The organism is Allofrancisella heilbronnii (assembly GCF_000710735.2).
Lineage (GTDB): Bacteria > Pseudomonadota > Gammaproteobacteria > Francisellales > Francisellaceae > Francisella > Francisella frigidaquae.
In genome coordinates this window covers 1,211,099-1,326,441 of record NZ_CP144673.1, presented here as the reverse complement: position 1 = coordinate 1,326,441, position 115,343 = coordinate 1,211,099, and the positions used below count along the sequence as shown (strand labels likewise).

Sequence of the window (115,343 nt, the reverse complement as noted above, 5' to 3'; positions counted from 1 at the left end):
CATCAAATGTATTAATTGGTAATGGAAAAGATGTTAGCGATAAAACGCTTAATCGAATTCATACTTTAATTAAAGTCGATTTTCCAGTCTTTGACCTTGAAAATATACAAAAAATTAAGATTATCAAAGTCTCTGAGCTTGATAGTAATAAAATTTACAAGAATTCAATAAACAATATAAATTATATAGGTCATCTAGGTTTAATGAACAAGAGAAATTAGGGGTTCTATTCAGGAAGGTACGGAATTTCTGCGACCATAGCTGTAAGTTGTGAGATTCACAGACATGGTTTCAACTTTCTCATAATACAATTTTTTCTATGATCAGTATTCTAAATATCTTTTTAAAACTTACAATCTTTTGCGTAAGATGAGTAATATAAGTGAGAAACTAGTAATTTTATAGTGGGTAGTAAATTTTCAAAATTTACAGCCTTTCTATTATCAGTAACATCATTTATTATTTTGTTCACTGAATTTAGTTTTTATATTAAAACTTTTTACATGATTGATAGAACCCTCAACACCAATACTATTATGGCTTGGATTTATTAAATCTACGTATTTAATCAAATCGTCAATAGTTAGAGCAGTATTTCTAGTTATAATTTGCCGTACTAACAGCTCTTGTTCTAGAGTTAATTGGAAAGCAAGTGAATTTTCATTACGCCATGGTGATAGACGACGAACATCCATTTTTTTTAGAGAAGCATCTATACGCCAGGAAAGTTTATGAGCTAATTCAATATGTTGCACAGCTAATTCATTTTTGGTGTCACAAACTTTTATAATTAGATCCGCTCCAGATAAACATTTTCTTTGTTGACGTTCTTGTCGGTTTTTATATTTAAGAACTACAACACTTCCTTCTAAGTCACGAACTAATTTAGAAATGATATAGCCCCATCCTTTTAACCCTAAAAATGTCTCTTCAGGTTTGTTTTGTAAAGGATAATTTTTAAATGAGTAATATAGAGTTTCAGGGTCACTCCTTGAGTTAAAGCTATTAGGCTCATAGAATATCTTTTCATAATGATTTAAGCTTATTGGTTCAACAATGCCGTTAATTACGATACGTGATATACAAATTGAATCAACCTTTAGTAATTCAATTTGTCTAAAGAGAGCATACTTTGCTATACCATTAAATCTAAGACCAAGTTTAGCCATTAACGGTCCCACGAATGCATTGTGAATATTAAATACATAAGAGTCTCTACCAGGCCTTTTGGTTAGACTAAAACCAAAATAGGAGTTCTTTACCTTGTTACCGTTATAGTCTATAGGAATCTTTCGTTCGTTGGGAAAGTTGTATTTTTGGATCAGACTTTTAAATCTAGGGCTTAATAAATTTACATTTTCATCCTCAAAATAGATATAGAATCGCCCTGGCGTATTTGATCTAAGGGCCTGAAACTCCTCGCCTATTTTTTCATATAAGGTATCATATAGATAAAAATCTTTTGAATTTTCCAATTTCTTTTTTGATAACAATAAATACATTTTTAAACCTTATTTCTTGGTATGATAAACCTAGCTTAATGAAACTTAAGCCACATTAATGTTAAGCATTGGTAGCGTATTTTGGTTCTGTCGCAAATATTTATAATGGTTACAATTTTTCTAAGGTTAGTATTCTTTAGATACAACTATGCTGCTAAGAACCTATCCAATATCTCCCATTCTATCAAATAATATAGAAATAAAAGCTAAATTCACAAACTGTTTGCTAGTGTTTAAAGATTTTTCGCAATTCTTTCACAGCCGTCTACATTTATCAAGCCAAGCAAAAGATCTCTCAACAACCCATTTTTTAGGAATAACTACAAACTTATGAAGCTCATTACGTTTAGCTATTTCAACTTTAGCATCAATGGTATCTTTGACACTATTGGCAAAATTTTCACCAGTATACCCTCCATCTGCTAAAACATTTAAAACCTTTGATAAATTATATGCATTATTCTTATTCTTCATACGTTCTTTTAAAGAAATTTAGTGATTAGTTATAGATGTTGGATAGGTTCAAAAGTGTTTTACTTACCAATACAAAAGCTTGAGAAAATTTCTCCTAATAAATCATCAGAACTAAATTTACCAGTTATAGAGTTTAAATACTCTTGAACGATGAGTAATTCTTCAGCGATAAGCTCACCATTACCTAAAGATAATTGTTCTTTTGCTAAATTGATATGTTGAAAAGCTTTATCAATCGCTGTCATATGTCTTTCTCTAGCTGTATAAATGCTTTCGTTTTGATTTATAAACCCGACTTTCTTAAGGATACACTCTTTTAATTCATTAATCCCAATGTTTTTTTCAGCAGATATATATATATGATTTTCAGAATTTTTGGGAATTGTATCTAGTAAATCTATTTTATTATGCACGTAGGTTATATTTATGTTTTGTGGAATTTGATTATAGAATTCTGGGATAATTTCTTTTATATCATTAAAATTAACTCTATTGTTTATATAATCATCAGTGACAAAAAGTATTTGATCAGCTTCTTGAATTTTTTTTATAGCTCTTTTAATACCTTCACTTTCTATAATATCGTCACTACTTCTAAGCCCCGCAGTATCTATTATATGCATTGGCACACCATTTATTTGGATATGCTCTTTTACAATGTCTCTTGTAGTGCCAGCTATAGAGGTTACAATAGCAGTTTCCTTTCCAGCAAGAGCATTCAAAAGACTTGATTTACCAGCATTTGGTTTGCCAACTAAAATTATAGTTATACCTTCAGAGAGTATAACACCTTGTTTACAGCTATTCTTAACAGCTAAAATAGCGTTATAGATTTGTTCTAAACTATTATATATTTTTTGGTCTTCTAAAAAGTTTATTTCTTCTTCTGGGAAATCTATAGATGCTTCAACATACATTCTTAGGTAGATTAGTTTCTCTAGAAGGCTATTTATTTCTTTAGAAAATTCTCCTTGTAGAGATTTGGCAGCAGATTTGGCAGCTAATTCTGATGAGGCATTAATTATGTCAGCTACTGCTTCAGCTTGGGCTAAATCAAGTTTGTTATTTAAAAAAGCCCTTTCTGTAAATTCACCAGCTTTAGCCATTCTTGCTCCATGATGAATAGCTGCTTTGATAATTAAATTAAGAATAAATGGGTTTCCATGTGCTTGAATTTCAACAACATCTTCTCCTGTATATGAGAAAGGGGAGTTAAAAAATATTGCAATACCATTATCTATTCTTTCATTTTGGTGATAAAGATTGCAAAAAGTAGCATAACGAGGAGTAAGTTTTTTACGAGTAATCCTCTGGGAGATGTTTAGAGCATCTGCTCCAGAGATTCTTATAATTCCTATCCCGCCTGTACCTTGTGGAGTTGCTATTGCAACAATAGTATCTTTTGTTGACATGGTTATTTTAAATTTTTTAGGTTATTGAAGGGATCATTATTTTCTTCTTGATCTATAACTCTACCTTTTTTAGTTTTAAATTGCTTAAAAAACTCAGGGTTTTCTTTTATTATTCTTCTTTTTAAGAAGAATGATGAAACCGTTAAGAATATAACTAAAAAGATAAATAAAGGAGCAAATAGTATGAAAGATATAACAGCGGCAGCTATTAAGCCTAAGGAAATTAAAATTTGTGAGACATTATTGTTCATCGCTTTTATTTAAAGTATTTAGCTTGTATAATATGAATTCAAGTATATCACTTTGGTGATTATTAAAATAGAGCTACTATAGTAAAGTAAATAGTGGACTTAATATTTCAATTGTGGAGGTTTAAATGGATATTCAAATTACTGGTAGGCATGTAGAGGTTACTGATTCAATCAAAAAATACGTTGATGAAAAGATTGGTAAAGTCGGTCATTATTTTGATAATATTACATCAACAAAGGTGATTCTAGCTGTTGAAAAAGAATATCAAGTAGCTGAAGCTATAGTTATAGTGCCTGGCAGTGAGTTTGTGGCCAAAGCTGAAGATAAAGATTTATATGCAGCTATAGATATGCTAGAAGGTAAGCTAGCTCGTCAACTTAAAAAGCATAAGAATAAAATTAAATGTAACCATGGAGAATAACCTTCTCTAAGTAGTTTATTTTCCTTTCTTATGAATTTAAAGGCTTTAATAGATAGAAAAAATATTATCCTGAACCTTAACATTGAATCTAAAAAAAGATTGATTGAATTTTTTGCTAATAGGCTAGCAGACACCCAGCCGGAGGTTGACGAAGATAATGTAATTCGTAGTGTTTATCAAAGAGAAAGGATCGGCAACACATATATAGGCAAAAATATTTATATTCCACATTGTAGAGTTGAGGGATTAAGCACTACTAAAATAATTATTGCTACGCTAAAAAATAGCTACTACGATGATATAGTTAACGAAGAGATAAAAATAGCTGTTGGTGTGTTTTTTCCATATAAAATTTCAAAAATACATATAGAACTCCTAAAACAATTAGCACTTTATCTAAAAGATGTCCACATCCAGAAATATTTTGAAGATGCTGACAATGCCGATACATTATACAAATTAATTGTTAAAAATAATGATAACTAATAATTTACTCACTAATATTCGAATAGTTTTAGTTGAACCATCTCATAGTGGGAATATCGGATCTGCAGCAAGGGCTATGTTGAATATGGGTCTGACAAATTTATGGTTAGTTAACCCTAAGAAAGAAATTAATGAAGAAGCAAAAGCACTAGCATGTCATGCTTTAGAGGTTATTAATAATGTCAAAACAGTAAAAACTTTAGCAGAAGCCTTGGTTGGAGTAGATTATGTAGTTGGAACCAGCGCTAGAGTTAGGCGAGTCTCCTTGCCAATAGAACCTATATCAAAAGTAGCTAGTAATGTCTTAAATAAGATAAAAGCTTCTAATGATAAAATAGCTATACTTTTTGGTAGAGAAAGAACAGGTTTGTTGAATGAGGAGTTACTTATGAGCAATGTGCATGCATATATTCCTTCTAATGAAGGGTATACATCTCTAAATCTAGCTCAAGCTGTGCAGCTTGTGGCTTATGAAATATATAAACAAGCTCTTGATGTTTTGGATTTAAATGACGTACCAGATTATACTCATTTGCACAAAAAAGCATCTGCAAAAGAGCTACAAGGGTTTTATAAGCATATTGAAGAGATGATGGTGGCTACAGGATTTTTAGATAAAGATAGGCCCGGGTATGTTATGGATAAGGTTAAAAGGCTTTTTCAAAGAAGTGAATTAGAAAGTCAAGAAGTAAATATTTTGCGTGGTTTTTTAAGCTCCATAAAAATGGATAATAGCTAAGATGGTAATACTAGGTATTGATGAGGCAGGTCGTGGTCCATTGTCTGGACCGGTTGTGGTAGCTGGAGTTATCCTTGACCTGAATAAACCTATAGAAGGTTTGGCAGATTCTAAAAAGATAAGTAGTAAAAAAAGAGAAATACTTGCTCTAGAAATAATGACTAAAGCTAAGGCTTACTCAATCATGGAGGTGTCTGCTAAAGAAATAGATCAGCTTAATATCCTTCAAGCAACTTTGTATGGTATGGAAAAAGTAGCAGAAGATTTAAAAAATCAGTTTGACAAAGTTTTAGTTGATGGTAATAGGTTGCCAAATTGGCGATATAATTCTGAAGCTATTGTAAAAGGAGATTCTAAGATTCTGGAGATTTCAGCCGCTTCGATATTAGCAAAAGTACATAGAGATAATATATGCTTTGAGCATGAAAAAAAATATCCACAATATGGTTTTGCTAAACATAAAGGATATCCCACCAAAGAACACTTAAAAAATATTCTAAAGCATGGTGTATTAGAAATTCATCGAAAAAGTTATAAACCTATAGCAAATATTTTGGAAATAAAAGGTTAAAAAATTAAAATTGCTTATAAGTTAGATCATTAATCTAGAGTTATAACGTTATTGTCATAAGAAGTATTTTCGCCTACTTTGTTGGGGTTAACTGAATCGTCATCCTCACCTTCATTAACGTTAATACCATATCCAAACTCACGTGCATATATCCCTTGCTCAGTTTCTCGAGAGAATACTTCTAGTACAGATTCTATAGGTATTACTACTGACATAGATTGACCATCAAATGTAGCGTCAAAAGAAATTTTTTGGTCATCTATATGTAGGTTTTGGATAGCTTGTAGAGATAAATCTAATAGTATTTTGTTGTCTTCATCTACATAATTAGTTGGCACTATAACACCATCATATTCGGTATCTACTAGCACATATGGTGTAAATCCATGGTCTACTAACCAGTTATATGTCGCCTTAATTATATAGGCTCTAAGCATTGCCATGTTTAGCTCCGTCTTTAATAGTTTTAACAAAATTTGGTTCATTAAAAAGAGCTTTAATTTCTTTAATGATATTTTTGTCTTTAGTTGGAATAGCTATTTTTAGTTTAATGAAATAATAAAAAACAAAAGTCATAATAAGTGTTAAAACGTTTATGTTTTGAGAGTCAGGATTACTTTCAGCATTTATATCCCTTTCATTTATAACTGTTTTATAAGTTTTGATAAGCTCTTTTTGCATAGCGTTTTTTATTTCATTAATTTGTTCTTGGTCTAAGTCAAGCTCACACAGCTTATGAATATTTTGAAGGAAGCTTTTATTAACATGTTCCAAAAGAATTCTGGCATTAGCTCGCTGTTTCGGAAACACAGGAAACATGGGCGGAAAAGGGTATAGGTCCTCTATAGCCTCTATAATAACTCCTAATCGATAAACGGCAAAATCTTCAGTAGTTAATGTAGGGATATTGCCGTTAGGAGTTATAATATTTAGTTCTTCAAAATGTTTAGAGTTTTCCTCGTCTGAAACATCTATAAATTTAGCATTAGCTCCTTTTATAAGAAGGATCATGCGTACTATATCACTATAGATATCATTCTTTTTTGTGTATAAAACCAAAGTTTTAACCTCCTAATAGATAAAAAGAATAATAGATAAAAAAGTATAATATAAAGATATATTAACGCTTAGAGAACTGTCTCTTTCTACGAGCTTTTCTAAGGCCTGGTTTTTTACGTTCAACTTTACGTGAGTCACGAGTTACAAAACCTGCTTGACGTAAAGCTGGTTTTAGATCTTCATCAAACTCTATAAGAGCTCTAGTAACACCTAAACGAATAGCACCTGCTTGACCAGTTGATCCACCACCTTTTACAGTTACTTTTAGATCAAAATTATCAACATTATTTGTTAACTCTAAAGGTTGTTTAACAATCATGCAGTCTGTTTCACGGCATAAGTATTGTTCTAATGGAAGACCATTAACAATAAACTGACCTGTACCTTTTTTCATAAACACACGAGCTACAGAGCTTTTGCGACGACCTGTACCATAATTATATTCTGACATCTTTTCCATCCTTTTTTAAATATTTAGAGCTTGAGGTTGTTGAGCTGTATGTGGGTGATTCTCACCAGCATATACCTTTAGTTTTTTAAACATAGTGCGACCTAAAGGGCTTCTTGGTAACATGCCCTTAACAGCTTTTTCAATGGCTCTTTCTGGATGAGTTGCTATTAGCTTTTCAAAAGATATAGATTTGATTCCACCAATGTAGCCGGTGTGGTGGTGATAAATCTTTGTTTTTCTTTTGTTGCCAGTTACAGCTACTTTTTCAGCATTTATGATAATAACATAATCACCAGTATCCATATGTGGAGTATATTCTGGCTTGTTTTTACCTCTTAGGATCATAGCTACTTCTGTAGCTAAGCGACCTAAAGTTTTATCTGTAGCATCGATCAAAAGCCAATCTCTTTTGATATCTGATGGTTTTGCAGTAAACGTTTTCATCTTTATTCCTATTTATATTGTTGTAAATTACTCAGTTTTCGCAAAAAATTATTTCAGCAAGTTGCTTAAGACTTGCTAAATTTCTAGCGTGCTAGTTTAAATTTTAAGCAGTTTACATAATACATTTTTATTTGCAAATAATCAAATTATATGGGGGTTTTATTCTGAATAATTCTATTAGCTTCTTTATTAGATCTTCTGATACAATTTTCAATTGCTAATCTATCAAAGAAATTACCAGTAATATATAAGTTGTGGGTTTGTAAGAGTTCTTTTTCTAGATCTTCTAAAAAGATACTGTGGTTACGATGGTAGCAGGGTAAAGAGTTATTTTTTACATGGATATGTAAAATATCTTCTTTGCTTATTTTTAGTAGTTTAGCTATTTTCTCTATTAAATCTTCTTGAGAGATGTTTTTATAACAATGAAACACTATAGCTCTATAGCTTGGATGATCAACAACATCTCTAGAAACAGCTGAAAAGAAAAATTGCTCTTTACCTATCAAACCAGCTATATTCTTAATATGTTTTAAGTTCTCTTTTCTAATTACAATACCAATACTTGTTAGTTTAGACGTAGTAGGACGATAAGGGTGATTAGTTATAGTTGGTAAAATGTTTTTAAGTAGTCTTTCTGTAACATACCACGGTGTTGCAAAACATAAATTATCACATGAGTATTTGGAATGATTTGTTTTTATGATCCATTTATCTTTTACTTTTATTATTTCAGTAACTTTTTCTTTTATAACATTTTGAGAGTTTTTTTTAAATAGATCAGATAAGCCATTTTTTAAAGTAAAGCTTCTGGGTAATGACGTATTTCGGTCATATTTCTTAAAAAGATATTCCATAGGAAAGTTTTCACTATTTTGTGAAAGTACAGCATTAAAACAATACTTTAAGGTCTTGGTATAGTTTGACTCTCCAAAAACTTTTTTAGCATATTCACTAACAGTTTTATTATTTTTTGGTGTCTTTCTATTTTTGATAAAATTGAACACCAATGTAAAAGGATTTAGGTTTGCAAAAATACTTCGGATTTTATTGTTAGATTGCACAAATAAAAAAGGAGCTTTTTTTCTGGGTTGTATATTGTGTTCAAGGATATTATTTTGAATATATTCTATAGTATCTGAGTAGGAGTTGTATATTGTATGCGCACCCATTTCAAACCAAAAATCTTGATAAGTGGCAGAGTCAATACAACCACCGATTTTATCAGCTTCAAAAATGCAATTACCTATATTTGCTTGGCTTAGTTTTTGAGCTAAGCTAAATCCAGAAATTCCACTACCAATTATAATTGTATCTATATGTTTCATATTTTTTCTTTAGGTAAAAGTATCCATAGTTTACCCTGATTATTCATGTGACCGGCATTAAATTCAGCTTGGTCACCATGCCCCCAAAAAACATCACCACGTATCGCACCACGTATCGCTCCACCCGTGTCTTGGGCAATCATTAGTCTATCTAGAGAAACAGTTTCGCTACGGTTTTTTTCATAATATTGGGTTTCTAACCACATTGGTATACCGTAAAGGTAATATTCATCATCAATAGCTAGTGAATAACCAGGGGTTAATTCAACTTCTTGAGCACCTATGGCATTTTTAGCATCAATATATCTAAAAAAAACAAATGATGGATCGTAACTAAGAACTTCATCAATTTTGTCAGGGTTGTTATGGAGCCATTCTTTTATAGACTGCATAGATATTTTTTCTAGAGGTATATGGTTATGATCAAGTAAGTATTTTCCTATAGGCTTATATGGGTGACCATTTTCGCTATCATAACCAATTAAAATATCACCACTTTCAGTCTGAATCCTACCTGATCCTTGGATTTGTAAAAAAGAGCGATCAACTTTTGAATTTACCCATACTAAAACATCTTTATTATCAAAAAGGTTACCACTAGATATCTCGGCTCTAGTATAGTAAGGAACTAGTTTATTATTTTCCCACCTACCAAATTTGTATGAATCTCCTATGTTTGGTATTTTCACCAGGTCTGTTGGAGTTTTGTAAATTGGAACATTATATTGTAGAGTTTTAACTAAACTTCCTTGCAGAGTTGGCTCGTAGTAACCGGTAAAAATGCCTGTATTTTTATTATTAAATATTATTTGGTAAGGCGAAAAATTTTCTTTAAAAAATAATCTTGCTTCTTCAATAGTGTTAATTTTAGTATTTATAGTCTTTTTACATATATTAATCCAGTTATTATACTCAGCTTTGTTTTCTTGAACGATTTTTCCACAAGATAATTTAAATGCATTAAAGGATTTAAGTTGGTCGGCATTATTCCAATTTTTTAAACTTTTAAAAGTTGATTTCTTATATGTTACTTTATCTGAGTATTTTTCTGTAAGATAGCGTTTAGCATTTAGATTTGTACACCCAGCTATAAATATTATTACTAATAGAACACCTAATTTTTCTAAAGTTTTCATTGTTTTTGAGCGCTCATATTTAAAAAATACTAATAATTTCTTGAAAATGATAGAAATAACCATTATGTTTAAAACATCTAACAAATTGTAGTATTAACGGGATTAAAATAAAAGGTTGTTTTATGGGTAAAGAAGAAAAAAATCAAATAGAAGATAAAAACTTTGACACCGACAAAGAAATGGAGCAAAAACCTTCTAGTAGGGCTGTTCATGAATTGTCTATAGAAGAACAGTTAGAAAAGTCAAAAGATACTATTAAAGAACTTGAAGAAACTTGTGATGCTATGAAAGAGGAAGTCTTAAGAGCTAAGGCAGAAGCTGAGAATACACGTAAAAGAGCAGAAAGAGATGTTCAAAATGTTCGCAAGTTCGGTATTGAAAAGTTTGCAAAAGAGCTTTTGCCTGTTATGGATAGTATAGAGCAAGCTCTTAAGCATGAAGTTAAGTTGGAAGAAGCTATCGCTATGAAAGATGGTGTAGAGTTAACAGCAAAGATCTTTGTAGATACACTTAAGAAAAATGGTCTGGAGGAGGTAGACCCGGTAGGTGAAAAGTTTGATCCGAATATGCATGAGGCAATGGCTATGATTCCTAACCCAGAGTTTGAAAATGATACTGTTTTTGAAGTGTTTCAAAAGGGTTATTTATTAAATGGCCGAGTTATTAGAGCTGCTAAAGTGATAGTGGTAAAAAATTAAAAAATCTTCTTGAAAAACTGATTAGAACTACCATATTTATTAGATAAGTTTATGGTATGTTTTTTTAAAAAAAGAAAATGAAAAATAGGAGAATAAAATGGGCAAGATAATAGGAATAGATTTAGGTACAACTAACTCATGTCTGGCTATTATGGATGGTAAGAAGGCAAAAGTTATTGAAAACGCTGAAGGACATAGAACTACTCCATCAATAGTTGCTTATACAGACAGTGGAGAAATTTTAGTAGGGCAAGCAGCTAAGAGACAGGCTGTAACTAACCCGGATAACACTTTTTTTGCTATCAAAAGATTAATTGGTAGAAAGTATGATGATAAAGCTGTACAAGATGATATTAAGAAAAAAGTGCCTTATGCAGTAATCAAAGCCGAGAATGGAGATGCTTGGGTTGCTACTAAAGATGGTAAAAAACTAGCTTCACCTCAAGTATCAGCTGAAGTTTTAAGAAAAATGAAAAAAACAGCAGAGGAGTTCTTAGGAGAACCAGTTACAGAAGCTGTTATCACAGTACCAGCTTATTTTAATGATAGCCAAAGACAGGCTACAAAAGATGCTGGTAAGATTGCTGGGCTTGATGTTAAGAGAATTATTAACGAGCCTACAGCAGCAGCTTTGGCTTATGGTGTAGATTCTAAAAAAGGTGAGCAAACAGTAGCTGTATATGACTTAGGTGGTGGTACATTTGATATATCTATTATCGAAATTGCTGATGTTGATGGAGACAACCAAATAGAAGTACTATCTACAAATGGTGATACTTTCCTTGGTGGTGAAGATTTTGACTTAGCATTAATGAATTATTTAATTGATGAGTTTAAAAAAGAGCAAGGAATAGACCTACATAATGATAAGTTAGCTCTTCAAAGAGTTAGAGAAGCTGCTGAAAAAGCAAAAGTAGAGTTATCTTCAGCGCAACAAACAGATGTAAACTTACCTTATATTACAGCTGATGCTACAGGACCTAAGCATTTAAATATCAAGATAACTAGAGCTAAATTTGAATCTCTAGTTAATGATTTGGTTGAAAGATCATTAGAGCCATGTAAAAAAGCTTTAGAGGATGCTGGACTAAGTAAATCTGATATAACAGAAGTGTTACTAGTTGGGGGTCAAACTCGTATGCCTCTAGTACAGCAAAAAGTAAAAGAATTTTTTGGTAAAGAGCCACGTAAAGATGTAAACCCTGATGAAGCAGTAGCTGTGGGTGCTGCTATTCAAGGTGGGGTATTAGCTGGTGATGTAAAAGATGTACTTTTACTTGACGTAACACCTCTTTCTCTAGGTATAGAGACAATGGGTGGGGTTATGACTAAACTGATAGAGAGAAATACAACTATCCCTACTAAGAAGTCACAAGCCTTCTCAACAGCTGAGGATAATCAGCCAGCAGTAACTATACATGTACTTCAAGGTGAGCGTGAAATGGCTTCCGCTAACAAATCTTTAGGTAGATTTGATTTAGCTGATATTCCACCATCTCCACGTGGTATGCCGCAAATTGAGGTTACATTTGACATAGATGCTAACGGTATCTTGAATGTATCTGCCAAAGATAAAGCTACTGGTAAAGAACAAAATATTGTGATTAAGTCATCAAGTGGCTTATCTGAAGATGATATTGAAAAAATGGTTCAAGATGCAGAAGCTAATGCTGAAGCTGATAAAAAATTCCACGAGCTTGTAGCAACTAGAAATACTGCTGATAACTTGATTCATAGTGCTAGAAAAGCGATAAAAGAGCTAGGTGACAAAATAACAGCCGAAGAAAAAGAAAAAGTTGAGGCTGCTTGTAAAGATTTGGAATCTGTAATAAAAGGTGATGATAAAGATGCTATAGAAGCTAAGACTAAGGTTCTAGAAGAAGCATTTACACCAGTTGCTCAAAAAGCATATGCAGATACTCAGTCTGCTGCAGGTGGCGAGAAAGCTGCTCAAGGTGAAGAAGCCAAAAAAGGTGATGATGTTGTTGATGCTGATTTTGAGGACGTTGATGATAACAAAAAATAGTTAAACCTTTAACGATCAATAAAGTGTGGTTTATCCACACTTTTCTATTTGGTATAATTTTCCTAAATTTTTTATTGGTTATAATATTATGCAACAGAGATGTTACTACGAAATCCTTAATGTTTCAAAGACAGCAGATATCACTGAAATAAAGAGGTCTTATCGAAAATTAGCAATGAAATATCATCCTGATAGGAATCCTGGTGATAAACAAGCAGAAGTGAAATTTAAAGAAATTTCAGAAGCTTATGAAGTACTAAGTGATAAGCAAAAAAGATCTAGATATGATCAGTTTGGTCACGCTGGGGTTAACCAGCAAGCAGGAAATGGGTCTGCTGGGGGCTTTGGTAGTTTTGAGGATATATTTGATACTTTCTTTGGTGGAGGTTCTGCTCGTGGGTCAGGTAGAACACGCCAGTCTAGAGGTAGTGATTTAGAGTATACCTTAGAAATAACTCTAGAAGAGGCATTTTTAGGAGTAGAAAAAGAAATAACTATTCCAAGGATGTCAACTTGTGAGAGTTGTGATGGTACAGGATCTAAAACTAAATCTAAAGCGACATGTCATGCTTGTCATGGTCAAGGTACTATCCGTAGACAGCAAGGTTTCTTTGCTTTTGAACAAACTTGTCCTGTGTGTAACGGTAGTGGATCTAGTGTTGCTGATCCTTGTGATGATTGTTATGGTTCAGGGAAAGTTAAAAAACATAAAACACTAAAAGTTAAAATCCCAGAAGGTGTTGATAATGGAGATAGAATAAGATTACCGGGTGAGGGCGACGCTGGGTCAACTGGTGCTATGAATGGTGATCTATTTGTCCAAATTATCATAAAACAACATAGTATTTTTGAAAGAAGAGATATTAACCTATATTGTGAGATGCCGATTAGTTTCACTACAGCTTGCTTAGGTGGGGAAATTAAAGTTCCAACTTTAGATGGAGAAGTTAAACTTAAAGTGATACCAGAGACTCAAACTGATAAGGTTTTTCGTTTAAGAGAAAAGGGAATGAAGTCTCTTCGTGGGCATAGAAGAGGAGATTTGCTTTGTAAGGTGGTGGTTGAAACTCCTGTGAGTCTTAATTCTGAGCAAAAAGAGTTACTCAAAAAATTTGCTGAGAGTTTAGGTGAAGATTATGAAAGTAAACATTCACCAAAAAGCAAATCTTGGTTTGATAATGTTAAAGACTATGCTAAGAAATTTTTTGAGTAGAAATTAAAAGTTTAATTTTAGAGTTTGATTAGAAATTTGGTATTAAAGCCATTCTTCTTTTATGGTGAGAGCGATTATGCCAGTAGCTTATTTTTTCAAGTGCTGCTGGTGATATTTCTTTACCGTCGAGAAAGCTATCTATTTCCTGATAAGTAACTCCCATTTCATCTTCATCTGTTTGGCCTTGCCAAAGACCAGCAGAAGGCGCCTTAGTTAGGATATTTGCTGGAACATCTAAGTATTTACCTAATTCAAACACTTGAGATTTTTTAAGGTTTATCAATGGTAGTATATCAGCAGCTCCATCACCAAATTTAGTAAAATAACCCATATACCATTCACAAGCATTATCTGTTCCAACTACTATACGGTTATTTTGTTGGGCATAAGCATATAAATACATCATTCTAAAACGAGCTTGAGCATTACCTTTTATGACATTTTGTCTATCATTCTGTGAATTTGTAAATACTTGTGTAGATTGTAGAAAACTTTCATAAACTGGTTGGATTGGGATTATATGATATGGAATTTTTAATTTATTTATAAGTTCTAAAGCATCTATTATATCTTGTTCTGGATTGTTTTCTGATGGCATTATTAAAGCTGTTACCGGAAGATCAGTTTTGACTAAAAGTGATGCACATACTGCAGAATCTATACCTCCGCTTATACCAATTACAAAACCTTCAGCAGGATAGTTTATACAAGTATTTGTTAGCCAGCGTATAAGTTTTTCTGAATATTCTGTAGGATTGAAATCTTTTACTATATTCATGTTTAAGCCCTATTTTACTAAAGTTAATCTACTTGAATCTAATTTTTTGCGACCTAATTTTGCTTGGGCTCCACCATTTAGCTCTACACAGTCACCTGTAAAACCTATTTTTACCTTTAAAATTGAACTACCAACGCCATATATACCAACAGGAGTGGAATCATTTTGAAACTGTTTGATTTTTTCATAGTCAAAATTGCCAGAAGCTATTATTTTTACATGATGAAAGTCTTCTTTATCGAGTGATCTACGTAAAACTTTTATAAGCTCTGAGTTTACTCCACGTGGATCAAAGCTGCCCATATGCTCAGGGTTTCTCAGAAAATATTTATCTACCATTGTAGGCGAGGTATCAACTCTTACAGCAACAAGCTTTTGACCAAACTGGTGAGCTACTTTTAGTGAATCTACGATCACGTCATTATTGTAATCTACAAGAGCTATTAGAGGTTCGTCTGGGAATGTATTTATATATGCTTGGCAAGCTTTTATTAAATCACCATTAAAGTTTTGAATTAAGGCGTGTGGCATAGTTCCTATACCGTTGACACCGGTCCAGGCACCCATAGCATCGGTAGCTACTTTTTTTATTCCACCAATATTTACAGCATAACCATCACCTGATTGAGTTGTGTATATGTCTTCTCGGTCACCCATGAAAATTATTTCTTGGTCGCCGTTAAGTAAATTTGCAAGATCAGAAGCATTAGTAGCTAGACTAGTTCTGCGAGCTAATATCCCATCAATTATACCCTCAAGAAACCCAAAGTCTTTATATTCACCTTTTATTGTTAATACTGGCTCAAAAGCTGATATTTCATCGCCATCGTGTAGCGCTTTGACTTCTAATTTATCATAATTTCTAGCGAATCTTTGAATTAAAGCTAAAGATTCGTCCACGCCGCAAAGTATAGCTTTTTCTTTACGTTGAAAAAATTGCAATAATACAATAGCAGAAAAGGGTTGCTGCTCTAAGATTTGTTGAGTTTTTAAAAAATATTTAGCTGAGTAAAATCCTGTTTGGATCTGTTCATCAAAATTAAAAGTCTTATTGGTAAGCCTACTTATCTTACCATTTTGCTTGAGTATAAATTCACAATCTTTCATATGATTTAGAAGCATAAATAGAAAATTATTGTTTATTATAACTTACTAGTGATTGCAGTACATTGTTTAAGACAACTATTTTAAAATTAATCACTATTTGTCAAAGGCCGGATTGTTATAATTAGGGTCGCTATAGTTATCAACATTGTAACCACTACCTAAAGCTTGATAAAGATTAACTACACTAATTAGAGATTTTAGTTTAGCTTGATTTGTTTGCATTTGTTGATTAAGGATATTCAAGGCGATTCCTGTCAATTGAGCTTTACTAATAGCGCCATTCTGGTACTGTTTATAAAGTATATTTTGTTGTTTTCTAGTAGATTCCAAAGAAAGTTTTTGTTTGTTGAAATTTGTGTTATTTGCAGTTCTTTCAGACAGACTATCATCAACATCTTGGAACGCCTTTTGAAGTGTAGAGATATAATCATAATACCCTTGGTAAAATTGTGCTTTAGCTTTGTCACTATCAGCTAAAATGCTCATGTTAAATATAGGTACAGCAGAAACTGCTTGGGCCGCCCAAGCCCAAGCATTCATAGTTGCTAATTCACCTAAAGCTAAAGTTGCATTACCAAAAGTTCCTGTTAGATCTATGCTAGGGAAAAATTGTGATCTTGCTAAACCAATATTTGCATTAGCTGTTTTAAGCTTGTATTCAGCTATAGCTATGTCAGGACGGTTTTCTAAAACCTGAGAAGGCATATTGACAGGGACTTTAACGTTAGCGTTTATATCATTAAGATTTCGTGATGTAGTAATTTTTCCAGGGTTCTTACCTAGTAATATTTTAAGAGTATTTTGAAAGTGCACTATATCATTATTTATGATAGCAACTTTACCTTTTTCGGATTCTAATTGCTGTTTAATTAATTCAGACAGCATAGGGGAATTAGCGCCTAGTTTATGCTGAGCATTAGCATAACGATAAAGTAGCTCTAACTGGTTTACCATTTGTGATTGTAGTTTAAGTTGTTCTTGTGCTGTAAGTAATGAAAAATAAGCTGCACTGACTTGGCTAATTATAGAAAGACGAGTAGCATTTTTGATATTTTCTTGCATACTTTTGCTAAACCTGGAGATTTCGCCTAGTTTAAATTGTCTAGCTATGTTGATAGTGTAGCTTGGAATTATACCCACAAGACTACCACCAGCTAGAGTCGATCTAGGGATGTTTAAATTAGGAATATTAGTACTGGAATTGGTATCGAATGTTTGGGCAATAAACCCGCCTCCACCAACACTAGCTGTAGGTAGCCAACCATAGTTAGCTTTGTTTATTTCTGCGTTTGCTTGAAGAATATTGCCTATTGAGACTTGTAGACTATTGTTATCTTTTAATGCTGTGGTAATAAGACTGTTTAATACAGGGTCATTAAATTCACGCCACCATGCTAGACTTGTTAGATCCCAATCCTTTGTATTATCAATGCCTTTATTTTGACTGTTCCAAAGGGCAGGCACCTCTATCTCTGGTTTTTCATACTTAGGGCTAAAGAAGCTACAGCTAGATGTAACTAAAGTAGTTGTAATTAAAATTATAGGTAGTGTAATTTTTTTTAACATAATAGTTTTCACCTATAAAGTATTAATTTTTACAGTTGCACTTGCGCCAACTCTTAAAGGGTAATTAGGATCATCTTTTAATACTATCTTAACAGGAAAGCGTTGGGTAACTTTCACCCAATTCCCAGTAGCGTTTTCTGGAGGTAGTAGTGAAAAGACAGAGCCTGTGGCGTAACTTAAACTATCAACTTTTCCAGTATATATATGGCTATACATGTCTAGTTTAACTTTCACTTTTTGTCCAGCTTTGATTCTATCAAGGTCTGTTTCTTTAAAGTTAGCATTTATCCACCATTTTTTATTGTCAATAAAACCAAATAAGGGTTGGCCTGGGGATATAAGCTGTCCTTTGTATATTTTTAAGTTAGAAACATAACCATTAGAAGGAGCTGTAAGTGTTGTATATCCTAAGTTTAAGTTGGCGTTTTCGGAATTTACTTGAGCAGAGTGTACTTGAGCTTTAGCTATCTCGACTTGAAGTAAGGCTTGTTTTAAAGATGAAAAGGCTTGGTCAGATGCTTTTTCTGCTTGTACGCGTTGGTCAGTATACTTTTGAGCGTCTTGTAAAGATCCAGCATCTTCATTATAAAGCTCAACGTATCTATCAGCCATACTTGTTGCAGTTTCAAGAGAGGCCTTTGTCTTTATAAGGTTTGATTTTGCTATAGATACTTGCTCGTTTGCTACAGCTAATTGTCCTTTTGCTTGAATCAAACTGGCATTAGCTTGGGAAACCTTAAGTTGGTAATCAGTAGGGTCAATTTGAATTAACTTATCACCTTTATGCACATATTGGTTATTTTGAACATACACTTTTTCTATATATCCTCCAACTTTAGCAGATATATTTATGACATTAGCATCAACGTAGGCATTATCTGTGCTAGGATATATTTTATTATACATATAATACCCATATATACTAAAACCTGTAACTACCATAATGCTGATACCAATAGCAATTTTTTTTGGTGAGAACTTTGTTGTTTTATTATCTTGGTGGGCTTTATTATCTTTAGTTTCTGACATTTTATTAACCTTATTATACTAATTAATTTAATGTGCCACTATGGCGTGGGTGTCTTCTGGAGGTTCTTTTAATAAAAATGGTACAACAGCTAAAAAAAGACTAAGTATACCGACTACATAAAAAGAGTTCAGATAGCTTAGTAAGCTTCCTTGGTGTATTACTTGCTGTTTTGCCATAGCAATAACAGTAGAATCTGAAAGTGGAAGTTTGCTGCTCCAAGCTTGAAAATTTTGATTCAGCGAAGATATATTTTGAGATAGTTCCTGAAAGCTAGTTTGTTGGCTCCTAGAGATAAATGTAGCGACAAAAGCTGTTCCTACAGAACTACCAAAGTTTCTAAAAAAGTTAAATGAGCCAGACATATCTCCCATATCTTCTTCAGCGATACCAACAACTAATATGCTCATAAAAGGTATAAAAAACATCATCATACCAACTCCTTGTATTATAGTGGTTATTACTATATATAACTCATTAGGAGTAGCTGAAAAATGAGCTTGCATAATACATGATATGCCAAAGGTGATTATTCCTAAGCTTATCGTTTTTCTTACGCCTATTTTTTTAACTAAGTATGCTTGGGTAAACGCAGCACCAAATACAGCAGCAACACCTCTAGGAGCTGTGATATAACCAGCTAGATCGACAGGATAGCCATATACTTGTTGTAGCATAGTAGGTAGATACGCCATTGCTGCAGAAAATAGTAAAACGAAAGTAAAGCATAAAAAGCATGCTAGTACAAAATTGATATTTTTAAAAATTCTAAATTTAACTACTGAGGAATAAATTAAACCTCGCCATATGAAAAAGCCTAATGATATTATAGATATAGCAAATAAGATAATCATTTCTATAGAATCAAACCAGTCATTTGTATTACCATTATCAATAAAAAATTCTAAGCAGCCTACACCTATCGCCATAAAACTAAAACTTATATAATCTATTTTCATCTTTTTAATTTCTGTGGTTTCCATCATAAATAAGATGATAACAAAAGCTACTATACATAAAGGCACGTTGACATAAAAAATCCATTCCCAAGACATATTTTCACATATTGCACCACCAAGTATAGGTCCAAGTATAGGTCCCATGACAATAACCATACTATATATGGTCATCATTTTTTTATACTCATCATTTTTGAAGTTTGTTGAAATATACGTTTGAGCTACAGAAGGCAAAAATGCTCCACCTATCCCTTGAAATGCCCTAAAAATAATCATCTCTGTAAGCGATGTAGATAAGCCACACATAATAGATGAGATACCAAAAACTACAGACGAAACTAACGCTACACGTTTAATTCCATATTTCTCTATTACTAAACCAGATAGCAATATAAATATAGCCGCAGAAACTATATACACGGTAGTCACATCAGCTATAGTTTCAACGTTTGCGCCAATAGCCCCCATGATCTGTGGTATGGCTACAGCAACAATTGTTAAATCAATTATTTCTGCCAAAGCAAGCAAGCTTATCGCTAGTGCAACAATAGTACGTTTTTGGCCCCAAAAGCTTTTGGTAGGAGAGGGTGTATTTGCTTGCATGTCAAATTTTAAAATAAATTAAATACAAAAATATGGCAAAAGCTTATGCCAAAAGAGCTTAAATGTAAAGTTGGAATTTTTTGTAAGATTTTATAGAAAGTCATTTTTTAGCTTTTTAATGTCAATCTTACCAGTATTATTTTTTGGGAGAGATTCAACAAAGATGCAAGATTTTGGTATCTTGTAGCTAGCGAGTTTTTCTCTACAGTGATCAATAATGTCTTTTTCTGTCAATTGTGCTCCTTTTTCTAACGATACAAATGCTATAGCGCGTTCTCCCGAAGTTTTTGATGCTATTCCAGTAACTGCAACTTCTTTTATTTGGTTAAGTTTTAAAATACATATCTCTATTTCTCTAGGATATACATTAAATCCAGAAACAATAATCATATTTTTGAGTCTACCAGAGATTGTTAGACGGCCTTTTTTGTCAATATATCCAATATCTCCAGTTTTCAACCATCCATCTTCAGTAAAATAGAGTTTGTTACTTTCCTCGTCATCCCAAAATCCTTGGCATTTTTGGGGTCCGTTGAGCCAAATTTCTCCTTCTTTAAAGCATTCTACTATTTCTTGATGTGTGTCTATGTCTCGTATACTAAGTTCAGTACTTGGTATAGGGTATCCGCAAGTGCCAAAATAATCATTTTCAGAAACATTAAACTTATTTAGAGAAATTGCAGGAGACATCTCAGTCATTCCATAACCCTCTTTAAGCTCAACACCAGTCTTATCTAACCACCGTAAATAAATCTTACGTGAGATAGGCATGCCTCCACTTAAAGAGTACTTATATTTCGTTTTATTAATTTTATCAAAATCAGGATGCTCTAACATCGCCATGTAAAGAGTGTTAAGGCCATTAAAAATAGAAAATTCATTTTGTGACATTGTTTTGATAAGATTTTTAATATCTCTGGCATTTGGTATTAAGATGTTTTTTGCTCCAGCAAAGAAAAAACAAAACAAGTTAGCACTTAGGGAGAAGATATGATATAAAGGTAGGGCCGTTATTACTATTTGCTCTGATAAATCCATATCTGCTTTAATCCAAGCCCAGACTTGTTTAATGTTAGAAGCAACATTATTATGCGTGAGAATAGCTCCTTTTGGCTTGCCTGTAGTACCACTTGAATATTGTAAACAAAGAATGTTTTCTGTTGAAATAGTTGGTCTTTGATATAGCTTTTTATCCGCAGTTATAGCTTTGTTAAATGAAATAAAAGTGTTTTTGTTATAGTTTGGCTTATCTTTAATAAGGTATTTTGATATAAATCCAATAATCTGCTTTTTTGGAAATGAATATAAGTCAGAAATATTAGTTACTATAACATTTTCTAGAGAATGTATATTTATCCTAGCTTTTTGAATATGGTGGGCAAACATATCTAAAACAATAGCAATTTTTACATTACAACCATTTAGTATAGCTTCTAACTCATCAGACTTATACAGTGGGTTAATGTTTACAAAAATAGCTCCAATCTTTATACATGCAAATAAACTAACTGTAAATTGCACGCAATTTGGCAAGATTATAGCAACTCTATCGCCTTTTTGTACACCAAGATTATTCTGTAGGTAGCTAGCTAATTTTGTAGCTAGGTCATCTAGTTTTGAGTAAGTAAAGTCGACTTCATGGCAAGATAAAGCTATTTTATAAGGAAATTGTATTATAGCATTTTCATAAAAATCCAATATTGTCTGAGCATTATTATCAATAGTTGTAGGTACGTGTTTTGAGTAGTTATTTAACCACGTTTGTTTAGAAAATTTAGTCATAAATTGTTTAAAGGCCATTTTGGTTAATATATTTTAGCAAATAAAATCTAGAACTATCGAGAAAAATTATAAACTTTTGGTTAAACATTATCTATTTTATGGTCTTCAATAGCATGGATGCCTGTAATATATTTATTCAAAGTAGGTACTAAGATTATCATTAATACAGTGATTACTATAAGAGCTAGTGCTATAACTCCAAATACATGAGTATAAGTTTCTAGACTTTCTTGGACTGTTAGTGTGACACCTTCTGGAAGTGCTATAAATGAACCAATAAAAGAAGCAAGATATGAGGCAATCATACTAGAAATAAACCAAAAGCCCATAACAAATCCTGAAAATGTAGCAGGACAAAGTTCTGCAACCATAGCTAATCCAAGTCCGGAAATTAAAAGTTCACCTAATGATGAGGCAGCATAAGAAATAACTAACCAATTTCCAGAAACTATGCCATTTGTAGCAAAGAACTTTGTAAAATAAAGGATAGCGTAAGATGTAAACATCATAAACATACCAAAACAAAATTTGCTAGCGTGGCTTGAGTTGTTTTTCTTATATATTATGGCTAATAAAGGAGATAGTACTACTATCCAAAAAGGATTTAGTACTTGGTATTGTGCAGAAGGTACGTTCCATCCAAATATGTCTAATTGTACATTGTGTTCAGCAAAGAAAGTAAGAGTAGTAGGCATTTGAAAATATAAAGCAAAAAATATAATTGCTTGAATTATTAAAACCAAAGCTACAAGCATCCTATTTCTTTCATAACTACTTGAAGTAAAAGCCATGTATAAAAAATAAGTTGTAGCAATAATGACTATAATAGCAGTTAGGCTTACACATAGCTTAGTATTAGGTAATATATGGGCTATTATTAGTAAAGAAACTAAAGCTCCTGCTAATGTGTAAACAAATTTGGTTTTGTTTAATGGTTTACTACCCGCTACTGTATAGAGCGTTTGCATTTTATTATAGAAAATGAAAAACCCTATAAGCCCAGTTACTAGACCTAAGCCACAAATTATAAAAGCATATTTATAACCTAATGTTTCAGCAATAATAGGAGTTATACTCATAGAAAATAACGATCCTACATTTATGGCCATATAGTATAGTGTCATAGCCCCATCTAATCTATTATCACCTTTTTCAAACATCTTTGATATTAGTGAAGATGGATTAGCTTTAAAAATAGCATTTCCTATTATGATACCAGCAAGAGTATAGTAGATAGTCTCTTTATTGGCAAAGCTAAAAGACCAATAAGAGATTGCTAGTATTATTGATCCTAAAATGACGCTTCGCTTGGCACCAAGTACCTTATCGCCTAGGTAGCCTCCTATCCACACAAAGCCGTATGTAAAAGCAAAAAAAGAGCCCATTATGTATATAGTCTGTGATTCAGTTAGGCCTATTTTTTTTGTAAAATACAAAGCAATAATAGCTTGGAAACCATAAAAACCAAATCTTTCCCAAAATTCAATCGCCCAAACAATCCAAAAAGGGGCTGAAAGCGTATTGTTGTTTTTATTCATTAAAAGTGCCATAAAAATAATATTTAGTGAAATATATTAAAGCATTATGATAATATTTTTGCAATATTTTTAAGAGCGTGAGAGAGGCTTTCTATAGCTTTCTTTGATTAAATTGAATCGCCAACTTCAGCTTTATGGTCATCAACAACCTTTATTTTACGAGTGTAATTATTTAGTGTAGGGGTCAGTGTAAGCATGATAACCGTAACAATAGCCACTCCAATGGCTATGTTACCAAATACAGTTGTATACATTTCTAAGATTTGCTGTTTTGTAATACCAGTACTATCTTTTGGTAAAGCTATGAATGAGCCTATAAATGAAGCAAGGTATGAAGCTATCATGGTGGCTATAAACCAAAAACCCATAACAAACCCAGAAATAAAAGCAGGACACAGTTCAGCTACCATAGCTAGTCCAAGTCCAGAAATTAAAAGCTCGCCTAAAGAGGAGGCAGCATAAGAAATAATTAACCAGTTTCCAGAAACAACGTAGTTTGTAGCAAAAAATTTAGTACAATATAATATGCTGTATGAAATAAACATCAAAGCCATCCCTATACAGAATTTTGTAGCGTGAGTGAGTTTACTTTTTTTGTAGATTATCGCTAGAATAGGGGAGAAAATTACTATCCATAGTGGGTTGAGAAATTGATACTGTGCTGCTGGTACGCTCCATCCTAGGATATTTAACTCAACATTATGTTTAGCAAAGAAAGTAAGAGTTGTGGGCATTTGGAAGTATAAAGCATAAAAGACTATAGCTTCGATTATAAGTATTAGAGCTACAAACATCCTATTTCTGTCAATTTTTTCTAAGCCAAATGCAACATATAGAAAATATATTGTAGCTATACATACTACTATAGCTGTTAGAATTATACATAAAGTAGTATTAGCTAAAATGTTTGCTATTATTAGAAAGGCAATAATTAATCCGATTAATATATAAATAAGATGGGTTTTATTTACAGGTTGTTTGCCAATATCTGTATCTAAGTCTTTCATTTTGCTATAAAAGATTAAAAAACCAAAAAGTCCTATAAATAGGCCGAAACCACATAACACAAAAGCATACGTATAACCATAAATTTCAGAGATAACGGGCGTTAAAGCCATGCATGTTAGACCGCCTATATTAATAGCAAGATAGTATAAAGTCATAGCACTGTTTAAGCGACCATCACCTTTTTTAAACATTTTGGATATTAGGGATGAAGGATTGGCTTTAAAGACAGCATTACCAATAATAATCCCAGAAAATATATAATATATCGTCTGTTGGTTAGCAAAGATAAACCCTAAGTAAGATACACCTAATATTATGGCACCAATAACTACAGCACGTTTAGCTCCAAGTATTTTATCTCCAATTAATCCTCCGACCCAGATAAAACCAAAAGTAAAAGCAAAGAATGAACCCATCAGGTATATTGTTTCAGTTTCACTTAACCCCATTTTTTGCGTGAAAAATAAGGCGATAATTGCTTGGAATCCGTAAAATCCAAACCTTTCCCAAAACTCAACACCCCAAACAATCCAAAAGGGAGCTGAAAGAGTTTTATAGTTTTTTTGCATAACGTAACCTGAATTTTAAAGTTGTATTAGGTTAATTAAAACACTATAGCAATTATTTTTCAATGATTTATTAACTCTGTTTAATGAAATTTAGTATGGATAATATATTTATGGGCGTAGTTTCGGCCTTTAGTATCCTCTTGCCTAAGTTTACCATACAAAAACTGTTTTCTCTAAAGTAGTTTATTTCAGAATCACTAAAACCACCTTCTGGACCAATAAAAATATTAAAATTACAATTATTTTTAATTTTATCTACAAAAGTAGAGTCTGTTGTTGTATATGGACATAATGTGATGTTTAAAGCTTCAGGCTCTAAATTTATACTATCAAGTTGTATTAAACTATGAATATTTGGGATAAACACCCTTGCACACTGCTCGGAGGCGTTTATAGCTATTTTCGTCCATCTTTCGAGTTTTTTATCAAAACTTTTTTTATCAAACTTATGATTAGTTCGTTCTGTTATTAAAGGGAAAATGTTGTTAACTCCTAATTCAGTAGCTTTTTGTATCACTAATTCAAAGTTTTCATTTTTAATGATTGATTGGAAAAGATTGATAGTATAAGGGTTTTCATTGTTAATTAACTGAGAGCTTATTACTTCAAGTTCAATATGTTTATTATTTACAGCTGTAATTTTAGCTCTATATTGTCTACTATCACAGCCATTAAATAATTCTATAAAATCATTTTTCTTTAAGCGTAATACGTTTTTAAAGTAGTTATAGTATTCACCAGTTATTTGAAAGCTAGTTGAAGCATTAGAAACATCACTGAAAAAACCACGAATAGTTCTCATAGGATTATAATTTGTTAAAATATTTACTCTTTATTATATAATGAGAGTGCTGCAAACTAAAATTATATGTTTCTAACTGGGTTAAAAATATTCTCAGAATATTCAATTACTATGTGTAACTGTGCTTTTTTGAATATTTTTGCCTTGTTACCACCCATCTAATTCCAGCTTGCAAATGCCCCATAATTAGAAAAAATAAAGTAGAGGTGATACATGTTTTTGTTAAATAAAAGTTTTATGACAAACTTAATATCTTTTTTAATAGTTCTAGTTGGATTGTATTTCACAGATCAACATATAAAAAATATTGGTTTTTATGCTCTATCAGGAGCTTTAACTAATTGGATAGCAATTTATATGTTATTTGAGAAGATACCATTTTTATATGGTTCAGGGATTATTCCTAATAAGTTTGATAGTTTTAAAAAAGCTATTAAGAAAATGATTATGGAACAGTTTTTTTCAGAAGAGAATTTACAGAAATTTTTAGCAAGTGACGAACTTAAAAGGTATTTACAAACTACATTTAAAGAGAAGGTTGACTATAATAAAATTTTTGACAGCTTTATCGAGATGCTAATGGATAGTAGATATGGCTCAATGGTAGAGATGTTTTTAGGGGGGAAAGTTGCTCTAGAAGCCTTAAGAGAGCCTTTTATATCTAAGCTTGATTTAAAAATTTCGCAGCTAATAGCAGAGCTTCATATTGATGAAAAAAAAGTTTCAATGCAAGTAACAGCAAAAATTGAAAAACTCATAGATGCTAGATTAGAGGAGTTAACGCCACAAATAGTAAAAGAAATTATACAAAAAATAATAAAAGAGCATCTAGGTTGGCTTGTTGTATGGGGAGGGGTATTTGGTGGATTGATAGGTTTGGTAGCTAGCTTTATTAATTAATTTTAAACCTTTTGGTTTATATTTATTAAAGTTGGTGCTGGATTATTATTTTTGGCATGTTCAATTATTTGAGCTTTTAGGTTGTGGACAAGCCATGGTTTTAGCTCCAAAAGAATATGCTTTAAGGCATCATTTGTTAAATCAACATAGTTATTTGCTGTTATATCATCACTAGCTATAGGTTGCTTATATTTTATTGTTTTTATTTTAGTTTCGCTATTGCGTTCATTTTTTAGATAAAAAGTTATATAAAAGTAAAATTGTTGTTCATCTAGATCTATAACCGGGCCATATGGTGTAGTGCCAGATAGAGTAAAATCTTGGCGAATATTCACATTCTGAAAAGCTAGATTGCTGACAATATTATTATCCAGAATGTACTCGAAAACAGCAACTGTAAGCATTGTTGTTACAGGTATTGCCCATACATTGTTTTCAAAAGTGTGTAACTGGTTACCTTGGATATAAAACATAGATGTAGATTTAACAGCTTGAGTTTGTATATTGTAAACTAGAAGGGTGGTGTTAACATCAGCTTTTTCAACGTCAGGCAACCCTGTTTTTTCTAGTTGTTTGTTATATATTACAAACTGCTTTTCTTCAGGAACTTTGATTGGGCCTCCAAGCAACGAAAAAGCAAATGTATATGCTGGTATAATTAAAGCTAATAAAAATAAAAGGTATTTTTTCATAATTTTTCCTTAGCGTTCTACGCCTCTAACTATTATCGAAGGATCATATTGAAGTAATCTAATAACGTCATTTAACCGCGAAATAGCTTCTTGACTTTCTGTCATATTTTCATTTAAGTTTACTAGAGTCTTATTAAAATATAGTGATGAGTTACTCAAGTTATATAATAGAATATTAACGCTATCTGTAAATTCATTGAACCTTCGGATATTCTCCTGGGAAAGCATTTTGTTGAATTTATTTGATATTTGCTGTAAGGAGTCGGCTATATTGTTAACTTTGTTGAGAATGCTCTCAATTTGTGACGGTTTGGATTTGATTTCAGGGATTTTACCTTTTATTTTTGTAAAAGGCTCTAGTGCTGTATCTTCTTTGCTAATATTAAAAGACAACACTACTTTTGATTGACCTGTTATGCCCATTGGTTGTAGGGTGGCTACAGTTTGCTTGAAAATGGTAATATTATCATAGATCTTCATGTAAACACTTATCAGTTTAGGATTTTCTTTATTGATTAATATATCTGAAACTTTACCAACGCTAAGTCCTTTGTATGATACGTCAGAGCCTACGCTTAAACCTGAGATACTCTTAAAATTTGTTACAAAAGTTGTAGTAGCTTGACTTTTGAAACCTCCAGATAGAAAAACGCCAATAAATATCATCACAAAAACCATAAAAATAACAAATAAGCCAGCAATTATATTTTTTATACTATTTTCATTCATAAATAGGTTCCTCCATATCTTTTGTTTCATTATGTGAACCAAAGAACTTTCTTATACTTTCATATTGTGTCTGTTGAGACACAAACTCAACAGTATCATGTAACATTATTTTTTTATTATCCATATATATTATATCATCGACTATATTCCAAATTGTGCTTAAATCATGAGTTATCATAACTACAGACATCTCAAGCTCATTCTTTAGATATAAGATTAACTCATCCATAGCTCTAGCAGAATAAGGGTCTAATCCTGCATTAGGTTCATCTAGAAATATTATTTTAGGATCTAGTACTATAGTCCTAGCCAAAGCAACCCTTTTTAACATACCTCCACTTATTTCAGAAGGGTATTTATCAAAAGCTTCTTCTTTTAGCCCTACCATTTTAAGTTTAATGATAGCTATGTCAGTTAGTATATCTAAGGGCAGATCTGTATGTTGCTTGAGAGGGAAAATGACATTTTGTAAATTTGTTAATGAGGAGAATAAGGCACAGTGTTGAAACATCATACTCATTTTGCTTGATATTTGTTTTCGCTTATAGGGATTATCAGCAAGTTTAGAAATCTCTTGACCTAATAAGAATATTTTTCCAGAATAAATTGGTTGTAGCATGAGTATTTCACGCATAAGTGTAGTTTTTCCACAGCCACTAGCACCAATTATACAGCTAATTTTTTTAGCTGGAATATCAAGGTTTAAATCTTTGTGGATCCACTCTTTACCAAATTTTGTGCTTAGGTCTCTTATTTCAATAATATTTTTATCCATAAAAATGATTCCTAAGCAACGCCATTTAGTGAAACAGCAAAGATTGCATCAACAATGATTATTAGAAATATTGAGTACACAACACTTGTTGTAGTTGCTTTACCAACACTTTGAGAGTCTCTTTTAACAGACATACCCTTTAGGCAACCAATGCCAGCGATTACTAGAGCAAAAAAAGGTGTTTTCGATAATCCAATATAAAAATGACTGACATTTACATTTGAAAATAGTCTATCGATGAATTCAAGAGGAGTTATATCTGCAATCAAGTAAGTAATAATAATACCTCCTGTAATATTAGCTATCATCGCTACAGTTGTTAGTACTGGTAAGCTAATTATTAGAGCCGTAATTCGTGGTAAAACTAAGCGTTGTATAGGGTCTTCACCAATTGTCTGAAGGGCGTCAATTTCTTCATTTACTTTCATAATTCCTATCTCTGAGGTAAAAGCAGAACCGCTTCTACCAGCTATTATTATGGCAGTAAACAAGGGAGCAAACTCTCTAAAAGAGGATATGCCTAACATATCAACGACAAATATTTGTGTACCATACTGCATCATTAAATTAAGTGGTAGATATGTTAAAACTAAGCCAATAATCAATGATAAAAGTATAACAATACTAAGCGCTTTAATAGTTGAGTCATATGCTATATTTAATACAATAGAAAAAAAAGAACCATAAGGTCGTCTAAAAAAGTTTAAATAACCTAGAACAATCGCTCCTAAGAAGCTAATACTTAATTTAATTTCTGCTATTAGATCGTTGGTGTTTTTGCCTAATATATAAATACTATTAAAAACAGCATTTGGCTTTTTTGAAAATTCACTAATTTTTTTAGTAGGTAGATTTCGGTTTGTTAGATTAATCAGGTTTTGGTTTCTTTTTGAGTTACAAATGATTTGTTTTTTGTCGAGTTTAAATTTAGCTAAGGTTTTTAATATTATATAAGCACCAGCAGTATCTAATTCTTTAACGTTTGTTATATCAACAAACTGAATATTATTTTTTAGATTATTCAGAGGCTTTTCAATAAGCTTTGGTTTTATTTGCTTAAGTGTTAGAAAGCCTTCGAAATAAATAGTGTTTTGAACTACTTTTATATTCATACCGATTATACTGGGCAGCAATATCTTAATTAATCTAATATACAAGAAAAATAGTTTAATACCAACATGAATATTTAAAGTATTGGATTAACATGTATCATCATTATCATATTGAGTTAAATTATTAGGTCTAATTACACCTTCTAGGCGGTTTTTATATTCTTCACCATCTAACTCTGAGTAGTTTTCTAAAGTATCAAGCATAGCAGAACGTGGAAGAGTATGGTTTTTAACTTGCTGACGAGTAAGCCTGAACTGTTTAAATTTTGTACCTGTATTAAGTCTATAATAGTATCCTAAAACGCTTTCTGTTGCGTTAGGGAAAGTTTCTAAATATACGTTAGCTCCTGAGGCTTTAACACCACAATCTTCCGAAAAACAGTGAAGCCCAAAATAGTTACTATACTCTCTAGCAAAACGTGAGGTGCCCCAACCACTTTCGAGCACCGCTTGAGCTATAACAAAGCTGCTAGGTACAGTACCGACTTTTATTTTTAACTGATTTATCATCTGTTGGGTGTCTGTAGCATTTCGTATTTTATAGTAGGATAAATATGTATTAAGCCTATCTAGCTGCTTCTTTGTGAGTTTTTGGTTTTTATCGTAAGCCTTTTTGAGTTTCTGTAATTCTTCTTGCTGAGCACAAATTTCTTTGTTAGCATTTTGAATCGCTTTTAAGATGTAGTTTATAAAAGCTTGTTTTTTTTCAGCGGTATCATCTATATTAAGAAAATCTGGCTTGTCAGATTTCTGGCTAATTTTGGTTGCTAGAGCATAACTGTCGTGTTTAGCTTTTCCATGATCAAAAGATAAAAAAGTTGCTAGTATTATAAAACTGCAGAAAAGTACGAAATTTCTAAGAGTATGTAATTTATCAGTTACCATATTTTAATAATCCTCTGTTAGACTGGGGTCGTCTGATATAGTCAACCTAAGTTGTGATATAAGATTTAACATATCACATGGCATATCACATGTAAAGTTTAGTATTTTATGAGTTAAAGGGTGAGTAAACGAAAGACTATAAGCATGTAAGGCTTGTCTAGGGAAACAGGCGAGGTTTGTATTTTTTAGTTTAGAAGAGGATTTGTTATAGGTTTGGTCACCTACTAAAGGGTGATTGATACTTTTCATGTGTACTCTTATTTGATGTGTGCGGCCTGTTTCTAGCTTACATTCTACTAGAGTAAACCCATCGTATATCTCCAAAGGAGTATAGTTTGTGATAGCTTGTTTGCCACTATAGTTAATAGCCATTTTGATTCTATTGTTAGGGTCACGACCTATTGGTTGGTCAATTGTACCTGATTCGTAAATTTCACCCTCTACTACCGCTAGATATTTCCTAGATACCGTTCTATCTGATAGCTGCTGGATAAGACTAAGGTAAGCCAAGCTAGTCTTAGCAGCTACCATAAGACCAGTAGTATCTTTATCTAGGCGGTGAACGATCCCAGCACGAGGTAAGTTTTGCTGCTTTTCATTGAGATTTAGAAGGGCATTTGAAATAGTACCAGTCATATTCCCAGCCCCGGGATGAGTAACCATATTTGCTGGTTTATTTATAACAATAATATTTTCATCTTCATAAATGATATTTAGTTTAATATCTTCAGCTATCCATTCATTCGTTGGTACAAATGTGACATCTATTTCTATTTCTTCATCTCCAATAACTATATGTTTAGCTTTAGTATGGCTATTATTTAAAGTTATAGAGCCGTCTTTTATCCATTTTTGTATTTGAGAGCGCGAAAAATCCTCAAATACTTCATTAACAGCTATATCCAGTCTTTTGCCTGCGTGTTCAGGAGTTAGAATAATTTTTTGATGAAATCGCTTGGATAGTGTATTATTTGCCATAGTTTAAATTGCTATACGTAGCGTAAATTTTATAATTTTTTGTATGGAAATTATATAAGAAAAATAAAGGATAGCTAATCAAATGACTAGATTTTTATATTTAATAGTTATTTTATCTGTGATTTTTGCTGTAACGGGGTGTGGCCCTAAGAAAGATAATGAGCTACCTCAGGTCTACACAGGCTACACAGCAGAGTTTATTTATGCAAATGCCCATAAACAAATGCAAAATAATGATTATTTTGATGCGATCAGGTCTTATAAATCATTAGTTGCACAGTATCCTTTTACTCCTTTAGCTGAAAAAGGTATGGTTGATCTGGTATATGTATACTATATGAATGACGAATCGACTATGTCATTAGCTTTAGCACAGCAGTTTATCAAGATGTATCCATATAGTAAGTACAAAGGCTACATTTATTATATGATCGGGGTAGTTGGTTTTGAAAATGGTAGGGGGCTTTTACAAACTTATGCTCCATATGATATGGGTCATCATGACCCTACTGGCTATACTGAGTCATATAATAATTTTGAGAAAGCCTTAGCTTTAGACCCTAATGGCTCATTTGTTTCAGATGCTAAGCGTAGGATGATTTATATAAATAATACGATAGCAAAATACTATGATAATATTGCGCACTTTTATTATAAGAGGGGGGCTTTTAATGCGGCTATTGATAGAGCATCACAAGTCATACGTAATTATCCTCAAAGTTCATCTACAGAAGACGCTCTAGTAATAACTATAAAAGCATATAGGGATTTGGGTTTGAATGAGCAAGCAAAAGTAAACCTTGAAGTGCTTAAAAAGAATTATCCAAATAGTAATTACCTTAAAAAATTAAGGCCAGATGGAAGTGAAGAGCCTAGCTGGTTTGAAAGATGGTTTGGTTGGTTGTAAAATGATTTGTTTAGTAGATTTCCATATTAGTAAAGTTTGGGACTTCATTAAATAGTTTATTGGTTGCTTAAAATTACCTGTAAATTAATAATAATATTTGTTATAATATTAAAACTTTTAAATATAATTATTTTTATATTAAGAATAGCAGTAACTATTAATGAAAGATTCGCAAGATAATGGAGATAAGGTTGAAATTTTAAGATTTGGTTTCGTTAGGGCTTATGCAAGTAAAAGTCTTCTAAATTTAACTTCACTAGAAAGACGCGACTTCAGGGAATCAGGACCAGAAATTATCCAAAAATATATCGATGTGTGTAATAACAAAGATGTTTACCTAAAAAACCTGCTTACTGAGCTTAAGGAGTGTTTGGAACTAATAGTTAAAGCTATTAAGCACTTTTGGGATAAGGCAAAGCTTATTAAATATCCTCATACTCCAATGGAAAAAGCATATGATGCGTTTATTAAAAATGCTTCTATTGAAGAAAAACTTAAACTAACGTGTTTACTGCAGGAGGTTATATTTTCTGAGAAAACTTTCTTTGCTGGATTACAAGCAGGGAGGATAGTTGATTTTGTTACAAGCAAAGCTATTAGTGGTATTAATGTGAAAGGTAAAGATGAAACTCCCATGTGGAAAAATTTACAAAGATCTGCAAAAGACTACCCTTGCAACGTATTAATTTTTATTGCTCTTAGGTACCTTTATGCTTTTTTAAGGGATATAGAAAATAGTGTTGTTGACAACAAAGAAAACGAATGGGGTGGTGAGGGATTTGTTAAGGTGATAGGTTTAAATGTCAATTTTATTAAAGAGCTAATAAATAAGGCAGCAATAAAGATAGGAACTTGTGATTTTAGAACATTAAGGCTAAATCCTTTAGTAATAAAAGATGCTAAAGTGAATTGCGAGCTAATAAGTTATACTCGTGTCAATAACATATTAAACGAAAATAGATATCTGTATATTTTCCAAAGTAGTGGACTTTTTATTTTCTATAAATTATGTGAGCAGATTTTCAAGGATTACAAAGTTGATTCTTATGAGGAATTCCAAAATTATAGAACATATGTAATGGGCCTCTTCGAAGAAAAAAGGAGACCGATGAGATATTTCGGAGGCCCTCCACGAGAAGGGTTTGGTGACCAAAACAGCAGTAATGAAGAAATTTTCTACGACGCGTACGACCATAGAACTGATTTAATGAATACTAGTAAAAATGATTCCACTCACACTTTTTACAAGAGTTTTTATGACAATCAAACAATTAGTGAGATAAAAGTGACCTTATATGAAGAAAGAAAAAGTATAACCAATACTAGCAGGTCATCAGCTGAAGAAATTAAAGTGAAGCTAGGATTAATTAAAAAAAGAAATAGTAGTAGTGTGGCAAAAAAAGGTGCAAATACTCCTTTTGGAGGCTATGAATTTAAGCCCGTTAAATCAGAGGTTTTAAGAATATTGGGACAGTATTTAAAGTTAAACTCTTACTCTTCAGAACCTTCAATTTCCGGTTCTTGGAATATAACACTATGTATTTTTGACCAAAAACATCATGCAGGACGTATGAGAGAAGTTATTAGAGCAGTACAAGGAAAAACAGACTTAATCGAAATAGCTTTTGTTTTGCAGCACGAAAAAAATGTATTTGAAAACTTTAAAGAGTATAAAGGAAAAGAAAAAATTACTGAGCGTTGGGACGATTATAAAGTGAAAAATGTTCCTAAAGATTTGCAAAAATCAAAGTTTTATAAAACTATTTGTGAAGCGTTAGGAGTATGTGAAAAGAATATGGTATGAATTAGTGCCTATTTAACAACTGGATCTAACTCACCATTTTCATAACGCTGAAACATTGTCTCAAGCGAGATAGGCTTGATTTTGCTAGCCATACCAGCACTACCAAAAGCCTCATACCTAGCTTGGCAAATTTCAGACATTGCTTTTTTAGCTACAGCATTGTATTTACGTGGGTCAAATTCAGCTGGGTTTTCTGCTAAAAATCTTCTTATTGCACCAGTTGCTGCCATACGTAAATCAGTATCGATGTTTACTTTACGTACACCATATTTTATTGCTTCAACAATTTCTTCTACTGGCACACCATAGGTCTCACCCATTGCACCACCATAGTTGTTAATCACCTCTAGCCAATCTTGTGGTACAGAAGATGAGCCATGCATCACTAAGTGTGTACCTGGAATTCTAGCATGGATTTCTTTTACCCTTTTTATAGATAATACGTCACCTGTAGGTGGCTTAGTAAACTTATAAGCTCCATGACTTGTACCAATAGCGATTGCTAATGCATCAACTTTAGTTTTTCTTACAAAATCAGCCGCTTCTTCTGGGTCTGTTAATAGCTGATCCATAGATAAGGTGCCTTCTGCACCTATACCATCTTCTTCACCGGCTTGTCCAGTTTCCAAAGAGCCAAGACAACCTAGCTCACCTTCAACAGAAACACCACAGGCATGAGCCATATCTGTAACAGTTTTAGTTACATTTACATTATATTCATAATCTGCTGGGGTTTTGCCATCTTCTTTTAGCGAGCCATCCATCATCACAGATGAAAAGCCTAACTGAATAGATCGTTGACAAACTGCTGGGGACGTTCCATGATCTTGATGCATGCAAACTGGTAAATGTGGATATTCTTCTATAGCAGCTAAAACTAAATGTCTGATAAAAGGAGCGCCAGCGTATTTTCTAGCACCTGCAGAACCTTGTAAAATAACTGGTGAATTTACTTTATCAGCAGCCTCCATAACAGCCCTTACTTGTTCTAAATTATTTACGTTAAAAGCTGGGATTCCATACCCATGTTCTGCTGCATGATCTAATAGTTGACGTAATGAAACTAAAGCCATTTATTTTCTCCTTTTACCTTACTTGACCGGCTATTATTACTTTGATTTTATTAGTACTTCCATGTACACCCATACTGTCACCGCTAGTAAGTACAAGAATATCTCCCTCTTTTACTAACTTTCTACTTTCAAGCTCCATAGAGGCAGACCTGTTTACATATACTTTTGACATTCTAGTAGAGTCAAAATAAATTGGTATGACACCTCTAAACAAAGTCATAGCCCCTAAAGTTGGAGCATTACGAGATAGTGCATAAATTGGTAAATCTGTATTTATTCGTGACATCCAGCGTGAAGTATTTCCACCTTCTGTTAAAACAATTAAACCTTTAGCACCAATATCATTAGCTATCTTAACGGCTGCTACTGATACGGCATGATCAATTCGGCTACAATCAGCTATTTTTTGTTTTTTAACAATGTGGTTATACTTGCTTTTTTCAGCAGATTCACAAATTCTTGACATAGCAGCAATAGTCTCTACTGGATATTTACCAACAGCTGTTTCAGCTGAAAGCATAACAGCATCTGTACCGTCAAATACGGCGTTTGCTACATCAGAAGCTTCAGCACGTGTAGGAGAGGAGTTTTCTATCATTGATTCCATCATTTGAGTGGCGGTAATAGATCCTTTTTCATTTTGTCTAGCTGTACTAATAATCAGCTTTTGTACAGTAGGGACATTTTCATCACCAATTTCTACAGCTAAATCACCACGAGCAACCATAACTAAATCGGAAGCTTCTATGATGCTTTTTAAGGTTTCTTTGTGTACTGCTTCGGCTCTTTCAATCTTGGCAACCATAGCTGGTTTCCAGCCAGCTTCATGTACTAATTGACGAGCATACTCCATGTCCTTACCATCTCTTACAAAAGACACAGCTAAAAAATCCACCTGTAGCATTGCTGCTATTTTAATATCTTCTTTATCTTTATCTGTAAGAGCTGGGGCGGTAAGTCCACCGCCTTTTTTATTGATTCCTTTATTATTAGAAACTTTACCGCCAATAACTACTTTGGTCGTAGCTTTATTTTCTTTGACTGACTCAACCTGCAAAACAATTTTACCGTCATCAACTAGTAAAATATCTCCAGATTTAACGTCTTTAATTAACTCTTTATAATCAATACCTACTGTATTCTCATCGCCATCATTTACACCAAGATCGGCATCAAGTATAAATTTTTGCCCTTTTTTTATCTCTACAGAACCATTTTTAAATTTAGAAAGTCTAATTTTAGGACCCTGCAAATCTGCCAATATCCCAACATAAGTATCTTGCTCTTTTGCAATTTGACGGATCAGTTCAACTCTCTTTCTATGGTCTTCAGCAGATCCATGTGAGAAATTACACCTAACAGCGTTAACCCCAGCCTTTATCATCTCAGTAAGGACTTCTTTAGATTCACTTGCAGGTCCAAGGGTAGCTAAAATTTTGGTTCTTCTCATAAGTATCACCTTAAATAAAATTATTTTTTTGCTTTTTCTTTTAACATTTCAATAGCTGGTAACTCTTTACCTTCTAAAAATTCTAAGAATGCTCCACCTGCTGTTGATATATAAGAAACTTTGTCTTTTATACCAAATTTTTCTATAGCTGCTATAGTATCCCCACCGCCAGCTACAGAAAATGCTTTTGAATTAGCAATAGCTAATGATAAAGCTTTCGTGCCTTCTGAAAAGCTATCAAACTCAAATACACCAACTGGACCATTCCATAATATAGTATTAGAAGAATTTAGTAGCTTAGTAATATTTTCTGCTGATTTAGGTCCTATATCCAAGATCATATCATCATCAGCTACGTCAGCTACATTTTTTATAACTGCTTGAGCATTTTCGTTAAACTCTTTAGCAACTCTTACATCTACAGGGACAGGTATATTAATACCTTTTTGTTGAGCTTTTATTAAGATATCTTTTGCTTGGCAAACTAATTCTTGCTCATAAAGTGAACTACCTACAGAATATCCTTGCGCTTTTATAAATGTATTAGCTATGCCTCCACCAACTACCAAAGTTTCGACTTTATCAAGTAAATTATGTAAAACCGATAGTTTAGTAGATACCTTTGAGCCGCCTACTATGGCAGCCATTGGTTTTTTAGGGTTTTTTAATGCTTTCTCTAAAGCTTTGATTTCATTTGAAACTAAAAATCCAGCGCATGCAACTGAAATATACTTTGCTATTCCATAAGTAGAGGCTTGAGCACGATGAGCTGTTGCAAAGGCATCCATTACAAATACATCCCCTAAACTTGCTATTTTTTTAGATAGCTCATTATCAGATTTTTTCTCACCTTTATTAAAGCGAACGTTATCACACATAATAATTTCATCAGCTTTAATATCAACACCCTCAAGCCAATCTTTTTCAAACCTTACTGGCTTATGGATTATTTCTTCTAAGGCTCTCGCTACAGGTTCTAGCGAAAATTGAGGATCATACTCACCCTCAGTAGGGCGTCCAAGATGAGATAATAAAATCGGTCTCCCGCCTTGTTCTAAGATATACTCTATAGTAGGGATAGCTGCCTGAATTCTTACAGTGCTAGTGACTTTACCATCTTTAACAGGAACGTTAAAATCAACCCTAACTATTACTTTTTTATCTTTTAGGTTTACATCTTTTATAGTTAGAAAACTCATATTAGCTCCAAATTATAAAGACCCTATCAGCTTAACTACTCTAACCATTTGGTTTGTATAAGACATTTCATTATCATACCAAGATACAACTTTCACTAGAGATTTATCACCTAGTAGAGTAACTTTAGTTTGAGTTGCATCAAATAATGAACCTTCAGAAATTCCTATAACATCACTTGAAACTAATTCTTCTTCAGTGTAGCCAAAAGATTCATTAGCTGCTGATTTCATTGCAGCATTTATCTCTTCTGCTGTTACTTTTTTAGAAACCACAGCTACTAGTTCAGTTAAAGATCCAGTTGCAACTGGCACACGCTGAGCGGCACCATCTAGTTTACCTGCTAATTCTGGAATAACTAAGCCTATAGCTTTTGCAGCTCCAGTTGAGTTTGGTACTATGTTTATAGCAGCAGCACGAGCGCGACGTAAATCACCATTTCTATGCGGGCCATCAAGAGTGTTTTGATCACCCGTATAAGCATGAATAGTTGTCATGAACCCTTTTTCTATATTTGCTAGATCATGCAGTGTTTTTGCCATAGGAGCTAAACAGTTAGTAGTACAAGACGCTGCTGATATAACCTTATCTTTTGCTGTTAAAATATTATGGTTAACATTATAAACAACTGTTGGTAGATCATTTCCTGCTGGAGCAGAAATTACAACTTTTTTAGCTCCAGCATCTATATGAGCTTGGGATTTTGCTTTTGACGCGTAAAAACCTGTACACTCTAAAATAACATCTACATCTAACTCACCCCAAGGTAGTTTAGTAGCATCTGCTTGTGCGTAAATTTTTATCTCTTTTTCTCCTACAACTATAGAATTTTCTTTAGCAGAAACCTCATCAGCTCTAGCATACCTACCTTGAGCGGAATCATATTTTAACAAGTGAGCTAACATTTTTGGGTTTGTTAAATCATTGATTGCTACTACTTCAATCCCATCTTTGTCAAACATTTGACGAAATGCTAAACGACCTATTCTACCAAAACCATTAATAGCAACTTTCATTTTAGTCTCCTTTTATTAGATTTTTTAACTAATATTTATCAGATAAAGTTTTTAAACGTATTTAGCAACTATATTGCTTATATTTTCCACGTTAAAGCCAAAATATTCAAACAACTCTTCAGCAGGTGCTGATTCTCCAAAAGTTGTTATTCCTTTAACTTCACCACCTGCCTTTGGCATATATTTGTACCATGTGCCTGGTTGAGCAAGCTCAACAAATATTGCTGGAATATCTTGTCTAATTACAGAGGTTTTATATATATCAGTTTGCTTATCAAAAATTTCTACACAAGGTATAGACGCAACATTTATATTTATACCTTTTTTATTGTATTCATCAGATACTTTTACAGCTAACTCAACTTCGGAACCTGTCGCAACTATCGTAGCTTTAGCATCTAAATACTGTTTAACCAAGTACCCTCCTTTAGATATATTACTAGCTTTCTCTGCAGAATCGACAATTGGCTGCAATCCTTGGCGAGTTAATACCATAACACTAGGAGTATTTTTTGATTTAATAGCCTCATACCAAGCGATCATCGTTTCAACTGTATCAGCTGGACGCCAAACATTAAGGTTAGGTATCAATCTCAAACTTGGGATATGTTCAATTGGCTGATGTGTCGGACCATCTTCACCTAGCCCTATAGAATCATGTGACATTACATGTATGACAGGTTGTTTCATAAGCGCAGCCATCCTGATAGCATTTCGTGAATAGTCACTAAATACAAGAAAAGTACCACCATATGGCTTTAAACCACCATACAGGCTTAAGCCATTCATAATCGCAGCCATACCGAACTCACGCACACCGTATGAGAGATAATTAGCTCCTTTAGCAGTATTATTTAACCAAACTGAGCCACTCCAGTTAGTGTTGTTTGAACCTGTAAGATCCGCTGATCCTCCAAACATTTCTGGCATATGCTTACATAGTACTTCCAGTGACATTTGAGATGCTTTTCGTGTAGCCACCCTAGTGGGATTTTCTATTTGTGATTTTATATAACTCTGGACTTCTTTTTCAAGTTCAGCTGGAATGTCTTTATCTAAAACTCTCTTAAGCTCATTATATTTAGGATTTAATTTGTAAACTTCCCAACGCTTTTGCCAATTTGTCTCTAATATTTGACCACGTTGGGTAGTATCCCAAAATCTATACACTTCATTAGGTATTTCAAAAGAGTCATATTGCCAACCTAATTCTTTGGCTGCTGAATTTCTCTCCTCCACACTTAATGGGGAGCCATGTACTGATGCTGTACCAGCTTTTTCTGGTGAGCCAAAACCTATCACTGTTTTACAACATATTAAAGTAGGTCTTTTTTGTTCAGATTGCGCGTGTATAATAGCTTGCTCTATAGCTTTGGTATCATGACCATCTATACTTTCAATAACATGCCAACCATAAGATCTAAATCTTTCGGCTGTATTGTCTGTAAACCAACCTTTGGTATCACCATCTATAGATATACTATTGTCATCCCAAAAAGCTATAAGTTTATTCAAACCCAAAGTGCCAGCTAATGAGCATGCCTCATGAGATATGCCTTCCATTAAGCACCCATCTCCTAAAAACACATATGTATAGTGATCTATAAGTTCGCAATCAGGAGTGTTGTATCTTTGTGATAAAAGCTTTTCCCCTAAAGCCATGCCAACAGCATTTGCAAGACCTTGTCCAAGAGGTCCGGTTGTCGTCTCAACTCCTGAAGTATAACCATATTCTGGGTGGCCAGGAGTTTTAGAGTGAAGCTGTCTAAAATTTTTAATATCTTCAATAGAGACATCGTAACCAGTTAGGTGCAATAAAGCATATAAAAGCATAGAGCCATGACCATTTGAAAGGATAAATCTATCGCGGTTAATCCAGTGAGGATTTTTAGGGTTGTGTTTGAGAAATTTTGTCCACAGAACAGTTGCGATATCGGCCATCCCCATAGGCATACCGGGATGACCAGATTTAGCTTTTAATGTTGCATCTATAGCCAAAAATCTTATGGCATTTGAAAACTCTTGAAAGATAGGTAAAGACATGTGATTGACCTTTTAAGTAAAAAATTAAAGTAATATGAACAACACTAAGATGATACAATAGCAACTTTAATAAAACAAGAAACCAAGTTAGAATATTCCAAATATAAGTAACACACTTAGAAAGCTGATTATGAAAAATAAATACGATATAAATTATAGTACATATGCCAACCAAAAAAGAGAATTAATAGCTTTTGAAATTATACTTACTGATCTTAGCGAGCTATCTGATTATATTTTAGAAACGCCCTATATATTTAACTGTAATTTTTCTTTTTTTGAAGAAAATGGTAAACCTTGTATTAAATATAATATCTCTAGCAACTTAGAACTAATTTGCCAAGAATCTCTAGAACCTTTTGGGTATGATTTTAATGCATCTAACACTATTATGATTGTCGAAGATGATAGACTAGTTCAAGATAGCTTGTATGAGCCTTTTATTTGTAGCACAGCTATTATAAATTTAGCAGATGTAATCAAAGAAGAAATACTTTTAGACTTACCGTTAATACCAAAAAACAACGCTAACACTTGTAAAAAAAACAAAAAACATTCATACTATAGCAAGCAAGAAAGCGATGTTGAAAAAAAGGAAAACCCTTTTGAGGTTTTAAAAGTACTTAAACAACACTAAATAAAAATAGTAAAATTTCTACCGGAGGTTACATAAAATGGCAGTACAACAAGTCAAAAAAAGCAGATCAAGAAGAGATATGAGAAGGTCACACGACTCTTTATCTACAGCTACTTTATCAACTGATAAAGCAACTGGTGAATTACACCTAAGACACCATGTATCACCAAACGGGTTTTACAAGGGTAAAAAAGTAGTAGAGGTAAAATCTGAAGACTAAATTCCTTCTCCCAGAAAATTATAATTACATCACTTTACTACACCAACTTTTAGTAAAATAATTTTTTTGAAATAAAATAGGAAGTTTTATTTATTATGGGTTACAAAATATCTATAGATGCAATGGGTGGTGATCATGGTTTAAATACTACGATTCCAGCAGCTCTTGAGGCTGTAAGAAAAGACCCCAACTTACAAATTGTTTTAGTTGGGGATCACCATAAGGTTAAAAGAGCTTTAGACAGATATTCAAAACTAAAAAAGATAAAACTGCCAATTCTACAAAGAATAGCTATTCATCACGCTGGTGAAACTATCGGAATGGATGAATCTCCATCTATAGCTGTAAGAAAAAAGAAAGATTCTTCTATGCGCGTAGCTGTTAACCTTGTTAAAGATGGCTCGGTAAACGCTTGTGTTAGTGCTGGTAATACTGGGGCATTAATGGCTATATCAAAATTTGTTCTAAAAACTATCAATGGAGTAGACCGCCCTGCGATAGTTTATGCTTTACCAGCGTACAATAGGGAAACTAAAAAACTAAGTAAAACCTATATGCTTGATTTAGGTGCAAATGTGGTTTGTTCTTCTGAACAGCTTTTTCAATTTGCTATCATGGGCTCCATTTTAGCAGCAAGTTCAAAAGGTATAGCTGAGCCAAGAGTGTCTTTACTTAATATTGGTGAAGAAGAGATGAAAGGGTTGGATAATATTAAAAATGCTGCCAAACTTTTGCAAGGCTGTGATTTTATCAACTATAATGGCTATATAGAAGGTAAATACATTTTTGATGATTCTACAGATGTCATAGTTTGTGATGGTTTTGTTGGTAATGTTTCACTAAAAACTATGGAAGGTACTTTAAGGCTTATAGAGTCTTTAATTAAAAAAACTGTAGTTGAAGGCTCTTGGTTAATGAAAATACCAACAATTATGGCTTTACCACTTTTCAAGAAAATGAAAAAAGGAATGAATTTGGATAGCTTTAATGGAGCTTCTTTGTTAGGCCTAACAGGGATCGTCATAAAAAGCCATGGTAGCGCTAGTGCTAATGCCTTTGAGACCGCTATTTATGAAGCTACCAAAGAAATCAAATATAACATCCCTAAAACGATTCAAGAATCTTTGGAAAAAGTTCTTTAATTATATTAATCATGTTACAATAATTTTGAGGGTTTGGCACTCTTTAGATTATTAAAGACTAAAGGGCTCGTTTCATATATTGTATTTAACTAACATATAGGTAGACTATTGAATGTTTGCACAAATATTAGGTACAGGAAGTTATTTGCCTGAAAAAATTTTAACTAACGATGATATAAGTAAATTTATTGATACTTCTGATGAGTGGATAAAGCAAAGAGTTGGTATAGAAAAACGCCACTGTGCTAATGAGCAAGAAAATACTAGCTTTATGGCTACCGAAGCAGCAAAAAAAGCTCTAGAAGCGGCTAATTTAGACGCTCAAGAAATTGACACGATAATAGTTGCCACTAGTACGGGTGACTACATTATGCCTTCTACAGCCTCTATTGTTCAAAAAGCACTTGATATCAAAAATTTTAAAACTCGCTGTTTTGATGTTTCTGCAGCATGCAGTGGATTTGTGTACGCACTTGATATTGCAAAACAATATATAGAAAATGGTTCAGCAAAAAACATATTAGTAATTGGTGCTGAAAAGATGACAAGAGTACTTGATTGGAATGATAGGTCAACCTGTGTACTTTTCGGTGATGGAGCCGGTGCTGTAGTTCTATCTCAAAGCCAAGAGAAGAAAATTTTATCCTCTTTACTTTATACGGATGGCTCATGTTTAGAGACGTTAAATATCCCTAACAATCTGCCTAATAATAGAGGAGAAGCTATCACTATAGACCCATACCTGATAATGGAAGGAAATAAAGTTTTTAAATTTGCTGTTTCAAGATTATCGTCTTTGGCTGAAGAACTAATTCAAGAAGCTGGAATAAAAGCTAGTGATATAGATTGGTTAGTACCACATCAAGCAAACTATAGAATATTAACTTCAACGGCAAACAAGATAAACATGCCTATGTCTAAAGTGGTAACTACATTACAAGATCATGGCAACACTTCAGCAGCATCTATACCACTAGCGTTAGATTATGCAGTTAGAAACGGACAAATTAAGCCAGGACAAATTATAATATCAGAAGCCTTTGGCGCAGGATTTGTGTGGGGCGGATTCGTAGCAAAGATATAATAAAGTTATCAACTTTTATATTCTAAAATTTTTTTGATTTTCAATAATAAGGAGAGCATTATGTCACAAAAAATTGCTGTTGTATTTCCTGGTCAAGGTTCACAAAAACTAGGTATGTTACAAGATTATTATCAAACTTTTGCAACATTTAGAAATATAATAGATGAGGCGAAAAACCATTTAGGTTATGATCTATGGAACATTATTCAAAATGATGAAGAAAAATTAAATAAAACTGAGTTTACACAGCCGGCACTTTTAGCTACAAGCTACGCGATATATAAAGTACTTAAAGAACAAAGGCCAGGCCTAGAGGTTCAGTACTTTGCTGGGCATAGTCTGGGCGAGTACACTGCTTTATTGGCTGCTGAGTGTATATCTTATAAGGATGCTTTACAGTTGGTTTCAACTAGAGGTAAACTTATGCAAAATGCTGTTACAGACAAAGAATGTGCCATGAGCGCTATTCTTGGATTATCTAATGACGACGTGGTAGCCTGTTGCCAAGAAGCTTCTGATGAAGGTATCGTTGAAGCAGCAAATTTTAATTCTACTGGTCAGGTTGTTATTTCTGGTGAAAAGATAGCTGTAGAAAAAGCTAATGCTATAGCGAAAGAGAAGGGTGCAAAACGTGCTCAAATATTGGCTGTAAGTGTGCCTTCTCATTGTTCACTTATGAAGGGTGCTGCAGAAAAATTTGAAATAGAATTAAATAAAGTAGAGTTTAAAAACCCTACAACAGCTGTTGTACAAAATTTTGATGCTAAATCACACTCTAGTCTAGGTGAAATAAAAGAAGCTGTAGTCAAACAATTATATAAACCAGTATTATGGACCCAATCTGTACAAGAGCTTGTAAATTTGGGGGTCAACGAAATTATTGAATGCGGACCAAACAAAGTGCTGTGTGGGCTAATAAAAAGGATTGACAAAAATTTAAGTACAAAAGATACAAATACTATTGATAGTCTAGAAAATATTCAATAACTATAAGGAGATAATAAAAAATGTCTTTAAAAGAAAAAGTAGTTTTAGTAACAGGAGCTAGTCGAGGTATTGGCTATGAAGTGGCTGTTACTCTTGCAAAAAAAGGAGCTACTGTTATAGGTACTGCAACCTCAGAAACTGGCGCCAAAAAGTTTGAACAAAGCTTAACAGATCAGAGTTTAAGTGCAAGAGGAATGGTTTTAAATATCTCAGATTCTGAGAGTATAAAAAATTTCTTTGCTAAAATTAAAGATGAAAAAATAGTTATTGATATTTTAGTAAATAACGCTGGTATTACTCGTGATAATCTAATGATGAGAATGTCGGATGACGAGTGGAATGCTGTTATCAATACCAATCTAAGTTCTATTTTCCAAATGTCAAAAGAATGTGTTCGCGGTATGATGAAAAAAAGATGGGGTAGAATTATTTCTATAGGTTCAGTAGTAGCTTCTGCAGGTAACCCAGGCCAAACCAATTATTGTGCTGCTAAAGCAGGTGTAATCGGGTTTTCAAAATCCTTAGCTTATGAAGTTGCTAGTCGTAATATTACAGTGAACGTTGTAGCACCAGGATTTATAGCTACAGATATGACGGATAAGCTTACTGAAGAACAAAAAACGTTCATAGCTGGTAAAATACCTTCAGGACAAATGGGCCAACCTATAGACATAGCTAATACTGTAGCTTTCTTAGCTTCCGAAGAAGCTAGATATATTACAGGACAAACGTTACACGTTAATGGTGGTATGTATATGGCTTAATTTTTGCAAAATTATTGCAAAAAGAGACAAAAAATAATATTATTAAAACGGTTAGTTAATTTAAAAATTTTAAACAAAATAATAGAAGGAAAAAAAATGAGCGCAAACGAATTATATGCTAAAGTAAACTCTATCATAGTTGAACAATTAGGCGTTAAAGAAGAAGACCTTAAGCCAGAAGCTTCTTTTATTGATGATTTAGGTGCCGACTCCCTTGATACAGTTGAGTTAGTAATGGCTCTAGAAGAAGAATTTGACACTGAAATTCCTGACGAAGATGCTGAAAAAATCAGAACTGTTAAAGATGTTTACGACTATATTGACTCTAAAGTAAACTAATCAAAAATTAATCTCAAAAGTGGCATGATTTTATTTAGACTAGTTTCATGCTTTTTTCTAAAAGAATTAAATAGGTTAATTTAATATGAAATCTAATCGTAGAGTAGTTGTTACTGGTCTTGGAATGGTAACACCTTTGGGAAATGATGTGCCTACGACTTGGGCTAACATCTTAGCTGGTAAAAGTGGCGTAGAAACTATAACTGGTTTTGATACTCCAGCACCAGATATTAGTGAGTTCAAGGTAAGATTTGCAGCAAGAATTAAAAACTTTGATGTAGAGAAGCTTGTAGGCAAGAAAGATGCAAAAAGAGTGGATCCTTTTTGCTACTATGGTATAGCTGCTGCTAATGAAGCTTTAAAGGATGCTGGTATAGATAAAGTTTCTGAAGAAGACTCTTATAAGTTTGGAGTGGCAGTTAGTTCTGGTATTGGTGGTATTGAAACTTTAGAGTCTACAAAAGCTACTATTGATGCAAAGGGACCATCAAAAATATCTCCTTTTTGTATACCATCATCAATTATAAATATCTTATCTGGTGTTATATCAATAAATCATGGCTTACGTGGGCCTAATGTGCCTATAGTTACTGCTTGTACAACTGGTACTCACAATATTGGTATGGCAGCGAGACTTATAGCTTACGGTGATGCTGATGTCATGCTTGCAGGAGGTTCTGAGAAAGCTAGTAACGCTATTGGTATTGGTGGTTTTGCTGCCGCTAGGGCTTTATCTACTCGAAATGATGACCCGCAAGGAGCTTCTCGTCCATGGGATAGAGATAGAGATGGTTTTGTCTTAGGTGATGGCTCTGGAGTAGTAGTATTAGAAGAGTATGAAAGAGCAAAAGCACGTGGAGCTAAGATTTATGCTGAAGTTGTAGGTTTTGGTATGTCAGCCGATGGTTACCATATGACTATGCCTTACGCACCAGGTCAAGAAAAATGTATTAAAAATGCTTTAGCAGATGCAGGACTTGAAAAAAACCCTGATGCTATAGATTATGTAAATGCACATGGTACTTCGACTCCTTTAGGTGATGTTCAAGAAAGTCAAGTGGTTGAAAAAACTATTGGTCAATATAGAAAAGACCTTGTTATGAGCTCTACAAAATCTATGACGGGTCACCTACTAGGTGCTGCTGGTGCAATTGAATCTATATTTAGTGTCTTAGCTATAAGAGACCAAGTTGCTCCACCAACCATAAATTTACAAAATTTAGATGATGGCTGTAACTTGGATTATGCTGCTAATGCTGCTAAAAAAATGAAAATTGATTATGTGCTTAATAATTCCTTTGGTTTTGGTGGCACTAATGGGTCAGTTATCTTCAAGAAAATTTAGTCCTTTAGACAATTAAGTATAAAAACTTGAAAGCCACTACATGTGGCTTAATTTTTCTGTAGATTTACTTTTGTTTACACAATTGGTTGAAACTTTTTATATTTTAGGGCAAATTCATCTTCTTCAAACTGCTCATAGTTCTTGATAAAAGCTTTAGCTAAGGATTTATACTGTTTTTTGTATTCTGATTGATCCTGCCAGTAATTAGTTAAATGTAAGGTTTGGTCTTGGTCTTGGATTGTTATTAATGATTTAAAATTAAAATATTTTTGTCGTACATATTTAAAAGTAATATCTTGCTTATCATTTACTAGATAGTTAACGATAGCTTTTGTTTCTTCTACCGGTACACGCCTACCTGTTTTAAAATCGCCATCTATCCAGCCAACATTTATCATATAAATTTTAGCGTTACTATGTTTTAATCTTTGCCGTAAAATACTTGCGTACCTTGTGGGTTGGAGTAATAAAAATGGTTGAGCGTAACAACTAGAAAATTCAGGTTTTGGTTCTATTACACCTTCTTCAACTCCTGTTGAAGTACTAGTATAACCTGATAAGAAATAATATATTGCTTGACCTTTACTTAATTTTGCTATTCTAGGCAACACACCTTTCGCGTCTTTTACTAAAAAAATTATTGTACTAGGATCACTAGTATTTGTAATACAGTTTTCAAAATTTTCTCGACAAAATGTTAGATAGGTGTTGCTTTGAGAATGTTCTTTATGTCCGAAAATGATATTCCCGCCCTCATCAAAATTAGGGTTTTCTATAAGCAAATGGTTTTGTAAAACGTTTTTTATACGGCTATCATCTTCTTTAAAACTAGCAGCTTTGATAGTTAGTCCAGATTCTAAGCTGTATAAACCTTTTGATTCTGTCCATGCTATGGCTTCATTTGTGACTAAAGCCCTATGGTTGTCTAAAGCTAACGTTGTCTTACCACTACCAGAAAGCCCTAAGAACATAAGGCTTCTAGCTTCTGCATCAACCCCAACAGAGCAGTAAAAGATACCAATATTATTTAGCGATAAATAATAACTCATGATCGATAACAAAACTTTATTAATTTCTGCAAGGTAGCGAGTACCTATAAATATGCTTTGGCGTTGTTTAAGGTTTGTTGCTATAACTTTTGATGAATTCAACCCGAGTTCTTTATAGTTATCTATACTAGTTTCAGGGGAATGCATCATTATCCATTGTGGTTTAAAATCTTCAAGCTCCTTTATAGCTGGCCTAATACATATAAGTCTAAAAAAATAAGCAGCTGAAGCTTGAGTTGTTATAAGTCTAACAGCTATTCTGTTTTTTTCATCATGGTTATAAAAACCTTCTATAACAAATATATTTTTGCTAGAAATGTTATCACAAAGTTTTTGTTTAATTAACTTCCAGTCTTTACGTTTAAGCCTTTTGTTATCAGAACCATGTTCATGCCACCAAACATTTTTTTTAGCGTATTTAGTTTCAACCACATACTTATCATCAGGTAGTCTGCCTTTGATATTTCCACTATCGACTATTAAGGTTTTACCATCCATATTTATGAAGTTACAAGTATGTTGCGCGTGTTCAGCAAGTTCATCCAAAGTTAAATTTTGGTACACATTTTTTGTTGTGAATAAATACTTACTATCATCCACAATAGACGGATCCATGATACAAGTTTCCTTATTAGCCAGGTAAGCTAGTGATATTTTAGTCAGATTATAGCTGGAATATACTTTTTTTTCAAAAAATTGTACGCAGAGTTCTCGAATAAAGTAAAATATTAACTAATATATTAAATCCACATTATTATAAGAAATATGACTGATAAAAATTATACTGTTAAAACTCACTTTATCAAAAATATTGTTAAAAAAGACCTAGAAAATAATAACATTTCTAGCATACTAACACGGTTCCCACCGGAACCTAATGGTTATCTGCATATAGGACATGCAAAATCTATTTGTCTAAATTTTGGCATAGCTCAAGAATTTGGTGGAAAGTGTAATCTACGGTTTGATGATACTAATCCAGATAAAGAAGATATCGAATATATAAATGCAATCCAAGAGGATGTACAATGGCTTGGTTTTAAGTGGGAAAATCAGCCTCATTTTGCATCAGAGTATTTTGATAAAATGTATGATCTTGCTGTGTTACTTATCAAAAAGGGAAAGGCCTATGTTTGTGATCTGTCTGCAGATGAAGTGAAGCAATATAGAGGCACCCTAAAAGAAGCAGGCCACAATAGTCCATATAGAGATAGAAGTATACAAGAAAATCTTGAACTTTTTGAAAAAATGAAAAAAGGTGAATTTGCTGAAGGTAGTAAAACTTTAAGAGCAAAAATAGATATGTCATCTGGCAATATCAATCTAAGGGACCCAGCTTTATATAGAATAAAATTCTCACGTCATCCAAAAACTGGTGATAAATGGTGTATCTATCCAATGTATGCTTTTGCCCATCCATTAGAAGATGCTATAGAAGGTATCACTCATTCTCTTTGTACTCTTGAGTTTCAAGATCAAAGACCATTTTATGATTGGGTGGTAAATGAGACAGAGTTTCAAGTTAAACCTCAGCAAATAGAGTTTTCTAGGCTTAATCTAAACTATACGATTACAAGTAAGAGAAAATTGAAATATCTAATTGATAATAACTTGGTAAATGGTTGGGACGATCCACGTATGCCTACACTAAAAGGTTATCGTCGTAGAGGCTATACTGCAGAATCTATCCGTAATTTTTGTGAAATGATAGGAATATCAAAACAAGATTCTATAATTGATGTATCAGTACTTGAAGAGTCTATTAGAGATGACCTTAATAAAAACGCTTTAAGGAAAAATGCTGTTTTAGATCCTATTAAAATAACTATAAAAGGGATGCAGCCACATACCTTAGATGTGCCAAATCATCCACAAAACCACGATTTAGGTAGAAGAGATATCACCATTTCGTCTGAGATATTTATTGAAAGAGATGATTTTGTATTTGAGCTTGAAAAAGGTATGAAAAAACTAAGTCCAAATGGTCGAGTGCGACTTATGAATAGCTATGTAATAGATTGTGACGAGGTTATTACAGACGTTAGTGGTAAGGTTATTGAATTAAAGTGTAGCTATCTACCAGAAACTCTAGGTGGTAAAAAACCAGAAGATGATAAAAAACCAAATGGTATTATCCATTGGGTAGATGCTAATAACTGTATAGATGCTGAAATTAGGATTTATGACAGACTTTTTAATGACGAAAACCCAACTAAATTTGAAAACATAGAAGATAGCTTAAATCCTAATTCTATGGAAGTTATCAAAAATGCTAAGCTAGAACAATCTCTAGAAGATGCTGTGCCTGAAGAGCATTTTCAATTTAACAGAATTGGCTATTTTGTAGCAGATCAGAAAGATTACTCAAAAGAAAAGCCTGTATTTAATAGAACTGTAACTCTTAGAAGCAGTTAGGATATTAAAAGTTAGAATCTGGCTTTTGTTTGATATTTTGTCCATTCTAGTTCACACATAGATAAAGGGACTGTTGCAAACTAAAATTATATGTTTCTAACTGTGTTAAAAATATTCTCAAAATGCTCATTTACTACGTGTAAACTGTGCTTTTTCGAACATTTTTGCCTTGTTACCATCCATCTAATTCCAGCTTGCAACAGCCCCATAATAAGTTATAAAAAGTCTACTATCGTTATAATCTCAGTTCATATTAGTACTTTAAATCTCTTGACTTAGATTTACAGCAGAAATATTAGTAAAATTATTTAGTCTGACTCTAGAAATCCAGTTTCACGCGTCACATTTTGTAATTTGAAAAAATGATTAGCAACTTGTTTGTTGGCAATATTTGTGATCAAAATATTAAAATGTGTACAAAAATAAAAAATGGGGATATTAACATGATTGATAGTGATGAGTTGTTAGCTATTGGTGCAGCACTTGTTCAGACAGTTAGAAAATATATAAAGTATTCAGAAAATATCGAACTATTATATTCTAACTATAAAGCAAGCAAATTTTATAAAAAAAGACGTGAAGAAGTGATACAGATAGATAATATACCAGGCTTAACTTATACACCCCAAGGGTATGGGAAAGTCGGACTAGAGCTAGGTGTTGGTTGGTGTGATGAGCTATCGTTAGCTTGCTTGTATATAGCACAAGGCTCAAAAAAAATAAGAATAGGTACATTTTATTTATCCCTTATAAGTACCTTCAAGCATACGTTTGTATTAGCCCATACTAGTTTAAAGTTATTCAATAGTACATCTTCGGACTGGGTATATTACAAAGATAATGTTCATGGATTATCAATCGATCCTGAGTTAAGCAACGCTGTTATTATTGATCCATGGACATATAAAGCTACAAAATTATCAAATTATTTAGAGCATTTGGAACATGCAGAATTATTCCAAGTTAGAGATTTTTTTGAGGGTACCATAAGGTATGGAGGTGTCCGTATTACAATCTCTCCAGAAAGTGAAGTCACTAATATAAGTGAGGATTATGTAAATACGTTTGAATTTTTTTATAAAGAGCAACAACAAAAACTATTAGAACGTAGTGATAGTTTTGCTAGAGGACGTGTAGATTTAGTAGCGTGGAAAATAGTTTAATACTTGATGTTAATAGAGAAAATGAAAATGAAATTGTAACAGTTCAAAGGATGTATCGTGGTTATACAACAAGGAAGCATTTGCAGCAGCAATTAATAAGTTTAATAGATTTTTTTACTAAATTAAAAAGTAAATCATCATACTGGTATAGTTGGTGTCTTCATAGTGATCGAAAAGGTAAAGCTATAAACTCTGTAATTTTATATCTAGAAAGATGTATAGATGATTATAAATATCCCGGGGAAGATAAACTGGTAAAAATATTTACAAGAGTAATGACTATACTTCCTATCGTAAGAAGCTCAAATATAGCACCTACTAATTTAAGCAAGGAAAATATAACTATGACTTCAACAGCTAAAGGATTATTTAGTTTAGGTGTAGTGCCGGAAACAAAATATGACTTTGAAAAATATACCTCAGATGTGGATTTAAAATTAGACTAGGTGAGAGATATTCGTAGGCACAGAGCTATGGATAGAGTTAGATATACAGCTCTTTTAGATAAGTTAGAGGGTTGGAACGCGCAGTTCAGGTTGGAAAAATTATATACAAATAAAGATGGTTACTATAATTTAGTAAGCAAGGCTATAGATTCATAAATCTGGCTGAAAACTTCAAGTAAGCTTAGCAACCACTTATTAGTTGAATTAGTCTAGGACGTTTTAATAGCTTTTGGCATTAAAAGTTAAAATTAATATTAAAAATTTAATTATTATTATATAATAATGTAAAACAAATTTAAATGTTATATACAATGATCGATAGTAATGAATTGTTAGCTATTGGAGCTGCTTTGGTTGAGACTGTTAAGTTTTATATACCCTACTCGGTGAACATGGTTAATAAAGGGCAACTATTTTATCAATACAAAAATACGGACTTTTATAAAAAGCTTCATAATGACATGGTAGATTCAAGAAAAGATCCTACAAAACTTAACGGTTACATTGAAAGGGCACAGGCAGCTTTATCTATGGGTACAGCAAACTGTGGTCGTCTAATAGCTGCTGCAATGTACGTTAGTAACTTGATTGAAACTGCTTACCATGAAGAAATTTACGTAACAGAGATTATAATTGAACGAGAAGATAATAATCATGTGGTAATTATACTACATCAATCGGAATTGTTCTTTAATCTAAAAAAAGTTAACTTATCTAGATTTTCTAACTTAGAAAGCTTATATGCAAAATATGAAAATGACTTGAGAAATGCTATTATAGTTGACCCGTGGATTCATACAGCGGTAAAACTTTCTGAAGTTAATAAGCTTTTAGAAAGCGCAAAAGATTATAAAGTAGAAGATTTCTACGCAGGAGTAATTAATATAAATCAGAAGACAAAAGTATCTACTTTATCACAAGATGTAAATTACATAGAAAAATATTCATATTTAGTAAATAAATTTGAGGAGTTTTACCAGAAACAAAAAGAAAAATTAGAAAATGGAAGAAGCTCTTTTGCTCAAGGTCGTAGATTTAGTAGTGTGAAGAATGGTTTGATACTTGATGTTAATAGGGAGCACGAAAATAAAATTATAACAATCCAGAGGATGTATCGTGGTTATGCAACAAGGAAGTCTTTAGATCAACCACAGCTTCATGCTAATCATAAATTTTTGAATGATAGGGGTCAAGGCAGTTTTCTATATGAGGAAGAAAAAAAATCAGATTCAAGTAGAAGCTCTTATAGCAGCAGATTGTCAAACCAGAGTGTTAAGCATCGACTAGCAAAAGATTGGAAATTAAAAAAGGACACTGAGACGTGTAAACAAAAGATTTTAGAAGTACTTAAAACATATTCGAAATTTAATCCAAATAATGCTTCAAAGTTTTCGAAAGTAGCAGAGTACTTTAAGGGTAGACATCATGCAGGGCGATTAGAAATGGTCTTTCGTGCAATATATATGGCAGACAATGTAGATAATATGTTAGACATTTTAAACAAAGAAAAGAAGGCATTTGAAGACGCTGTTAATTTAAAGCAAAAGTATAATGGAAGTGATAAAATTACTGAGCGTTGGACTAAGGATCCTTGGCAAATAAAAAATCTTCCTAAAAATTTCGAAAAATCAAAGTATTATCGAACTATTTGTGAGGCGATAAGAGTTGCAAAAGAGGTTATAATAGACGAAAGTTCAAATTATTTGTAGTAGCTCAAACTTGATCTGACAGTCACCAATTAATTTGAGACTGAATTTATTTCTAAACTAGTGTCAGATTTATCAAACATATTACCTAAATTTTTCTCTTTTGCCAAAGGTTTTGAGTCAATAAAAGTTTTCATAGGCGTTTTCCATAACAGTGCTTACCAGAATGTGGTCTATCGTTATTGTAATAATCCAGCCATATATCAACATCTTGCTGAATCTCCTCAATCGTTGAATAAACCTTTTTTCTAAACATTGTCTCATAACATTCATTTTTCATAGTTTTATGAAATCTTTCACAGATACCATTAGTTTGAGGGGAGTTAGCTTTTGTTTTAGTATGGTCAATGTCTTCTATGCTTAAGTACATCTGGTAGGAATGATTCTCCAGCTTTCCACAATATTCCGTGCCTCTATCTGTTAATACTCTTAATAGATCTATTCCATGTTCCTCAAAGAATGGTAATACCTTATCATTAAGCATATCAGCAGCTACTATTGCATTTTTTTCTGTATATAACTTAGCAAATCCTACTCTAGTATACGTATCTACAAATGTCTGTTGATATATCTTACCTATACCTTTTATATACTCTACATAGCTATCTTGAGATCCTAAGTAACCTGGATGATGCGTTTCAATCTCACCAGTAGCAACCTTTTTAGCTTTTTCTTTTTCTAAAGCTTGTAATTGAGCTTCTGTAAGTATAAAGCCATCTTGAGCTACTTTGGTCTCTAGTGCTGTTAATCGCTTCTTAAAATTCTCTAAGTCATGTCTAAGCCAAATAGATCTAACTCCACTTCCTGAGACTAATATTCCTTGCTTTGCTAATTCATTTGATACTCTATGTTGTCCATACGCCGGATATTCATAAGCCATATTAACTACTGCTTGCTCAATATGTGCCTCAACTCTATTTTTCTCTAATGGCTTCTTACGGGATATTTCTTGTAAAGCTAATTCTCCACCATTATCGTATAACTCTTTAAAGCGATAGTAGCTGTCTCTTGAGTAACCCATCACTTTACAAGCTTGCTTGACATTACCTAATTGTTTTGCTAATTCTAACAGACCTAATTTGGGTTTGATTATCTTTTGAGATGCATTCATTTTATTCTTCCTTAATTTGACATCTTATTTTATACACAATGTCAGATTAAGTCAAAGCTATTACAAATTATTACGTATAAACGCTAATCTTCGACTTTGTTTAGCTAATTTGTTTTTCAATACATCAAGATTAAAATAACAGTCTTTGCTAGCATATATTTCTCTGTTGCCTTACAATAACGTTATTTGACGGTTTTTTATTAATAGGTATGATCATTTCTCTAAAAGAGTTAGCAATTCAAGTAGGGTTTGAATATATAGGCAAAGATGTTCAAATAAAAACTATCACTATTAATTCAAATGATATTAAGCAAGATAGTTTGTTTGTTGCAATAGTAGCAAATAGGGATGGTCATGATTTTATTCCTCAAGCTATTACAAATGGTGCAAAAGCACTATTAGTTTCTAAAAAGCAAAATACAGATATTCCGCAAGTAGTCTGTGACAATACGATTCGAGGCTTACGTAAGCTTGCTAAGGAGTATCGTAAATCATTAAAAATGCCAATAATTTCGCTAACAGGTAGTTGCGGTAAAACAACTGTAAAAGAAATGATAGTAACTTTACTAAGTGATAAAAAGGTTCACTTTACTAAGGGTAATTTAAATAATTACCTTGGTGTACCAATGACTATTTTAGAAGCACCTCAAGATGCAAATTTTGCAGTAATTGAAGCTGGTACTAATGTGGGTGGTGAGATTAAAGCAGCAGCTGAAATTATTCAACCGGATATAGCTATGATTACAAACGTTGGAGCTTCACATTTAGAAAATTTGAAAAGTTTAGAAGGTGTAATGGCAGAAAAGGGTGAACTATTAAAGGCAATACCGCAAGAGGGCTATTGTATAATAAACCTTGACGATGAGAGAATACCTAAGTATGTATCTGCCTTAGACTGTAAAAAAATCACTTGCTCTATGTTTAACCAAATGGCAGATATTTACATAAAAGGATATGATGTTATCCAAGACACCTATAAGGTTAAACTTAGTATCTTTAGTAAAGAATATGAATATTTTCTTCCAGCTATAGGGAAACACAATTTATTTAATAGTGTATTAGCTATTGCTAGTGTAGTTGCTGTAGGAATTGATCCAAAAGATTTTCTTAAAAATACTAGCAAAATTAGTAATTATAAAGGTAGATTTTGTATAAAGAAATTAAGTGAAAAGTTAATTCTGGTAGATGATACATATAACGCTAGTGTTGCTGCAGTAAAAGCAGCTATTGAAGATTTATCAGAGTTTAATGGAAAAAAGATTTTAGCTATTAGTTCGATGAAGGAGCTTGGTAACGAGGCAGAAAATTATCACCGGCAGATGGGGCAGTGGTTACAAGAAGCAAACTTAGATAGAGTTTTTTTATATGGTGATAAGAGTTTGCTAGAAGTTACTCTTAGCCAAATTCAAAGTGAGAATGTTAAACTTTATGATACAAAAGAAGAGTTAAAAAAAGATTTAGAACAAGTTCTTAAGCTTTGTAATGATGTAGCTACAAAAGTCATAGTTAAAGGCGCTAGAAGTTATGAGATGGAAGAAGTTGTAGATTTCATAAAAACTTTATCTATCGACTTTCAAGGCGGTAGATTACGTGGTCAATCCTAACTGAGTAACGTACTACTTTTTAGTATAATTAGCTATACTTAGTAACTTGAGTTATATCGCCATTTTTAGAAATTTTTATATAATTGCCTGTTTTGAACCAGTCTCCTAGTACGTATCTGGTGTGGTCTTTTTCGTTGTGAATAGCCATTCTGTGAGTGTGGCCATGGATTATAATATCACAATCTTTACGATATTTTTCTATTCCTATTGATGTGACATCTATATTTGGTTGTCTACGATTTTTCACATAACTATGACTTCTTACATTTTTAGCAGTTTTTTCCCTTAAGAATAATGGTAATCTTCGAAATAGAAACCTTAAAGGCTTATTATAAGCAATCCATTTACGGTAGATTTGGTAGCTTTTATCATCAGTACAAAATAAATCACCATGAGAAAAAAGAATTTTTTTATCAGCAATGTTTAGATAATAAGGATCTCTAATTATAGTTACACCACTGTATTTTGCAAATTTTTTGCCAATCAGAAAATCGCGATTACCATGCATGAAAAATATTTCTAAGCCTTTATCACTAGCTTGTTTTAGCCACGTTGTAATTTGATGATAAAATCTATCTTTGTGGTTATCACCTATCCAATAGTCAAAAAAATCACCTAGTATGAAAAGAATATTTTCATTTGATGATATTTTTTCAAGAAACTTTTTGAAAATATTAGCTGGTTCACTATGATGAGCGTTTAGATGTAAATCAGCTATTATATATATATCTTTGTTATGATCCATACTTTTCACGATAGTTTTTAAACTTGCTAATCATTTCTTCATCAAGATTTTCTTTAACATACTCAAATATGCTTGCAAAGTTAGTAACAGCTAAAACCGGGATGCCAAAGTCTTGGGAGATTTTTTTTGTAGCTGAAACATTGCTGTCCTTGGCTTTCTCTTGACGGTCTATCGATAGTACAACACCAGTGATTTTAGCATTTATGTTTTTTAACTTATTATAAGACTCATAAAAGGCAGTTCCAGCGGTCATTACGTCATCCACAAGTAGAACGTTTTTATTTGTCATATCTGCACCCACAAAAATGCCACCTTCACCATGATCTTTTGCTTCTTTGCGGTCAAAAGCGTATGGCATATCGAAGTTATATTTAACAGCTAAGATAGTTGATATAGCTGCTACTAGTGGTATTCCTTTATACGCAGGACCAAATAAAATATCATATTTTATATTATTTTTAGCTATTAGCTGAGCGTAATAATCTGCTAATGTTGCAAGCTGACTGCCAGTACTAAATAGCCCAGCATTAAAAAAATATGGGCTAATCCTACCTGATTTAAGGGTAAATTCTCCAAATTTAAGAACTTGGTTTTTGAGGGCAAATTCAATAAACACTTTACTTTTCTTGTATTTAAATAATTGTTTTGTAAGTATAAATAATAATTCACAGAATACTAGTAATAACTTTGTAACAGCAGGCACTTGCATTAAAAAGAGTCGATATGATAAATTTATATGACACTTTAAGCAATGAGTTTCAGATATGGTTTAGCTATTACAAATGAGACTCGCGGTTAAAAGCTCTCCATTAAAATGTTTGATAAATATAGTTTAGTATCAATTAATTTATTCAAATATCTAATACTCCCTGAATTTCGAATGACTTCAATTTCATTATCTATAGTCTTTATCACATCTTGAATAGAAGTTTGTTGTTGAATGCTATTAAACATCAAATTAGCTCTATCTTTATAAGATTTCCATGATAGAGTTTTTATATCAAGATATTCTTGAATGTGTGCTAAACATACTTGTTTAACTTTGGGTAAGTTAAAATTGAAAATTTTATTATTAAGTTGTTCAACTATTCTAAGTTTATTAAAGTTTAGGTTAGCTTCACAAGTTATATTTTCTTTTCTAATCAACCCCCAAATAGTGATGCTATCATATTCATTATCATCAAGGTCGTCATGATATAATACATGCATATCCTTTCCTGTATATAGTTTGCGCCATCTGTAACTATGAGTAATACTATTGTTAATAGTATTACTATTAGCTTCAGATTTCCAAAATTTACCCTTTTCATCGGACATTGCATATTCGCTATGGCCTGGACCTTCTTTCATAGTAGTTCTTATAAAAACTCCGCCATTAAACTTTCCACTTGTGATCGCTAAAATTGCATTTTCAGTAGTAGACAACCTATAATCTAACGTTACTTCTTGTATAGTAAACCATTTTTCTAAAAATATAGCGGTTAAACGTTCACTCCTTAAATAACCAAAAGATGCTATTTTTTTATCATTACGGTTTAAAAGTATACCATTTGTTTCCAGAGCAGCACAAATAGCGCTATTACTACATAACATTCTACCTGGGTTATTGATAGAAGCATATTGGCTAGCTTCTTTCATTGTTAGTTTTGATACTTTTGTTGTTGATGCATGCTGGATAAATTTTTTCTGAAGTATATTGATTGTTGCTGAAATAGCAATCAAACTATTCTCTTTTAAAATCTGTTTAACATTTTCTAGGTGGGTTTGAAAGAGGATCTTATTATATTCATCAGAGTTAGGTGATTGTTGTTGCATATTAGCTATTGATAGCTTAGCCAGGGCATTTACATTTTCAACGATAAAAGTACAAGTTTCTCTTTTCATTCTAGATAAGTGTAAATCATCAGAAATTTTAGGAATGGTACTTAAATACTTAGATTTAAATTCTGCTTGTTCTGTAAACTTAAGATAGTCTGTTAAAATGATTATAGCTTTTACTTTTAATTCTTCCCCTGTTGAACGTATCATATCCATCTTTGTAATGCCAGAAATAAAACTCTTCTTAACGTAAAAAGTTGTTAAAAAGTCTTTCTTAAAAAACCTTATAGGCTCACATAGCTTATCTTCTTCATCTAAGAGTTTGACCAAATTTTCATTAAATTCGAGATATGCTTCAATATATTGTTTAAAATTCATTGTATTGTTTCTCTATTGGTATTATTTACTTATATTTCAAGAATGCATATACAAAGTTATCATCTTTTTGGAAGTTTGTAATACTGCTTTTAATGTTTCTATCATTTTTTGCTATCACTTTACAAAAAAAATATATAACTAAATATACAAGTTAGATACGTTATATCATATGTATTATATTTAATAAGGTGTAGTTATTTTTGATAAGAGTGATGCGAAATATTTTTATTGCATGTTTATTTTTCAAAACCGTATTATTGCGCATTCGCGAGTCTTTCTAAAATGTGATTAGCATGTTTGCGTATATTGTCGCTGTATATTTAAAAACTATAAGCTGATATAATTGGTAGCAATTTTTGTTATTCATTTTTTTAATTGATGTCTAAACATATTCATATTTTAGGAATTTGTGGAACTTTTATGGGCTCACTAGCTATATTAGCTAAGCAAAAAGGTTATAAAGTTACTGGATCTGACACTAATGTTTATCCTCCAATGAGTACTTATCTTGAATCGCAAGGAGTGGAGATTATTCAAGGTTTTGATTGTTCACAGTTAGAGACAAAACCAGATGAAATTATTATTGGTAATGTTATGAAAAGAGGGATGTCAATAGTAGAAAAAATTTTAGATGAAAAATTAAATTATTTTTCTGGACCAGAGTGGTTATACCATAATATATTAAAACGTAAAAAGGTTATAGCTATAGCTGGGACTCATGGTAAAACTACTACTACTACTATGACTATTAAAATTTTAGAACAGGCTGGTTTTAACCCAAGTTTTCTTGTTGGGGGAATTAGTGGGGATTTTGGAGTTTCTTCAAGGTATACAGATTCAGAATATTTTGTTATTGAAGCAGACGAATATGACACAGCCTTTTTTGACAAACGCTCTAAGTTAACTCACTATGATCCTAGTATTTTGGTGATAAATAATATCGAATATGATCATGCTGATATTTTCAAAGATATCGATGCTATCTATTGGCAGTTTCATCAACTTATTAGAAAAATGCCAGCTAGTGCAAGCATAATCTATAATGCTTCTGATGTAAATGTACAACATATAATGGATATGGGCTACTGGTCAAATACTATTGCAGCTAATTCAAAATTGGGTTTCTATATTACAGAATACTCTAATGATTATTCTAAGTTTATGCTGGGTTCAAATAGTAGTGATAAAGTAGAAATTTCTTGGAACTTTATCGGTGAGCATAATGCTTTAAACGCATTGAGTGCTTATGCTGTAGCTAAACAGCTTGATATATCTAATAACGATATTAAGCAGGCTTTAGAGAGCTTTAAAGGTGTGAAAAGACGCTTGGAAGTATTATGTAAAAGAGAAGGTATTGTTTTATACGATGATTTTGCACACCACCCAACGTCTATAAAACTAACGTTAGAAGCTGTACGCAATAAAAATCCACAAGCTTATATAATTGCCTTGATAGATCCGCGATCTAACACTATGAAACAAGGAAATAATAAAGAAAGCTTACCTAATGCGATACTAAAGGCAGATAAAGTTTTATTGTATGATCATGCTTTATTAAAATGGAATGCAAACGAACTCTTAAAAGATAATACAAGCGTTGATTTTATTAAAAATATAGAAGAGTTTGTGGATATAATAGGATCTTTAGTAATCCAAAAAAATAAAGAAATAGAAATAGTTATGATGAGTAATGGCTCTTTTGATGGCTTAAGAGAAAAACTTGTAAAATTTTTGGAAAGCTTATAATGAGTGATTTAGTGTATGGAATCCATGCTGTAGAAAGTTTGGTAAAAGCAAACCAAGCAAAAGAGTTGCTTGTATTACAAAAGCAAAGCTTAAATGCTAAATTATCTCAGATTATAGATGAAGCTAAAGCTTTAGGCATAGAGATTACATTTTTAAATAGTATTAAAGATTTGCCAAGTTGTATTAAAAAAGATGCAAACCACCAAAATATTTTTGCGATTGAAAAGTCTAATCTAAGAACATATAGTGAAAATGATATCCCCAATTTATTGCTAGAGAGTGAAAAACCTTTCATCCTAGTGCTTGATAGTGTTCAAGATCCACATAATTTTGGTGCTTGTATCCGTAGTGCCCATTCAGCTGGAGTGGATTTTATTGTGGTTCCTAAAGATAATAGTGCACCTGTAAATGCTACAGTTAAGAAAGTAGCTTGTGGAGCTGCTGAGCACACTAAAATTGTTGTAGTTACAAACCTAGCTAGAGCTATAGAAAAGCTTAAAAAACACGGAGTGTGGGTAGTAGGTTTAGCAGGTGAAGCTAGTGATAGTTTGTATGATATGAATTTAAATGACCCAATAGCTATAGTAGCAGGTGCAGAAGGTAGTGGAATGCGACAACGCACTAAAACAAGTTGTGATTTTTTAGCAAAGTTACCGATGTTTGGTAAAGTTTCTAGTTTGAATGTTTCGGTAGCTGCTGGTATAGCCTTATATGAAACAGTAAGGCAAAGGACTGGTTGAAAAAATCATTATGGGATGTTGCAAACTAAAATTATAAGTTGTCAAACTGAACTGATCTGGCTTATAAAAAATCATCGTGTACAGAGATCGATCTGTAACACTTAGCTTTTAGGGTTGATATAATATATAATCTAGCTCAAACCGTCTGGAAATATAAAAATGGCTATGAAAATTTATCATAACCCGAAATGTTCAAAATCACGCCAAGCTAAACAGATTTTAGATCAACAAGATGTAAACTATGATGTACATTCATATTTAGATAATCCATTGTCAATAGAGGAGTTAAAAGGTTTACTTAAAAAACTTAAACTTTCTATAAGAGACATTATCCGCACAAAAGAAGAACTTTGGAAAGAAAACTTTAAAGATAATGAATACTCCGAAGATCAACTAATAGAAATAGTAGCTAAAAATCCAAGGCTGCTAGAAAGACCAATTATTGAGCATAAAGATTTTGCCGTTGTAGCAAGATCAGAGGATAAGATTGCTGAGATATTAAATACTTACTAGTTTTATGCTAGTATTTAAAAGTTAAAATTATCTATTTACGGAGATTTCTTATGCATAAAATATTTTATACAATAACTGATGAGGCACCAGCATTAGCTACAGGTTCTTTTTTACCAATAGTTCAAAGTTTTACTAAATTAGCAGATATTGCTTTAGAAACAAAAGATATATCATTAGCATCACGTATACTTGCTAATTTTAATGATTATCTGACAGACGAGCAAAAATGTTCTGATGACCTTGCTATTTTAGGTGAGCTAGCAAAAACACCAGACGTTAATATTATTAAACTGCCTAACATAAGTGCTTCTGTACCACAGCTAACAGCAGCTATAAAAGAGCTACAAACAAAAGGGTATGATATTCCTGATTATCCATTTGAGCCTAAAGATGAAAAAGAGCAAGAAATAAAAAGTCGCTACTCAAAAGTTTTAGGAAGTGCAGTAAACCCAGTTCTAAGAGAAGGTAATTCTGATCGTCGTGTGGCTGCAGCTGTCAAAGTTTATGCCCAAAAGCATCCACATTCTATGGGCCAGTGGACAAAAGATTCTAAATCTCATGTTGCAAGTATGGCGGATAATGATTTTTATGCTAATGAAAAATCTTACATAGTACCAAAAGCAACAACTGTGAAAATTGTTCATGTTGACAACAAAGGTAAAGAAACCACATTAAAATCAAACTTAAAATTAGAAGAAAAAGAAATCATTGATGCTACTAAAATTTCTGTAAAAGCTTTGAGAGAATTTTATAAACAAGAAATACAAAACGCTAAAAAAGAAGGCACCTTACTTTCTTTACATTTAAAAGCAACTATGATGAAGATTTCTGACCCAATATTATTTGGTCATGCAGTAGAGATTTTCTTTGAAGATGTATTTAAAAAATATGCAAAGGAGTTTAAAGAGTTAGGTATAAACCCACGTAATGGCTGGGGTGATGCAGTTGAGAAAATAAAACAACTTCCTCAAGAACTTCAAGATAAAATAAATGCTGATATAGAAAGAGTTTTTGCAAAGCAGCCTGATATTGCTATGGTTAATTCAGACAAAGGTATTACAAACTTAAATGTTCCAAGTGATGTGATTATTGATGCTTCAATGCCTGCTGCTATTCGCTCATCTGGGAAGATGTGGAATAAAAATGGCAAGCTTCAAGATATGAAAGCTATGATTCCTGATAGATGTTATGCTGGTGTATATGCTGCAACTATAGATTTTTGTAAAGAAAATGGCGCTTTTGACGTTGCAACTATGGGTGATGTTTCAAATGTTGGTTTAATGGCTAAAAAAGCAGAAGAGTATGGCTCGCATGATAAAACATTTGAAGTACAAGCTGATGGTAAAGTGTTAGTGATAGATGCTGAAGATAATATTATATTTGAGCATAACGTTGAAAAAGGTGATATTTGGAGAGCTTGCCAAACTAAAGATATAGCAGTTAAAGATTGGGTTAAACTAGCTGTTAATCGAGCTAAAATTACGCAAAATCCTGCTATTTTCTGGTTAGACTCTAAGAGAGCTCATGATAGAAATCTTATCGCTAAAGTGCATGAGTATCTAACTCTACACGATACAACTGGTCTTAATATTGAAATACTTTCTCCAATTGAAGCTACAAAATACTCTTTAAAAAGGATGAAAGAGGGTAAAGATACTATTTCTGTTACAGGTAATGTTTTAAGAGATTATCTGACAGATCTTTTTCCTATTTTAGAACTTGGTACAAGTGCTAAGATGCTTTCTATTGTACCACTTCTTGCTGGTGGTGGATTATTTGAAACTGGTGCTGGGGGTTCTGCCCCTAAACACGTTGAGCAGCTAATTAATGAAAATCATTTAAGATGGGATTCTTTAGGAGAGTTTTTAGCGTTAGGGGCTTCTTTAGAAGATCTAGCAATTAAGACTAGAAATTCTAAAATTAAAGTTCTTGCTGAGGGTTTAGACCAGGCAAATAAAGATTTCTTAGATAATGACAAATCACCTCATCGCAAGGTTGGTGAGCTTGATACTAGAGGTAGTCATTTTTATTTAGCCTTTTATTGGATAAAAGCATTAGCTAAACAGAATGATGATCAAGAGTTAAAAGCTAAATTTGAACCGATTTACCAAGAGCTAAAAGCTAATGAAGAAAAAATTGTTAAGGAATTGGCTAGTGTTCAAGGTAAAAAAGCCGATATAGGTGGGTATTATTTACCAGAAGCTAGTAAGCTTAGTAGTGTGATGAGACCAAGTAAAACTTTCAATAATATTTTGACCAAAATATAGGAGTGAAAATGTCAGAAGTTAAAAAAGATGAATATATAGAAATTAGTCTAACTAAAATTATAATAGCGATATTTAAAAATGTTAAAACTTTTTTATTAGTGTTTTTGTTAGGAGTTATATTATCAGTTCTTTGTGTTTTAATTTATACACCTAAATATGATTATGAACAAATAATACAGCCACCATTTTACTTGAGTGAGCAAGGTGAAGTTAGAATATTAGATGGAGTTAAATTGAATATTATATTAAATAATATTCTTGCAAGTATACAACATACTGATCCTAATAATAAGCTTTTAAATAATATTGAAATCTCGGTAGTAAGTAAAAACAGTAATGAGAATTATGAAAAGGGTGATACAAAAATAAATTTATTTTCTTTGATTGTGAATGCACCACTTGATTCTAAAGAAGAAGTAGAGCGTTTATACAATTTGCTTATGAAAGATTTTTCTGAATCTGTTGCAGTGAAAAGACAGGTTCAGGTTTGGAGAGATAATACTCAAAGGAATATAGAAGCTAATAATGAGTATATCACTCGTTATGGTGACCTTATTAAACAGAATCAAGATTACTTAAAAGAACTGTCTTCGCAAAAAAGATTATCTGGTATTGATGGGCAAACCTTATTATCCAGTTATGTTAACCGTATTGAAGGTTACCAAAAACAAATTTTTTCACTAGTAGACTCACAAAAAGCTTTAAAGTTGCAACTTGACAGTCTTCAACCAGAGGTAACTAAATTTGACGATATTGATTATGAGAAAAACTCTAAGTTTTCAAAGCTTCAAATATTAGTTTTAGGGGTGTTATTATCAATATTTTTGGGATTATTTGGAGTATTTGTAAAAGTTATAATTAAAAGAGCTATTATTGAGTACAGAAATTCTGAAACCAGAAGCTAAACTTAAAATTTCCATATTCTAACTTAAGTAAATTCATGTCTGATAGTCAATTTTATAATCTAATAAATCAGTTACCTACAATACTACGAGGCAAATATATTGCTGCTTTTAGAAATAAACAAGTAAATAAAGAAACATTATTAGAGGAGTTAGAAGCATTAGTCCTAGCAACTCAACAAAAAAGCCTACCTAAAATAACTTACCCAGATCTTCCTGTAGCTGAAAAAGTTACTGATATAAAGAAAATAATCCAAGAAAACCAGGTAATTGTAGTAGCTGGGGAGACAGGTTCTGGTAAGTCAACGCAGTTGCCTAAAATATGTTTAGACTTAGGTTTAGGTAAAAGAGGGTTAATTGGTCATACTCAACCAAGAAGGTTAGCCGCTAGATCAATTGCTGCAAGACTCGCCACAGAGATAGGAGATCAATCAAAAGTCTCTTATAAGATTCGTTTTTCTGACCAAACTGATGAAAATACCTTAATAAAAGTAATGACTGATGGGGTGCTTTTAGCTGAAATTAAAAATGACAAATACCTTTCTCAATATGAGGTAATTATAATTGATGAGGCACATGAAAGAAGTTTAAATATTGATTTCTTGTTGGGATGCATAAAGAAAATTCTACCATTTAGACCTGATCTGAAAGTTATTATTACTTCAGCAACTATAGATCACCAAAAATTTATTAATTATTTTCCAAAAGCTAAAGACATTACTATTAGTGGCAGAACGTATCCTGTAGAAATACGTTATCAAGATGATGAAGCTTTTGAAGATCTTTCTTTACAAGAAAAAATTTTGTACGCGGTAGATGAGCTAGGTCAAGGTGATATTTTAGTATTTTTACCAACAGAAAGAGATATTCATGAAACTTTAGCATACTTAAATAAACAAAACCTTAGGTTTACAGAAGTTTTACCTTTATTTTCTAGATTATCGAATAAAGAGCAAAATAAGATCTTTAATCCAGAAGGTTCTGTGCGCAGAATCATTTTAGCGACAAATGTGGCTGAAACATCTCTAACGGTACCAAGAATAAAGTATGTAATAGACTCTGGTTTAGCTAGGGTCAGTAGATATAGCTATCGTACCAAGGTGCAACGTTTACCGATAGAAAAAATCTCCCAAGCTAGTGCAAATCAAAGAGCTGGACGTTGTGGTAGATTATCAGCGGGTATATGTATTAGGCTTTATAGTGAGGATGATTTTTTATCTAGAAAAGAGTTTACAGATCCTGAGATTTTACGTACAAATTTAGCTTCTGTTATTTTACAGATGTTATTTTTGAAATTAGGTAATATTCAAGACTTTCCATTTATTGATCCTCCAGATTCTAGATTTGTAAAAGATGGATTTAAACTATTATTTGAACTACAAGCTATTTCTGAACATAAATTTTCAAACCCTAAAATCACAGCCGATGGCCTAAAAATGGCTATTATGCCTTTAGACCCTAAATTGGCTAAAATAGTAATAGAAGGTCATAGGCAAAATTGTTTAAAAGAAGTTATATCAATAGCGAGTTTTTTAAGTGTCCAAGACCCTAGAGAAAGACCGCTAAATTTTCAGCAAAAAGCAGATGAAAAACATAATATTGATAAAGATAAATCTTCAGACTTCATAGCTATTTTAAATTTAGCGAATAGGCTTAATTTAGAGCTTAAAGGATTATCCAATAAAGAGAAAAAAGAATATTTTAGAAAAAATTTTATATCTCCAGTTAGGTTTAACGAATGGAGTGATATTTATAGGCAAATTGTTGAAGTTGTTCATGGGTTTAAGTGGAAGCTTAATAATTCCGATATTCTAAAACAAAATATTCGTGATTCAGGACTTGATTCGGAATCTTCTGAGCATAGGGATGGTAGTCAGAATAATGAGATCCTGAAACAAGTTCAGGATGACAATAGTGCTGTGGTTAAGTATGAAAATCTCCACAAAGCTATAGCTAGTGGTTTTTTAAGTAATATCGGCAAAATTCACGAAGGAGCAGAGTATTTAGGAGCAAGGGGGCTAAAGTTTTTTATATTTCCAGGATCTTCCCAGTTTAAGAAAAAGCCAAAATGGATTTTAAGTTCAGAAATCGTTGAAACTACAAAAACATATGCAAAAAATGTCGCAAGCATTGAGCCAGAATGGTTAGAGGATTTAGCTAAACATTTGATTAAAAAACATTATGATGAACCAGTTTGGAGCAAAAAACGTAGATCTGTAATTATTAATGAAAGGGTAACACTTTATGGATTGGAGATAGTTTCTAAAAGAACAGTACAATACTCAAGGATAAATCCAGAGCATGCTAGAGAAATTTTTATTCGTGAAGCTTTAGTTAATGGTGATTTTGAAAGTAAAGCATATTTTTACAATAAGAATTTTGAATTAATAAGCCAAATAGAAGACCTTGAGAGTAAGTCACGTAGAAAAGATATTCTAGTTGATGAACAAGAAATGTACCAGCATTACGACTGTATAATTCCTGAGAACGTTTTTGATGGTGTAAGTTTTGATAAATGGCTTAAGGATATATCTAAAGAAGAGCAGCAAAAATTTGTCTTTGACTTAGAAAGTTTGATGCAGCGTGATACTAAAGATATCACACAACATAAATATCCTGATTTTCTAACTATTGGTGATATGCATTTGCCATTGGAGTATCATTTTAATCCCTTAGATGAAAGAGATGGTGCAACCGTTACTGTGCCGCTTATTTTTTTAAATGATGTCAACCCAGTAGTGTTGGAGTGGGGGGTATATGGTTTTTTATATGACAAAATTGTTGCTTTATTAAGAGCTTTACCCAAAAATATCCGTAAGAATTGTGTCCCTGTGCCAACTTATGCTCAGGCTATATTTGAGTCTATCGATTTTGAGAAGGATAGATATAAGCCACTAAAATCAGTCATAGCAAAACACATAACTAGAATAGTTGGTTTCGTTGTAGATGAAAGTGTTTGGGAAAAAGAAGAGCTAGACAAATATCTTATTTTAAATATAAAAGTTGTTGATGAGATAGGTGAGATTTTGGCTATAGATAAAGACCTTGACAAACTAAAACTTAAGTTTAAAGATTTTGAGTATAAAACTAGTAAACAGTCTGATGATAAGGTCTATTATGATTGGGATTTTAATAGTATAACTCACCAGCAGCAAATTAAAGAATATGGTATAGATGTTAGAGTTTATAATTGCCTAGAAAAGTTTAAAGATGGTGTTAGACTTTCTTATAAAGCTACTCAACAAGAAGCAAATTCTTCTATGAAAAAAGCTTTGATTAGATTAGTCAAGTTAAAACTACAAAGCCAATTAGAAAAAGGTGTTAGAAGCAATGATTTAGCTAGTTTATCTATGTCAATAAAGCTTAAAGATTCAAATGATAAGGTAATCACTAAAGCTATAGATTTAAGTTTTTTTAATAACCAAAACAAAAATACTGTCATTCCCGCCCACGATCGGGAATCTTTTAAGTGCAATGATAAAAATAGTAGTGAAATCCTGAAACGAGTTCAGGATGACGAAGGAATAGGATTACCTTATACGAAACAAGACTTTGAGGGGTTTTACAAATATGGTTTAGAAAATTTTCAGGCTAATAAAGCTCAAGTTGAGTCACTAGTGTTAGAAATATTTAAAGTTAAGTACCAGCTTGATAAGAAGCTTAATGTTAAAAAAATACCTCTAAAGTTTATTCAACTATATGCAGATATAAAAAAAGAGTTAGATAAGTTATTCACAGAAGATTTTTTATCTGCATCATTAGTATATTTGCAAAGGTATAAATATTATCTTCAAGCTTTAGGTAATAGATTAGAAAAAGCCAAAACAAATTTACAAAGAGATAGGGCTTACCAGATGGAAGTGGATGAGTTAGAAAATAAGTTAACAAAAAAAATATCTAGTAAACCATACGATGCAATCTCTGATGGTATGGCTAAAGCATCTTTCTTGATAAAAGAGCTATGGATATCTTGGTATCTACAAGATGTTAAAACCATAGACTCAGTTTCTTATAAGAAAATAGCAGATTTTATCTCTAGATTGTAGTTTAGAAATATTAAGTTTGTTGCTATAATCCACTTTACGTTTTTTGTATATTTTAGTCTTATGTTAATTTTACGGGATAAGAGATTACTCAATTTTTTGGTGGTAATATTTTTAAGCTTTATAACAATAAGTTGGACTTTTTATATTTTTAAGAAACCTATAGGTTTATGTTTTTTCTACTTTTTTGTGTTTATGGTTTGTTTAAGGTGCTTATTCTCTGTATTGTTATTTAGAGATTATATCGCTAGTTGGAGTAAATCTACACAAAAGACATTTTTACGGAAAATTTTTGTCAACACACCAGTTTTTATAATTGTAGCAGCGTTCTTTTATCAAAAAATACCGTTTGCTATGATATTTTCAGAGTTTTTGTTCTATTTATTATTAACGAATATAAGTGTGTATTCTTATTGGTATCTTACAAATAGAAGTTTTATAGCAAAAACTAAAAATGTTGTTATATATGGTGCTGGCAGTGCTGGTACAAAGATAGCGCAGGAATTTGCAGGTACAGAGTATAAAGTTAAATGCTTTGTCGATGATAAAGAGTCTTTACAAAAGCGTAGTATAGATGGAAGAAAAGTTTTATCCAGAGCGCAGTTAAAACAGAAGTTACTTTCTCATAAGTTTGATTTACTAGTTATTGCATTGCCAAGTACAGCAAATAAAGTTATCAAAGAGATTTACAAGGATTTAGATAAGGATTTTAAACAAATTAAAATTATGCCATCTTTGGAAAATATACTTCAAGATAAAAGCTTTATGTCACAATTAAAGCCTGTTTCTGTATATGATCTGCTATCGCGAGACTCTAAAAATTTAGATACTCGAAGTATTTCTGATTTTATAGAAAATAGAGTAATTTTGGTTACAGGTGCCGGTGGAAGTATAGGTTCTGAGATTGTTAGGCAGTGTATAAAATATAAAGCAAAACAACTAATTTTATTAGATCATAGTGAGTTTAATCTATATAAAATTACAGAAGAATGTGAGTCAGCTAATATTAAAAGTGTGCTTTGTTCAGTGTGTGATAAAAAAGACCTAGAAAAAGTTTTTGAAAAGCATTCGCCGCAAATAGTATTTCATGCTGCAGCGTATAAACATGTACCAATAGTTGAGGAAAATATCAGTAAAGCAGTACACAATAATATTTTAGGCACTAAAATTGCTATAGATTTGGCTATAGAATACGAGGTTCAAGCGTTTATTTTTGTATCTACTGACAAAGCTGTGCGTCCTACTAATGTGATGGGTGCTAGTAAGCGTGTTTGTGAGTTATACTTGCAAAATGTAGACTCCAAAAAAACTAAGCTTGCTGCAGTTAGATTTGGAAATGTTTTAGGTAGTAGTGGTAGTGTGATACCAAAGTTTGAGAGACAAATTAAAAATGGTGGGCCTCTAACAGTTACACACCCTGAAATTACAAGATACTTTATGCTAATACCAGAAGCGTGTGAGCTTGTGCTTCAAGCAGGTGCTATAGCAGAAAATTCTGAAGTTTTTGTATTGGATATGGGTAAACCTGTTAAAATAATAGAGCTTGCTAAGCAATTTAAAAAATTGGCTGGAAGGGAAGATATAGAAATTAAAATCACAGGTTTAAGACCTGGTGAAAAACTCTATGAAGAATTACTTATAGATGAGAACGATGTTCGAACAGACTATAAAGATATATTTATAGGAAGAAAAACTTTTTATGATATTAATATTTTGAAGGCAGATATAAATTTATTAATGGAAGAGAGCTCTGATAAAGTTGAAATATTGAAGAAAATTGTGCCAGAGTTTGAGCGTAGACTTAATAATTAATTATAATGCAATACTATAGTTGATTATCCGGGTAATCAACTACACAAGAATTTATTAAGAGGGTTTGCTTGCTTATACGCTATATACTAATATATAATAAATAAAATAACAAACACATGGGTTAATTTAATATGAGCGATGATAAAAACATTAGTCTAAGTCAGCAAGAGTATATTAATCTTATGGCTCATAAGATCACTCATGATGTTGTTGCTGAAACAAGAGTTGATATAGATAGATTAAGAAATGATGTCGATGCTAAGTTTAGTGAATTAAAAACTAGTATTAACCAGCGTTTTGAGCAAGTTGATAAGAGGTTTGAACAAATCGATAAACAATTTGAACAAGTCAATGATAGATTTAGTGAATCAAAAATTAGTATTAATCACCGCTTTGAGCAAATTGATAAAAGAATAGACAGGATGCAAACATTTTTATATTGGATTGCTGGTATTGGTATTACTTCTATCATAGTCCCAATAGCTTTGCCTCTTATTAAAACACATTTATAATCAACTCAAGCCAACTCAAGCCAACTCAAGCAAATGTAAACGAGACTCAAGCAGGAAAAATTAAAAAGGATTTTACTTTTTGATTGGAATAGAATACCAGAAAATTTTAAATCTGGTATACTTGAGTGCTACGAGATTTTGTGTGAGGTTCATTAATAATGTATAAAAATATTAAAAAGTTAGACTCGAAAGGGCTAATTTTTTCAGACAAAAAAGAATATTTTAATAATTAATTAAGCTTTAAAAATTAAAGTTTTGAATGGATAACTTATGAAAATAGTTAATACAGAATTTTTAGAAAGGTGTGTTAGGACTCTTGAAAAAGCATATGGTAAGCTTTTGGTTGCAAAACCGGGTGATTATGAGCTAGATTATGATATGTATAGATCTGCAGTTATAAAAGAGTTTGAGGTTATTTTAGAACAAGTTGGTAAACTTCTGAAAAAACTTATTACCCCATACTTTCATTCTAAAAATGCTGTTGATAGGCTTACTTTTAAAGATATTTTTCGTAGTGCTGCTCATCATGGTTTATTATCAAGTAGAAGAGGTAGAGCGATGGTTTGAGTATAGAGATAATCGTAACCTAACAGCTCATGACTATGGTTTTGATTTGGCTGAGAAAACTTTGCCTTTGATTCCTCAATTTATTATCGATGTTGATAGGTTTATAGAGTTAATCAAAATACAAAATAAGGTATTAGCAAGTAATTAATATGCTTATTCGAGAAAAAGATAAAAATACGTTGGTAAATATTGCTAAAAAGACTATAAATACACCGTGTGAAATTATAGCTTATGGTAGCCGAGTTGATGGGTCTGCTCATGATACTAGTGATTTAGACTTAGTTATCCGCAGTAAAAAAGGATTTGTCTTAACTTTTAATGAGTTGATTGATTTTAAAGAAAAAATTCAAAACTCTAATATCCCTATATTAGTACAAGTTTTCGATTGGAATAGAATACCAGAAAATTTTAAATCTGGTATACTTGGGTGCTACGAGATTTTGTGTGAGGTACGTAAGAAGTGAATAAAAGAATTTATTTGTCATCTCCGCATATGTCTGATGAGGGCTATGAAAAAGAATTTATAAATGAAGCTTTTGAGATGAACTGGATTGCACCTTTAGGTAAGAATGTTGATGAGTTTGAAAAAGAAGTGGTTGAGTATACTCAAGCGGGTTATGCTGCTGCTTTGAGTTCTGGCACCGCTGCTTTACATTTGGCACTCAAGATAATAGGTGTTACACACGGTGATGTTGTTTTATGTCAGAGTTTAACTTTCTCTGCTAGTGCAAATCCTATTGTTTATCAAAATGCATTACCTGTGTTTATTGATAGTGAAGAAAATACATGGAATATCTGTCCAGTAGCATTAGAAGAAGCTTTGCGGGAATATCCTAATACCAAAGCGGTTATTGCAGTTAATTTATACGGAGTAGCTGCTGAATTAGATAAAATAAAAGAGCTATGTAAAAAATACAATGTCTACTTGGTAGAAGATGCTGCTGAAAGTTTAGGTAGTTTCTATAAGGGTAAAGCTACTGGAACTTATGGTGATATAGGTATATATTCTTTTAATGGTAATAAGATTATTACGACTTCTGGCGGTGGTATGCTTGTCACTCAAAATAAAGAGTGGGCAGATAAGGCAAAGTTTTATGCAACACAATCAAGAGAGAATAAGCCTTACTATCATCATGAAGAGCTAGGTTTTAATTATAGGATGAGTAATGTTTGTGCTGGGATTGGTAGAGGACAGCTAAAGGTTTTAGATGATAGGGTTGCAAAAAAAACATATATTTATAAATTCTATAAAGCTGCTTTATCTGATATTTCTTCGTTTATTAAATTTGTGCATCCTTTAAATGGAGATAAGCCAAACTACTGGCTTAGTTGTATAATCGTTGATTCTGCTGCTAGGAAAGAAGAGATTATCCAAAGATTAGCTGATGAAAACATTGAGGCTAGGCACCTATGGAAACCAATGCATATGCAGCCATTTTTCAAAGATTCTGATTTTGTTGGTGCAAATGTGGCGGAGAATTTGTTTGAGCTAGGATTGTGTTTGCCGAGTGATTCAAAAATGACTGATAATGATCTATTAAGAGTTGTAAGTATAATAAAAGAGGTATGTAATGCCTAGAAAAACTCTATATACATTGTTTTTTAAAAGGGTATTTGATTTTATTTTATCACTAATAGCATTAGTTATTTTATCACCTGTAATATTAATTTTAGCTACCTTGATAAGATTTAAACTTGGGTCACCAGTTTTGTTTAAGCAGCCGAGACCTGGTAAGAGTGAAAAGATATTTAATCTCTATAAATTTAGAACAATGATAGATGCAAGAGATGATGGTGGCAATCTATTGCCTGATTCTGAGAGAATTACTAAGTTTGGTAAATTTATACGCAGTACTTCTTTGGATGAATTACCTAGTTTGATAAATATCTTAAAAGGTGATATGAGTATAGTTGGACCTAGGCCTTTGCTTGTTGAATACCTTGAGTTATATGACAATCAACAAAAAAAGAGACATCTTGTAAGACCTGGATTAACAGGTTGGGCTCAGATTAATGGCAGAAATGCAACTACATGGCAAGCAAGATTTGAAAATGATATATACTATCTGTCTAATATAAGTTTTATGTTCGATATTAGGATAATTGTGAGAACTTTTATAAAAGTTTTTAAAAGAAGTGGCATTAGTGCCGATGGTGAGGCTACTATGGAAAAGTTTAGAGGTAATAATGAACTCTAGAAAACTTATTATTATTGGTGCTGGCGGACATGGTAAGGTTGTTTATGATGTGGCTGAAAATACAAAAAAATATGATGAGATTTATTTTTTAGATGATAATCTTAAGCCTTGTCAATTTTATAAGAGCAAAATTATAGATACTACTGAATATATATCTAAATATATCAAAGAATATCATTTTATTGTTGCTATTGGTAATAATAAAATAAGAAATGAAAAACAGGCATTATTGAAGCAACTAAATGCAAAAGTGGTTACATTAATTGATAACACAGCTATTATTTCAGATAGTGCGACTATTGGAGAAGGCACAGTTGTTATGCCAAAAGTGATAGTTAATGCAGATGTTAGAGTTGGTCATGGAGTTATACTTAATTCGAGTTGTATTGTGGAGCATGATTCTAATTTAGGAAACTTTTGTCATATATCACCTAACGCGACTATTTGCGGAACAGTTTGTATTGGATCTAGAACTTGGATTGGAGCTAGTGCGACTATTGTTAATAACATATCTGTTTGCTCTGATGTAATTGTTGGTGCAGGTTCGATAGTTTTAAATAATATTAATTCTATAGGAACTTGGGTAGGAGTTATTAAGTGAAAAAAAAGTATTTTTTTTGGTAATAATGAAGTCGGTTTGTATAATTTTAGAAAAGAGGTAGTTCAAGCTATATCACAGCAAAATGATGTTTGCGTTGTTTGTCCTATTGAATCAAAGAGAGAGTTTTTTGAATCAATAGGGTGTAAAGTTATTAATAACAAGGATATATACCGGAATGTTGTTATTAATGCGGATACTAAAATTGGAGTGGGGGTTATTTTAAATAGCTCTTACGTAGTAGAGCATGATTGTAATATTGGGGATTTTTGTCATATATCTCCAAATGCGACTATATGTGGTACTGTCAGTGTAGGTGAGGGTACGTGGATTGGGGCTGGAGCGACAATCATTAATAATAAAAGTATTCATGGGAGTGTTGTAATTGGTTTAGGGACTGTCGTTTTGAAAGATATTACTAAGCCAGGAATTTATAAAGGTATTAAGAATAGTTGTTTATAATTTAAAATATAGGTGAGTATTAATGAAGCAAATATTGCAAGATATGTCTAATGGTAATACATCAATTATTGAAGCTCCTAGTCCAAGTGTGGCAAAAGGTAGTTTACTTATTTTAACTAGTAAGTCATTAATTTCAGCAGGTACAGAAAGAATGCTGGTTAGTTTTGGTAAATCTTCTTTAATTGATAAGGCTAGGCAGCAACCTGAAAAAGTAAAAATGGTTTTGGATAAGGTTAAAACTGATGGGATCATGACTACATATTCTGCTGTAAAATCAAAATTAAACCAACCTATACCTTTGGGTTATTGTAATGTTGGAGTTGTAAGTGAAGTTGGTGCTGCTGTATCAGCGTTCGTTAAAGGAGATAGAGTGGTTTCAAATGGTAGCCACTCGGATGTTGTGAGTGTACCCAAAAATCTTTGTGCTAAGGTGCCTGATTCAGTTACAGATGAGGAAGCATCTTTTACGGTTGTTGCAAGTATAGGCCTGCAAGGTATTAGGCTAGTTCAGCCTACACTTGGAGAAAAAATTGTAGTAATTGGAGCAGGGTTGATAGGTTTATTAACTGTACAGATGTTAATAGCTAATGGTTGTAGTGTCTTAGCAATTGATTTTGATGAGAATAAACTAAGTCTTGCTAAAGAGTTCGGTGCGGAAATATGTAATCCTTCTAAAGGTGAAGATCCTGTTGCTATAGCAAATGATTTTAGTAAAGGATTTGGTGTTGATGGTGTTATAATAACTGCTTCTACAAAAGAGTCTGAACCTGTTGCTCAAGCAGCAAAGATGTCAAGAAAGAGAGGGCGTATTGTACTTGTTGGAGTCACGGGTTTGGAGTTAAATAGGTCTGATTTCTATGAGAAAGAGTTGAGCTTTCAAGTGTCATGCTCCTATGGTCCAGGTAGATATGATTCTAATTATGAAAACGAAGGGAATGATTATCCTATAGGTTATGTGAGATGGACAGAACAACGTAATTTTGAAGCTGTTCTGGATATGTTAAGTAAAAAGCAACTAAATGTTGAGCCTCTAATTACTCATCGGTTTGAATTTGATGATGCTGTTAATGCGTATGATGTGTTGACTACAGAGAATTATAGTCTTGGAGTAATTTTGAATTACTCATCTCCTGTTGAGTCTAGAATTAGTAGTAGTGTACCTCTTGGAACTTTTAAAGATATTTGTATAACATATAAATCGAAGGATCCTTGCGTTGGATTTATAGGTGCTGGGAATTATGCTTCAAGAGTTTTGATCCCAGCATTTAAAAAGGCAAATGTTAATCTCCATGAGATAGTTGCCTCCGGCGGAACCAATGCTGTAATACATGGAAATAAAATGGGTTTTAAAGTGGCATCTAGTGATTCAAGTAGTGTTTTTGAATCAGATATAGTAAACACAGTGGTTATTGCTACTAGACATAATACTCATGCAAAATTTGTTAAAAGAGCTATTGAAACGGGAAAAGATATATTTGTTGAAAAACCTTTGGCATTAACAATCTCGGATGTTGAAGGTATTGAAAGTATTTATTATGAAAAGCGAAAAAATAACGAAGCTCCTAGGTTGATGGTAGGGTTTAACAGAAGGTTCTCTCCACATATTCAAAAAATGAAATCATTACTTGACACTGTAAGATGTCCTAAGAGTTTTATAATGACGATGAATGCTGGAAGTATTCCCTGTGATCATTGGACTCAGCAAGATGAAATAGGTGGCGGAAGGATTATTGGTGAGGCTTGTCACTTTATAGATCTTATGAGATTTTTGGCAGATAGTAAAATATCTTCAGTGAATGCTGTATGTATCGAAAATAAAAGTACAGGCAGGGTTGAAAGAGATAATGCTGCGATAACTTTAAAGTTTGAAGATGGTTCTTTTGGAACTATTTTTTATCTTGCTAATGGAGCTAGTAATTTCCCTAAAGAAAGAGTTGAAGTGTTTGTCGCAGGTAAGACAATCCAGCTTGATAATTTTAGAATCATGACTGGTTATGGATGGAAAGAGTTTAAAAAATATAAACTGTTTAAGCAAGATAAAGGGCAGAATGCTTGCGCACAAGCATTTGTTGATAGTATTCGCAATGGTCTAGAGAATCCTATTCCTGTAGAGGATATATTTGAAGTAGCCAAAATCACTATAAAAGCGGATAGTTTATTAAAAGGACACTAAGATTAATGTTTTTTTTGAAAATTAGAACAGCTTTACTAATTGGTATAATTAATATCTTAAGAGTGTTAACCTATAGATTTTTGTTAAAAATAAACATGCATCCTGTCCAAGGATTAAAGCCTTTGGAAATGTTTGCGAATAATGTGTTTAATTTTGATGAGAGCTTTTCGAATGATCCAAAATATGATAAAGAATTTAATTTGTTTTTGTCGAGGTATTGTGCTAATTTGAGGATTGTCGATAGTGAGCCAGACTGGTTTTACAATGTGTATACAAATAAAAGGTTTTTAGATACTAATAAAGATTGGTTCGATATTCCAGACTTTAACTCTAATGGTGATATAAAAGGAATTTGGGAAGCTTCTAGGTTTAATTGGGTAATTAAGTTTTCGTATCTTGCTAAAAAGCACAAATCAAATTTTTTTATTTTAAAGATAAATGATTGGATTTGTGATTGGTACAGTAATAATCCAGCTTATAAAGGTCCTAACTGGAAGTGCGGTCAAGAAGCATCTATTAGAGTGATTCATTTGATTGGGGCTTTAATGGCATTAAGTCAGCTTCGGACATGTAGTTCAGAAATGATTAAGTTTCTTGAGTTGCATCTTAAAAGAATTTATCCAACACTTAGCTATGCAAAAGCTCAGGATAATAACCATGGGACATCTGAGGCGGTAGCCTTATATATAGGATCAGAACTACTGAAAATATATTCACCCTGGAATAAAGAGTATAGTAAGTGGTCAAAAAAAGGGCGTCTATTATTAGAGAATAGAGTTGATAGATTGATTTTTAAAGATGGTGGGTTCAGTCAATATTCTGTTAATTATCATAGACTTATGCTTGATGCTATTAGTTTTGCAGAGGTTATGAGATTGGAGCTTGATTTGGAGTTATTTTCAGAAAATTTTTATAAGAAAATGTCAGCAGCTACTGATTGGTTGCAAGTGTTGATGCAGGATAATGGTGATGTTCCTAATTTGGGTGCCAATGATGGCGCAATGCTATTTTCTTTACCTAATGTGGATTATCGAAATTTTATACCCTCTTTATATCTTGCTAGTTTCGTTTTTAAGAAAAATGCTTATGGAAATGATTCAGCTCTTGTCGACTATTTTAATTTATGTGTTCCGAATGATATCTGTGGCAAAGATTTACAAAAGGACCTTTTCTTAGAGGATAGTGGACTTGTTATCTTTAGAACAAGTAAAGTATTTGTATTATTTAGAGTTCCAAAATTTAGGTTTAGACCCAGTCAAAGTGATATTTTACATCTTGATTTGTGGGTCAAGGGGGTGAATATTTTAAGAGATTCAGGAACTTATAGTTATAATTCAAGCCATGAGGATATGAGATACTTTGGAGGTGTTAGAGGGCATAATACGGTATGCTTTGATTACCGTGACCAGATGCCTAAACTTGGGCGTTTTCTTTTTGGAGCATGGCCTAGGGTCTCAGTATTTGAATATTCTGATAATTTTGTGAAATGTGGATATAAGGATTATAAAGGGTGTAATCATGTTAGAGAAATCAATATTAAAAATATAGATAATATGATTAAAATTATAGACAATGTCTCTGATTTTGAAAATGAGGCTGCTATATATTGGCATTTGCCATTTATTGATTATAAGCTTGAGGGAAGTAAGTTAACTACAGCGCTATTTTCTTTAGAGATTTATTCAGATATTAAAACTTCTTTAGAGATTTTAACCGGAGAAGAGTCAAGGTATTATTATAAAAAAGATAAACAGTATATATTAAAAGTAGTAGTTTCTGAGCAAGCTAAAGTGTTAACGATTGTTAAGTTTGGGGATTGATTTGAAGGTTTTATATTTTCATCAGCATTTTTCTACACCTAAAGGTTCTACTGGAATTCGCTCATATGCTATGGCAAAAGCATTAGTGGAAGAAGGGCATGATGTTACTATGGTATGTGGGTCTATGAATATAGGTGAGACTGGTCTTAATGAAAAGTTTATTAAGGGCGTACGTAAAGGAAAAGTAGAAGGCATTAATATTATTGAGTTTTGTTTGCCTTACTCAAATAAGCTATCTTTTTATGGCCGTATTAAGGTATTTCTTAGTTTCGTTATTAGGTCTATAAAAGTTGCGCTAAAGGAAGATTATGATATTGTCTTTGCAACAACAACTCCTTTAACTGCAGGAATCCCAGGGATTTTTGCAAAGATTTTCAGAGGAAAGAAATTTGTCTTTGAAGTTAGAGATTTGTGGCCAGAGTTACCTAAGGCTATGGGAGTTATAAATAATCGTTTATTATTGTTTCTGATGTCTATACTTGAGTGGTGCTCATATAGATCTGCTGATAAATTAATAGGACTTTCTCCTGGTATTGTTGATGGCATAGCTAAACGAGGAGTCTCTAGATATAATATAAAATTAATACCTAATGGTTGTGATTTAGATATTTTTTCTAATCCTCAAAATACTCAGTATATACCCGATGGTATAAAGGATGATGATTTTCTAGCTATTTTTTCTGGGACTCATGGTATAGCTAATGGATTAGATACTTTGATTAATGTTGCGATAGAGTTAAAAGATAGACTATCTAATAATGTAAAAATTATATTGGTTGGTGATGGTATGCTAAAAAAAGATTTACAGATTAAGGCGGCTAAATATAAGTTAGATAATATAGTATTTCATGACCCAGTAGATAAACAAAAGTTGGCAAAACTATATAAAAGAGCGGATGTTGGTTTGCAAATATTAAAAAATATTCCTGCTTTCTATTTTGGTACATCACCTAATAAATTTTTTGATTATATTTCTGCTGGGTTACCTGTGATTAATAATTATCCAGGATGGGTTGCAGATCTCATAGAAGAAAACAATTGTGGTTATGTTGTACCACCTGATAACTTTAAAGAATTTGCCAGTATACTAATATATATGTCAGAGAGTAAGGAGGAGCTTATGAATATGTCAATTAATTCAAGTAAATTAGCAAAAGCTTTTGATAGGCGAGTTCTTTCATCCAACTTTGTTGATTGGGTCGTTAATTAGCTAAATATAGGGATTGATTTAAATGAAGAGAGTACTTTTAGTGTTTGGCACACGCCCAGAAGCTATAAAAATGGCTCCCTTGGTCAAAGCATTTAAAAATGATAAAGCATTTGATGCTAGAGTTTGTGTTACATCACAACATAGGGAAATGTTGGACCAGGTTTTAGATATATTTGATATTGTTCCAGAGTATGATTTAAATATAATGAGTCCAGGTCAAGACTTATTCGATGTTACTACAAAAGTGATTATGGGGATGAGAGAAGTTTTAAAAAAATTTAAACCAGATGTGATGTTTGTCCACGGTGATACAACTACAACTGCTGTTGCAAGTCTTGCTGCTTTTTATGAAAGAATAAAGGTGGCACACGTAGAAGCTGGATTAAGGACTAATAACCTGTATTCTCCATGGCCAGAGGAGGCTAATAGACAAATAACTGGGGTTTTAGCAAATTACCATTTCACTCCTACAGATATTTCTAAACAGAACTTGATAAAAGAAAGAAAGCCAGAGGAAAGTATATTAGTAACAGGAAATACAGTTATAGATGCTTTATTTTTGGCTTTAAGTAAGATAGAAGGAAGCAGTGAATTAAGAGATAAAATTAAAGAATCAATCAACATTCAATATAATATTGAAAATGGTAGAAAGATCATACTAGTTACTGGGCACAGGAGAGAAAATTTTGGTCAAGGTTTTTTAAATATTTGTGAAGCTTTAAAGGCTTTGGCTATTGAGAATCCAGAGGTAGATATTGTATATCCTGTACATTTAAACCCTAATGTGCAAGAGCCCGTAAAGGCTATACTATCTGATATTTCTAATATATATCTTATAGAGCCTCTTGCATATGAAAGCTTTATATATCTTATGAAGAATTCTTACTTTATATTGACTGATAGTGGAGGTGTCCAAGAGGAGGCTCCGTCATTAGGGAAGCCTGTTCTGTTGATGAGGGAAAATACAGAAAGACCCGAGGCTGTAATCGCAGGAACTGTAAAGCTTGTTGGTACTGATAAGAAAATCATTGTTAGAGAAGCTCAAATGCTTTTAGATAATAGCTATGAATATGATAAAATGTCTAAAGCTCATAATCCGTACGGCGATGGATTGGCATGTAAAAGAATAATTGATTTTATGAAAGAGGTTGTTTACTAAAAATGTTAAATAAAAAGAAAGTATGTGTTTTAGGATTGGGATATATAGGATTACCAACAGCAGCTTTACTTGCAAATAGAGGTTACTGTGTTCATGGAGTAGATGTATCTGAAAATGTTGTTGATACTATTAATAAAGGAAATATACATATAGTTGAACCAGAACTTGATACATTTGTGAGTGCTGCAGTTAATAGTGGTAAATTAAAAGCGTCTTTAACTCCTGAGACAGCAGATGTTTTCATAATAGCTGTGCCAACACCTTTTTACGATGGCTATGTTCCAAATTTAGATTATGTTAAATCCGCAACTAAAGCTATTTCTAGATATGTTAAAAAAGATGATCTAATAATATTAGAGTCAACCTCACCTGTAGGTACAACAGAATTAGTAGAAAAGATGCTAATTGATGAAGGTGTTGATACTTCTGTATTGAATATAGCGCATTGTCCAGAAAGAGTGTTGCCTGGGCATATAATTAGAGAATTGGTTGAAAATGATAGAATCGTTGGAGGGTTAACAAAGCAGTCTACGAAAGTTGCTAGTGAATTTTATAGAGAGTTTGTGGAGGGAGGTGTTTTAGAGACAGATGCAAGAACTGCTGAGATGGCTAAGTTAACAGAGAATTCCTTCAGAGATGCTAATATAGCTTTTGCTAATGAAATAAGTATACTTTGTGATAAATTCAATATAGATGTTTGGGAACTTATAAATCTAGCAAATAAGCATCCTCGAGTAAATATATTAAAGCCTGGACCGGGTGTTGGAGGTCATTGTATAGCTGTTGATCCATGGTTTATAGTGCATGCAGGTGGAGAAACAGCAAAACTTATTAGAGCTTCTAGAGAGGTTAATAATTATAAGACATACTGGGTTATTGAGAAAGTTAAGAATGCATGCTTAATGTTTGATTCTAAAAACGGTAGGAGTCCTAAAGTTGCATGTATGGGACTAGCTTTTAAACCTGATATTGATGATCTTAGAGAGTCTCCGGCACTTTATATAACAAAGAGTTTGATAGATGATGGGATCGATGTTATTACTGTTGAACCAAATATACAGCATCATGAGTTTAAATTAGTGGATTATAAGCAGGCTATAGAACAAGCTGATATAATAGTTTTTCTTGTTGCTCATAATGAGTTTAAAAGAGTGAATACAAAAGATAAAATCACTTTAGATTTTTGTGGTGTTAAGCACCTTAATATAGACTAGATTGGTTTCATCGCTGATAACATGAGAAAGAAAGATTTAGTTAATTTGATATCGATAGCGTTAATTCAGGGTTCATCTGTTATATTGCCATTATTTATCTATCCTTATGCTTTAGCAGTTCAAGGTGCCCATATTTACGCGGATATGGTCTTAAGTGAGGCTGTTATGATGGTTATGTATACAGCAGTTTTATATAGTTTTGAAATAAATGGAGTTTCAGCTGTAATAAAAACTAAAAGTAATACTGGACTATCTAAGGTTTATTATGAGGTTATTACTGTAAGGTTAATTATTTTCCTTTTTATATTATTTCTCCTGTGTTTATTCGGTTTTTTGATATCAAGTAATATTTTTATACTACTATTAATTTGGATGCTATTCCCTTTAAGTTATATATTTCAGTCACTTTATTTTTTTCAAGCTTTAGAGTGTAATTTTATACCAGCTATTATAATTTTAGTCTGTAGAATTATTTGCTTAGTCTATGTATTTCTTTTTCTAAGTGAAGCATCTAATTATTTTTTTGTTCCTTTAGTTATAGGTTTGAGCTATACATTAAATGGAGTTTTATTATTTATATATGCTATATATAGGTTCAAGCTTTCATTTAAGAAAACTAATGGTAAAGAAATATGGAGTACTATTGTCCAAGGGAAAGAAATTTTTTTAAGTAATATTTCAGTATTTATTTTCAAGGATGTAAATGTAATTTTATTAAACTTTTTTGGAACTAGTTCTGTAATAATAGCAATATATTCAATTTCAGAAAAATTTGTGAAGGGAGTACAAGCTGCTATCAGACCTATTAATTTATTTTTTTTCACTAAAATTGTGAAATCATTAAAAGTCATGAATACTCCAAATAATGAATCTTTCAAAAAAATATCAGTTTTTTTTATGAAACAAATATTTTTTTTAGTAGCCATCTTTATTTTTTTTATTGTTGTGGCGTTAATATATATGCGATACTTTAATTTCGAAGGAGGAGAAAATGTGAAGGTAGTTTTATATATTACTGGTTTTATGTTTATTTCTGTTTTTTTTGGAGTTGGTAATTTTATGTTTGGCTCTATAGGATTGAGCATGCTTGGAGAGCAAAAATATTTTGTAAAAATAATTTTCTTTAGTGGGATTTTTAATTTCATGGCTGCATTATTCTTAATACATATGTTTAGTTTATATGGCGCATCTATATCATATGTTATAGCAGAAGTAGCTCTTTTTATACTTGTTATCAGGAGGTATTATGACTGATGTTAATGACTTATAAGTTTGTGGCAATAATTTTTAGTTGTCTGATTTTAGTTAACGCTATTTATATAGGGAGAAAGCAAGGTTCATTTTTTTCTCTTAACTGCTTATTTAACTTATTTTGGTTCATTTATACTTTTTTCCCTTTAGTATGTCTTTTTACTGTCCCAATAAATCCCATTTCGATAGTATTTATATGGGTGTGTTGTACATTAGTTTCTATTTCTACAGTCTTCTTCAACTGGAGTGCTGCCATAAAGCTGAATGAGAGTAAAAAAAATGTAAATGAGCAATGGTCATCTAGGTATAGTTATTATATCTTTATATCTTTATTCTTTTTCACTTGTTTTTTCATTATAGTGAATATATATCAACAGGGTCTTAGTATTTCTGGATATGTTTTTAACTTTTTCGAAGAGTCAAATAAATATATGGCATTAAGATATTCAAATAGTATAAAAGAAACTATTAGTTTACATTTGTCAAATATTTTTAGTTATTTGCTGGTAATTATTGGGGGAATAATTGTTTATTTCAAGCATCGCAAAACTTTATTTACATGTCTAGCTTTATTTCCATCTGCTATGATTACATTGTTAGAGGCAGCGAAAGGAACTATATTACTGAGCATTATACTTTTTCTAGGAGGAATGATTGGAGGGAGTATTATAAGTAATAAATTTGAGTTAATAAATAAAAAAACGATTAAAAATTTTGTATTTTTTATATTAATAGTAAGTATTATTCTTGTTTTTTCTTTTATATCACGAGGTCTTTATGATTTAGATTTTACAGAGGCATTACAAAAGATGAGTTTTTATATTAATTCATATGCTTTTGGTCATTTGTATGCTTTTTCAGACTGGTTTTCGTTTTTTACGAATACGGGAGACCATCTTAATGAGTATTGTAATAATAGTCATTTGTTTTACGGATATTATACATTTACACCTATTTTAAAAATTATTGGTATAAGTTATAATTTACCTCCAGGATTGTATTCTGAGTATTATAATTATGATGACATTATCCAGAGTAATATCTATACCATATTTAGAGGTAACATTTTAGATTTTGGGTTATCTGGTACAATTGTTTTTTGGTTCTTAGTAGGTTACTTAATGAATTTTGTTTATTATTTAATTTTAATCCGTAGCAATCCTATTGCTTTACTTTATATTTATAGTATGCTTTTGGGATTTATCTATACTTCTTTTATAGCAAGTTTATTTATTTGGAAAAGTGTTGAAGCAGCGGTATTATTTTTAATAATTCTAAATGTTTTTAAAAAAACTAAAATTAAATTATAAAAGGAAGTTTGTTGTATGAATATAGTTTTAGGCTTTGTTCTGATTAATTTTAATAGTTCTCAGTATACTAGAAATGCTATAGTTTCTATAAATAATATTGAGGAAATTAATAATTTTGAGGTTGTTGTTGTTGATAATTCTTCAGAAGAAAAAGATATCAAAGAGTTAAAGGTCCTTGATAAAGAGTATGATAATATCCATGTGATTTATAGCGAATCTAATGTTGGATATTTTAGAGGTCTAAACATTGGTATAAATTACTTAAAAAAATATGATTGTAATGTGTATGTTGTAGGGAATAATGATGTTATTTTTGATAAAAATTTTTATAAGCAAATCTGCCTTAAAAATGAATTACTAAAAAAATATCCAGTAATATCTCCTAATATTATAACTGTGGATGGTGTTAATCAAAACCCCCATGTTATATCTAAAATAAGTAAATTTAGAGAGTTTATTTATGATGTTTATCATATGAATTATTTTTTTTCCAAGCTAATCTTAGAGGTTGCTAAATTAACAAAAAAATTCTCAGATAGAAAAGATGAATTAGAGCATGATGTGGCTCAAGAGATATATCAAGGCTATGGCGCTATGTATATATTAACTCCAAAATTTTTTGAGAATTTTTCTGAACTATATGCTCCAACCTTTCTTATGTATGAGGAGTATTTTTTAAGTAAACAGCTTGCTGAGAAAGGCTTTAAGGTTTTTTATGAGCCGTCTATTAAATTAACCCATATCATGCATGCTACTACAAATAATTTACCTTCTAGATTAAGATGGAAATTATCTAAAGAATCTCATAAAGAATATAGAAAATATGTCAAAATTTTAAATATTAAAAGGAATAGTAAATATGAAAAATAAAGTCTGTAGCAATTGTGTAATGGATACGACAGATACTAGAATAACTTTTGATAAAAATGGAGTATGTGATCATTGCTTAGATTTTCAGACTAACGTTAAGCCTAATTGGCATACAGATGAAAGGGGACATCGAGAGTTAGAATCAATAATAATGAAAATTAAGGAAGATGGTGAAGGTAAAGAGTTTGATTCAATTATTGGTATGAGCGGAGGAGCAGATAGCTCATACTTGCTTCATGTAGCTGTAAAAAAATATGGATTAAGACCTCTGGTTTTTCATGTTGATGGTGGGTGGAATTCAGAATTAGCAGTTAACAATATAAATGTCATGATTGATAAATTGGGATTAGATTTATATACAGAAGTGATTAATTGGGAGGAAATGAAAGATTTTCAGCTGACTTATTTCAAGTCAGGTCTCCCTAATTTAGATGTCCCTCAGGATCATGCTTTTGTAGCTACACTCTATAATTTTGCCTATAAACATGGCATTAAATATATACTCAATGGAGGAAACATCTCAACAGAGTGTGTGAGAAATCCATTAGATTGGCTATATTATGGTACAGATATGAGGCAGATAAGAGATTTGAGAAAAAGATTTTCTTCTAACCCAATGAAAACTTACCCTTTCAGTAATGTATTGAGGCATAAGATTTATTTAAGATATATTAGGGGAATTCAGGTTATTAAGCCTCTTAATTATTTTCCATATATTAAGGAAGATGCTATGAATCTGTTAAGTAGAGAGTATGGGTGGAAACCTTATCCTCAAAAGCATTTTGAATCTAGATTTACGAGGTTTTATGAAGGCTATTGGCTACCTAAGAGGTTTGGCTTTGATACTAGGAAAGTTCAATTTTCGAGTTTAATTCTCACTGGACAAATGACTAGGGAAGATGCAATACTTAAATTAAAAGAGCCAGCTATACAAGAGTCTGAAGCAAAAAAAGATTTTGAATATGTCGCAAACAAATTAGATATAACTGTAGAAGAGTTACAAACCTATATGAATCTACCACTTAAGTCTCACAATGATTATAAAAATATGCAAGTTATTTTTAATTTAGGAGCAAGAATTATGAAGCGTTTAGGGTTAGAGAGGTCTATAAAAAGATGATAGGCATTCTAAATTATGGTGTTGGAAACGTTAGAGCTTTTGCAAATATATATAAATATTTCGATGTTCCTTTTAAAATTGTTGAATCTAAAGGACATTTTAATAATTTGTCTAAAATAATTTTACCCGGAGTCGGGTCGTTTGACCATGCTATGAAGTGTCTTAACGACTCGGGAATGAGGGATGAACTAGAAAAATGTGTTTTAGAAAAAGAAATTCCTATTTTAGGTATATGTGTGGGAATGCAAATGTTAGCAGACTCTAGTGAAGAGGGAAGTCTTTCTGGGTTAGGATTTATTCCTGGCACTGTAAGAAAGCTTACACAAGCTAATGACTTTAAGCTTATTTTACCACATATGGGATGGAATGAGTTGCATATTAAAACTTATCATCCTTTATTTAAAGATATCAAAGATATTTCTAGGTTTTATTATCTTCATTCTTACTATTTTGATCCCGTAGGTAATGAGAATATAATTGCTACTGCTAAGTATGGTATAGACTTTACTTGTGTGATTAGTAAAGATAATATTCACGGAATTCAGTGTCATCCTGAAAAAAGTCATATGAATGGAATGATATTCTTAAAAAATTTTGGAGATTTGTAGATGTTACATCCTAGAATTATACCTTGTCTGTTAATTCACAATTCTGGATTGGTTAAAACTGAAAAATTTAGATCTCCAAAATATGTTGGAGATCCTATAAATGCTGTGAGGATATTTAATGAAAAAGAGGTAGATGAATTGGTGATAGTTGATATAGATGCTACTGTCAAAAATAGAGAACCTAACTATGCTTTAATAGAAAAGTTGGCATCAGAGTGTCGGATGCCGCTATGCTACGGGGGAGGTATTAAAAGTGTAGAGCAGGCTATTAAAATATTTAATTTAGGGGTGGAAAAAATAGCTCTTAGTTCAGCAGCTTTAGATAACCCTAAATTAATATCCGAGATCGCAGGAGAGGTTGGTACACAAAGTGTGGTTGTTGTTCTTGATGTAAAGAAAAAAATATTTGGGGGATATGAGATATATACTCACAATGCAACTAAAAAACGTAAATTGAGTATTGATGATGCCTTAGAATTACTTTTGAGTAAAGGTGTTGGAGAGATTGTTATTAATTCAATAGATAATGATGGCTTATGTAAAGGCTATGATACTGATTTAATTGATAAAGTTAATAAGCAGATAAATATTCCCATGACTGCATTAGGAGGTTGTGGGTCTATAAATGATATTGAAGAATTGTTTGATAAGTTTGGTATTATTGGAGCAGCAGCAGGTAGCTATTTTGTCTTTAAGGGTAAATATAAAGCTGTATTAATTAGTTACCCATCTGTTGAAGATAAGCAAAAGATTATTCAAAAGAGAATTAAAAGTGATTAAAAATAAGAAACGTGTATTGTTAATTATATGTATCTTATTGTTTATGTTAACTATTGACTATATCTTTAGTTATATGAGTAATAGATCGATTAAGATTCCTAAAGTTATTAATAGTAGCATTGGTAAGCCTCTTGAATATGCATTTAAAGATAGAAAATTAAAACAGCAAATTATCAAACCTAAAAAGATTTTAATTTTAAAGAATGGAAATCTACTTTTTGATTTTGGTAAGGTACGTTACGGAACGTTGAAAATTATAAATCATTCTACTAATAATATTATTTTTAATATTAAAATGTTAGAAAGGTTCCATATAAACTATGATAACCAACTTTCTGTTGGCCATTATACAGTTACGCTTAATTTGAAAAATAAACAAACAAAAATTTTAGAACTTCCAAAACGGAATTTGCCAGAAAAATCGGAGTTACCTAATGGAATTACGGGAGTTATCCCTTATAGATATGTTATAGTTAAAAAAGGGAGTTTGAATTTAACAGAGTTTTCTCTAGAACAGGTCGCTATAAGTTATCCCTTTGATTCTTATAATACTAAGTTTATATCTTCTGATATGAGTTTGAATAAGGTTTTTGAGTTATGCAAGCATACTATTCTTGCCACATCATTTGCAAACCTGTTTGTTGATGGTAATAGAGAAAGGCTGCCTTATGAAGCAGATACGTATCTAACTACACTAAGCCAGTTTGCACTAAATGATGATTACAGTATTTCTGAAAGAACAGAACTTTATCTATTAAATAATCCAACATGGCCAATAGAGTGGTCGATGTTATCTATATCTATTGCTAAAGAAAATTATTTAAGGTCTAGAAATAAAAAGTATTTGAGATTTATATATCCTTTTCTAAGAGAAAGATTATTTTTGAAAAATATTTCTAAGAAAGGTTTGTTGAAAACAGATGAATTACAGTTAAAAAGCGTTAAATTAAAAACTATAGTTGATTGGCCTCCAAATGAGAGGCCTGATTATGCAACAAGTTATATATTTAATCTCCAAGATGAGTTAAAGTCTTTATTTTATAAGATTAAGCTTTATAATTACCAATTTTTAGGTTTTAAAAAAGCTGCCTGGATTGAAAAACAGAACCTACTAGCTGAATATGTTAAAAGGCATGAAGTAGCAGAAGATAATTTTGTGACTAATGCATTTTTGTTTGATGCTTTAAATAATATGAAATTTTTAGCTGATCAAATAGGTAAGCATAATGATGCAAATAAGTTTAGCTTGAAAGCATTGGTTTTAAAAAAAGCTTTAAATGATTATTTTTTTGATAAAGAGTCAGGTTTATATGAAGATGTATCATTTGATAAATCTCATGAATCTTTTCAAACTAATCTATTTGCTTTAGCTTTTGACATAGTGCCAGATAGTAGAAAAGAAAAGGTTTTAACTTATATAATAAGAAATAGATATAAAGCTAGTACATACACAAGCTTTTTTTTATTAAAGGTATTGTTTGAGAATAATTATGGTGCATTAGCTTTAGATTATTTAACATCCGATAAAACTTGGATGTATATGATTAATAATTATGGAGCAACAACAACTATGGAATCTTGGAATAATTATATTAAGCCTAATCTTGATTATAATCATCCATGGTCAGCAACACCTTTATATTTTATAATAAGATATATTGCAGGTATAAAAGATAATGGAGAAACGATACTTATAAAGCCTGTATTCACCCCTTTGAAGAGCTTTAATGTTTCTATGAAAACTAAGTTAGGGATGATTAGATATGAGTATAAATACATTAACAATAGTTATGAATTTAAAATTAAGAGTGGGGTGAATAAATCTATTAAATTTGAGTTTGATAATCCAAATGCTAGAATTGAAAAGATTAATTTTGATAAACAAGGCAAATGTCTTCAAAAAAATGAAGAAATTATATGTAATATTCCTTCTAAGAAAGATTTTTATTTAAAGGTTGTAGCTAAGAATGAGCAACTTTAGTTTTAGAAATCGTTAACGGAGAATATCGTATGAAATATCGTAAAGATATAGATGGATTAAGGGCATTGTCTATAATTTCGGTTATTTGCTTCCATTTAGATCTAGATAGGTCTGGGTTTCTTGGAGTTGATATATTTTTCGTAATATCAGGATATCTTATATCGTCTATCATTATAAAAGATTTGACTAACAATAATTTCTCACTCAAAAACTTTTATCTTAGAAGAATGAGAAGAATACTTCCAGCATTAATAGTTGTTTTAACTATTTCAACATTTTTTGCTTGGTTAATTTTATTACCTAACGATTTGCAGTTTTATTCAAAATCATTAGTAACTAGTATAATGTCGATATCAAATATACTTTTCTATAGAACACTTCATTTTGGATATTTTAATACGGATTCTAGCGTAATACCTCTGTTGCATACGTGGTCTTTAGGCATAGAAGAACAGTTTTATGTATTTTGGCCGATATTTTTTATCGTTTTTTGTAGGAGGGCGCCTTCTAGGAAGTTTTTATTCTTAATTACTATCATATTATTAATTTTATCAATGACATATTTTTTTTTGAAAAGCATGCCACAATATTATTATTCTCCATTTAGTAGAGCTTTTGAGCTATTGATAGGTTGTTGTTTAGCTGTCTTTATTAATAATAGAAATCAAACATCAGAGCAGTATCTACTAAATATTACTTCTATAGCTTCGCTATTATTAATGATCTTTTCTTTATTTATTGCTGATGTTACTTATCCCAGTATATGGTCCGTAAGTGCATGCTTAGGAGCTGCTTTGTTTATATATGCGGGATCATTTAGTAATTATACTCCTCTTGTAAATAGATTATTATCATCTAAAATTCTTGTTGGAATTGGAGTGATTTCATATTCACTATATTTATGGCATTGGCCTATTATTGCTTATGTAAACTATTTAAGCATTAATAAAACATATTTAGTATGTATAGAAATATTACTTATAAGTTTTATTCTTTCTATTTTGACTTATTACTTTATTGAGAGACCCTTTAGAAATCAGATAAGAAAATCTTTTATTAAAAATATTATACTTTTATTAATACTTCCTATTGTTATATCAATGTTTTTTATGTTCGGAAGTATTTCTATTAATGGTTTTGGGTTTAATAAAGCTCCTACAAATATGGTTTTAACTTATTATGGAGGCTCTATAAAGCCTTCATATAATTGTCATACAACAGCGGATCATAATGAAAATACTATCAATTATAGATGTTTTTTTGGAGATATAAATAAAAAACAAACAGATATTCTCGTTTTGGGAGATTCTCATGGAATGGCATATCATGGAATGATATCTGTTTGGTTAAAAAAACTAAAAATGAAAGGGTATATATATACAAAGTCATTAACAGATGATCCCAAGTACTATGGATATATTATTTACAATAAGGATTTTATAAAAACTATTTCTTTCTTTATTAATAAGCTACATCCTAAGGCTGTTATATTAGCAGGGATGTGGGATAGGGAAACATATAAAGTAAATAATTCACTTCAAACTATAGAAAGTGCCGTAAAATTTTTAATAAAAAGGAAAATTACTCCTATATTAATAGAGGACGTACCTTCATTAGGTAGTATAAAGCCTACTTGTGGGTTGTCTAGAGTGGAAAAGTTATTAGATATGAAAAACTGTACTATAAAAGAAAGGTATTTATCTAAAAATGTAAGAAGATTCTTCATGGATATAAAAAATAAATATCCTCAAGCTATAATTATTAATCCTGAGAAAGTTTTTTGTGACAAAGGGGTTTGTCCGACTCAAATTAATGGGACAAATCTATATTTTGATGAAGATCATTTAAGTTATTATGGATCAAAAATTATAGGGGAAGAATATTTAGAGAACTTTAAGAACCCTTTGTTAAAAATATAGTCTCTATAATATAAGTTCAAAAGTTTATAGTCGAGTATTTTTATAAAGCATAATATCCTTTTCTTAAGATGTAATGTGGTCAAATTATTGATTAAGGTCCTAGATGAGATATAATAGCTCTAGAAATTAGCATATTGTTTAATTGAGTGATAAGGGATAAGATTAAATATATGAAAGGAATAATATTAGCAGGCGGTAGTGGTACAAGACTGTATCCGATAACAAAGGGTGTAAGTAAGCAGTTAACACCTATATATGATAAACCTTTAATATATTATCCTTTATCAGTGCTCATGCTGGCAGGCTTAAAAGATATCCTAATAATTACTACAGCTGAAGATCAACATAGTTTTAAGAACCTTCTTGGAGATGGTTCTGATTTAGGAATTAATCTTGAATATGTTATACAACCTAGTCCAGATGGGCTTGCCCAAGCATTTATATTAGCGGAAGACTTTCTTGCTGGTGATTCAGCTTGTTTGGTTCTTGGTGATAATATTTTTTATGGTCATGGATTACCAGAAATGTTTGCTAATAGTATCCAGAATGTCGAGAAGGAGAATAGTGCTAGTATTTTCGGATACTATGTTGATGATCCTGAGAGATATGGTGTTGCAGATTTTGATACTGATGGTAATGTTGTAAGTATCGAAGAAAAACCAAAAAAACCAAAATCAAACTATGCTATTGTAGGGTTATACTTCTACCCTAGTGATGTTGTTGAAAAGGCTAAACAGGTTAAACCATCAGAAAGAGGCGAACTTGAAATTTCAACGTTAAACCAAATTTACTTAGATGAAACACGTTTAAAAGTTAAAACAATGGGCAGAGGATATGCATGGTTAGATACAGGCACCCATGAAAGTATGTTAGCAGCAAGCAACTTTATCCAGACTATAGAAGAGAGACAAGGGCTAAAGGTCGCTTGCTTAGAAGAGATTGCTTATGAAATGGGTTATATTTCGAGAAAGAAGCTTCTTGAGCTAGCAAAACCACTCAAGAAAAACCAATATGGCCAATATCTTATAAAGAGAGCAAAAGAGAGTGCTATACCAAGATGAAATTTACTAGAGCAAAGATAGAAGATGTCGTAATCTGTGAACCAACAGTTCATGGTGATGAGCGTGGCTACTTCATTGAGACGTTTCGAGAGGATAAACTATTTGACTTTTTAGGCTATAAAATTAGCTTTTGCCAAGATAATGAATCAAAAAGCTCTTATGGTGTTATTAGAGGATTACATTATCAACTGCCGCCATACGCACAGACTAAGCTTGTTAGAGTGATTCAAGGTAGAGTGCTAGATGTAGCTGTAGATATTCGCAAAGATAGCCCTACATTCGGCCAACACATAGCTATAGAGCTGAGTGCTGAAAATAAAAAACAATTATTGGTTCCAAGAGGCTTTGCTCATGGTTTTGTAGTATTAGAAGATAATACAATTTTTGCATATAAAGTAGATAATTACTATTCTCCAAAGTGTGATAGAGGTATCGCTTTTGATGATAAAGACATAGCTATAGATTGGCAGATATCAGTAGATAAATTAAAACTCTCACAAAAAGATAAGATACAACCAAAGCTTAGTGAAACTATTGATTTATTTGAATTTGGGGTCGATTATTATAACGATGAATTCTTAAATACTAAGTTATAAATTTAAAATTACTTAAAATAAAGATATATGAATGTATTAGTAACAGGTGGAAACGGCCAATTAGGATCTGAGTTGAGAGAGTTGGTTTGTAATTTAAAATTAGAAATTCAAAATTATACATTTGTTTTTACAAATAGTAAGTTGTTGAATATTACAGATCATCAAGCCGTTAAGGATTTTATTATTCATAATAGTATTGATGTAATTATTAATTGTGCAGCATATACAGCTGTTGATAAAGCAGAATCAGACATCGAAATGGCTAATAAGATAAATCATTTGGCTGTTGCAAATATGGCTATGATAGCTAAAGAATTTAATATTAGTTTGATACATATATCTACGGACTATGTTTTTGATGGTAAAAACTATAAACCGTATCTTGAAACGGATAATATTAATCCACAAAGTGTTTATGGAATTACTAAGTCCGCAGGAGAAAAAGCTATACAAGAAATAAATCCTAAAAATTCTATAATTATTAGAACATCCTGGGTTTATTCATACTATGGTAATAATTTTGTGAAAACAATGTTAAATCTTGGACAGGATCGAGATTCACTAGGTGTAATATTTGATCAAGTAGGTTCGCCAACTTATGCTAAGGATTTGGCTGAGGTTATATTGGTAATATTACCAGACATTAAGAATCAAAATGTACAAATATATAATTATTCAAATGAAGGAGCGCTTAGTTGGTATGATTTTGCTAGAGAGATTATGGATATGGCAAACATAAGTTGTCAAGTAAATCCAATTGAGACAAAGGCTTATCCAACACTTGCAAAACGACCACACTATAGCTTACTCAATAAGAGTAAAATTAAAGAAGATTTTGATATAGTAATACCATACTGGAAAGATTCTTTAAAAGACTGTATAAAGAGATTACAAGAGGATTTATGAGAAAATGTTTAAATTAAAGAATATCTTAGTAACCGGTGCTGCAGGTTTTATTGGTAGTAATTATGTACGTATGATGCTTTCAAGATATGATGATGTAAAGATAGTATCTTACGATAAGCTTACCTATGCTGGTAGCTTAGACAATCTTAATAATCTAAAAAATGGGCAAAATCATACTTTTGTAAAAGGTGATATTTGTGATGAAAACTTAGTTTATGAAACTTTAAAAAAGCACAATATTGATACAATAGTACATTTTGCGGCCGAGTCGCATGTTGATAATTCTATCACTAATCCAAAAGTGTTTTTAGAAACGAATATACTAGGTACTTTTAACCTTTTAAATCAAGCTAAAAAGTATTGGCTAGATGAGAAAAACTTAGATGAGAAAAGTTGTCGTTTTCACCATGTGTCAACTGATGAAGTCTATGGAACTTTGTCAAAAGAAGATCCAGCATTTGTCGAAACAAAAGCTTATGAACCAAATTCACCATATTCGGCATCTAAGGCAGGATCTGATCATATTGCTAGAGCGTATCATCATACATACAAGCTGCCAGTGATAATTTCAAATTGTTCAAACAACTATGGTCCATATCAACATCGAGAAAAATTAATTCCTGTAGTGATAAATAGTTGCATCAACCAGAAGCCTATACCTGTGTATGGAGATGGTTCGAATATTCGTGATTGGCTGTATGTAGAAGATCATTGTGATGCTATCCAAACGATAGTTGAGAAAGGGGTGGTTGGTGAGGTTTATAATATAGGTGGTATAAATGAAGTTGATAATCTAACTTTGGTAAAGACTATTTGTAAATTAATGGATGAATACAAGCCTGAGAATGCCCCACACTCTAAATTAATCACATTTGTTGAAGATAGAAAGGGTCATGATTGGCGCTATGCTATAGATAACAGTAAGATCCAAAAAGAATTAGGTTGGAAACCTTCGCAAGATTTTGAAAAAATGTTTAAACAGACTATAGAGTTTTATCTAAATTGAAAATTTTATGTTTATTAAATAGTACCTCTCTTCATAGTTTCAAAAAAACTCCTCGTTTGTTAGTAAGCCTTTTAGTTCTTCAATTACCTCATTTTTTCTATGAAAAACCCTCTAATTTGATTATTCTGCTTCTATAAATTATAATAACAGTTATTATCATAACCTGTATTATTATAATGAAATTCTATAATCGAGAAAGTGAACTAGCCATTTTATCAAAAGCAGACATGCTTAAGTCTAAGCAATCTGTAATGACTATGCTTATTGGTAGGCGTAGGATAGGCAAGACTACACTAGCGTTACATAACTATACAAAAGATAAAATTTTATATTTATTTGTATCAAAGAAGGCCGAGGTTTTATTATGCCAAGACTTTTGTGAAGAAATAACCAATAAACTTGATGTTAGAATTTTTGGAAATTTATCTGCATTTGAGGATATATTTGCATACCTACTTGAGTTAGGTAAGACACAATCTTTTACAATTATTATAGATGAATTTCAGGAGTTCCTTAGGATTAATCCTAGTATATATTCGAGTATGCAGAAGCTTTGGGATTTGAATAAAAATACTTCAAAAATTCACTTGATAACATGTGGCTCGATATATCATTTAATGAAAAAAATATATGAAGATAGCGGTGAGCCCCTGTTTGGCCGGTGTGATTTTAAGATAGAAATAAAACCATTTAAGCCAAGTGTTTTAAAAGAAATATTGCAAGATAACCAGAGTTACACTACCAATAATATGCTTGATTTTTATTCTTTAACAGGTGGTGTTGCTAAATATATAGAGCTTTTTATATTAAACGATAGTTTTGATTTGCAATCGATGGTAGATGTCATTGTGGAGCCAAATTCAATATTTTTAAATGAAGGAAAAAATCGATTAATAGAAGAGTTCGGAAAAGATTATGGTACTTATTTTTCAATACTTAGCTTAATAGCGGAATCTAAAACCTCTCGTCCTGAGATAGAGTCTATTTTACAAAGTAATATTTCTGGTCATTTACATCGCTTAGAGCACGATTATTCTATCATTAGAACTATAAAACCTATTAATGCAAAGCCAAATTCAAAAGTACAAAAATATGAGATTATTGATATATTTTTAGCCTTTTGGTTTAGGTTTATATTTAAATACCAGTCCTTAGTTGAAGCTGAAAACTTTTTAAAATTAAAAGAGATAATTTATAGGGATATATCGATATTTAAAGGAAAAGTTTTAGAAAGACTGTTTGTTGAGATATTTAAAGACACTCAAATTTACACAAAAATAGGTTCATACTGGGAAAGAGGCAATAAAAATGAGATAGATATAGTTGCTATAGATGATATTGATAAAAAAATATTAATATGCGAAGTTAAGCTTAATGAAAATAAATTAGCTCTTAACAAGTTAATATTAAAGTCTCAGAAATTAGTTAATCAGTATAATGATTATAAGATAGATTATAAATTGTTATCCTTAGCTGATATTGATAAGATGCTTAAATAGTACTCCTCTTTATAGTTTCAAAAAAATCTTTTTTTGTTATCGTGCCTTTCATTTTTTCAGTTAAAAATTCCATAGCTTGTACATCTTCCATATCGCTAAAAAACTTCAATTTTTTAGGCATTTTTATGTGTGTTTTGTTATTAAAAATTCTCTTTAATAATTTCCTTTATAGCTGAATCAATCAATTTTATGTTTGTGTTACTAACACCTACCATTTGTGCAAATTCAGACCATTTAGCAACAGCTGCTTTTACCTCACTAATTATACATAAAGCAACGTTTTTTTTAATATTACTTATTTTTGCAAGTTCTAGAAGATGAGAAATACCAGGGTTTTTTCCTTCCCCCATAATCATAGAGCAATGTTCACCACTAGGACCTGATGAAAATGTAAGATCATAAGATGGTGACATACGCCATGAGCCATCTTTAGCCATTAAAAATGAAAAATTCTTAGCATGATCATCACGGTTATGACTCAGAATATTAAATACACATTGCCTATACTGTTTTTCGCAACAATTCATATTACGGGTAAGATACATGGTTGCTTTCATAATCATTTGATAGTCTAGGCTCGGAATTCTATGATCAGCATGTAAGAGTCCACTTATTGTATGCATATGAATTCTTTCACAATCATTTCTATCAAAGCGTTTACTACCAAAGAATCCTAATCCTTGAGTAGAGGGAAAAAGCTTAGCATTTGGTACTTCAAGACCAGCATCTTGTGCCATGAGATGGTAGGCATATTCTATAGCGCCAATATCTTTTGGATCAGTACTAGATGGGAATTTAATAAGCCAGTGTTCACCCTTAATGTCAATAAGTATTTTAGGTCTAGCACCAGCAGATGAACCGCCAAGCTTTAGCAAATCTTCTACATAGCTATCATCATCATGTTTCTGGAATTCAGAGATCTCTTGAGCGATTTCGTCTAAAGAAGCATGAGATAATAAAGGAGCATTTTCTGTTTCAGGTTCATAAGTAAGAGCTCCCATACCATGTGAACCTACAAAACAAAGCCTATCTAATAAAGACAAAGAACCCGGATTAATATCATGTTTAACAAGAGCACGATCAAGCAATAAACGTCCCCAACCATCTGGTAGGCTATCATTAAAAACACCAAACATACCATCAAAAGTAAAGTCTTCTGATGGTATTATTCCTGCTTTAAGTTGTAACTTAAAAGGTGATAAATTAAGCCCTGTTTTGAGGAAATTAACGTCATATTCAAAGAATAATTTGTGGGATTTAACTGCTAAGCGCCCAACAAGGATTTTTTCATCCTGAGGTTTATAATAAACGTAAACAATTTTTGTAGGCGTAAATTTCATTTTCTACCTCTTTTTCTGGTGCTTTCTTCTACCAGTAATTCATCTAAAGAGGTAGGGATCTCTTCAGCGTTCTTTACAAAGAGCTGTTCAAATTTCTCAAATTCATCTAAAACAATAGCAATTTTTAAAAGTGATTCAAGTGATATTTGTCCAGTTCGTTCAAATTTTTTCAATGTACCATAGCTTACTCCAGATACTTTAGATAAGGTTTGCTGACTAAGATTGAGGCTCAAACGTCTAGCTTGTGCTCGTTTTGCGATATCTTTTGCCATTTCATAGGGTGACTTAAGTAGTACAGACACAATAATAGCCTAAAAACCAATTTTACCTACATAAGGTATATTATAATATCTATTATACAGATAATCAAGTGTTTGAGAGTGTAAATTAAAAGATAGATAGAGCCATTTTTTCAATTAGCCCTAACTTATACCAATTCCAACCCATATTATTACTTTCTAACTTTGTATTTCATACCTAATTAATCCTTTAATATTTGCCAATAGCCACTGCTATTGCCTGCACATCAAAAACTTAAATTAGTCATAAACTCCTTTGGGATAAATGCAACAATTTATGTTGGAATTGGTATTACATCCAGTAGAGCAGGCTGCTAAATTGCATAGTGAATTTGTAAAAATATATCCTTTTATTGATGTTGATGGAAGAACTTCAAGACTTTTAAGATTTTGTATTTACAAAAGTACTTTATTGTAAGAATCTATTGACACACTCCAAAATATACTCCATAATATATTTAAAATAAAGCTTTAGATATTTTTGTGGGTATGCCTAGTATTAGTGAATTTTATGGAATTATAATATATATGTATTGGAATGAACATAACCCACCACATTTCCATGCCATTTATCAAGATAGAGAAGTAGTAGTTAATATAAAAACATTAGAAATCATGGAAGGGATTTTACCACGAAGAGGATTAAACCTTGTTTTAGATTGGGCAGAGATACATCAAGAAGAACTTCTTAAGAATTGGAATTTATGTGAAAATATGGAACACCCTAATAGAATTGAACCTTTGATATGGGAGTTATTATGTATTGGGATATAAAGAATGTAAATTATAAAAAACATTTAAAATTAGAGATTGAGTTTGCTGATGGTTTAAAAGGCGAATTATGTTTTAATGAAGAAAATTTAAAAGGGGTGTTCGAGCCTCTTAAAAAGACTGATGAGTTTAGAAAGTTTTTTATTGGTAATGGAAAAACCATTGTTTGGGATTGCGGTGTTGATGTAGCTCCAGATAGACTACACAATGACATAAAGAATAAAGGGTATTGTATTTTATGATTAATCCACTTACAGGAAAGCGTAATGGCAATAGTAGGATATGCTAGAGTATCTAGTGTAGGACAGTCACTAGAATTGCAAATTGAGAAACTAAAAGCTTATGGATGTACAAAGATTTATACAGAGAAAAAGTCTGCTATGGATCAAAAGCGGCCTGAGCTCCTTAAGTGCTTAGATTGTGTTAGAGATAGTGATGATACTCTTGTAGTAACAAAACTCGACAGAATCGCTCGTAGCTCTCTTCATTTGGGCAAAATAGTTGAACAGTTGCAAAAAAAGGAAGTAAATTTTGTAGTTATAGATCAACAAATAGACACAACTACTAGTTATGGTAGGTTAACATTCCAAATACTATCATCAGTAGCAGAGTTTGAAAATGAGATACGCAGAGAGAGACAAAAAGAGGGTATACTCAAAGCAAAAAAGAGTGGTAAAAGACTAGGTAGAAAAATGTCTATATCACCTGAAACCATAAAAGAGGTTAAAGATGATATAACATCTAGTTTAACTGTTGCTAATATTATGAAGAAACATCAAATAAGTAATGGAACATTCTATCGTATTAAAAATGGTCAATATGATTCTTTATTAGAATTACATAATCAAAAGGTATCTTAGATTTAGTACCCTTTATAATTTCAAAAACCTTTATAAGCTCTCCTCTCTTCATAGTTTCATCAAAGCTAATAGCAGGGAAGACGGTGCTAGCCAAACTTATTATCAAAGTGGAGGTTTATGTTATAATTAAGTATCAACAGAAAGATGCAGTGTGCTTATATGCAAAAAATAGCAAAAGTAAATACAAACTATTACCAGCTAAAGAAAGATTTATTCAATAAGTTAAAAGGTATGGGATTATTCTGGAGCTATGATAAAGAATGTGATTATGTGAATTTTCCAGAAGCTTTAATTATAGAGCATGCATTAAAATATGCTGAGTATAACGATGTTATTAGCTTGTTTAACCTGTATGAATATTCTTTTATTTTGACTGTTTGGGAAAAAAGTGTTAAGTCTGATTTGAGATTTATAAAGATAAATTTGATGCTAGCACGTGTATTTTTCGGAATGAATGTTGATACAGATTATTTTAGGAATCTAAAAAATGAAAGAGCTGAAAAACTTAGATTGCTTGCTTCCTAAAACGAGGCAATTATTATTAAGGTTAATTGATACGTGTGATTTTCTAAAGAACTATGTGTTCGTTGGGGGAAGTGCTTTGGCTTTGCATATTTGTCATAGGAAAAGTGAGGATCTTGATTTCTTTACATATGGAGATATTAATCTTTCTATCGCATCAACTGATCTATAGTTAGATAGTGTATACTAAAGAAAATTAGCAGTAATGGTATAAAAATAAAAGAGTAAATGTTACTGTTCTGTGGATGGTAAGGTAAGTTATGAGTAAATACAATTTTGATAAAATAGATCAGCTTAAATTTAAACTTGATAGCTTTAGGCCACTATCTGAAGAGATAGTTACTAATATACATGATAATTTAATTGTAGACTGGACATACCATTCCAACGCGATTGAAGGTAATACTCTTACGGTTAATGAAACCAAAGTAGTGTTGGAAGGTATAACTGTAGGTGGTAAATCACTTAGGGAACATTTTGAGGCTATTAATCATAAAGAAGCTATTCTTTTTTTAGAGGATATTGTAAAAGCTCATCAAGAATTGTCTGAAAAGATGATTAAAGATATTCATTTCTTGATACTTAAAAATATTGATAATACCAATGCTGGTAAATATAGAAACATAAATGTAAAAATAAGTGGCGCTGAGCATATTCCACCTAGCTATATACATTTAAACGAGTTAATGTTTGACCTTATTAAAAACTATAAATCTTGGAATAACTTGCATCCAGTAGAGCAGGCTGCTAAATTGCATAGTGAGTTTGTAAAAATACATCCTTTTATTGACGGTAACGGTAGAACCTCGAGACTTCTAATGAATTTGGTGCTTATGCAATATGGCTACCCACCAGCAATATTACCAATATCTAAAAGACTTAGGTATTATAACGCTCTAGATAAAGCTCATGTACAGAATGATTACACTGACTTTATAGGACTAATTGTAGAAATAGCAGAAGAATCATTTGAACCGTACTGGTTTGCTTTAGGAGTATAGAGTTTTATAACCGTTTGTAAATAATTTTTATTATATTACACAGCAGATTTTTAGGCTATTTTTTCAATAATTTAGATGCGTTTATTCTGACTAAGTTTTATATATTATTGACAGTTTCCTGAAATGATTGTACAATGTTGAGTACAAAGTATTTTAAAGGTATTAATTATGAAAACAGCTACATATTCTTTCTTTAGAGAAAAATTATCCAGTATGCTAGATTTTGTTAATGAAAATCATGAGCCACTTATAATAACCAGAAAAAATGGTTCAAATGCAGTTTTAATTTCTTTAGATGATTTTAACTCATACGAGGAAACTTCGTACTTAATGCGTAGTCCTAAGAATGCTGAGAGATTAAGAAAATCTATAAGCTCTTTAGAAGATGGTAAAATCAAAGAACGTGAGCTGTTAGAATGAAACTCTTATTTACAGATGAAGCATGGGAAGAGTATTTATATTGGCAAAGTTATGACAAAAAAATAATAAAAAAAATAAATAGTTTAATTAAGGAAGTAAAAAGAAGCCCTTTTGAAGGCACGGGCAATCCTGAACCATTAAAATATGATTTATCAGGATTTTGGTCAAGAAGAATAGATAGAGAACATAGGTTAGTCTATAAAATCGATAATTATACTCTTTTTATTGTTCAGTGTAGATACCATTATTGAAATCTCTAAAACTTTGGGAGAATTTATTTTGAGAATGCTTTTAGAACATTGAAACATGATAAACTGAAAATCTTCCAAAAAGTATACAATAAAAGTTACTTGAAATTTATTTAGCTATGAATCAAATATAAATGATAAATCTTAATGACTTAGTACCGAGAAATCATATTTATCGTAAATTTGTATCGATTGGAATTTTAAAAATGTTGCTAAGAAATTAGATTTCAACACCCCCATTGAATATGGTAGAATAAGAGCTGACTTAGAAGAAATCAGGTGGAATGCTTGGGGCAAATGATTTATTTATTGCGGCCCATGCTAAATCTTTGAACATACCATTAGCAACTAATAACATTAAAGAATTTGAAAGAGTTGAGGATTTAATGTTATTAAATTGGATATAAGCCTCTCTTTTGTTTCTTATAGTGTTTTATATCTAAATAGCTTCACTAATAGTCATAACGCTGTGAAACTTTACAGATGCAAAATATTCATAAAATTAAACTAAAAATAATTATAACTCTTGTATTTTTATTTAATCTTATGTATAAATAATTTAAAACTAATAAATGTGTTGGCGGTGTTTAATGAGTTTTCACCCACATGAGAATAATAATGATATAACTATAGATCATTATGAAAATAAAATATTAACAAACTTGCCAGATAAAGATGCGAGTGTGCTTTGTGAGTTGGTGTATGAGAGTATGATGCTGGAGAATATTGTTAATAATAGAGCAGGGAAAGAAAAAACTATTTCGAATCTTATTTATAACCTAGATAAAAAAACTTTAAATAAAATTTCTACGACTTTTTTATCTTCAGATGTAAAAGATGCTTTAGAACAATACCCTCATCATTACTATCCAGTATTAGCAAAATATAAGTTAGTAGCTACAAGTTTAGATTTTGTATCAAGGAGCCAATCAAGTTTTTTTGGTACAGCACCAAGTTATTATGCAATTGTAGTGGCGAATGTTAATGATAAAGAGAATAAAGGTATTTATGTTATTAATAGAGGTACTGACAAAGCCTGGGATTATTGGTCAGATTTAAAAATGGGTCACGGTAAATTAATACCAAGTCCTGAAATCATCCCGCATATGATAGCAGGTATAAAATTTACAGAGGAGATATTAGCTAAATACCAAGTAAGAAGTATCGGTTTTAGCGGTCATAGTTTAGGTGGCTCAATAGCGCAAATCCAAAGCATAAGATTTTTTGATTATAAAAAAGGCTTAAGCTTAGCACCTACTAAGTGTTTTGAGCCTTTTGGGACTAAGTCAGAGGTTGATCCAAGTTTTGGCTTTAGGTTTAAAAATAAATATTATTATTCTGATATTAACTTATGGAAGGGTTTTCGTTCTCAAGTATGTAATGTGGGTATAGAGTGGAAATGTAATAGTTGGCAAGAACTAAGTGACAGATTAATCCATAAGTATCAAAGAAATGCTAAATTTATAGCAAACAATATTAAGAATTTTATAAGGCAAGGCGATATAATAGCTGAGTTGTCAGCACAAATAGGTGATTCAATAAAGTTAACAACAAACATTAATAATAATTACTATAACTATATACCACAGCAAACAAGTGGATTAATAGCTGTACCACAGTTTTTATTTGAGTTGTTAAGAAGGTTAACTATACATAAGATAAGTTGGTATAGGTATAATGCATATGCTGAGAACGGTGACTTAATTCCTAATCAGATCGATAAGAAAAATGTAAAAATATTTAAGTTTTCAGCAAATTATAAAGATATACAAAGTTTTAGAGAGGCATTTAAGGATGATAACTAAGATTTCAAAAAAGTTTTTTATTTTAACTTTGTTATTAAGTATTATGTTGCTCACATCATGTGCTAAATCATTATGGCTAGGTAATAAGCTTAGTGATAAAGCAACAAAACAGCAACAAGAACAAGTTATGCAAGAAGTTATGCAACTCCTTAAACAAGAATATAATCAGCCATTTAAATTATTAAATTATAAGTATGAATATAAAAAACATTATGATTTGGGTGGTAATTGTCACTATTGTGATGTTGTGAAATATGGTACATATTATTTCAAAATACAAGCTCTAGATAATCCAATTATAGTTATGAATTTTAGAATCGATGATATTAATAAATCATCAACCAATGAATTGATAGAGAATTTTAAAAAAGATCAATTAAAGTACTTGTACTGTATAGCGTTAGCTAAACACTACATAAATGAAAAAAAACTTTTAACTGATAAGCTGACTAATATTGAAGTGACTACAAATAACTACTGTGATTTAAGAAATCAAAAGGAAGTATATGATAACGCTTGGACAAGATTATGACTATAAATGCCTTAGTATTGGTTTTACCACCGATCTAATTCCAGCTTGTAACAGTCCCACTTTGCGTAGAATGATATTGATAAAAAGTATTGATATGCGAAGTTAAGCGTAATGAAAGTAAATTAGCTCTCGATAAGTTAACTGAGGGTAGAGAAAGATAAATATAATCACCAAGGGCTACTGATATAAACTCAAACTCTAGTACAGCTCCAAATATCAAAATTAGGTGTGTCTTAGCTACTAAATTAGTATTGAGTGATTATAGCTACAAATATTATAAAGCCAACCCAATGGTTATCTGAAAAAGCTTTGATGCAGTTGGATATTCCTAACTTTTTATAAATAAAATAATTTCTAATAAAGAAAAATCCACAAATAATGATCCCTATATAGAATATGCTATTAAAATCACAGTAAATTCCTAGTATTATCAAAAAAGCTAAAGCTAAAAAGTTAAATGCAAAGATATGTCTAAAAACATTTTTGCCAAAAGTCACAGCTGAAGAATTAATACCTATTTTTAAGTCATACTCTCTATCAGCTAAAGCATAGATAGTATCGTAGGCAACAGTCCAAAATATCGTGGCGAGATAAAATATCCAAGCTTCAAAAGGTAGTTTATCTTGTATTGCTGAAAATGCCATTAATATACCAAAATTAAACGCCAGTCCCAGTACTAGCTGAGGTATAGCAAAAAATCTTTTACAGAATGGGTATAACGTAGCTAAAAATAAAGCTACAAAAGATAATAAGATCGTAAAAATATTCAAAAATAACACACAAATAAAAGCAATGATTGCAAGAGATATACATAAATAAATAGCATTCTTAACTGATAAAATACCACTAGTTAATGGTCTAGTACTAGTGCGAGCAACATGCTTATCAAAATCAATATCAGCTATATCGTTTATGATACAGCCAACAGTGCGCATAATTAATACACCTAAAGAAAAAATTATAAATAGTTTTAAACTTGGTAAGCCATGACTAGCTAAAACTAAAGCAGTAAGTGTTGGCCATAAGATTAATAATATTGGGATAGGTCTGTGAAGACGCATTAGTAAAGCATAAGCTCTTAGTTTGTTGTTATTTAACATTTGTAAGCTCCGGTAGAAATAAAAAGTATTCTGTTATTAGGATTTTTAAATGTTTTGAAGGTATATAGCTGAAAATGGAGCTACGAGAGTATATGTTTTGATTTGAGATTAAACCTGTCTCATTTTTAAATACGTGTGTTGGTAACTCTCTAATAATAAATTGGCTTCTATTGAATTTTTTTTTATATAGTAGAGCATTACCGATTGGTTTGTCACCTAAATTATCTAATTCTTGAGTAAAGAAATCATACGTTGATTTAGGAATAATGGTTCTTGCAAAGACTATAGTCAGGTTATCTTTAGATAGTGTTATTTGCCTTACTAAAGCACTATCTACTTTTAAAAGGTCTTTTTCAAAACTACTTGTGTTCAAAATTTGTTGAGATATTTTATCTAGACGTATTTTTCCATAAAATTGGGTTAAACCAGCTACTAAATTGTTGACATCATTAAGCCAATAGAGTTTAGAGTTGCTTAATTTGTCAACATCCACATGAAAGTCCATATATCTAAATCCCTTAAATCTTTAAAGGTTTTTATTTTATTTTTGATTTGTATAATTATACACTTATAAAGGTGTGAAATTAATCAAAAGGATTTAAAATGCGTCCAAGTGGCAGAAATAATGACCAGTTGAGAAATATCAAAGTTACTCATAATTTTATAAAACATGCTGAAGGGTCAGTACTTATTGAGTTTGGTGACACGAAAGTGCTTTGTACTGCATCAGTAATAGAGGGTGTGCCAAGATTTAAAAAAGACTCAAAAGAAGGGTGGTTAACTGCTGAATATGGTATGTTACCACGTTCTACTCATACAAGGATGGATCGAGAAGCAGCTAGAGGAAAACAATCAGGCAGGACTCAAGAGATCCAGCGTTTGATAGGTAGAGCTTTACGAGCAAGTGTTGATTTAGCGGCTATTGGTGAGTATACAATCAAAGTCGATTGTGATGTGATTCAGGCTGATGGTGGCACACGTACTGCGTCGATAACAGGGGCATCACTAGCTATAAAAGATGCTATTAATCATATGAAAGAAAAAGGGTTAATAGCTGAAGATGCCAAACCTTTAAACTCTCAAGTTGCTGCAGTCTCGGTAGGCATCTATAATAATCAGCCAGTACTTGATCTTGATTATGATGAAGATTCAAACGCTGAGACAGATATGAATGTCGTTTTAAATTCTAATGGTGGTATGATTGAAATACAAGGCACAGCTGAAGGCAAACACTTCTCTGAAGAGGAATTTGCTAAAATGCTTGCTTTAGCTAAAAAAGGTATCCAAGAGATTTTTGATACAGTGTTTTAGTTAAAATAAAAACCATTATATAAATATCGCAAACCTTGAGTTACTAAGTATAAATAGATTTGATTATCGCTCTTAGAAGTAATTATAAACTACTTATATGTGAATTAATTTTAGTCAGTAGCTCAAAATCTTTAGTTTTTAGTTCAAATAAAAAGTCTTGTAAGGGTTCACTTTTTGCAAAAAGTAATCTCTGCTCAATTTGTTTTATTTGCTCATCTAGCTTTTGTCTTTCTTGATAAAGATTAGATAATTCTTTGTTAGCATTCATCAAGAAATTTGAGATATTATTCTCTTTTTTATTTTGGAGTTTGCTTTTTAAGCTACTACTGATATTAGACGTTCTATTGGTAGTAAGCGTCTTTCGATCTAATGATAATTTTTTACGTGGCTGTTGTTCTGACATTTATCTCTCTTTTAGGCTTAATAATAGTCTTTCGAAATTTTTACAAGAATTAGAGTGATAACTCTAACTTTAATCGATTATAGTATATTCGTTTGATAATTGCTAGCCTATGGTTTTATTTACACCAATCGATGCTAATCTTTTCTCAATAGAAGGATGAGTTGAAAATAAATCTGACATATCACCACCATTGATCCCAGCACTTAGTGGATCAAAAATATAGGAAGCACGACGTAGATTCTCATTTTTAGTGTGCTTGTAGCTATATTGAGTTTCGGGGTTTTTATTATCATTAGCTATTTTAATCAAAGCATTAGCCATTGGCATGTTAGTTCTCATAAGCTCTACTGCACCAGCATCTGCCATATACTCTCTTGTACGACTTAAAAATAACATCATAAATATTGTGAATATTTGCAAGACATATCTTAGTATCATTATTATGATAAAAAATGCAGCTGCATTATTATTACGATTATTATTGCTATTACTATTACTGGTGTTTCCTGAAAATAGTACTGAATAGAATAAAAAATCCATAATAATTAACATCATATTTGCTAAAACCATAGTAAATAGGTTCAGTTTTATATCTTGATTACGGATATGGGTTAGCTCATGCGCCATCACAGCTTGTAGCTCATCACGGTTTAGAGCATTAGCAAGTTTTGTTGTAATAGCAACCATAGCTGATTTTTCAGAGTATCCAGAGGCAAAAGCATTCATATAGTCAGCATTTATAAGAAATACTTTTGGCATGTATCTCATGCCAGCTGCAACTTTCATTTCTTCGACAACATTATAAACACGACGTGCTAAAGGATTTTGATCATCAGCGGTGATTTCTTGGTATTGAGTTCCTGAAAGCATAATTTTGTCATACATGCTAAAAGTTATAAATATCCAAATAACTGCTATACCAGAAATAATGATAGTAGCATAAGGAACTAACTGAAAAGTTGCTAGAGCCCAAAACACTTTTGATATAGGTAGTTCGATGCCATAAGCTCTATAATAGGCATTTGCAATTTCATTATATCTGTATACAGTGTCTACAAATATACCAAGCAAGAAAAACACTAGCAAAAAGGTAGCTATAACTAGATATGTTTTTCTGGTATTTTTATGAACAACTTCACGCCAGTTTACAGAGCCATAATGTAGATTATCTGTAGATGACATTTATAGTTCCACTCTAGTATCTTCTAGTTGTTGTTTTTTCTCTTCAGAAATATTCCAATAGATGAAGTTCTCATTTAGCTTTTTAAATAAACTTACAACTATACCAGCAAAGAAAGATTTTTTATGGGCATTATACCTTTCTATAGAATCATTTAAAGCCTGTTTTGCAAAAGCTAACTTATTTTCGGTAGATGTTATTTCTTCTTGAAGCTGGATTACATTTTGGTTTGATTTTAACTCCGGGTAGTTTTCAAACTGTACATTTATACCTTTTGCAAGTTCAGATATTTGGTTTTCAGCTGCTATTCTTGTTTTAACATCACCATGTTGTTTTGCAGAGTTGGCTTGGCTTCGTAGAGCTACTATATCTTTTAGAGTAGTTTGCTCATAGTCCATATATTTCTTGACAACATTTACTAAAGAGTCAAAAACTTTTGCTCTACGGTCAAGTTGTACATCTATTTGTTTTTCTGAATTTTTAACAGTTTCTATTTCAGCTATTAGTTTGTTATAAGTCATAACAACATATATAGCAACTGCTGCTACGATTATAAGTAGTATTACACCTAATGACATATTAGCATTCTCCTAATTATTAATTACTCAATAAATATAATGATGATTTTTAACCAAAATTCAAGCTTTATATGTTTTCTTCCTCAAGAAAATGACAAAATGTTTGGGTCAGGTTTGTATGATATTTTGTTTTGTGTAAAAGTTTATAAAAATTTCTTTTTAAATCTAAATCTTTGGTATCTAAGATTTGGTATTGTGTAGCGTCGCAGGATTGTTCTACAATAGCATGAGATAAACATGTTAGACACTGGCTATTAGAGATATATTGTTTTATAGCTTCTGTGTTGTTAAAAATGATTTCTTTTTTTAGTTGAGGTAGATGGTTTTTGATTGCTTTAGAAAATATTTCGAATGTTCCTGATCCTTGTTCTCTTAGTACCCAATTATATTCGAGTAAATCTGTTATCTTTAAATTTTTTTTATTTGCTAGAGGATGGTTTATATTAGACATAATTACTAACTTATCTTCTTGCCATATTGTTGACTCAATACAATCATTGTGACAATATCCCTCAACAAAGCCTACATCACAAGTTAAGGTTTCAACTTTATGTATTATTTCTTTGGTATTATCACAAATTAGTTCTATTTCTACGTTAGGATAGAGGTTTCTAAATCGTGCAAGATGTTTTGGTAGTATATAGTTTGCTATTGTTGTACTAGCTCCAATAGTAATTTTACCAGCTAGGGGCTTGTCTTCACAAGCAAAAGATTCTAGTTCTGAAACTCTATCAATAATCTGTATAGCTTGGTTTAGGAGAGCTTGCCCATTAGAGTTTAATTTCATACGCTTACCTAACCTATCAAATAAAGTTATACCAAGCATACTTTCAAGTTGTGATAATGACATACTTGCAGCTGCTTGTGAGATAAAGCATTTTTCAGCACCAATACTTATTGATTCAGCTTTAGCAGTATTTACAAAAACTTGAAGTTGTTTTAATGTAATTCGCATATTTGCTCTATAAAAGTTTATAATCTAAGATTTTAGTAATCTTAAAGCATTTATTATAACAATAAAAGTTGCCCCCATATCTGCTGCAATCGCCATCCATAGGGTGGCTAAATCGGCAATAGCTAACGATATAAAAATGGCTTTTATAACTATAGAAAAGGTTATGTTTTGTTTTATTATATTTAGAGTTTTTCGTGAGTGCTTGATTAACCACGGTAGCTTACTGATATCATCAGACATTAGAGCAATATCTGCAGTTTCTATCGCAACGTCATTACCAATAGCTCCCATAGCAATACCTAGATTAGATCTAGCAAGAGCTGGAGCATCATTTATACCATCTCCAATCATTGCTACATTTTTATATTTATTAACAAGTTCTTCAATTTTAGTTACTTTATCTTCAGGTAAAAGTTCAGCATAAAAGTCATCAATTCCTGCCTGCTCTGCAATAGCTTTTGCTGTACCTTTATTATCACCTGTAAGCATTACAGTTTGCTCAACCCCTAATGCTTTTAGTTGTTTTAAGGAACTTTGGATATTATTCTTTATACCATCTTGTATGGCTATAGTACCAATTACGTCTTGATTATTACCTACAAATATTAATGAAAAGCCATCATCTCCAAGTTTTGCTGCCTGATTATGTAGTGAAGTATCCTCACAAAGTTGTTTTTCATGAGCAAAAGCATGGCTACCAAGCCAGAAGTAAGAATCTCCAATTTCTCCAGCAATCCCCTTACCTCCTATAACTTTAGTGTTTACAGCTTCTTCAATTTTTATATTGTTTTGGTTAGCATAATCAATGATTGCTTTAGAAATGGGATGATCCACTGTTTTTTCTAGACTAGCAGCAATAGTTATTAACTGCTTTTTTGAAAAGTTATTATTAGTTATAATTTCTTTTACGCTAGGCTTCCCTTGGGTTAGAGTACCTGTCTTATCAAAAGCAATAGCTTTAAGTTTTGCAGGGATTTCAATAAAATTACCTCCTTTAATTAAAACCCCATTTTGCGCTGCTTTTGCTAGACTAGAGACTATAGATATCGGGGTTGATATTACTAGTGCGCAAGGGCAAGCTATTACAAGAATAACTAAAGCTTGGTATATCCAGTTGACCCAAGGCTGATTCAAAATTAACGGTGGAAATACAGCAATTATCAAGGCAAGTAGTATCATGCTGGGAGTATAGATTCTTGCAAATTTATCGACCCATTTTTCTGCTTTTGAACGTTTTGATTGCGCGTGTTCTACAGCTTGAATAATTTTTGCTATTGATGAGTTATCAGCAGTTTTTGTTGTTTTTATTTCAATAGCAGAGTTTCCATTTATACTCCCAGCAAAAACTTCATCTTCAATTTGTTTTTCTACAGGGATCGACTCACCAGTTATTGGAGCTTGATTTATAAAGCTACTACCTTTAATAATAATTCCATCAAGAGCAACTTTTTGACCTGGTTTTATAAGTATTCTTTTGCCTACATTGATTTCTGCTATAGGCTTTTCTTCAAATTGTTTGTCATTACAGCAATAAACTAGCGCAGTATCAGGCGTTAAATTCATAAGCTTAGTTATCGCTGAACGAGCATTACCAACGCTCCATGATTCTAGTAGAAGTGAAAGGGCAAATAAAAAACTTACAACTGCAGCTTCAAAAAGTTGACCAATAATAATAGCACAAACTATAGCTATTACCATAAGTAGATTCATATCAGCATCAAGACGTTTTATAGAAGATATTGCTTTTGGAAAAACAAACCAACTACCAAATATTATAGCTAGTAAGTAGCTAAGCTGTGATATAAAAAGAAACGCTCTTGTAGAATCATTTTCACTACCTATAAACGCGTGCATAAACCCATGGTCAATAGAGTGGAATAAATATGCAAAAGCAATTAAAATTCCACAGATTGACGTTGTGATTAAACGTAGATATTTACTTAAGAAATTAGGATTTTGACCATTTGATAAATATTTATCCCAAGCTATAGCGTTTAAACCAGCTTTTTTAATCAAAGAAATAATTTCTTTTGAAGAAATATCTTGTTGGTTTATTAAAAGTTTACCATTAAGTAAATCAAACTCCATATTTTCCGCTGGTATTTTTTTACTTAGAGTTTTTTTGATGACATTTACTTCTTCAATACAGTCTAAGCCATATACTTTAAACTTTAAATATCGATTACTATCTGTCATAGTAAGTTCTCCTTTACGTGTATTTCTAGGTAAGTGCACAAGCTTTTCTTTTACCATTTGCTTAAAAGTTATTGCTTAAAAATTATTGGTTATAAGTTGTTTACTCTTTATCAACTATAGCATATAGTAGGAATAAAGTGATTATATGGTTTTTATTTTTATGCAAAAGAGCATACTTGTCATAGGTGCAGGGGCATGGGGTACAGCGTTGGCTTTGCAACTAGCGTATAAAGGACATAACGTTAGGATTAGCTCATGGCGAGAGTCGCATAACCAAGAAATGCTAAAAAATCATAATAACATTAAGTATTTACCAAATATTGAAAAATTCCCAAACAATCTAACAGCTATTTCTAATTGGCAGGAGAGTATAGTTGATTTTGATCAAATATTAATAGCTACACCTAGTTCTGGATTTAAAAATATACTTACTGAATTAAAAGAATATATATTACCTAAGCAAGGAATAATAAGTGCTACAAAGGGGTTTTGTCATAACAGTTATGCATTACTT

Annotated in this window: 114 protein-coding genes and 2 pseudogenes (2 of these 116 running past the window's edge); 72 read left to right on the top strand and 44 right to left on the bottom strand. The window is 31.8% G+C overall.

Annotated features, from left to right (window positions below; genetic code table 11):
- Positions 1–221, top strand: partial view of a hypothetical protein gene (locus FRA_RS06205; protein ID WP_035719954.1) — the 3' portion only. It extends 706 nt beyond the left edge of the window; the window shows 221 of its 927 coding nt (coding positions 707–927); the start codon falls outside the window, past its left edge; its stop codon occupies positions 219–221.
- A gap of 231 nt (positions 222–452) precedes the next feature.
- Here FRA_RS06205 and FRA_RS06200 read toward each other — a convergent pair whose 3' ends face one another.
- The 4 genes and pseudogenes from FRA_RS06200 to FRA_RS06185 all read right to left on the bottom strand — a co-directional run bounded on the left by FRA_RS06200 (position 453) and on the right by FRA_RS06185 (position 3,639).
- Positions 453–1,502 carry a hypothetical protein gene (locus FRA_RS06200; protein WP_035719953.1) on the bottom strand — a complete coding sequence of 350 codons (1,050 nt, stop codon included), beginning with the start codon at positions 1,500–1,502 and terminating at the stop codon, positions 453–455.
- Positions 1,503–1,664: 162 nt separating this feature from the next.
- Positions 1,665–1,949, bottom strand: a pseudogene (locus tag FRA_RS06195) (transposase); the annotation flags it as partial.
- A gap of 86 nt (positions 1,950–2,035) precedes the next feature.
- Positions 2,036–3,388, bottom strand: coding sequence for a tRNA uridine-5-carboxymethylaminomethyl(34) synthesis GTPase MnmE (gene mnmE / locus FRA_RS06190; protein ID WP_035719950.1), 1,353 nt, complete (start codon positions 3,386–3,388; stop codon positions 2,036–2,038).
- 2 nt (positions 3,389–3,390) lie between these two features.
- A complete protein-coding gene (locus FRA_RS06185; protein WP_035719948.1) occupies positions 3,391–3,639 on the bottom strand; it encodes a hypothetical protein in 249 nt (82 codons plus the stop codon).
- 125 nt (positions 3,640–3,764) lie between these two features.
- On the opposite strand from FRA_RS06185, the gene hpf reads away from it, so the two are divergent.
- The 4 genes from hpf to rnhB are packed head-to-tail and all read left to right on the top strand — an operon-like array spanning position 3,765 to position 5,857.
- On the top strand, positions 3,765–4,061 hold the full coding sequence (gene hpf, locus FRA_RS06180; protein WP_035719947.1) for a ribosome hibernation-promoting factor, HPF/YfiA family: 297 nt from the start codon (positions 3,765–3,767) through the stop codon (positions 4,059–4,061).
- Between the two features lie 30 nt (positions 4,062–4,091).
- Positions 4,092–4,547, top strand: a complete 456-nt coding sequence (locus FRA_RS06175) for a PTS sugar transporter subunit IIA (RefSeq protein ID WP_035719946.1) — start codon at positions 4,092–4,094, stop codon at positions 4,545–4,547.
- Complete coding sequence (locus tag FRA_RS06170) at positions 4,537–5,286, top strand: RNA methyltransferase (RefSeq protein WP_035719945.1); 750 nt, start codon at positions 4,537–4,539, stop codon at positions 5,284–5,286. The genes FRA_RS06175 and FRA_RS06170 overlap by 11 nt, the downstream gene beginning before the upstream one ends.
- Position 5,287: 1 nt before the next feature.
- Complete coding sequence (gene rnhB / locus FRA_RS06165) at positions 5,288–5,857, top strand: ribonuclease HII (RefSeq protein WP_035719944.1); 570 nt, start codon at positions 5,288–5,290, stop codon at positions 5,855–5,857.
- Between the two features lie 29 nt (positions 5,858–5,886).
- On the opposite strand, the gene mglB is transcribed toward rnhB, so the two are convergent.
- The 6 genes from mglB to mltA form a co-directional block, all read right to left on the bottom strand.
- A complete protein-coding gene (mglB, locus tag FRA_RS06160; protein ID WP_035719943.1) occupies positions 5,887–6,300 on the bottom strand; it encodes a transcriptional regulator MglB in 414 nt (137 codons plus the stop codon).
- A complete protein-coding gene (gene mglA / locus FRA_RS06155) occupies positions 6,287–6,916 on the bottom strand; it encodes a transcriptional regulator MglA (RefSeq protein ID WP_081835924.1) in 630 nt (209 codons plus the stop codon). Before mglA ends, mglB begins: the two co-directional genes overlap by 14 nt.
- A gap of 61 nt (positions 6,917–6,977) precedes the next feature.
- Entirely contained in the window at positions 6,978–7,367 is a 390-nt protein-coding gene (gene rpsI / locus FRA_RS06150) for a 30S ribosomal protein S9 (RefSeq protein WP_035719940.1), read from the bottom strand.
- A 15-nt stretch (positions 7,368–7,382) separates the two neighbouring features.
- Positions 7,383–7,811: a 50S ribosomal protein L13 gene (gene rplM / locus FRA_RS06145; protein ID WP_035719938.1), complete on the bottom strand. Its 429-nt coding sequence runs from the start codon at positions 7,809–7,811 to the stop codon at positions 7,383–7,385.
- 146 nt (positions 7,812–7,957) lie between these two features.
- Entirely contained in the window at positions 7,958–9,139 is a 1,182-nt protein-coding gene (locus tag FRA_RS06140) for an NAD(P)-binding protein (RefSeq protein WP_035719935.1), read from the bottom strand.
- A complete protein-coding gene (mltA, locus tag FRA_RS06135) occupies positions 9,136–10,275 on the bottom strand; it encodes a murein transglycosylase A (protein ID WP_035720001.1) in 1,140 nt (379 codons plus the stop codon). The genes FRA_RS06140 and mltA overlap by 4 nt, the downstream gene beginning before the upstream one ends.
- A gap of 122 nt (positions 10,276–10,397) precedes the next feature.
- Here mltA and grpE point away from each other — a divergent pair, with 122 nt between their 5' ends.
- The 3 genes from grpE (at position 10,398) to dnaJ (ending at position 14,212) form a co-directional block, all read left to right on the top strand.
- On the top strand, positions 10,398–10,973 hold the full coding sequence (gene grpE, locus FRA_RS06130) for a nucleotide exchange factor GrpE (protein ID WP_035719933.1): 576 nt from the start codon (positions 10,398–10,400) through the stop codon (positions 10,971–10,973).
- A gap of 97 nt (positions 10,974–11,070) precedes the next feature.
- Entirely contained in the window at positions 11,071–12,999 is a 1,929-nt protein-coding gene (gene dnaK / locus FRA_RS06125; protein ID WP_035719931.1) for a molecular chaperone DnaK, read from the top strand.
- Between the two features lie 88 nt (positions 13,000–13,087).
- Positions 13,088–14,212 (top strand): molecular chaperone DnaJ, encoded by a 1,125-nt coding sequence (gene dnaJ / locus FRA_RS06120; RefSeq protein ID WP_035719928.1) that lies wholly within the window; start codon positions 13,088–13,090, stop codon positions 14,210–14,212.
- 28 nt (positions 14,213–14,240) lie between these two features.
- On the opposite strand, the gene nadE is transcribed toward dnaJ, so the two are convergent.
- From nadE to FRA_RS06075, 9 genes are all read right to left on the bottom strand, one after another.
- The gene (gene nadE, locus FRA_RS06115; protein WP_035719926.1) at positions 14,241–14,990 is read right to left on the bottom strand and encodes an NAD(+) synthase; all 750 of its coding nucleotides are present in this window, start codon (positions 14,988–14,990) and stop codon (positions 14,241–14,243) included.
- 9 nt (positions 14,991–14,999) lie between these two features.
- Positions 15,000–16,097, bottom strand: a complete 1,098-nt coding sequence (locus FRA_RS06110; RefSeq protein ID WP_035719999.1) for a nicotinate phosphoribosyltransferase — start codon at positions 16,095–16,097, stop codon at positions 15,000–15,002.
- Positions 16,098–16,190: 93 nt separating this feature from the next.
- Positions 16,191–17,663 (bottom strand): efflux transporter outer membrane subunit, encoded by a 1,473-nt coding sequence (locus FRA_RS06105; protein ID WP_035719924.1) that lies wholly within the window; start codon positions 17,661–17,663, stop codon positions 16,191–16,193.
- Positions 17,664–17,675: 12 nt separating this feature from the next.
- Positions 17,676–18,692 carry an HlyD family secretion protein gene (locus FRA_RS06100; RefSeq protein WP_035719921.1) on the bottom strand — a complete coding sequence of 339 codons (1,017 nt, stop codon included), beginning with the start codon at positions 18,690–18,692 and terminating at the stop codon, positions 17,676–17,678.
- Positions 18,693–18,719: 27 nt separating this feature from the next.
- Positions 18,720–20,252: an MDR family MFS transporter gene (locus FRA_RS06095; protein ID WP_035719918.1), complete on the bottom strand. Its 1,533-nt coding sequence runs from the start codon at positions 20,250–20,252 to the stop codon at positions 18,720–18,722.
- Positions 20,253–20,342: 90 nt separating this feature from the next.
- Positions 20,343–22,034 carry a long-chain-fatty-acid--CoA ligase gene (locus FRA_RS06090; RefSeq protein WP_035719996.1) on the bottom strand — a complete coding sequence of 564 codons (1,692 nt, stop codon included), beginning with the start codon at positions 22,032–22,034 and terminating at the stop codon, positions 20,343–20,345.
- An 80-nt stretch (positions 22,035–22,114) separates the two neighbouring features.
- Positions 22,115–23,572: an oligopeptide:H+ symporter gene (locus FRA_RS06085; protein WP_035719915.1), complete on the bottom strand. Its 1,458-nt coding sequence runs from the start codon at positions 23,570–23,572 to the stop codon at positions 22,115–22,117.
- 107 nt (positions 23,573–23,679) lie between these two features.
- Positions 23,680–25,149 carry an oligopeptide:H+ symporter gene (locus tag FRA_RS06080; RefSeq protein ID WP_035719913.1) on the bottom strand — a complete coding sequence of 490 codons (1,470 nt, stop codon included), beginning with the start codon at positions 25,147–25,149 and terminating at the stop codon, positions 23,680–23,682.
- Between the two features lie 70 nt (positions 25,150–25,219).
- Entirely contained in the window at positions 25,220–25,951 is a 732-nt protein-coding gene (locus FRA_RS06075) for a 16S rRNA (uracil(1498)-N(3))-methyltransferase (protein ID WP_035719912.1), read from the bottom strand.
- Between the two features lie 213 nt (positions 25,952–26,164).
- Between FRA_RS06075 and FRA_RS06070 the strand changes: the two genes are divergently transcribed.
- Positions 26,165–26,851, top strand: a complete 687-nt coding sequence (locus FRA_RS06070) for a DUF445 domain-containing protein (protein WP_035719909.1) — start codon at positions 26,165–26,167, stop codon at positions 26,849–26,851.
- Positions 26,852–26,853: 2 nt separating this feature from the next.
- On the opposite strand, the gene FRA_RS06065 is transcribed toward FRA_RS06070, so the two are convergent.
- The 6 genes from FRA_RS06065 to FRA_RS06040 form a co-directional block, all read right to left on the bottom strand.
- On the bottom strand, positions 26,854–27,543 hold the full coding sequence (locus FRA_RS06065) for a hypothetical protein (protein WP_051686769.1): 690 nt from the start codon (positions 27,541–27,543) through the stop codon (positions 26,854–26,856).
- A 9-nt stretch (positions 27,544–27,552) separates the two neighbouring features.
- Positions 27,553–28,272: an MlaD family protein gene (locus FRA_RS06060; protein WP_035719907.1), complete on the bottom strand. Its 720-nt coding sequence runs from the start codon at positions 28,270–28,272 to the stop codon at positions 27,553–27,555.
- The gene (locus tag FRA_RS06055) at positions 28,265–29,047 is read right to left on the bottom strand and encodes an ABC transporter ATP-binding protein (protein WP_035719905.1); all 783 of its coding nucleotides are present in this window, start codon (positions 29,045–29,047) and stop codon (positions 28,265–28,267) included. Before FRA_RS06055 ends, FRA_RS06060 begins: the two co-directional genes overlap by 8 nt.
- A gap of 11 nt (positions 29,048–29,058) precedes the next feature.
- Positions 29,059–30,159 carry an MlaE family ABC transporter permease gene (locus FRA_RS06050; protein WP_035719903.1) on the bottom strand — a complete coding sequence of 367 codons (1,101 nt, stop codon included), beginning with the start codon at positions 30,157–30,159 and terminating at the stop codon, positions 29,059–29,061.
- 87 nt (positions 30,160–30,246) lie between these two features.
- Positions 30,247–31,044 (bottom strand): glucosaminidase domain-containing protein, encoded by a 798-nt coding sequence (locus FRA_RS06045; RefSeq protein ID WP_035719901.1) that lies wholly within the window; start codon positions 31,042–31,044, stop codon positions 30,247–30,249.
- Between the two features lie 3 nt (positions 31,045–31,047).
- Complete coding sequence (locus tag FRA_RS06040; protein WP_035719900.1) at positions 31,048–32,022, bottom strand: RluA family pseudouridine synthase; 975 nt, start codon at positions 32,020–32,022, stop codon at positions 31,048–31,050.
- Positions 32,023–32,104: 82 nt separating this feature from the next.
- Between FRA_RS06040 and FRA_RS06035 the strand changes: the two genes are divergently transcribed.
- The gene (locus FRA_RS06035; protein WP_035719898.1) at positions 32,105–32,929 is read left to right on the top strand and encodes an outer membrane protein assembly factor BamD; all 825 of its coding nucleotides are present in this window, start codon (positions 32,105–32,107) and stop codon (positions 32,927–32,929) included.
- Positions 32,930–33,089: 160 nt separating this feature from the next.
- On the top strand, positions 33,090–34,733 hold the full coding sequence (locus tag FRA_RS06030; protein ID WP_035719896.1) for a hypothetical protein: 1,644 nt from the start codon (positions 33,090–33,092) through the stop codon (positions 34,731–34,733).
- Positions 34,734–34,741: 8 nt separating this feature from the next.
- Here FRA_RS06030 and fba read toward each other — a convergent pair whose 3' ends face one another.
- From fba to tkt, 5 genes are read right to left on the bottom strand one after another with little or no spacing between them, the layout of a single operon-like run.
- Positions 34,742–35,806, bottom strand: coding sequence for a class II fructose-bisphosphate aldolase (gene fba / locus FRA_RS06025; protein WP_035719895.1), 1,065 nt, complete (start codon positions 35,804–35,806; stop codon positions 34,742–34,744).
- 13 nt (positions 35,807–35,819) lie between these two features.
- On the bottom strand, positions 35,820–37,256 hold the full coding sequence (pyk, locus tag FRA_RS06020) for a pyruvate kinase (protein ID WP_035719893.1): 1,437 nt from the start codon (positions 37,254–37,256) through the stop codon (positions 35,820–35,822).
- Between the two features lie 20 nt (positions 37,257–37,276).
- Complete coding sequence (locus FRA_RS06015; RefSeq protein ID WP_035719890.1) at positions 37,277–38,455, bottom strand: phosphoglycerate kinase; 1,179 nt, start codon at positions 38,453–38,455, stop codon at positions 37,277–37,279.
- A 12-nt stretch (positions 38,456–38,467) separates the two neighbouring features.
- Positions 38,468–39,469, bottom strand: coding sequence for a type I glyceraldehyde-3-phosphate dehydrogenase (gene gap / locus FRA_RS06010; RefSeq protein WP_035719888.1), 1,002 nt, complete (start codon positions 39,467–39,469; stop codon positions 38,468–38,470).
- Positions 39,470–39,520: 51 nt separating this feature from the next.
- Complete coding sequence (tkt, locus tag FRA_RS06005) at positions 39,521–41,512, bottom strand: transketolase (RefSeq protein ID WP_035719887.1); 1,992 nt, start codon at positions 41,510–41,512, stop codon at positions 39,521–39,523.
- Between the two features lie 130 nt (positions 41,513–41,642).
- Between tkt and FRA_RS06000 the strand changes: the two genes are divergently transcribed.
- From FRA_RS06000 to fabF, 8 genes are all read left to right on the top strand, one after another.
- Positions 41,643–42,149: a YceD family protein gene (locus FRA_RS06000; protein WP_035719886.1), complete on the top strand. Its 507-nt coding sequence runs from the start codon at positions 41,643–41,645 to the stop codon at positions 42,147–42,149.
- 37 nt (positions 42,150–42,186) lie between these two features.
- Positions 42,187–42,369 carry a 50S ribosomal protein L32 gene (gene rpmF / locus FRA_RS05995; protein ID WP_035719885.1) on the top strand — a complete coding sequence of 61 codons (183 nt, stop codon included), beginning with the start codon at positions 42,187–42,189 and terminating at the stop codon, positions 42,367–42,369.
- A 95-nt stretch (positions 42,370–42,464) separates the two neighbouring features.
- Positions 42,465–43,511, top strand: a complete 1,047-nt coding sequence (gene plsX, locus FRA_RS05990) for a phosphate acyltransferase PlsX (protein WP_035719884.1) — start codon at positions 42,465–42,467, stop codon at positions 43,509–43,511.
- Positions 43,512–43,623: 112 nt separating this feature from the next.
- Positions 43,624–44,595: a beta-ketoacyl-ACP synthase III gene (locus FRA_RS05985; protein ID WP_035719882.1), complete on the top strand. Its 972-nt coding sequence runs from the start codon at positions 43,624–43,626 to the stop codon at positions 44,593–44,595.
- 60 nt (positions 44,596–44,655) lie between these two features.
- Entirely contained in the window at positions 44,656–45,582 is a 927-nt protein-coding gene (gene fabD / locus FRA_RS05980; RefSeq protein ID WP_035719881.1) for an ACP S-malonyltransferase, read from the top strand.
- Positions 45,583–45,602: 20 nt separating this feature from the next.
- Positions 45,603–46,346, top strand: a complete 744-nt coding sequence (fabG, locus tag FRA_RS05975) for a 3-oxoacyl-ACP reductase FabG (protein ID WP_035719879.1) — start codon at positions 45,603–45,605, stop codon at positions 46,344–46,346.
- A 96-nt stretch (positions 46,347–46,442) separates the two neighbouring features.
- Positions 46,443–46,685 carry an acyl carrier protein gene (gene acpP / locus FRA_RS05970; RefSeq protein ID WP_035719877.1) on the top strand — a complete coding sequence of 81 codons (243 nt, stop codon included), beginning with the start codon at positions 46,443–46,445 and terminating at the stop codon, positions 46,683–46,685.
- A gap of 85 nt (positions 46,686–46,770) precedes the next feature.
- Entirely contained in the window at positions 46,771–48,030 is a 1,260-nt protein-coding gene (fabF, locus tag FRA_RS05965; protein ID WP_035719876.1) for a beta-ketoacyl-ACP synthase II, read from the top strand.
- 74 nt (positions 48,031–48,104) lie between these two features.
- Here fabF and FRA_RS05960 read toward each other — a convergent pair whose 3' ends face one another.
- Positions 48,105–49,694 (bottom strand): phosphoenolpyruvate carboxykinase (ATP), encoded by a 1,590-nt coding sequence (locus FRA_RS05960; RefSeq protein ID WP_035719874.1) that lies wholly within the window; start codon positions 49,692–49,694, stop codon positions 48,105–48,107.
- Positions 49,695–49,844: 150 nt separating this feature from the next.
- On the opposite strand from FRA_RS05960, the gene FRA_RS05955 reads away from it, so the two are divergent.
- From FRA_RS05955 to FRA_RS05935, 5 genes are all read left to right on the top strand, one after another.
- Positions 49,845–51,494 carry a glutamine--tRNA ligase/YqeY domain fusion protein gene (locus tag FRA_RS05955; protein ID WP_035719872.1) on the top strand — a complete coding sequence of 550 codons (1,650 nt, stop codon included), beginning with the start codon at positions 49,845–49,847 and terminating at the stop codon, positions 51,492–51,494.
- Between the two features lie 443 nt (positions 51,495–51,937).
- Positions 51,938–52,657, top strand: a complete 720-nt coding sequence (locus tag FRA_RS05950) for a hypothetical protein (protein WP_155960880.1) — start codon at positions 51,938–51,940, stop codon at positions 52,655–52,657.
- Positions 52,642–53,103, top strand: coding sequence for a hypothetical protein (locus FRA_RS05945; RefSeq protein ID WP_035719868.1), 462 nt, complete (start codon positions 52,642–52,644; stop codon positions 53,101–53,103). The genes FRA_RS05950 and FRA_RS05945 overlap by 16 nt, the downstream gene beginning before the upstream one ends.
- A 27-nt stretch (positions 53,104–53,130) precedes the next feature.
- Positions 53,131–53,259 carry a hypothetical protein gene (locus FRA_RS05940; RefSeq protein WP_321174110.1) on the top strand — a complete coding sequence of 43 codons (129 nt, stop codon included), beginning with the start codon at positions 53,131–53,133 and terminating at the stop codon, positions 53,257–53,259.
- A gap of 143 nt (positions 53,260–53,402) precedes the next feature.
- Positions 53,403–54,812 (top strand): hypothetical protein, encoded by a 1,410-nt coding sequence (locus FRA_RS05935; protein ID WP_035719866.1) that lies wholly within the window; start codon positions 53,403–53,405, stop codon positions 54,810–54,812.
- Between the two features lie 29 nt (positions 54,813–54,841).
- Here the strand turns inward: FRA_RS05935 and FRA_RS05930 are convergent.
- Positions 54,842–55,920, bottom strand: a pseudogene (locus FRA_RS05930) (IS481-like element ISFw3 family transposase).
- Between the two features lie 209 nt (positions 55,921–56,129).
- On the opposite strand from FRA_RS05930, the gene FRA_RS05925 reads away from it, so the two are divergent.
- Positions 56,130–57,524, top strand: coding sequence for a UDP-N-acetylmuramoyl-tripeptide--D-alanyl-D-alanine ligase (locus FRA_RS05925; protein ID WP_051686768.1), 1,395 nt, complete (start codon positions 56,130–56,132; stop codon positions 57,522–57,524).
- A gap of 28 nt (positions 57,525–57,552) precedes the next feature.
- On the opposite strand, the gene FRA_RS05920 is transcribed toward FRA_RS05925, so the two are convergent.
- The 3 genes from FRA_RS05920 to FRA_RS05910 form a co-directional block, all read right to left on the bottom strand.
- A complete protein-coding gene (locus FRA_RS05920; RefSeq protein ID WP_035719863.1) occupies positions 57,553–58,269 on the bottom strand; it encodes a UDP-2,3-diacylglucosamine diphosphatase in 717 nt (238 codons plus the stop codon).
- Positions 58,259–58,885, bottom strand: a complete 627-nt coding sequence (pyrE, locus tag FRA_RS05915; protein WP_035719989.1) for an orotate phosphoribosyltransferase — start codon at positions 58,883–58,885, stop codon at positions 58,259–58,261. The genes FRA_RS05920 and pyrE overlap by 11 nt, the downstream gene beginning before the upstream one ends.
- A gap of 179 nt (positions 58,886–59,064) precedes the next feature.
- Positions 59,065–60,465 carry a hypothetical protein gene (locus tag FRA_RS05910; RefSeq protein WP_035719861.1) on the bottom strand — a complete coding sequence of 467 codons (1,401 nt, stop codon included), beginning with the start codon at positions 60,463–60,465 and terminating at the stop codon, positions 59,065–59,067.
- A 378-nt stretch (positions 60,466–60,843) separates the two neighbouring features.
- Between FRA_RS05910 and mpl the strand changes: the two genes are divergently transcribed.
- From mpl to FRA_RS05745, 33 genes are all read left to right on the top strand, one after another.
- Positions 60,844–62,211, top strand: coding sequence for a UDP-N-acetylmuramate:L-alanyl-gamma-D-glutamyl-meso-diaminopimelate ligase (mpl, locus tag FRA_RS05905; protein ID WP_035719859.1), 1,368 nt, complete (start codon positions 60,844–60,846; stop codon positions 62,209–62,211).
- Positions 62,211–62,951 (top strand): 23S rRNA (guanosine(2251)-2'-O)-methyltransferase RlmB, encoded by a 741-nt coding sequence (gene rlmB / locus FRA_RS05900; RefSeq protein ID WP_035719855.1) that lies wholly within the window; start codon positions 62,211–62,213, stop codon positions 62,949–62,951. Before mpl ends, rlmB begins: the two co-directional genes overlap by 1 nt.
- 165 nt (positions 62,952–63,116) lie before the next feature.
- On the top strand, positions 63,117–63,464 hold the full coding sequence (gene arsC, locus FRA_RS05895; protein ID WP_035719986.1) for an arsenate reductase (glutaredoxin): 348 nt from the start codon (positions 63,117–63,119) through the stop codon (positions 63,462–63,464).
- A gap of 50 nt (positions 63,465–63,514) precedes the next feature.
- On the top strand, positions 63,515–65,731 hold the full coding sequence (locus FRA_RS05890; RefSeq protein WP_035719853.1) for an NADP-dependent isocitrate dehydrogenase: 2,217 nt from the start codon (positions 63,515–63,517) through the stop codon (positions 65,729–65,731).
- 8 nt (positions 65,732–65,739) lie between these two features.
- Entirely contained in the window at positions 65,740–66,636 is an 897-nt protein-coding gene (locus FRA_RS05885) for a Wzz/FepE/Etk N-terminal domain-containing protein (protein ID WP_035719851.1), read from the top strand.
- A 35-nt stretch (positions 66,637–66,671) separates the two neighbouring features.
- Positions 66,672–70,679, top strand: coding sequence for an ATP-dependent RNA helicase HrpA (hrpA, locus tag FRA_RS05880; RefSeq protein ID WP_035719848.1), 4,008 nt, complete (start codon positions 66,672–66,674; stop codon positions 70,677–70,679).
- A gap of 60 nt (positions 70,680–70,739) precedes the next feature.
- Positions 70,740–72,488: a polysaccharide biosynthesis protein gene (locus FRA_RS05875; RefSeq protein WP_035719845.1), complete on the top strand. Its 1,749-nt coding sequence runs from the start codon at positions 70,740–70,742 to the stop codon at positions 72,486–72,488.
- A gap of 131 nt (positions 72,489–72,619) precedes the next feature.
- Positions 72,620–73,000 (top strand): hypothetical protein, encoded by a 381-nt coding sequence (locus FRA_RS05870; RefSeq protein WP_035719843.1) that lies wholly within the window; start codon positions 72,620–72,622, stop codon positions 72,998–73,000.
- A 270-nt stretch (positions 73,001–73,270) separates the two neighbouring features.
- A complete protein-coding gene (locus tag FRA_RS05865) occupies positions 73,271–73,567 on the top strand; it encodes a nucleotidyltransferase substrate binding protein (RefSeq protein ID WP_051686767.1) in 297 nt (98 codons plus the stop codon).
- Complete coding sequence (locus FRA_RS05860; RefSeq protein WP_051686766.1) at positions 73,527–73,715, top strand: nucleotidyltransferase substrate binding protein; 189 nt, start codon at positions 73,527–73,529, stop codon at positions 73,713–73,715. Before FRA_RS05865 ends, FRA_RS05860 begins: the two co-directional genes overlap by 41 nt.
- Position 73,716: 1 nt before the next feature.
- Positions 73,717–74,031 carry a nucleotidyltransferase domain-containing protein gene (locus FRA_RS05855; RefSeq protein WP_035719840.1) on the top strand — a complete coding sequence of 105 codons (315 nt, stop codon included), beginning with the start codon at positions 73,717–73,719 and terminating at the stop codon, positions 74,029–74,031.
- Positions 74,028–75,146, top strand: coding sequence for a DegT/DnrJ/EryC1/StrS family aminotransferase (locus FRA_RS05850; RefSeq protein WP_051686765.1), 1,119 nt, complete (start codon positions 74,028–74,030; stop codon positions 75,144–75,146). Before FRA_RS05855 ends, FRA_RS05850 begins: the two co-directional genes overlap by 4 nt.
- Positions 75,139–75,765 carry a sugar transferase gene (locus tag FRA_RS05845; protein ID WP_035719836.1) on the top strand — a complete coding sequence of 209 codons (627 nt, stop codon included), beginning with the start codon at positions 75,139–75,141 and terminating at the stop codon, positions 75,763–75,765. Before FRA_RS05850 ends, FRA_RS05845 begins: the two co-directional genes overlap by 8 nt.
- On the top strand, positions 75,755–76,366 hold the full coding sequence (locus tag FRA_RS05840; RefSeq protein ID WP_035719834.1) for an acetyltransferase: 612 nt from the start codon (positions 75,755–75,757) through the stop codon (positions 76,364–76,366). Before FRA_RS05845 ends, FRA_RS05840 begins: the two co-directional genes overlap by 11 nt.
- A 36-nt stretch (positions 76,367–76,402) precedes the next feature.
- Positions 76,403–76,825, top strand: a complete 423-nt coding sequence (locus FRA_RS05835) for an LbetaH domain-containing protein (RefSeq protein ID WP_051686764.1) — start codon at positions 76,403–76,405, stop codon at positions 76,823–76,825.
- 22 nt (positions 76,826–76,847) lie between these two features.
- A complete protein-coding gene (locus FRA_RS05830; protein WP_035719831.1) occupies positions 76,848–78,998 on the top strand; it encodes a bi-domain-containing oxidoreductase in 2,151 nt (716 codons plus the stop codon).
- 5 nt (positions 78,999–79,003) lie between these two features.
- Positions 79,004–80,818, top strand: coding sequence for a heparinase II/III domain-containing protein (locus FRA_RS05825; protein WP_035719829.1), 1,815 nt, complete (start codon positions 79,004–79,006; stop codon positions 80,816–80,818).
- Position 80,819: 1 nt separating this feature from the next.
- Complete coding sequence (locus FRA_RS05820) at positions 80,820–82,028, top strand: glycosyltransferase family 4 protein (RefSeq protein WP_035719827.1); 1,209 nt, start codon at positions 80,820–80,822, stop codon at positions 82,026–82,028.
- Positions 82,029–82,050: 22 nt separating this feature from the next.
- Positions 82,051–83,187: a non-hydrolyzing UDP-N-acetylglucosamine 2-epimerase gene (gene wecB / locus FRA_RS05815; protein WP_035719825.1), complete on the top strand. Its 1,137-nt coding sequence runs from the start codon at positions 82,051–82,053 to the stop codon at positions 83,185–83,187.
- A gap of 2 nt (positions 83,188–83,189) precedes the next feature.
- Positions 83,190–84,401, top strand: a complete 1,212-nt coding sequence (wecC, locus tag FRA_RS05810) for a UDP-N-acetyl-D-mannosamine dehydrogenase (RefSeq protein ID WP_035719822.1) — start codon at positions 83,190–83,192, stop codon at positions 84,399–84,401.
- 21 nt (positions 84,402–84,422) lie between these two features.
- Positions 84,423–85,655, top strand: coding sequence for an MATE family efflux transporter (locus FRA_RS05805; protein WP_035719820.1), 1,233 nt, complete (start codon positions 84,423–84,425; stop codon positions 85,653–85,655).
- The gene (locus FRA_RS05800) at positions 85,655–86,962 is read left to right on the top strand and encodes an O-antigen polymerase (RefSeq protein WP_035719818.1); all 1,308 of its coding nucleotides are present in this window, start codon (positions 85,655–85,657) and stop codon (positions 86,960–86,962) included. Before FRA_RS05805 ends, FRA_RS05800 begins: the two co-directional genes overlap by 1 nt.
- 15 nt (positions 86,963–86,977) lie before the next feature.
- A complete protein-coding gene (locus FRA_RS05795) occupies positions 86,978–87,832 on the top strand; it encodes a glycosyltransferase (RefSeq protein WP_035719814.1) in 855 nt (284 codons plus the stop codon).
- Entirely contained in the window at positions 87,822–88,952 is a 1,131-nt protein-coding gene (locus FRA_RS05790; protein WP_035719812.1) for an N-acetyl sugar amidotransferase, read from the top strand. The genes FRA_RS05795 and FRA_RS05790 overlap by 11 nt, the downstream gene beginning before the upstream one ends.
- Entirely contained in the window at positions 88,949–89,560 is a 612-nt protein-coding gene (gene hisH / locus FRA_RS05785; protein WP_035719809.1) for an imidazole glycerol phosphate synthase subunit HisH, read from the top strand. Before FRA_RS05790 ends, hisH begins: the two co-directional genes overlap by 4 nt.
- Positions 89,561–90,340 carry an AglZ/HisF2 family acetamidino modification protein gene (locus FRA_RS05780; RefSeq protein ID WP_035719807.1) on the top strand — a complete coding sequence of 260 codons (780 nt, stop codon included), beginning with the start codon at positions 89,561–89,563 and terminating at the stop codon, positions 90,338–90,340.
- A 73-nt stretch (positions 90,341–90,413) separates the two neighbouring features.
- Positions 90,414–92,321: an alpha-L-rhamnosidase-related protein gene (locus FRA_RS05775; protein WP_464110825.1), complete on the top strand. Its 1,908-nt coding sequence runs from the start codon at positions 90,414–90,416 to the stop codon at positions 92,319–92,321.
- 29 nt (positions 92,322–92,350) lie between these two features.
- Positions 92,351–94,240 (top strand): acyltransferase family protein, encoded by a 1,890-nt coding sequence (locus tag FRA_RS05770; protein WP_035719804.1) that lies wholly within the window; start codon positions 92,351–92,353, stop codon positions 94,238–94,240.
- Positions 94,241–94,410: 170 nt separating this feature from the next.
- Positions 94,411–95,301: a glucose-1-phosphate thymidylyltransferase RfbA gene (gene rfbA, locus FRA_RS05765; RefSeq protein ID WP_035719802.1), complete on the top strand. Its 891-nt coding sequence runs from the start codon at positions 94,411–94,413 to the stop codon at positions 95,299–95,301.
- A complete protein-coding gene (gene rfbC / locus FRA_RS05760) occupies positions 95,298–95,897 on the top strand; it encodes a dTDP-4-dehydrorhamnose 3,5-epimerase (RefSeq protein ID WP_035719800.1) in 600 nt (199 codons plus the stop codon). The genes rfbA and rfbC overlap by 4 nt, the downstream gene beginning before the upstream one ends.
- Positions 95,898–95,924: 27 nt before the next feature.
- Positions 95,925–96,803 carry a dTDP-4-dehydrorhamnose reductase gene (gene rfbD, locus FRA_RS05755; protein WP_035719799.1) on the top strand — a complete coding sequence of 293 codons (879 nt, stop codon included), beginning with the start codon at positions 95,925–95,927 and terminating at the stop codon, positions 96,801–96,803.
- A gap of 4 nt (positions 96,804–96,807) precedes the next feature.
- On the top strand, positions 96,808–97,809 hold the full coding sequence (rfbB, locus tag FRA_RS05750; protein ID WP_035719798.1) for a dTDP-glucose 4,6-dehydratase: 1,002 nt from the start codon (positions 96,808–96,810) through the stop codon (positions 97,807–97,809).
- 176 nt (positions 97,810–97,985) lie between these two features.
- Entirely contained in the window at positions 97,986–99,308 is a 1,323-nt protein-coding gene (locus FRA_RS05745) for an ATP-binding protein (protein WP_035719796.1), read from the top strand.
- Between the two features lie 140 nt (positions 99,309–99,448).
- Here the strand turns inward: FRA_RS05745 and FRA_RS05740 are convergent, their stop codons facing one another.
- Positions 99,449–100,648, bottom strand: coding sequence for a type II toxin-antitoxin system HipA family toxin (locus FRA_RS05740; RefSeq protein ID WP_035719794.1), 1,200 nt, complete (start codon positions 100,646–100,648; stop codon positions 99,449–99,451).
- Entirely contained in the window at positions 100,645–100,920 is a 276-nt protein-coding gene (locus FRA_RS05735; RefSeq protein WP_051686770.1) for a helix-turn-helix domain-containing protein, read from the bottom strand. Before FRA_RS05735 ends, FRA_RS05740 begins: the two co-directional genes overlap by 4 nt.
- Positions 100,921–101,212: 292 nt before the next feature.
- On the opposite strand from FRA_RS05735, the gene FRA_RS05730 reads away from it, so the two are divergent.
- The 12 genes from FRA_RS05730 to FRA_RS05675 all read left to right on the top strand — a co-directional run bounded on the left by FRA_RS05730 (position 101,213) and on the right by FRA_RS05675 (position 107,106).
- Positions 101,213–101,365, top strand: a complete 153-nt coding sequence (locus FRA_RS05730; RefSeq protein WP_155960878.1) for a Fic family protein — start codon at positions 101,213–101,215, stop codon at positions 101,363–101,365.
- 71 nt (positions 101,366–101,436) lie between these two features.
- Positions 101,437–101,721: a DUF4160 domain-containing protein gene (locus FRA_RS05725; protein ID WP_035719790.1), complete on the top strand. Its 285-nt coding sequence runs from the start codon at positions 101,437–101,439 to the stop codon at positions 101,719–101,721.
- Positions 101,706–101,960: a DUF2442 domain-containing protein gene (locus tag FRA_RS05720; protein ID WP_035719788.1), complete on the top strand. Its 255-nt coding sequence runs from the start codon at positions 101,706–101,708 to the stop codon at positions 101,958–101,960. Before FRA_RS05725 ends, FRA_RS05720 begins: the two co-directional genes overlap by 16 nt.
- 24 nt (positions 101,961–101,984) lie before the next feature.
- Positions 101,985–102,578 (top strand): recombinase family protein, encoded by a 594-nt coding sequence (locus FRA_RS05715; protein ID WP_051686763.1) that lies wholly within the window; start codon positions 101,985–101,987, stop codon positions 102,576–102,578.
- 159 nt (positions 102,579–102,737) lie between these two features.
- Positions 102,738–103,103, top strand: a complete 366-nt coding sequence (locus FRA_RS05710; protein WP_155960877.1) for a hypothetical protein — start codon at positions 102,738–102,740, stop codon at positions 103,101–103,103.
- Complete coding sequence (locus tag FRA_RS05705; RefSeq protein ID WP_155960876.1) at positions 103,066–103,272, top strand: nucleotidyl transferase AbiEii/AbiGii toxin family protein; 207 nt, start codon at positions 103,066–103,068, stop codon at positions 103,270–103,272. The genes FRA_RS05710 and FRA_RS05705 overlap by 38 nt, the downstream gene beginning before the upstream one ends.
- Before the next feature lie 88 nt (positions 103,273–103,360).
- The gene (locus FRA_RS05700; RefSeq protein ID WP_035719785.1) at positions 103,361–104,101 is read left to right on the top strand and encodes a Fic family protein; all 741 of its coding nucleotides are present in this window, start codon (positions 103,361–103,363) and stop codon (positions 104,099–104,101) included.
- Positions 104,102–104,269: 168 nt separating this feature from the next.
- Complete coding sequence (locus tag FRA_RS05695) at positions 104,270–104,521, top strand: type II toxin-antitoxin system Phd/YefM family antitoxin (RefSeq protein WP_035719783.1); 252 nt, start codon at positions 104,270–104,272, stop codon at positions 104,519–104,521.
- Positions 104,518–104,772, top strand: a complete 255-nt coding sequence (locus FRA_RS05690; RefSeq protein WP_035719781.1) for a Txe/YoeB family addiction module toxin — start codon at positions 104,518–104,520, stop codon at positions 104,770–104,772. Before FRA_RS05695 ends, FRA_RS05690 begins: the two co-directional genes overlap by 4 nt.
- 281 nt (positions 104,773–105,053) lie before the next feature.
- Positions 105,054–105,176, top strand: coding sequence for a PIN domain-containing protein (locus FRA_RS05685; RefSeq protein WP_162173590.1), 123 nt, complete (start codon positions 105,054–105,056; stop codon positions 105,174–105,176).
- A gap of 183 nt (positions 105,177–105,359) precedes the next feature.
- Positions 105,360–106,574 carry an alpha/beta hydrolase family protein gene (locus tag FRA_RS05680; protein WP_035719779.1) on the top strand — a complete coding sequence of 405 codons (1,215 nt, stop codon included), beginning with the start codon at positions 105,360–105,362 and terminating at the stop codon, positions 106,572–106,574.
- Complete coding sequence (locus FRA_RS05675; protein WP_035719777.1) at positions 106,564–107,106, top strand: hypothetical protein; 543 nt, start codon at positions 106,564–106,566, stop codon at positions 107,104–107,106. The genes FRA_RS05680 and FRA_RS05675 overlap by 11 nt, the downstream gene beginning before the upstream one ends.
- A 245-nt stretch (positions 107,107–107,351) precedes the next feature.
- Here the strand turns inward: FRA_RS05675 and ubiA are convergent, their stop codons facing one another.
- Positions 107,352–108,206: a 4-hydroxybenzoate octaprenyltransferase gene (gene ubiA / locus FRA_RS05670; protein ID WP_035719775.1), complete on the bottom strand. Its 855-nt coding sequence runs from the start codon at positions 108,204–108,206 to the stop codon at positions 107,352–107,354.
- A complete protein-coding gene (locus tag FRA_RS05665) occupies positions 108,196–108,711 on the bottom strand; it encodes a chorismate--pyruvate lyase family protein (protein ID WP_035719773.1) in 516 nt (171 codons plus the stop codon). Before FRA_RS05665 ends, ubiA begins: the two co-directional genes overlap by 11 nt.
- A 98-nt stretch (positions 108,712–108,809) precedes the next feature.
- On the opposite strand from FRA_RS05665, the gene rph reads away from it, so the two are divergent.
- Complete coding sequence (gene rph / locus FRA_RS05660; protein ID WP_035719772.1) at positions 108,810–109,517, top strand: ribonuclease PH; 708 nt, start codon at positions 108,810–108,812, stop codon at positions 109,515–109,517.
- 82 nt (positions 109,518–109,599) lie between these two features.
- Here the strand turns inward: rph and FRA_RS05655 are convergent, their stop codons facing one another.
- The 5 genes from FRA_RS05655 to FRA_RS05635 form a co-directional block, all read right to left on the bottom strand.
- Positions 109,600–109,920: a hypothetical protein gene (locus tag FRA_RS05655; RefSeq protein WP_035719771.1), complete on the bottom strand. Its 321-nt coding sequence runs from the start codon at positions 109,918–109,920 to the stop codon at positions 109,600–109,602.
- A gap of 102 nt (positions 109,921–110,022) precedes the next feature.
- Positions 110,023–111,102 (bottom strand): zinc metalloprotease HtpX, encoded by a 1,080-nt coding sequence (htpX, locus tag FRA_RS05650; RefSeq protein WP_035719770.1) that lies wholly within the window; start codon positions 111,100–111,102, stop codon positions 110,023–110,025.
- Positions 111,103–111,678 (bottom strand): LemA family protein, encoded by a 576-nt coding sequence (locus tag FRA_RS05645; protein WP_035719769.1) that lies wholly within the window; start codon positions 111,676–111,678, stop codon positions 111,103–111,105.
- Positions 111,679–111,745: 67 nt separating this feature from the next.
- Positions 111,746–112,633, bottom strand: coding sequence for a LysR substrate-binding domain-containing protein (locus tag FRA_RS05640; protein WP_035719768.1), 888 nt, complete (start codon positions 112,631–112,633; stop codon positions 111,746–111,748).
- A 24-nt stretch (positions 112,634–112,657) separates the two neighbouring features.
- Positions 112,658–114,829: a heavy metal translocating P-type ATPase gene (locus tag FRA_RS05635; protein WP_035719980.1), complete on the bottom strand. Its 2,172-nt coding sequence runs from the start codon at positions 114,827–114,829 to the stop codon at positions 112,658–112,660.
- Between the two features lie 160 nt (positions 114,830–114,989).
- On the opposite strand from FRA_RS05635, the gene FRA_RS05630 reads away from it, so the two are divergent.
- Positions 114,990–115,343: the beginning of an NAD(P)H-dependent glycerol-3-phosphate dehydrogenase gene (locus tag FRA_RS05630; protein WP_035719978.1), read on the top strand. Its footprint extends 645 nt past the window's final position; only the first 354 of its 999 coding nucleotides appear in the window; it begins with the start codon at positions 114,990–114,992; the stop codon falls past the right edge of the window.

Excerpts from the sequence above, each read along its gene's own strand:
- FRA_RS05770 (WP_035719804.1), top strand. The coding sequence starts at position 92,351 with ATGAAATATCGTAAAGATATAGATGGATTAAGGGCATTGTCTATAATT.
- FRA_RS05730 (WP_155960878.1), top strand. The coding sequence starts at position 101,213 with ATGCAACAATTTATGTTGGAATTGGTATTACATCCAGTAGAGCAGGCT.
- rfbA (WP_035719802.1), top strand. The coding sequence starts at position 94,411 with ATGAAAGGAATAATATTAGCAGGCGGTAGTGGTACAAGACTGTATCCG.
- acpP (WP_035719877.1), top strand. The coding sequence starts at position 46,443 with ATGAGCGCAAACGAATTATATGCTAAAGTAAACTCTATCATAGTTGAA.
- ubiA (WP_035719775.1), bottom strand. The coding sequence starts at position 108,206 with ATGTTAAATAACAACAAACTAAGAGCTTATGCTTTACTAATGCGTCTT.
- FRA_RS06175 (WP_035719946.1), top strand. The coding sequence starts at position 4,092 with ATGAATTTAAAGGCTTTAATAGATAGAAAAAATATTATCCTGAACCTT.
- FRA_RS06075 (WP_035719912.1), bottom strand. The coding sequence starts at position 25,951 with ATGAGAACTATTCGTGGTTTTTTCAGTGATGTTTCTAATGCTTCAACT.
- FRA_RS06040 (WP_035719900.1), bottom strand. The coding sequence starts at position 32,022 with ATGGCAAATAATACACTATCCAAGCGATTTCATCAAAAAATTATTCTA.
- hrpA (WP_035719848.1), top strand. The coding sequence starts at position 66,672 with ATGTCTGATAGTCAATTTTATAATCTAATAAATCAGTTACCTACAATA.
- FRA_RS06090 (WP_035719996.1), bottom strand. The coding sequence starts at position 22,034 with ATGACTAAATTTTCTAAACAAACGTGGTTAAATAACTACTCAAAACAC.
- FRA_RS05700 (WP_035719785.1), top strand. The coding sequence starts at position 103,361 with ATGAGTAAATACAATTTTGATAAAATAGATCAGCTTAAATTTAAACTT.
- FRA_RS05985 (WP_035719882.1), top strand. The coding sequence starts at position 43,624 with ATGTTTGCACAAATATTAGGTACAGGAAGTTATTTGCCTGAAAAAATT.
- FRA_RS05805 (WP_035719820.1), top strand. The coding sequence starts at position 84,423 with ATGAGAAAGAAAGATTTAGTTAATTTGATATCGATAGCGTTAATTCAG.
- FRA_RS05875 (WP_035719845.1), top strand. The coding sequence starts at position 70,740 with ATGTTAATTTTACGGGATAAGAGATTACTCAATTTTTTGGTGGTAATA.
- FRA_RS05695 (WP_035719783.1), top strand. The coding sequence starts at position 104,270 with ATGAAAACAGCTACATATTCTTTCTTTAGAGAAAAATTATCCAGTATG.
- plsX (WP_035719884.1), top strand. The coding sequence starts at position 42,465 with ATGGGTTACAAAATATCTATAGATGCAATGGGTGGTGATCATGGTTTA.
- FRA_RS05840 (WP_035719834.1), top strand. The coding sequence starts at position 75,755 with ATGAACTCTAGAAAACTTATTATTATTGGTGCTGGCGGACATGGTAAG.
- FRA_RS06000 (WP_035719886.1), top strand. The coding sequence starts at position 41,643 with ATGAAAAATAAATACGATATAAATTATAGTACATATGCCAACCAAAAA.
- dnaJ (WP_035719928.1), top strand. The coding sequence starts at position 13,088 with ATGCAACAGAGATGTTACTACGAAATCCTTAATGTTTCAAAGACAGCA.
- htpX (WP_035719770.1), bottom strand. The coding sequence starts at position 111,102 with ATGTCATCTACAGATAATCTACATTATGGCTCTGTAAACTGGCGTGAA.
- FRA_RS05795 (WP_035719814.1), top strand. The coding sequence starts at position 86,978 with ATGAATATAGTTTTAGGCTTTGTTCTGATTAATTTTAATAGTTCTCAG.
- FRA_RS05855 (WP_035719840.1), top strand. The coding sequence starts at position 73,717 with ATGCTTATTCGAGAAAAAGATAAAAATACGTTGGTAAATATTGCTAAA.
- FRA_RS06065 (WP_051686769.1), bottom strand. The coding sequence starts at position 27,543 with ATGAAAAAATACCTTTTATTTTTATTAGCTTTAATTATACCAGCATAT.
- FRA_RS05860 (WP_051686766.1), top strand. The coding sequence starts at position 73,527 with ATGGTTTATTATCAAGTAGAAGAGGTAGAGCGATGGTTTGAGTATAGA.
- dnaK (WP_035719931.1), top strand. The coding sequence starts at position 11,071 with ATGGGCAAGATAATAGGAATAGATTTAGGTACAACTAACTCATGTCTG.
- FRA_RS06170 (WP_035719945.1), top strand. The coding sequence starts at position 4,537 with ATGATAACTAATAATTTACTCACTAATATTCGAATAGTTTTAGTTGAA.
- rnhB (WP_035719944.1), top strand. The coding sequence starts at position 5,288 with ATGGTAATACTAGGTATTGATGAGGCAGGTCGTGGTCCATTGTCTGGA.
- FRA_RS05640 (WP_035719768.1), bottom strand. The coding sequence starts at position 112,633 with ATGCGAATTACATTAAAACAACTTCAAGTTTTTGTAAATACTGCTAAA.
- FRA_RS05825 (WP_035719829.1), top strand. The coding sequence starts at position 79,004 with ATGTTTTTTTTGAAAATTAGAACAGCTTTACTAATTGGTATAATTAAT.
- fabG (WP_035719879.1), top strand. The coding sequence starts at position 45,603 with ATGTCTTTAAAAGAAAAAGTAGTTTTAGTAACAGGAGCTAGTCGAGGT.
- FRA_RS06140 (WP_035719935.1), bottom strand. The coding sequence starts at position 9,139 with ATGAAACATATAGATACAATTATAATTGGTAGTGGAATTTCTGGATTT.
- FRA_RS05800 (WP_035719818.1), top strand. The coding sequence starts at position 85,655 with ATGTTAATGACTTATAAGTTTGTGGCAATAATTTTTAGTTGTCTGATT.
- tkt (WP_035719887.1), bottom strand. The coding sequence starts at position 41,512 with ATGTCTTTACCTATCTTTCAAGAGTTTTCAAATGCCATAAGATTTTTG.
- FRA_RS05775 (WP_464110825.1), top strand. The coding sequence starts at position 90,414 with ATGAGTAATAGATCGATTAAGATTCCTAAAGTTATTAATAGTAGCATT.
- fba (WP_035719895.1), bottom strand. The coding sequence starts at position 35,806 with ATGGCTTTAGTTTCATTACGTCAACTATTAGATCATGCAGCAGAACAT.
- FRA_RS05950 (WP_155960880.1), top strand. The coding sequence starts at position 51,938 with ATGATTGATAGTGATGAGTTGTTAGCTATTGGTGCAGCACTTGTTCAG.
- fabD (WP_035719881.1), top strand. The coding sequence starts at position 44,656 with ATGTCACAAAAAATTGCTGTTGTATTTCCTGGTCAAGGTTCACAAAAA.
- arsC (WP_035719986.1), top strand. The coding sequence starts at position 63,117 with ATGAAAATTTATCATAACCCGAAATGTTCAAAATCACGCCAAGCTAAA.
- FRA_RS06045 (WP_035719901.1), bottom strand. The coding sequence starts at position 31,044 with ATGGTAACTGATAAATTACATACTCTTAGAAATTTCGTACTTTTCTGC.
- FRA_RS05780 (WP_035719807.1), top strand. The coding sequence starts at position 89,561 with ATGTTACATCCTAGAATTATACCTTGTCTGTTAATTCACAATTCTGGA.
- rpmF (WP_035719885.1), top strand. The coding sequence starts at position 42,187 with ATGGCAGTACAACAAGTCAAAAAAAGCAGATCAAGAAGAGATATGAGA.
- FRA_RS05790 (WP_035719812.1), top strand. The coding sequence starts at position 87,822 with ATGAAAAATAAAGTCTGTAGCAATTGTGTAATGGATACGACAGATACT.
- FRA_RS05705 (WP_155960876.1), top strand. The coding sequence starts at position 103,066 with ATGAAAGAGCTGAAAAACTTAGATTGCTTGCTTCCTAAAACGAGGCAA.
- fabF (WP_035719876.1), top strand. The coding sequence starts at position 46,771 with ATGAAATCTAATCGTAGAGTAGTTGTTACTGGTCTTGGAATGGTAACA.
- FRA_RS05830 (WP_035719831.1), top strand. The coding sequence starts at position 76,848 with ATGAAGCAAATATTGCAAGATATGTCTAATGGTAATACATCAATTATT.
- mpl (WP_035719859.1), top strand. The coding sequence starts at position 60,844 with ATGTCTAAACATATTCATATTTTAGGAATTTGTGGAACTTTTATGGGC.
- FRA_RS05925 (WP_051686768.1), top strand. The coding sequence starts at position 56,130 with ATGATCATTTCTCTAAAAGAGTTAGCAATTCAAGTAGGGTTTGAATAT.
- FRA_RS06050 (WP_035719903.1), bottom strand. The coding sequence starts at position 30,159 with ATGAATATAAAAGTAGTTCAAAACACTATTTATTTCGAAGGCTTTCTA.
- hpf (WP_035719947.1), top strand. The coding sequence starts at position 3,765 with ATGGATATTCAAATTACTGGTAGGCATGTAGAGGTTACTGATTCAATC.
- FRA_RS06105 (WP_035719924.1), bottom strand. The coding sequence starts at position 17,663 with ATGTTAAAAAAAATTACACTACCTATAATTTTAATTACAACTACTTTA.
- FRA_RS06110 (WP_035719999.1), bottom strand. The coding sequence starts at position 16,097 with ATGAAAGATTGTGAATTTATACTCAAGCAAAATGGTAAGATAAGTAGG.
- rfbD (WP_035719799.1), top strand. The coding sequence starts at position 95,925 with ATGAATGTATTAGTAACAGGTGGAAACGGCCAATTAGGATCTGAGTTG.
- hisH (WP_035719809.1), top strand. The coding sequence starts at position 88,949 with ATGATAGGCATTCTAAATTATGGTGTTGGAAACGTTAGAGCTTTTGCA.
- FRA_RS06095 (WP_035719918.1), bottom strand. The coding sequence starts at position 20,252 with ATGCAAGCAAATACACCCTCTCCTACCAAAAGCTTTTGGGGCCAAAAA.
- FRA_RS06070 (WP_035719909.1), top strand. The coding sequence starts at position 26,165 with ATGTTTTTGTTAAATAAAAGTTTTATGACAAACTTAATATCTTTTTTA.
- FRA_RS05910 (WP_035719861.1), bottom strand. The coding sequence starts at position 60,465 with ATGAATTTTAAACAATATATTGAAGCATATCTCGAATTTAATGAAAAT.
- FRA_RS05870 (WP_035719843.1), top strand. The coding sequence starts at position 72,620 with ATGAGCGATGATAAAAACATTAGTCTAAGTCAGCAAGAGTATATTAAT.
- FRA_RS05735 (WP_051686770.1), bottom strand. The coding sequence starts at position 100,920 with ATGGCAAAAGATATCGCAAAACGAGCACAAGCTAGACGTTTGAGCCTC.
- pyk (WP_035719893.1), bottom strand. The coding sequence starts at position 37,256 with ATGAGAAGAACCAAAATTTTAGCTACCCTTGGACCTGCAAGTGAATCT.
- wecB (WP_035719825.1), top strand. The coding sequence starts at position 82,051 with ATGAAGAGAGTACTTTTAGTGTTTGGCACACGCCCAGAAGCTATAAAA.
- FRA_RS06200 (WP_035719953.1), bottom strand. The coding sequence starts at position 1,502 with ATGTATTTATTGTTATCAAAAAAGAAATTGGAAAATTCAAAAGATTTT.
- FRA_RS06080 (WP_035719913.1), bottom strand. The coding sequence starts at position 25,149 with ATGCAAAAAAACTATAAAACTCTTTCAGCTCCCTTTTGGATTGTTTGG.
- FRA_RS06060 (WP_035719907.1), bottom strand. The coding sequence starts at position 28,272 with ATGAATGAAAATAGTATAAAAAATATAATTGCTGGCTTATTTGTTATT.
- FRA_RS05845 (WP_035719836.1), top strand. The coding sequence starts at position 75,139 with ATGCCTAGAAAAACTCTATATACATTGTTTTTTAAAAGGGTATTTGAT.
- FRA_RS05745 (WP_035719796.1), top strand. The coding sequence starts at position 97,986 with ATGAAATTCTATAATCGAGAAAGTGAACTAGCCATTTTATCAAAAGCA.
- FRA_RS05645 (WP_035719769.1), bottom strand. The coding sequence starts at position 111,678 with ATGTCATTAGGTGTAATACTACTTATAATCGTAGCAGCAGTTGCTATA.
- FRA_RS05635 (WP_035719980.1), bottom strand. The coding sequence starts at position 114,829 with ATGACAGATAGTAATCGATATTTAAAGTTTAAAGTATATGGCTTAGAC.
- FRA_RS05890 (WP_035719853.1), top strand. The coding sequence starts at position 63,515 with ATGCATAAAATATTTTATACAATAACTGATGAGGCACCAGCATTAGCT.
- FRA_RS05680 (WP_035719779.1), top strand. The coding sequence starts at position 105,360 with ATGAGTTTTCACCCACATGAGAATAATAATGATATAACTATAGATCAT.
- FRA_RS06085 (WP_035719915.1), bottom strand. The coding sequence starts at position 23,572 with ATGAATAAAAACAACAATACGCTTTCAGCCCCTTTTTGGATTGTTTGG.
- FRA_RS05685 (WP_162173590.1), top strand. The coding sequence starts at position 105,054 with ATGCTTGGGGCAAATGATTTATTTATTGCGGCCCATGCTAAATCTTTG.
- FRA_RS05940 (WP_321174110.1), top strand. The coding sequence starts at position 53,131 with ATGGATAGAGTTAGATATACAGCTCTTTTAGATAAGTTAGAGGGTTGG.
- FRA_RS05710 (WP_155960877.1), top strand. The coding sequence starts at position 102,738 with ATGCAAAAAATAGCAAAAGTAAATACAAACTATTACCAGCTAAAGAAA.
- FRA_RS05690 (WP_035719781.1), top strand. The coding sequence starts at position 104,518 with ATGAAACTCTTATTTACAGATGAAGCATGGGAAGAGTATTTATATTGG.
- FRA_RS05885 (WP_035719851.1), top strand. The coding sequence starts at position 65,740 with ATGTCAGAAGTTAAAAAAGATGAATATATAGAAATTAGTCTAACTAAA.
- mltA (WP_035720001.1), bottom strand. The coding sequence starts at position 10,275 with ATGAAAACTTTAGAAAAATTAGGTGTTCTATTAGTAATAATATTTATA.
- FRA_RS06015 (WP_035719890.1), bottom strand. The coding sequence starts at position 38,455 with ATGAGTTTTCTAACTATAAAAGATGTAAACCTAAAAGATAAAAAAGTA.
- FRA_RS05955 (WP_035719872.1), top strand. The coding sequence starts at position 49,845 with ATGACTGATAAAAATTATACTGTTAAAACTCACTTTATCAAAAATATT.
- mglB (WP_035719943.1), bottom strand. The coding sequence starts at position 6,300 with ATGGCAATGCTTAGAGCCTATATAATTAAGGCGACATATAACTGGTTA.
- rplM (WP_035719938.1), bottom strand. The coding sequence starts at position 7,811 with ATGAAAACGTTTACTGCAAAACCATCAGATATCAAAAGAGATTGGCTT.
- FRA_RS05715 (WP_051686763.1), top strand. The coding sequence starts at position 101,985 with ATGGCAATAGTAGGATATGCTAGAGTATCTAGTGTAGGACAGTCACTA.
- FRA_RS05920 (WP_035719863.1), bottom strand. The coding sequence starts at position 58,269 with ATGGATCATAACAAAGATATATATATAATAGCTGATTTACATCTAAAC.
- FRA_RS05960 (WP_035719874.1), bottom strand. The coding sequence starts at position 49,694 with ATGGATCCGTCTATTGTGGATGATAGTAAGTATTTATTCACAACAAAA.
- FRA_RS05720 (WP_035719788.1), top strand. The coding sequence starts at position 101,706 with ATGTATTGGGATATAAAGAATGTAAATTATAAAAAACATTTAAAATTA.
- rlmB (WP_035719855.1), top strand. The coding sequence starts at position 62,211 with ATGAGTGATTTAGTGTATGGAATCCATGCTGTAGAAAGTTTGGTAAAA.
- FRA_RS05725 (WP_035719790.1), top strand. The coding sequence starts at position 101,437 with ATGCCTAGTATTAGTGAATTTTATGGAATTATAATATATATGTATTGG.
- gap (WP_035719888.1), bottom strand. The coding sequence starts at position 39,469 with ATGAAAGTTGCTATTAATGGTTTTGGTAGAATAGGTCGTTTAGCATTT.
- FRA_RS06185 (WP_035719948.1), bottom strand. The coding sequence starts at position 3,639 with ATGAACAATAATGTCTCACAAATTTTAATTTCCTTAGGCTTAATAGCT.
- rfbC (WP_035719800.1), top strand. The coding sequence starts at position 95,298 with ATGAAATTTACTAGAGCAAAGATAGAAGATGTCGTAATCTGTGAACCA.
- FRA_RS06030 (WP_035719896.1), top strand. The coding sequence starts at position 33,090 with ATGAAAGATTCGCAAGATAATGGAGATAAGGTTGAAATTTTAAGATTT.
- rph (WP_035719772.1), top strand. The coding sequence starts at position 108,810 with ATGCGTCCAAGTGGCAGAAATAATGACCAGTTGAGAAATATCAAAGTT.
- FRA_RS05865 (WP_051686767.1), top strand. The coding sequence starts at position 73,271 with ATGAAAATAGTTAATACAGAATTTTTAGAAAGGTGTGTTAGGACTCTT.
- FRA_RS06055 (WP_035719905.1), bottom strand. The coding sequence starts at position 29,047 with ATGGATAAAAATATTATTGAAATAAGAGACCTAAGCACAAAATTTGGT.
- grpE (WP_035719933.1), top strand. The coding sequence starts at position 10,398 with ATGGGTAAAGAAGAAAAAAATCAAATAGAAGATAAAAACTTTGACACC.
- FRA_RS06100 (WP_035719921.1), bottom strand. The coding sequence starts at position 18,692 with ATGTCAGAAACTAAAGATAATAAAGCCCACCAAGATAATAAAACAACA.
- FRA_RS05655 (WP_035719771.1), bottom strand. The coding sequence starts at position 109,920 with ATGTCAGAACAACAGCCACGTAAAAAATTATCATTAGATCGAAAGACG.
- rpsI (WP_035719940.1), bottom strand. The coding sequence starts at position 7,367 with ATGTCAGAATATAATTATGGTACAGGTCGTCGCAAAAGCTCTGTAGCT.
- FRA_RS05740 (WP_035719794.1), bottom strand. The coding sequence starts at position 100,648 with ATGAAATTTACGCCTACAAAAATTGTTTACGTTTATTATAAACCTCAG.
- mnmE (WP_035719950.1), bottom strand. The coding sequence starts at position 3,388 with ATGTCAACAAAAGATACTATTGTTGCAATAGCAACTCCACAAGGTACA.
- FRA_RS05675 (WP_035719777.1), top strand. The coding sequence starts at position 106,564 with ATGATAACTAAGATTTCAAAAAAGTTTTTTATTTTAACTTTGTTATTA.
- wecC (WP_035719822.1), top strand. The coding sequence starts at position 83,190 with ATGTTAAATAAAAAGAAAGTATGTGTTTTAGGATTGGGATATATAGGA.
- FRA_RS05665 (WP_035719773.1), bottom strand. The coding sequence starts at position 108,711 with ATGGACTTTCATGTGGATGTTGACAAATTAAGCAACTCTAAACTCTAT.
- nadE (WP_035719926.1), bottom strand. The coding sequence starts at position 14,990 with ATGAATATAGTAAAAGATTTCAATCCTACAGAATATTCAGAAAAACTT.
- rfbB (WP_035719798.1), top strand. The coding sequence starts at position 96,808 with ATGTTTAAATTAAAGAATATCTTAGTAACCGGTGCTGCAGGTTTTATT.
- FRA_RS06035 (WP_035719898.1), top strand. The coding sequence starts at position 32,105 with ATGACTAGATTTTTATATTTAATAGTTATTTTATCTGTGATTTTTGCT.
- FRA_RS05935 (WP_035719866.1), top strand. The coding sequence starts at position 53,403 with ATGTTATATACAATGATCGATAGTAATGAATTGTTAGCTATTGGAGCT.